Annotated in this window: 109 protein-coding genes (1 of these 109 only partly in view); 48 read left to right on the top strand and 61 right to left on the bottom strand. The window is 64.8% G+C overall.

Features of this window, described 5'->3' with window-relative positions; translation table 11 throughout:
• Both ACS8Y6_RS06280 and ACS8Y6_RS06275 read right to left on the bottom strand, forming a co-directional pair.
• Positions 1–234 carry the beginning of a DUF2291 family protein gene (locus ACS8Y6_RS06280; protein ID WP_440851039.1) on the bottom strand. 420 nt of this gene lie to the left of the window's left edge, so the window shows 234 of its 654 coding nt (coding positions 1–234); its start codon is at positions 232–234; its stop codon lies off the left edge, out of view.
• A gap of 337 nt (positions 235–571) precedes the next feature.
• Positions 572–1,699: an alcohol dehydrogenase catalytic domain-containing protein gene (locus ACS8Y6_RS06275; protein ID WP_440851040.1), complete on the bottom strand. Its 1,128-nt coding sequence runs from the start codon at positions 1,697–1,699 to the stop codon at positions 572–574.
• 446 nt (positions 1,700–2,145) lie between these two features.
• Between ACS8Y6_RS06275 and ACS8Y6_RS06270 the strand changes: the two genes are divergently transcribed.
• Positions 2,146–3,129, top strand: a complete 984-nt coding sequence (locus ACS8Y6_RS06270; RefSeq protein WP_440851041.1) for a sugar-binding transcriptional regulator — start codon at positions 2,146–2,148, stop codon at positions 3,127–3,129.
• Between the two features lie 24 nt (positions 3,130–3,153).
• Here the strand turns inward: ACS8Y6_RS06270 and ACS8Y6_RS06265 are convergent, their stop codons facing one another.
• From ACS8Y6_RS06265 to ACS8Y6_RS06250, 4 genes are all read right to left on the bottom strand, one after another.
• A complete protein-coding gene (locus tag ACS8Y6_RS06265) occupies positions 3,154–4,371 on the bottom strand; it encodes a TraB/GumN family protein (RefSeq protein ID WP_440851042.1) in 1,218 nt (405 codons plus the stop codon).
• Positions 4,372–4,682: 311 nt separating this feature from the next.
• Positions 4,683–5,210 (bottom strand): response regulator transcription factor, encoded by a 528-nt coding sequence (locus ACS8Y6_RS06260; RefSeq protein WP_440855199.1) that lies wholly within the window; start codon positions 5,208–5,210, stop codon positions 4,683–4,685.
• Positions 5,207–6,481: an ATP-binding protein gene (locus ACS8Y6_RS06255; protein ID WP_440851044.1), complete on the bottom strand. Its 1,275-nt coding sequence runs from the start codon at positions 6,479–6,481 to the stop codon at positions 5,207–5,209. The genes ACS8Y6_RS06260 and ACS8Y6_RS06255 overlap by 4 nt, the downstream gene beginning before the upstream one ends.
• An 88-nt stretch (positions 6,482–6,569) precedes the next feature.
• On the bottom strand, positions 6,570–8,720 hold the full coding sequence (locus ACS8Y6_RS06250; protein WP_440851045.1) for a TonB-dependent receptor: 2,151 nt from the start codon (positions 8,718–8,720) through the stop codon (positions 6,570–6,572).
• A gap of 126 nt (positions 8,721–8,846) precedes the next feature.
• On the opposite strand from ACS8Y6_RS06250, the gene ACS8Y6_RS06245 reads away from it, so the two are divergent.
• Positions 8,847–9,731: a metallophosphoesterase gene (locus ACS8Y6_RS06245; protein WP_440851046.1), complete on the top strand. Its 885-nt coding sequence runs from the start codon at positions 8,847–8,849 to the stop codon at positions 9,729–9,731.
• Between the two features lie 19 nt (positions 9,732–9,750).
• On the opposite strand, the gene ACS8Y6_RS06240 is transcribed toward ACS8Y6_RS06245, so the two are convergent.
• From ACS8Y6_RS06240 to ACS8Y6_RS06230, 3 genes are all read right to left on the bottom strand, one after another.
• The gene (locus tag ACS8Y6_RS06240; protein WP_440851047.1) at positions 9,751–10,962 is read right to left on the bottom strand and encodes an MFS transporter; all 1,212 of its coding nucleotides are present in this window, start codon (positions 10,960–10,962) and stop codon (positions 9,751–9,753) included.
• The gene (locus tag ACS8Y6_RS06235; protein ID WP_440851048.1) at positions 10,959–11,942 is read right to left on the bottom strand and encodes a bile acid:sodium symporter family protein; all 984 of its coding nucleotides are present in this window, start codon (positions 11,940–11,942) and stop codon (positions 10,959–10,961) included. The genes ACS8Y6_RS06240 and ACS8Y6_RS06235 overlap by 4 nt, the downstream gene beginning before the upstream one ends.
• A 118-nt stretch (positions 11,943–12,060) precedes the next feature.
• Entirely contained in the window at positions 12,061–13,134 is a 1,074-nt protein-coding gene (locus ACS8Y6_RS06230) for an NADH:flavin oxidoreductase/NADH oxidase (protein ID WP_440851049.1), read from the bottom strand.
• Between the two features lie 388 nt (positions 13,135–13,522).
• On the opposite strand from ACS8Y6_RS06230, the gene ACS8Y6_RS06225 reads away from it, so the two are divergent.
• A complete protein-coding gene (locus ACS8Y6_RS06225) occupies positions 13,523–14,788 on the top strand; it encodes a PQQ-dependent sugar dehydrogenase (RefSeq protein ID WP_440851050.1) in 1,266 nt (421 codons plus the stop codon).
• Positions 14,789–14,801: 13 nt separating this feature from the next.
• Here the strand turns inward: ACS8Y6_RS06225 and ACS8Y6_RS06220 are convergent, their stop codons facing one another.
• Positions 14,802–16,343 carry a flavin-containing monooxygenase gene (locus ACS8Y6_RS06220; protein WP_440851051.1) on the bottom strand — a complete coding sequence of 514 codons (1,542 nt, stop codon included), beginning with the start codon at positions 16,341–16,343 and terminating at the stop codon, positions 14,802–14,804.
• A 228-nt stretch (positions 16,344–16,571) separates the two neighbouring features.
• Here ACS8Y6_RS06220 and fhuF point away from each other — a divergent pair, with 228 nt between their 5' ends.
• Together fhuF and ACS8Y6_RS06210 are read left to right on the top strand one after the other, a co-directional pair.
• Positions 16,572–17,360, top strand: a complete 789-nt coding sequence (gene fhuF, locus ACS8Y6_RS06215; protein WP_440851052.1) for a siderophore-iron reductase FhuF — start codon at positions 16,572–16,574, stop codon at positions 17,358–17,360.
• Between the two features lie 121 nt (positions 17,361–17,481).
• Positions 17,482–17,670, top strand: a complete 189-nt coding sequence (locus ACS8Y6_RS06210) for a hypothetical protein (protein ID WP_440851053.1) — start codon at positions 17,482–17,484, stop codon at positions 17,668–17,670.
• Between the two features lie 9 nt (positions 17,671–17,679).
• On the opposite strand, the gene fhuB is transcribed toward ACS8Y6_RS06210, so the two are convergent.
• From fhuB to ACS8Y6_RS06195, 3 genes are read right to left on the bottom strand one after another with little or no spacing between them, the layout of a single operon-like run.
• Complete coding sequence (fhuB, locus tag ACS8Y6_RS06205; protein ID WP_440855198.1) at positions 17,680–19,656, bottom strand: Fe(3+)-hydroxamate ABC transporter permease FhuB; 1,977 nt, start codon at positions 19,654–19,656, stop codon at positions 17,680–17,682.
• Complete coding sequence (locus tag ACS8Y6_RS06200) at positions 19,653–20,570, bottom strand: iron-siderophore ABC transporter substrate-binding protein (protein WP_440849895.1); 918 nt, start codon at positions 20,568–20,570, stop codon at positions 19,653–19,655. Before ACS8Y6_RS06200 ends, fhuB begins: the two co-directional genes overlap by 4 nt.
• A gap of 26 nt (positions 20,571–20,596) precedes the next feature.
• Positions 20,597–21,364: an ATP-binding cassette domain-containing protein gene (locus ACS8Y6_RS06195; protein WP_440849894.1), complete on the bottom strand. Its 768-nt coding sequence runs from the start codon at positions 21,362–21,364 to the stop codon at positions 20,597–20,599.
• A 156-nt stretch (positions 21,365–21,520) separates the two neighbouring features.
• On the opposite strand from ACS8Y6_RS06195, the gene ACS8Y6_RS06190 reads away from it, so the two are divergent.
• The 5 genes from ACS8Y6_RS06190 (at position 21,521) to ACS8Y6_RS06170 (ending at position 25,517) form a co-directional block, all read left to right on the top strand.
• On the top strand, positions 21,521–21,763 hold the full coding sequence (locus tag ACS8Y6_RS06190; protein WP_440849893.1) for a FeoA family protein: 243 nt from the start codon (positions 21,521–21,523) through the stop codon (positions 21,761–21,763).
• On the top strand, positions 21,760–23,607 hold the full coding sequence (gene feoB, locus ACS8Y6_RS06185; protein WP_440849892.1) for a ferrous iron transporter B: 1,848 nt from the start codon (positions 21,760–21,762) through the stop codon (positions 23,605–23,607). The genes ACS8Y6_RS06190 and feoB overlap by 4 nt, the downstream gene beginning before the upstream one ends.
• Positions 23,604–23,885, top strand: coding sequence for a DUF6587 family protein (locus tag ACS8Y6_RS06180; protein ID WP_440855197.1), 282 nt, complete (start codon positions 23,604–23,606; stop codon positions 23,883–23,885). The genes feoB and ACS8Y6_RS06180 overlap by 4 nt, the downstream gene beginning before the upstream one ends.
• Before the next feature lie 133 nt (positions 23,886–24,018).
• Positions 24,019–24,318 carry a rhodanese-like domain-containing protein gene (locus tag ACS8Y6_RS06175; protein WP_440849890.1) on the top strand — a complete coding sequence of 100 codons (300 nt, stop codon included), beginning with the start codon at positions 24,019–24,021 and terminating at the stop codon, positions 24,316–24,318.
• Positions 24,319–24,470: 152 nt separating this feature from the next.
• Complete coding sequence (locus tag ACS8Y6_RS06170) at positions 24,471–25,517, top strand: 3-oxoacyl-ACP synthase III family protein (RefSeq protein ID WP_440849889.1); 1,047 nt, start codon at positions 24,471–24,473, stop codon at positions 25,515–25,517.
• Between the two features lie 175 nt (positions 25,518–25,692).
• On the opposite strand, the gene ACS8Y6_RS06165 is transcribed toward ACS8Y6_RS06170, so the two are convergent.
• The 7 genes from ACS8Y6_RS06165 to fsa form a co-directional block, all read right to left on the bottom strand.
• Positions 25,693–27,177 (bottom strand): mannitol dehydrogenase family protein, encoded by a 1,485-nt coding sequence (locus ACS8Y6_RS06165; RefSeq protein WP_440849888.1) that lies wholly within the window; start codon positions 27,175–27,177, stop codon positions 25,693–25,695.
• A 64-nt stretch (positions 27,178–27,241) separates the two neighbouring features.
• Positions 27,242–28,351 (bottom strand): ABC transporter ATP-binding protein, encoded by a 1,110-nt coding sequence (locus ACS8Y6_RS06160; RefSeq protein ID WP_440855196.1) that lies wholly within the window; start codon positions 28,349–28,351, stop codon positions 27,242–27,244.
• A 349-nt stretch (positions 28,352–28,700) separates the two neighbouring features.
• Positions 28,701–29,537, bottom strand: coding sequence for a carbohydrate ABC transporter permease (locus ACS8Y6_RS06155; RefSeq protein WP_440849886.1), 837 nt, complete (start codon positions 29,535–29,537; stop codon positions 28,701–28,703).
• Positions 29,534–30,460: a carbohydrate ABC transporter permease gene (locus tag ACS8Y6_RS06150; protein WP_440855195.1), complete on the bottom strand. Its 927-nt coding sequence runs from the start codon at positions 30,458–30,460 to the stop codon at positions 29,534–29,536. The genes ACS8Y6_RS06155 and ACS8Y6_RS06150 overlap by 4 nt, the downstream gene beginning before the upstream one ends.
• Positions 30,461–30,548: 88 nt before the next feature.
• On the bottom strand, positions 30,549–31,865 hold the full coding sequence (locus ACS8Y6_RS06145; RefSeq protein ID WP_440849884.1) for an ABC transporter substrate-binding protein: 1,317 nt from the start codon (positions 31,863–31,865) through the stop codon (positions 30,549–30,551).
• A 261-nt stretch (positions 31,866–32,126) separates the two neighbouring features.
• Positions 32,127–33,062, bottom strand: a complete 936-nt coding sequence (locus ACS8Y6_RS06140; protein ID WP_440849883.1) for a sugar kinase — start codon at positions 33,060–33,062, stop codon at positions 32,127–32,129.
• An 87-nt stretch (positions 33,063–33,149) separates the two neighbouring features.
• Entirely contained in the window at positions 33,150–33,806 is a 657-nt protein-coding gene (gene fsa, locus ACS8Y6_RS06135) for a fructose-6-phosphate aldolase (protein WP_440849882.1), read from the bottom strand.
• 150 nt (positions 33,807–33,956) lie between these two features.
• Here fsa and xylB point away from each other — a divergent pair, with 150 nt between their 5' ends.
• The gene (xylB, locus tag ACS8Y6_RS06130) at positions 33,957–35,492 is read left to right on the top strand and encodes a xylulokinase (RefSeq protein WP_440855194.1); all 1,536 of its coding nucleotides are present in this window, start codon (positions 33,957–33,959) and stop codon (positions 35,490–35,492) included.
• Positions 35,493–35,867: 375 nt separating this feature from the next.
• Here the strand turns inward: xylB and cyoD are convergent, their stop codons facing one another.
• The 4 genes from cyoD to cyoA are packed head-to-tail and all read right to left on the bottom strand — an operon-like array spanning position 35,868 to position 39,796.
• Positions 35,868–36,203, bottom strand: a complete 336-nt coding sequence (gene cyoD / locus ACS8Y6_RS06125) for a cytochrome o ubiquinol oxidase subunit IV (RefSeq protein WP_440849880.1) — start codon at positions 36,201–36,203, stop codon at positions 35,868–35,870.
• Positions 36,200–36,805 (bottom strand): cytochrome o ubiquinol oxidase subunit III, encoded by a 606-nt coding sequence (cyoC, locus tag ACS8Y6_RS06120; RefSeq protein ID WP_109993569.1) that lies wholly within the window; start codon positions 36,803–36,805, stop codon positions 36,200–36,202. The genes cyoD and cyoC overlap by 4 nt, the downstream gene beginning before the upstream one ends.
• A 54-nt stretch (positions 36,806–36,859) precedes the next feature.
• Positions 36,860–38,842, bottom strand: a complete 1,983-nt coding sequence (gene cyoB / locus ACS8Y6_RS06115) for a cytochrome o ubiquinol oxidase subunit I (RefSeq protein WP_440849899.1) — start codon at positions 38,840–38,842, stop codon at positions 36,860–36,862.
• A 42-nt stretch (positions 38,843–38,884) separates the two neighbouring features.
• The gene (cyoA, locus tag ACS8Y6_RS06110; RefSeq protein WP_440849879.1) at positions 38,885–39,796 is read right to left on the bottom strand and encodes a ubiquinol oxidase subunit II; all 912 of its coding nucleotides are present in this window, start codon (positions 39,794–39,796) and stop codon (positions 38,885–38,887) included.
• 434 nt (positions 39,797–40,230) lie between these two features.
• On the opposite strand from cyoA, the gene ACS8Y6_RS06105 reads away from it, so the two are divergent.
• Positions 40,231–42,528, top strand: coding sequence for a mechanosensitive ion channel family protein (locus ACS8Y6_RS06105; protein ID WP_440849878.1), 2,298 nt, complete (start codon positions 40,231–40,233; stop codon positions 42,526–42,528).
• Positions 42,529–42,907: 379 nt separating this feature from the next.
• Here the strand turns inward: ACS8Y6_RS06105 and ACS8Y6_RS06100 are convergent, their stop codons facing one another.
• Both ACS8Y6_RS06100 and ald read right to left on the bottom strand, forming a co-directional pair.
• Entirely contained in the window at positions 42,908–44,506 is a 1,599-nt protein-coding gene (locus ACS8Y6_RS06100) for an isocitrate lyase (RefSeq protein WP_440849877.1), read from the bottom strand.
• A gap of 750 nt (positions 44,507–45,256) precedes the next feature.
• Positions 45,257–46,375, bottom strand: a complete 1,119-nt coding sequence (gene ald, locus ACS8Y6_RS06095; RefSeq protein ID WP_440849876.1) for an alanine dehydrogenase — start codon at positions 46,373–46,375, stop codon at positions 45,257–45,259.
• Positions 46,376–46,539: 164 nt separating this feature from the next.
• Between ald and ACS8Y6_RS06090 the strand changes: the two genes are divergently transcribed.
• Positions 46,540–47,328: a gamma-glutamyl-gamma-aminobutyrate hydrolase family protein gene (locus ACS8Y6_RS06090; protein ID WP_440849875.1), complete on the top strand. Its 789-nt coding sequence runs from the start codon at positions 46,540–46,542 to the stop codon at positions 47,326–47,328.
• Positions 47,329–47,608: 280 nt separating this feature from the next.
• On the opposite strand, the gene ACS8Y6_RS06085 is transcribed toward ACS8Y6_RS06090, so the two are convergent.
• A complete protein-coding gene (locus tag ACS8Y6_RS06085; RefSeq protein ID WP_440849874.1) occupies positions 47,609–48,277 on the bottom strand; it encodes a GntR family transcriptional regulator in 669 nt (222 codons plus the stop codon).
• A 162-nt stretch (positions 48,278–48,439) separates the two neighbouring features.
• Here ACS8Y6_RS06085 and ACS8Y6_RS06080 point away from each other — a divergent pair, with 162 nt between their 5' ends.
• Positions 48,440–49,801 (top strand): glutamine synthetase family protein, encoded by a 1,362-nt coding sequence (locus ACS8Y6_RS06080; protein ID WP_440849873.1) that lies wholly within the window; start codon positions 48,440–48,442, stop codon positions 49,799–49,801.
• A 32-nt stretch (positions 49,802–49,833) separates the two neighbouring features.
• On the top strand, positions 49,834–51,141 hold the full coding sequence (locus ACS8Y6_RS06075; protein WP_440849872.1) for an NAD(P)/FAD-dependent oxidoreductase: 1,308 nt from the start codon (positions 49,834–49,836) through the stop codon (positions 51,139–51,141).
• A gap of 323 nt (positions 51,142–51,464) precedes the next feature.
• Here ACS8Y6_RS06075 and ACS8Y6_RS06070 read toward each other — a convergent pair whose 3' ends face one another.
• The 3 genes from ACS8Y6_RS06070 to ACS8Y6_RS06060 form a co-directional block, all read right to left on the bottom strand.
• Entirely contained in the window at positions 51,465–52,793 is a 1,329-nt protein-coding gene (locus ACS8Y6_RS06070) for a sensor histidine kinase (protein ID WP_440855193.1), read from the bottom strand.
• Positions 52,790–53,467, bottom strand: coding sequence for a response regulator transcription factor (locus ACS8Y6_RS06065; protein WP_440849870.1), 678 nt, complete (start codon positions 53,465–53,467; stop codon positions 52,790–52,792). The genes ACS8Y6_RS06070 and ACS8Y6_RS06065 overlap by 4 nt, the downstream gene beginning before the upstream one ends.
• A 395-nt stretch (positions 53,468–53,862) precedes the next feature.
• Positions 53,863–54,126: a hypothetical protein gene (locus ACS8Y6_RS06060; RefSeq protein WP_440849869.1), complete on the bottom strand. Its 264-nt coding sequence runs from the start codon at positions 54,124–54,126 to the stop codon at positions 53,863–53,865.
• 713 nt (positions 54,127–54,839) lie between these two features.
• Between ACS8Y6_RS06060 and ACS8Y6_RS06055 the strand changes: the two genes are divergently transcribed.
• Positions 54,840–55,451: a hypothetical protein gene (locus tag ACS8Y6_RS06055; protein ID WP_440855192.1), complete on the top strand. Its 612-nt coding sequence runs from the start codon at positions 54,840–54,842 to the stop codon at positions 55,449–55,451.
• A 613-nt stretch (positions 55,452–56,064) separates the two neighbouring features.
• Here the strand turns inward: ACS8Y6_RS06055 and ACS8Y6_RS06050 are convergent.
• The 14 genes from ACS8Y6_RS06050 to ACS8Y6_RS05985 form a co-directional block, all read right to left on the bottom strand.
• Positions 56,065–56,802 carry a PilZ domain-containing protein gene (locus tag ACS8Y6_RS06050; protein ID WP_440849867.1) on the bottom strand — a complete coding sequence of 246 codons (738 nt, stop codon included), beginning with the start codon at positions 56,800–56,802 and terminating at the stop codon, positions 56,065–56,067.
• Positions 56,803–57,477: 675 nt separating this feature from the next.
• Positions 57,478–58,128 (bottom strand): flagellar basal body P-ring formation chaperone FlgA, encoded by a 651-nt coding sequence (gene flgA, locus ACS8Y6_RS06045; RefSeq protein WP_440849898.1) that lies wholly within the window; start codon positions 58,126–58,128, stop codon positions 57,478–57,480.
• A 41-nt stretch (positions 58,129–58,169) separates the two neighbouring features.
• Positions 58,170–61,658 carry a hypothetical protein gene (locus ACS8Y6_RS06040; protein ID WP_440849866.1) on the bottom strand — a complete coding sequence of 1,163 codons (3,489 nt, stop codon included), beginning with the start codon at positions 61,656–61,658 and terminating at the stop codon, positions 58,170–58,172.
• 16 nt (positions 61,659–61,674) lie between these two features.
• The gene (flgL, locus tag ACS8Y6_RS06035) at positions 61,675–62,895 is read right to left on the bottom strand and encodes a flagellar hook-associated protein FlgL (RefSeq protein WP_440849865.1); all 1,221 of its coding nucleotides are present in this window, start codon (positions 62,893–62,895) and stop codon (positions 61,675–61,677) included.
• Positions 62,896–62,923: 28 nt separating this feature from the next.
• A complete protein-coding gene (locus ACS8Y6_RS06030) occupies positions 62,924–64,858 on the bottom strand; it encodes a FlgK family flagellar hook-associated protein (protein WP_440849864.1) in 1,935 nt (644 codons plus the stop codon).
• A gap of 44 nt (positions 64,859–64,902) precedes the next feature.
• Positions 64,903–65,763 (bottom strand): glycoside hydrolase family 73 protein, encoded by an 861-nt coding sequence (locus tag ACS8Y6_RS06025; RefSeq protein ID WP_440855191.1) that lies wholly within the window; start codon positions 65,761–65,763, stop codon positions 64,903–64,905.
• A 23-nt stretch (positions 65,764–65,786) separates the two neighbouring features.
• Positions 65,787–66,893: a flagellar basal body P-ring protein FlgI gene (locus tag ACS8Y6_RS06020; protein WP_440849862.1), complete on the bottom strand. Its 1,107-nt coding sequence runs from the start codon at positions 66,891–66,893 to the stop codon at positions 65,787–65,789.
• A gap of 26 nt (positions 66,894–66,919) precedes the next feature.
• Positions 66,920–67,618 (bottom strand): flagellar basal body L-ring protein FlgH, encoded by a 699-nt coding sequence (locus ACS8Y6_RS06015; RefSeq protein ID WP_440849861.1) that lies wholly within the window; start codon positions 67,616–67,618, stop codon positions 66,920–66,922.
• Between the two features lie 5 nt (positions 67,619–67,623).
• Positions 67,624–68,412 carry a flagellar basal-body rod protein FlgG gene (flgG, locus tag ACS8Y6_RS06010; protein WP_440849860.1) on the bottom strand — a complete coding sequence of 263 codons (789 nt, stop codon included), beginning with the start codon at positions 68,410–68,412 and terminating at the stop codon, positions 67,624–67,626.
• Between the two features lie 6 nt (positions 68,413–68,418).
• Complete coding sequence (locus ACS8Y6_RS06005) at positions 68,419–69,171, bottom strand: flagellar hook-basal body complex protein (RefSeq protein ID WP_440849859.1); 753 nt, start codon at positions 69,169–69,171, stop codon at positions 68,419–68,421.
• A 127-nt stretch (positions 69,172–69,298) separates the two neighbouring features.
• Entirely contained in the window at positions 69,299–70,525 is a 1,227-nt protein-coding gene (locus ACS8Y6_RS06000) for a flagellar hook protein FlgE (protein ID WP_440849858.1), read from the bottom strand.
• Between the two features lie 13 nt (positions 70,526–70,538).
• Positions 70,539–71,225, bottom strand: coding sequence for a flagellar hook assembly protein FlgD (locus ACS8Y6_RS05995; protein WP_440849857.1), 687 nt, complete (start codon positions 71,223–71,225; stop codon positions 70,539–70,541).
• Positions 71,226–71,240: 15 nt separating this feature from the next.
• Complete coding sequence (flgC, locus tag ACS8Y6_RS05990) at positions 71,241–71,636, bottom strand: flagellar basal body rod protein FlgC (RefSeq protein ID WP_440849856.1); 396 nt, start codon at positions 71,634–71,636, stop codon at positions 71,241–71,243.
• Between the two features lie 42 nt (positions 71,637–71,678).
• Positions 71,679–72,032 carry a flagellar basal body rod protein FlgB gene (locus ACS8Y6_RS05985; RefSeq protein WP_440849855.1) on the bottom strand — a complete coding sequence of 118 codons (354 nt, stop codon included), beginning with the start codon at positions 72,030–72,032 and terminating at the stop codon, positions 71,679–71,681.
• Between the two features lie 107 nt (positions 72,033–72,139).
• Between ACS8Y6_RS05985 and ACS8Y6_RS05980 the strand changes: the two genes are divergently transcribed.
• The 15 genes from ACS8Y6_RS05980 (at position 72,140) to ACS8Y6_RS05910 (ending at position 85,657) form a co-directional block, all read left to right on the top strand.
• Positions 72,140–72,439, top strand: coding sequence for a flagellar hook-basal body complex protein FliE (locus ACS8Y6_RS05980; RefSeq protein WP_440849854.1), 300 nt, complete (start codon positions 72,140–72,142; stop codon positions 72,437–72,439).
• A 10-nt stretch (positions 72,440–72,449) separates the two neighbouring features.
• Positions 72,450–74,138: a flagellar basal-body MS-ring/collar protein FliF gene (gene fliF / locus ACS8Y6_RS05975; RefSeq protein WP_440849853.1), complete on the top strand. Its 1,689-nt coding sequence runs from the start codon at positions 72,450–72,452 to the stop codon at positions 74,136–74,138.
• Positions 74,125–75,108 carry a flagellar motor switch protein FliG gene (fliG, locus tag ACS8Y6_RS05970; RefSeq protein WP_440849852.1) on the top strand — a complete coding sequence of 328 codons (984 nt, stop codon included), beginning with the start codon at positions 74,125–74,127 and terminating at the stop codon, positions 75,106–75,108. Before fliF ends, fliG begins: the two co-directional genes overlap by 14 nt.
• 1,028 nt (positions 75,109–76,136) lie before the next feature.
• A complete protein-coding gene (locus ACS8Y6_RS05965; RefSeq protein WP_440855190.1) occupies positions 76,137–76,718 on the top strand; it encodes a flagellar hook-length control protein FliK in 582 nt (193 codons plus the stop codon).
• Complete coding sequence (locus ACS8Y6_RS05960; protein ID WP_440849850.1) at positions 76,711–77,730, top strand: flagellar motor switch protein FliM; 1,020 nt, start codon at positions 76,711–76,713, stop codon at positions 77,728–77,730. Before ACS8Y6_RS05965 ends, ACS8Y6_RS05960 begins: the two co-directional genes overlap by 8 nt.
• On the top strand, positions 77,723–78,058 hold the full coding sequence (fliN, locus tag ACS8Y6_RS05955; RefSeq protein ID WP_440849849.1) for a flagellar motor switch protein FliN: 336 nt from the start codon (positions 77,723–77,725) through the stop codon (positions 78,056–78,058). The genes ACS8Y6_RS05960 and fliN overlap by 8 nt, the downstream gene beginning before the upstream one ends.
• Positions 78,055–78,324 (top strand): flagellar biosynthetic protein FliQ, encoded by a 270-nt coding sequence (locus ACS8Y6_RS05950; protein ID WP_440849848.1) that lies wholly within the window; start codon positions 78,055–78,057, stop codon positions 78,322–78,324. Before fliN ends, ACS8Y6_RS05950 begins: the two co-directional genes overlap by 4 nt.
• Positions 78,317–80,434, top strand: a complete 2,118-nt coding sequence (locus ACS8Y6_RS05945; RefSeq protein ID WP_440849847.1) for a flagellar biosynthesis protein FlhA — start codon at positions 78,317–78,319, stop codon at positions 80,432–80,434. Before ACS8Y6_RS05950 ends, ACS8Y6_RS05945 begins: the two co-directional genes overlap by 8 nt.
• On the top strand, positions 80,427–81,005 hold the full coding sequence (locus ACS8Y6_RS05940; protein ID WP_440849846.1) for a sigma-70 family RNA polymerase sigma factor: 579 nt from the start codon (positions 80,427–80,429) through the stop codon (positions 81,003–81,005). The genes ACS8Y6_RS05945 and ACS8Y6_RS05940 overlap by 8 nt, the downstream gene beginning before the upstream one ends.
• A complete protein-coding gene (locus tag ACS8Y6_RS05935; protein ID WP_440849845.1) occupies positions 81,002–81,811 on the top strand; it encodes a flagellar motor protein in 810 nt (269 codons plus the stop codon). The genes ACS8Y6_RS05940 and ACS8Y6_RS05935 overlap by 4 nt, the downstream gene beginning before the upstream one ends.
• Positions 81,789–82,733 carry a flagellar motor protein MotB gene (locus ACS8Y6_RS05930; protein ID WP_440849844.1) on the top strand — a complete coding sequence of 315 codons (945 nt, stop codon included), beginning with the start codon at positions 81,789–81,791 and terminating at the stop codon, positions 82,731–82,733. The genes ACS8Y6_RS05935 and ACS8Y6_RS05930 overlap by 23 nt, the downstream gene beginning before the upstream one ends.
• Before the next feature lie 14 nt (positions 82,734–82,747).
• On the top strand, positions 82,748–83,035 hold the full coding sequence (locus ACS8Y6_RS05925) for a hypothetical protein (protein ID WP_440849843.1): 288 nt from the start codon (positions 82,748–82,750) through the stop codon (positions 83,033–83,035).
• Positions 83,036–83,046: 11 nt separating this feature from the next.
• A complete protein-coding gene (locus ACS8Y6_RS05920; protein WP_440849842.1) occupies positions 83,047–83,865 on the top strand; it encodes a FliH/SctL family protein in 819 nt (272 codons plus the stop codon).
• A complete protein-coding gene (locus ACS8Y6_RS05915; RefSeq protein ID WP_440849841.1) occupies positions 83,823–85,235 on the top strand; it encodes a FliI/YscN family ATPase in 1,413 nt (470 codons plus the stop codon). The genes ACS8Y6_RS05920 and ACS8Y6_RS05915 overlap by 43 nt, the downstream gene beginning before the upstream one ends.
• Positions 85,235–85,657, top strand: coding sequence for a hypothetical protein (locus tag ACS8Y6_RS05910; protein ID WP_440855189.1), 423 nt, complete (start codon positions 85,235–85,237; stop codon positions 85,655–85,657). Before ACS8Y6_RS05915 ends, ACS8Y6_RS05910 begins: the two co-directional genes overlap by 1 nt.
• A gap of 2 nt (positions 85,658–85,659) precedes the next feature.
• Here ACS8Y6_RS05910 and ACS8Y6_RS05905 read toward each other — a convergent pair whose 3' ends face one another.
• From ACS8Y6_RS05905 to ACS8Y6_RS05885, 5 genes are all read right to left on the bottom strand, one after another.
• On the bottom strand, positions 85,660–86,196 hold the full coding sequence (locus ACS8Y6_RS05905) for a hypothetical protein (RefSeq protein WP_440849839.1): 537 nt from the start codon (positions 86,194–86,196) through the stop codon (positions 85,660–85,662).
• Between the two features lie 9 nt (positions 86,197–86,205).
• Positions 86,206–86,709 carry a hypothetical protein gene (locus tag ACS8Y6_RS05900; protein WP_440849838.1) on the bottom strand — a complete coding sequence of 168 codons (504 nt, stop codon included), beginning with the start codon at positions 86,707–86,709 and terminating at the stop codon, positions 86,206–86,208.
• Between the two features lie 116 nt (positions 86,710–86,825).
• Positions 86,826–87,992, bottom strand: coding sequence for an EscU/YscU/HrcU family type III secretion system export apparatus switch protein (locus ACS8Y6_RS05895; protein WP_440849837.1), 1,167 nt, complete (start codon positions 87,990–87,992; stop codon positions 86,826–86,828).
• Positions 87,993–87,999: 7 nt separating this feature from the next.
• Complete coding sequence (locus ACS8Y6_RS05890; protein ID WP_440849836.1) at positions 88,000–88,746, bottom strand: flagellar biosynthetic protein FliR; 747 nt, start codon at positions 88,744–88,746, stop codon at positions 88,000–88,002.
• Positions 88,747–88,760: 14 nt separating this feature from the next.
• Entirely contained in the window at positions 88,761–89,036 is a 276-nt protein-coding gene (locus tag ACS8Y6_RS05885) for a flagellar biosynthetic protein FliQ (protein WP_440849835.1), read from the bottom strand.
• A gap of 85 nt (positions 89,037–89,121) precedes the next feature.
• On the opposite strand from ACS8Y6_RS05885, the gene ACS8Y6_RS05880 reads away from it, so the two are divergent.
• The 12 genes from ACS8Y6_RS05880 (at position 89,122) to ACS8Y6_RS05825 (ending at position 97,461) form a co-directional block, all read left to right on the top strand.
• Entirely contained in the window at positions 89,122–89,601 is a 480-nt protein-coding gene (locus ACS8Y6_RS05880) for a flagellar basal body-associated FliL family protein (RefSeq protein WP_440849834.1), read from the top strand.
• A 26-nt stretch (positions 89,602–89,627) separates the two neighbouring features.
• Entirely contained in the window at positions 89,628–89,957 is a 330-nt protein-coding gene (locus ACS8Y6_RS05875; protein ID WP_440849833.1) for a FliO/MopB family protein, read from the top strand.
• Positions 89,954–90,706: a flagellar type III secretion system pore protein FliP gene (gene fliP / locus ACS8Y6_RS05870; RefSeq protein WP_440849832.1), complete on the top strand. Its 753-nt coding sequence runs from the start codon at positions 89,954–89,956 to the stop codon at positions 90,704–90,706. The genes ACS8Y6_RS05875 and fliP overlap by 4 nt, the downstream gene beginning before the upstream one ends.
• Positions 90,707–90,810: 104 nt before the next feature.
• A complete protein-coding gene (locus ACS8Y6_RS05865) occupies positions 90,811–92,250 on the top strand; it encodes a flagellin N-terminal helical domain-containing protein (RefSeq protein ID WP_440855188.1) in 1,440 nt (479 codons plus the stop codon).
• Between the two features lie 134 nt (positions 92,251–92,384).
• Entirely contained in the window at positions 92,385–93,740 is a 1,356-nt protein-coding gene (fliD, locus tag ACS8Y6_RS05860; RefSeq protein ID WP_440849830.1) for a flagellar filament capping protein FliD, read from the top strand.
• Complete coding sequence (locus ACS8Y6_RS05855) at positions 93,730–94,131, top strand: hypothetical protein (RefSeq protein WP_440849829.1); 402 nt, start codon at positions 93,730–93,732, stop codon at positions 94,129–94,131. Before fliD ends, ACS8Y6_RS05855 begins: the two co-directional genes overlap by 11 nt.
• On the top strand, positions 94,115–94,429 hold the full coding sequence (gene flgM, locus ACS8Y6_RS05850) for a flagellar biosynthesis anti-sigma factor FlgM (protein ID WP_440849828.1): 315 nt from the start codon (positions 94,115–94,117) through the stop codon (positions 94,427–94,429). Before ACS8Y6_RS05855 ends, flgM begins: the two co-directional genes overlap by 17 nt.
• Before the next feature lie 17 nt (positions 94,430–94,446).
• Complete coding sequence (locus ACS8Y6_RS05845) at positions 94,447–94,983, top strand: hypothetical protein (RefSeq protein WP_440849827.1); 537 nt, start codon at positions 94,447–94,449, stop codon at positions 94,981–94,983.
• Between the two features lie 54 nt (positions 94,984–95,037).
• Entirely contained in the window at positions 95,038–95,400 is a 363-nt protein-coding gene (locus ACS8Y6_RS05840) for a hypothetical protein (protein WP_440849826.1), read from the top strand.
• A 1-nt stretch (position 95,401) separates the two neighbouring features.
• Positions 95,402–96,157, top strand: a complete 756-nt coding sequence (locus ACS8Y6_RS05835) for a septal ring lytic transglycosylase RlpA family protein (RefSeq protein ID WP_440849825.1) — start codon at positions 95,402–95,404, stop codon at positions 96,155–96,157.
• Positions 96,158–96,359: 202 nt separating this feature from the next.
• Complete coding sequence (locus ACS8Y6_RS05830; protein ID WP_440849824.1) at positions 96,360–96,629, top strand: HU family DNA-binding protein; 270 nt, start codon at positions 96,360–96,362, stop codon at positions 96,627–96,629.
• A gap of 49 nt (positions 96,630–96,678) precedes the next feature.
• On the top strand, positions 96,679–97,461 hold the full coding sequence (locus ACS8Y6_RS05825; protein WP_440849823.1) for a PilZ domain-containing protein: 783 nt from the start codon (positions 96,679–96,681) through the stop codon (positions 97,459–97,461).
• Positions 97,462–97,673: 212 nt separating this feature from the next.
• Here the strand turns inward: ACS8Y6_RS05825 and ACS8Y6_RS05820 are convergent, their stop codons facing one another.
• Both ACS8Y6_RS05820 and ACS8Y6_RS05815 read right to left on the bottom strand, forming a co-directional pair.
• Positions 97,674–98,108, bottom strand: a complete 435-nt coding sequence (locus ACS8Y6_RS05820; RefSeq protein WP_440849822.1) for a hypothetical protein — start codon at positions 98,106–98,108, stop codon at positions 97,674–97,676.
• Positions 98,109–98,114: 6 nt separating this feature from the next.
• Positions 98,115–98,489 (bottom strand): hypothetical protein, encoded by a 375-nt coding sequence (locus tag ACS8Y6_RS05815; RefSeq protein WP_440849821.1) that lies wholly within the window; start codon positions 98,487–98,489, stop codon positions 98,115–98,117.
• Between the two features lie 158 nt (positions 98,490–98,647).
• Between ACS8Y6_RS05815 and ACS8Y6_RS05810 the strand changes: the two genes are divergently transcribed.
• From ACS8Y6_RS05810 to ACS8Y6_RS05800, 3 genes are read left to right on the top strand one after another with little or no spacing between them, the layout of a single operon-like run.
• Entirely contained in the window at positions 98,648–99,499 is an 852-nt protein-coding gene (locus ACS8Y6_RS05810; protein ID WP_440849820.1) for a uroporphyrinogen-III synthase, read from the top strand.
• 19 nt (positions 99,500–99,518) lie between these two features.
• The gene (locus tag ACS8Y6_RS05805; protein WP_440849819.1) at positions 99,519–99,965 is read left to right on the top strand and encodes a DUF3429 domain-containing protein; all 447 of its coding nucleotides are present in this window, start codon (positions 99,519–99,521) and stop codon (positions 99,963–99,965) included.
• A complete protein-coding gene (locus tag ACS8Y6_RS05800; protein WP_440849818.1) occupies positions 99,958–100,836 on the top strand; it encodes an alpha/beta hydrolase in 879 nt (292 codons plus the stop codon). The genes ACS8Y6_RS05805 and ACS8Y6_RS05800 overlap by 8 nt, the downstream gene beginning before the upstream one ends.
• Before the next feature lie 49 nt (positions 100,837–100,885).
• Here the strand turns inward: ACS8Y6_RS05800 and ACS8Y6_RS05795 are convergent, their stop codons facing one another.
• The 5 genes from ACS8Y6_RS05795 to ACS8Y6_RS05775 form a co-directional block, all read right to left on the bottom strand.
• Positions 100,886–102,250, bottom strand: coding sequence for a 3-oxoacyl-ACP reductase (locus ACS8Y6_RS05795; RefSeq protein ID WP_440849817.1), 1,365 nt, complete (start codon positions 102,248–102,250; stop codon positions 100,886–100,888).
• A gap of 126 nt (positions 102,251–102,376) precedes the next feature.
• Positions 102,377–102,655: an acyl-CoA-binding protein gene (locus tag ACS8Y6_RS05790; RefSeq protein WP_440849816.1), complete on the bottom strand. Its 279-nt coding sequence runs from the start codon at positions 102,653–102,655 to the stop codon at positions 102,377–102,379.
• Between the two features lie 2 nt (positions 102,656–102,657).
• On the bottom strand, positions 102,658–103,863 hold the full coding sequence (locus ACS8Y6_RS05785; protein ID WP_440849815.1) for an esterase/lipase family protein: 1,206 nt from the start codon (positions 103,861–103,863) through the stop codon (positions 102,658–102,660).
• Positions 103,860–105,125: a serine hydrolase domain-containing protein gene (locus ACS8Y6_RS05780; RefSeq protein ID WP_440849814.1), complete on the bottom strand. Its 1,266-nt coding sequence runs from the start codon at positions 105,123–105,125 to the stop codon at positions 103,860–103,862. The genes ACS8Y6_RS05785 and ACS8Y6_RS05780 overlap by 4 nt, the downstream gene beginning before the upstream one ends.
• A complete protein-coding gene (locus ACS8Y6_RS05775) occupies positions 105,122–107,626 on the bottom strand; it encodes an acyl-CoA dehydrogenase (RefSeq protein ID WP_440849813.1) in 2,505 nt (834 codons plus the stop codon). Before ACS8Y6_RS05775 ends, ACS8Y6_RS05780 begins: the two co-directional genes overlap by 4 nt.
• A 135-nt stretch (positions 107,627–107,761) precedes the next feature.
• Between ACS8Y6_RS05775 and ACS8Y6_RS05770 the strand changes: the two genes are divergently transcribed.
• Positions 107,762–108,478: a TetR/AcrR family transcriptional regulator gene (locus ACS8Y6_RS05770; protein WP_440849812.1), complete on the top strand. Its 717-nt coding sequence runs from the start codon at positions 107,762–107,764 to the stop codon at positions 108,476–108,478.
• A gap of 9 nt (positions 108,479–108,487) precedes the next feature.
• On the opposite strand, the gene ACS8Y6_RS05765 is transcribed toward ACS8Y6_RS05770, so the two are convergent.
• The 4 genes from ACS8Y6_RS05765 to ACS8Y6_RS05750 all read right to left on the bottom strand — a co-directional run bounded on the left by ACS8Y6_RS05765 (position 108,488) and on the right by ACS8Y6_RS05750 (position 113,074).
• The gene (locus tag ACS8Y6_RS05765; RefSeq protein ID WP_440849811.1) at positions 108,488–110,311 is read right to left on the bottom strand and encodes a long-chain-acyl-CoA synthetase; all 1,824 of its coding nucleotides are present in this window, start codon (positions 110,309–110,311) and stop codon (positions 108,488–108,490) included.
• A 123-nt stretch (positions 110,312–110,434) separates the two neighbouring features.
• A complete protein-coding gene (locus tag ACS8Y6_RS05760) occupies positions 110,435–111,160 on the bottom strand; it encodes a hypothetical protein (protein WP_440849810.1) in 726 nt (241 codons plus the stop codon).
• A 90-nt stretch (positions 111,161–111,250) separates the two neighbouring features.
• Positions 111,251–112,510, bottom strand: a complete 1,260-nt coding sequence (locus tag ACS8Y6_RS05755) for a DUF445 domain-containing protein (RefSeq protein ID WP_440849809.1) — start codon at positions 112,508–112,510, stop codon at positions 111,251–111,253.
• Positions 112,511–112,603: 93 nt separating this feature from the next.
• Positions 112,604–113,074: a GbsR/MarR family transcriptional regulator gene (locus tag ACS8Y6_RS05750; protein ID WP_440849808.1), complete on the bottom strand. Its 471-nt coding sequence runs from the start codon at positions 113,072–113,074 to the stop codon at positions 112,604–112,606.
• Positions 113,075–113,313: 239 nt separating this feature from the next.
• On the opposite strand from ACS8Y6_RS05750, the gene ACS8Y6_RS05745 reads away from it, so the two are divergent.
• Positions 113,314–113,970 (top strand): HAD-IA family hydrolase, encoded by a 657-nt coding sequence (locus tag ACS8Y6_RS05745; protein WP_440849807.1) that lies wholly within the window; start codon positions 113,314–113,316, stop codon positions 113,968–113,970.
• 29 nt (positions 113,971–113,999) lie between these two features.
• On the opposite strand, the gene ACS8Y6_RS05740 is transcribed toward ACS8Y6_RS05745, so the two are convergent.
• A partial coding sequence (locus ACS8Y6_RS05740) for a hypothetical protein (protein ID WP_440855187.1) occupies positions 114,000–114,267 on the bottom strand: 268 nt, incomplete at its 5' end.

Raw genomic sequence — 114,267 nt, 5'->3', positions numbered from 1 at the left:
CAGCTGCGTTGCCGGTGCCGCGCGCTCGCTGATCCTGGTGCGTACCTTGGGAAACTCCTTTTTGCCGTAGGCCGCCTGCGAGAACTGCTTCGGCCCGGCGGGGCCCTCGCCCTGTCGCACGACCTTGGTATCCAGCCCCATGGCAATCAGCACGCCCAGGCCCACAACAATCAGGACAATCTTGCGCCCGCTCCAAACCTTTCGGGACGCTGGGACGCTCGTGGCTGTACTCATGCAGAACCTCCATAATCAATGCGTTGCGCACTGCCGGACGCGCGCTTCCCGGGCGCGGACAGCCACGCGATCACAGCCCCGCCACCGCCGATGACCCGCAAGCCGGCGGTGGCGGTATAGCGGCTATCAGAGCGGGGGCGGGGGTGCGTCTTCACGCTCGTCCTCTGGTGCCGCGACCGGAAGCGCCCTCCCGCGCGGCCGTTTGCTGACTGCGCACGACCGCTGCCGGCGACAGCGCACGCCTGCCCGCGACCAGCAAGCGGAACAAGCCAGCGCGCCCCACATCCGCCGGCGCTGTCGCGCCCTGCCATAAACACCTGATCGAACCCGCTTGCGCCTAGGTGTGCGGGTCCACCGCCACCTTCATCGATTTCTCGCCGCGTTCCATCACTTCCAGTGCCTCGTGGAACTTCGACATCGGATAGGTGTGGGTGACCACGCCGCGCATGTCGAGCTTGCGGGTGGCGATGAAGTCGATCGCACGCGGATACGTATACGGGCCCAGATGCGAGCCCAGCACGTCCAGTTCCTTGCGGTCGCTGATGATCGACCAGTCGAGGGTGACCTCGGAGCCGAACACCGAGAACTCCACGAAACGGCCCAGCTTGCGCAGCATGTGGATGCCCTGGTTCACCGCCTTGTGATAGCCGGTGGCCTCGATGTAGATATCGCAACCGTAGCCGTCGGTGATCGACTTGATCTTTTCGATCACGTCTTCCTCGGCCGGATTCCATACTTCGTGCGCACCCAACTGCTTCGCGAATTTGGCGCGCTCAGGCTTGAGATCCAGAACGATGAGTTTCTTCGGGTTGGACAGCGCGACCTGGCCGATAATGCCCAGCCCCAGGGTGCCGGCGCCGGCCACCACCACGACATCGTCGGCGGTCACCTGGGCGCGGTCGGCGGCATGCAGCGAGCAGGCCAGCGGCTCGACCAGCACGGCCTCCTCGGCCGGCACATGATCGGGCACCTGATGGACGATGCCTTCCCTGGTGAAGATCATGTACTGAGCAAAAGCGCCCTGCACATTGTTCTGGAAGCCGTACAGATCGTGCTTTTCGCACATCCAGTACTGGCCCCGGTTGCAGTAGCGGCAGTCCCAGCAGGGCACGATCTGCTCGGAGATCACGCGATCGCCGATCTTGACGTTCTTGGCCTCGCCGGCGCCCTCGCCGAGTGCGACCACACGGCAGACGAACTCGTGCCCCGGAATCATCGGCGGCTTCACGTAGCGCGGCTGGGTGTCATCGCCCCAGAACGACGGCGCGCCGTGGTAGACCTTCACATCCGACATACAGATGCCGACCAGTTCCACCCGGCACAGAATCTCGCCCGGACCGGGCGTGGGCACCTCGACTTCCTCGAGCCGGTAGTCGCCCGGCGCGTAACAGACGACAGCCTGCATGGTCTTGGGAATGGCGCCCGCCTGGGCGGCATCTTCGGGACGATCGATAACATCAGACATGACGGCTGACTCCTCAATATGACTTTCGCGCCGCGGGGCACGCCATCGCCGGTTTTCATCCGCTGCGCCGGGACACCATCGGCGCCCGCCGCGGCCCGACCTGCCTGTCGCAAGTGCCCGGGTTCCGGCTTTCGTGAATGAACATATGATCATTCACAGTTCATTTGTTTATTCGTGATCGATAATATTTCGCCCCTCGTGGCCGGTCAACGCGAAAACCCTGTTTATAGCCCTAGACTTTGGTCGATACGACCTAGGTATTAAATCTCTGTATAAACTTAAATATAGCGACGTCATACCCGGTCATGCTATTGGACAAACCGGTGTGCCACCGTAGGATGAATGTCTAGTGCATATGTACACTGATCGAACATATGATCGCACTGGCTTCGACGCAGATCGTTCGGACGTACGAGCCGAGGCAGACGAGGTGAAAGACAAAATCCATGTCACCCGATGAATTGACCGAGCTGGCCAAGCTCTACCACATCGACGGCTGGACCCAGGAAGAGCTGGCCAGCCGATTCGAGATCTCCCGCGTGAAGGTGGGGCGCCTGCTCAAGCGCGCGGTCGCCGAGGGCATCGTCGAGATCCGCGTGCGCCTGCAGCATCCGCCGAACACCACCGCGGCGCTCGAAAAAGCGCTCATGGACCGCTTCGGCATCCGGCGGGCGATCATTTCCGTCGATCACAAGGACCCGGAGCGCCAGCGCGAACTGCTGGCCGGCCTGGTTGCGCGCTATCTCGATCAGTCCCTGACCGAAACCAGCGTGGTCGCGGTCGGCATGGGGCGCAATGTGAGCGCGGTGCCCGAGCACGTGGTCTCGAACCAGCGCCGGCACTGCAGTTTCGTCTGCGCCATCGGCGGCTCCTACCGCGGCGGCGAAGCCATGAATTCGGACCAGATCTGTCGGCACATGGCGATGCGCTTCGGCGGCGAGAGCGTTACGCTCTATGCCCCGGCCATCGTCTCCGACCCCCAGATCCGGGATGCGCTGCTGGCCAACGACACGGTGCGCCAGTCACTCAACAAGGCCCAGCACGCGGACGTGGCGGTGGTCGGCGTCGGCGATATTCTCGAAGACAGCAACATGGTCCGCATGGGCTGGTTCACCAACGAGGAGATCACCACATTGCGCCAGCTCGGCGTGGTCGGCGATATCATGGGCTACGACTTCATCGACATCGACGGCAATCTGGCGGAAACGCCACTGATCGGCCGCGTGATCGGACTCACCATCGAGCATCTGCACAGTATTCCGGACGTCATCGCCATGGCCAGCGAGCCGACCAAGGTGACCGGCATCCTCGGCGCGCTGCGCACCGGCGCGATCGACACCCTGGCCACCACGCAATCGATCGCCCAGACCGTGCTCAATCTCGCCCAGGCGACCGACAGTGTGGCCGCCCGGAGCAGCGCGACCTCCTGAGCACGCCGCGCCGCACGCCGGTGGTCAGGCGCCGATGAGCTGATCGACGATCCGAAAACCGGCGATCCAGGTACCGGCGGCCGAACCGATGGTCGACAACAGGAACACGAGCAACACGCGGGAAACACGGTTGCGCCACCAGCCGCGCACTGTGGTGACATCCGATTTCAGCGTCGAGAAATCGCCGACCCGCGGTTTGCGTATCCATAGCTCCACCGCAGCGGTCACCATGCCGGCGCCGATGGTGGGATTGAGCGAGGTCAGCGGCGATGCCACGAATCCCGCCACGACGGTCAACGGATGCGCCAGCGCCAGCGCGGCACCCACGGCGCACAGCACGCCGTGGATCAGAAACCATTCCGCGACCAGATGCCAGCCCAGATTCGGGCTATGGGCGAAGCCGAGCCCGAAACCGGCCAGCACCAGCGCCACGATCACCCAGGGAATCCATTTCACCCAGCGCGCGCCGGCCGGCACGGTATCGAGCGTGGCCACGCGCTCGGCCGGCGCCGCCATGCCGCGCTCGAGATAGCGGGCCAGGCCCTTCAGGTGGCCGGCGCCGACCACCACCAGCGTGGTGCCGGGCGTATCGGCCTGCATCAGCAGCTTGGCGGCCATGTACTGATCGCGCTCGTCGATGAGCGCGGCGTGCATGTGTTCGGACTGCTCCGCGAACTCGTTGAAGGTGGCTTCGAGCATGTCGCCTTCCTTGAGCTGCTCGATGTCTTCCTCCTTGATCTTGTTCGACGAGACCAGGCTTGCGGCCAACCCCATGAGCACCGACGCGCGCTGCCACCAGGGGATGCCGCGATAGACCCGCTTGAGCGTGATGCCGATATTGCGGTCGACCAGCGTCAGCGGGGTATCCGCCGCTTCCGCGGCGGTGATCGCGGCCCGCATCTCCGCACCGGGCTCGATGCCGAACTGGTCGGCCAGCCGCTGCTGATAGGCGCCGAGCGCCAGATTGGCCGCCACCATGCCGGCCTGGCCGCTCTTGATCACCGCGAACAGATCCATATCCGCCATTTCGGACTGGCGGGTGAGCGCAGCATGGCGCGCATCGCAGAGTTCGATCGCCACCTGGTCGTAGTCGCCGGTCTCGATCTCGGCGCGCACCTCGTCCGCACTCGCTTTCGACACATGGGCGGTGCCCAGCAGCACGAAACGACGCTCGCCACGGGTGACGATGCGGCGGGGCCCGGCCTCGGTTGCGGGCGATGTCGGATTCGACGACTCGGACATAAATGCGATCCAGCAGCAAAAACAGGCGGGCGCCCCGCATCAGGCGCCCGATTGTCGCCGCTGCAGCGTTCAGCGTCCACGCTCGACGGCAACCCGGGCATTCCGGACGACGATTCGACCGGATTCGCGCAGGCGTCGCGGGCCCGGGCCCGTTCAATCGTCGTCGCTGGTGATGAGCTTGTAGGCGACCCAGCCGAGGAAACCGAAGAACGGCACCATGGCCGCGGCAAAGATGAAGATCCCGATCATGATTCACCCTCCCGAATCCGGACGCGGTTCGACGCGCCACCCAAACGTTGTCGCCGGCGTCGTCATTCGGCGACCGGCTTCTTGGCCAGCTTGCGCTGTAGCGTGCGCCGATGCATGCCCAGCGCCCGCGCCGTGGCCGAGACGTTGCCGTCGTGTTCGGCCAGCACATGCTGAATATGCTCCCATTCGAGCCGGCGTAGCGAGGTCGGGGTGCCCGGCGGCTCGACCGGATTGTCGGCGACGCCGTCCTGCGCCAGCGCCGCGAGGATCTGGCGCGCGGTCGCGGGCTTCGGCAGATAATTGAACGCGCCGCGCTTGATCGCCTCGATTGCGGTGGCGATGCTGGCATAGCCGGTGAGCATGAGGATGCGCAGGTTGGCATCGGCGGCCAGCAAGGGCTCGATCAAGGCCAGCCCGCTGCGCTCGCCGAGCCGCAGATCCACGATAGCGGCATCGAAATGGCCCGGCGTGACCGCCGACAGCGCCGAGGCCGGCGTATCGGCAGCGGTAGCGACGTGCCCGAGCCGCTCCAGCGCACGGCCGAGCGTGCGCGTGAACACGACATCGTCATCCACGATCAGCAACCTCATGCCGCGTCTCCTGTCGCGTCGTTCGGCATCAGCGGGCCGAGCGGCAGCCGCACCCGTGTACGCGTGCCGCCGTGCGACGAGGTCGAAAAATCCAGCGTGGCGTCCAGGCGGGCCAGACTCGCGCGCGCCAGCGTCAGCCCCAGGCCCAGACCGCGCGCCGGGCGTGCGGTCTGGTCGGCAACGGTTTCAAGACCGGCGCCCGGGTCGTCGATGATCAACTCGAGCAACCGGCACTCGCAACGCCATGTCAGCCACAGGCGCTGATCCCCCGCCGCGATCGCCGCATCGGCGGCATTGTCGAGCAGATTCACGAGCGCCTGGGTCAGCGCCGGATCGTTGCGGATGGGCGCGGCGGTCAGCGCGGCGCGTCCGGTCTCGGTCAGATCGATCTCCGGCCGACGCATATGCCAGTCGGCGACCAGATGCCCGGCATAGGCGGATAGCGGCGTGACCGACTGCGCACGCGGGTCCCGGGCCGCGATCAAGCGCCGCAGTTCGGCCGCGCACAGCGCGGTCTGGCTGCGGATGATGGCGATATCCTCATGCACGTCGGGCGGCAGATCCGGATGCTCGGAGACCGACTCGGCCGCGACCGCGATCGTCGACAGCGGCGTATTCAATGCATGGGCCGCGCCGGCCGCCACGGTGGCCACGGAGACGACGGCGTCGTCGCGCATCAGCCGCTCGCGTTGCCCCGCCAGCTCGCGTTCGCGCGCCCGCAGCACCGCCGCCAGCACCAGCAGGAAACCGCAGAGCAACGCCGCGGCCAGGAGAAAATTGACCCACATGCCGACGACGTGGCGCTCGAAGCCGACCATGGCTTCCGGGTCGTGGATTCGTGTCAGATAACGCAACAGCAGCGCTGTATAGGCCGCCACCGCCAGCAGCGTCACCGCGATCGCATCGCGAATCGACAGGATCGTCGCAGCCAGCGCCACCGGCACCAGGAACAGCGACACGAACGGATTGGTCGCCCCGCCGAGCCCCCAGAACAGCGTGAACAGGGCCAGGGTGTCGACCGCCAGATGGGCGACCAGCTCGAGCGCGGACGGGGGCGCGGCATAGCGCAGGCGCCAGACCACGACCAGATTGAACGCCAGCAGCAGAACGGGCAGGGCCCACAGCGCCGGCGGCAACGTTCGCCCGGCCACCGCCATGAGCAGCAGTGCCAGGCCGACCAGCGCCACCGCCAGATAGCGCAACCCGGCCAGCACCCGCATCACAGCGGCGGGCTCGAGCGAAAACACATGGGCAGGCAGCGTAGGTTTCATGGCCCCTCCAGCCCCGGAATGCACACCACCCTACCGCTTGCACGCCAGCGCACGCGAGGCCGGCCTCGCGCGCCCGTTCCAACGCCATTCAGAACGCAAAATGCACCGTCGCGTGCGCATTGCGCCCGGCCCCGGGCAGGCGCGCGCCCACCGGCACCGCGCTGTCGGCCACGCGATTGAAGCCGCCCATGAAATCGCGATACCCCCGGTTGAACAGATTATCCACGCCGACTTCCACCCACAGATGCCGGTTGGCCTGATAGTGGGCGGCAATGTCGGTCAATGCATAGCCGCCGGTTTCGGGATCGCCCAGCCGGGCGTCACGATGCGAATCGGCGATGTGATGCCGGGCGAAGACATAGCGCTCGGACAGCGAAAAGCGCCAGTCGGCGCGCTGGTAGGCCAGCCGTGCACGCACGTTGGCCGGCGCGATGCGATACAGATTGTCGCCCGTGTCGGTGCGCCGACCGCGGGTGTAGCCGGCCCCGCCGGACAGCGTCCAGGCGTTATCCAGCTTGTAGGCGGCGGCAAGGTCGGCACCGTAGACCTCGGCCCCGACATTGGCGTACTGCAACGGCGTCGGATCGCCGTTGGCGGTCGACACCATGACCACGTCCTTATTGCCCCCGGCATACGGCACGCCGGTGATGTAGTCGTGGATGCGGTGGTAATAGACCTCGGGCGAAAACGTCAGCCGGCTACCGGTGAAACTCAGACCGAGATCCGCCATGTAGGCGACCTCGGGCGAAAGCCCGGTATTGCCGATGGTATTGTTGCCGTCCGCCGAGCCCGCCGTGGCTTCCAGCGGGATATAGGCATAGCGCTCGGTGTAATACGGCGAGCGTGTCTTGCGTGCCAGGCCGAGCCGGGCCTGCCAGCGCTGGCCGATATCGCGCGACAGCCTGGTCACCACATCCACGTTGTTGTCGGTCTGATCGCGATCGCTGGCGGCGAAATCGGCCGCCAGGCGCTGCGCCGGCATCGGCAGCGAGGGGGCCACGCCGCCCGGCCCGGCCGCGGTATGCACGATCGTGTCGCGCACACCGAGCTCGCCGTGCCACGGCCCGCGGATCGGCCCCGCCCATTGCCCGAACAGGCTGTAGGTGTCGCGGCGAATGTCGTCGAAGGCATTCACGCCGAACGCGGCCATTTTCGGATTGCCCACGAAGGCATTGTGCTGGACCCAACTGCCGTCGAAGCCGGCCTTGAAGGTGCCCCCGGCCAGCGGGTGCGCCGCGTGCAGCTTGGCCGCATAGCGCTGACTGCGGGCCCGGATATAGCGCGGATCGGGCGCATCGCCGTTGAGCGGCGAGAAGTCCGGCGCCGGGCGCAGGATGTAATTGTCCATCTCGTGCTCGACGTGGCTGAAGTCGAGCTGGGCGGTGACCCGCGTCCGCCCGATATCCGCGGTCTGCTTCAATTCGGCCAGCGTGCCATGGAAGTAATGAATATCCATCGGCAGATCCGGGTTGCCGGTGTCGCCGGTGCGCTGCGCGCGCACGAAGCCGGATGTTTCGCCCCAGGCCTCACGATGGCCGAAATCGAGCCCGTACTGCTTGCGATCGTAGGCCGAGGCCCGGAGTTTGCCATACGGCGTACGCAGGTTCGCGGCCTGGTCAGTCACCGCGGTCAGGCCGATCCGGTTGATGTCGTTGGCCAGGCTGGCCTGGCCGGACAGGCTGTAGCCGTCGTCGACCGATTGCGCGGTCGCTTCGCCCCAGCCGTGCAGCTCGTAGCTATCGCCACTGGTGTAGCGGCTTTGGCGGGTCCTGGCATCGACCGTTGTGCCGATCGTATCGATGCTGTCCGCCACGGAGGGAATCCCGCGTGTCACCGACAGCGACTCGACCAGCGCGGCCGGCGCATAGTGCAACGGCGGGTCCATCCAGTTCGGCCCGCCCGAGGCCACGCTCATGCCGTCGATGCGCGTCTGATTGCGATAGCCGGTCAAGCCGCGGAACTGGACCTGGCCCGAGATGCCGCCGTTGTCCACCAGCGCGCCCCCGGGCACCTCGCCCATCGCCGCCGCGGTATCGACGGTCGACGGCGCCAGTGGGGGCTGCACGTTATCGGCCCGGCTGATCAGGCCACGCACCGCAAGCGGCGCCAGCCTGGTGGTCGGCGCACTCACCGCCGGGGCGGCAACGATGTCCGGCCCGGGGCCCGCAGCCTGTGCCGACACCGGCGCCGCCGCACCCAGAAAAAGACCGCCCCATACCATCACCGAATAACGTCGCATGCCATGCCCCCAACTGCTGCGGAATCGGCGGCAAGACTAGCCGGGCACACGGCATGCGCCCATGCGACATATCGTCGCGGCGCCCGACGTCTTGACGGTTGGCCGCGGCGCTCTTACAACCCTCGAATGCAGATCGGCATCATCGGCGACATCCACGGCGCGTGGGACGACATCGACACCGCGTTCTTCAACGCCGCCGGCTACGACGCCGTGCTATTCGTGGGCGATTTCGCCCGCGTGGTGAACAGCCGGCCCGTGGCGCGTCAGCTGGCGCGGCTGACGGTGCCGGCATGGGCCATCCCGGGCAATCACGACGCAACCACTCTGGCGCAGTTGCTCGCCGAGATCCGGGGCCGCCCCTGGGCCACACGCTGGACCGCACTCGGCATGCGCCGCCGTGTCGCCCGGCTCGCCCGCGACCTGGGCCCGGTCACGCTTGGGGGTTACAGCCTCCATTCGCTGGCGCCCGATCTCGGTCTGGTGATCGCGCGCCCTCATGCCATGGGCGGCAACCGATTGTATTTCCGGCCTTACCTGAAAAGCGCATTCGGCGTATCCCGCTTCGCCGACAGCCGCGACCGACTGTGCGCGCTCATCGACGCCGCACCGCGCGATCTGATCGTGCTGGCCCACAACGGCCCGGCCGGGCTCGGGGCAGATCCTACCGACCCATTCGGCTGCGATTTCGATCCCGGGTTGGGCGATTTCGGCGATCCCGATCTGCGCGATGCGCTCGTGCATGCCCGTGCCACCGGTCATCGCGTGCGTGCCGTCGTCGCCGGTCACATGCACCATCGCAGCAAGCACAGCGGGGCCTGGCGCCGCACCTGGGCGCACCACCACGACACGCTCTACCTCAATGCCGCGCGCGTGCCGCGCATCGAGGACAACGGCCGCCGGCGCCATCATCTCCAGCTCACCCTCGACGCTGGCGGAGCCCACGCCGCAACGGTCTGGGTCGACGACACGGCACAGGCCATCGAACACCTGACCCTGGCGACCCCGGACTGATCCGCAGCCACCACACCGATCAGCCGGCGCGCCGCCGCTCATCGACCGCCAGATGCCGCAGCGGCAGCGCCATCGCCACAATCAGCAGACCGACCGCGACATAGCTCTGCCCGTAGCCGATCCAGCGGCCGCACATGAGCCCCAGAACCGGGCCGAGCGCACCGCCCAGATCGGACGACCACTGATAAACCGACAGCGCCCGGCCGTGGATGCGCGCCGGCGCCACGTCGCCCAGCAGCGTGAGCATGGGAATGGTCAGGCCGCCCGCGCCGGCGCCGATAAGCAACAGACCGATGATCGCCAGCGTCAGATTCGTGGCCAGGCCCAGGATGACGAAACCGGTCGCCACGCCCGCCATGGCCGGCAGCAACAATCGGGTCCGCGAGGTCGAGCGATCGAGATAGCGCCCGCAAGCGAGAGACGATGACGCCCGCGCGCCCATCAGCACCGCCATCAACAACCCGGCACTGCCCTGGGCACCCAGACCGAACAGCAACAGATGCCGGGCATCGACGGCCAGCGCCACGGTGGCCAGCAACACCCCGGACACGGCGAAGAACAGCAACGCGTTGGCGGCGAAGATGATGCGCAGCGTGCCCAGCGACAGCACGTCGCCCCAGGCGGCCCAGCGTGATGCGCCGTTCGCGCGCGCCGGACGCCGGCGCTCGGCGTGGTCCGGCATGACGCAGGCCGCGCCGGCGGCCGCGGCCAGGCTGAGTCCGGTGGCGACCAGAAACGCGGCGTTATCCGAGGCAAGATCGGCGATCAGCCCGCCGATGACGAGACCGCCGGGAAACCCCAGGCTGATCGCCGTGCGCACGCGCGCGGTCATGCTACCGCGGGAAGCATTTCCGCTGATCGACATGATGGCCGCCAGCACACCCACCAGCAGAAGCGACGAGCCCAGCCCCCAGATGAGACGTCCGACCAGGAACCACAGCGCCGGACGGTCAGCCGACAACGCAATCGCGTAGGCACCGCTGCCGATGGTCTCCAGTAACAGACCAGCCGCCACCGGCCAACGGGCGCCAAAGCGATCCAGCAACGAGCCGGTGGCCGGATTGAACAGCAGCCGTGCAATCCGGTTGGCGGACAGAATCAGGCCGATCATCGCCCCGCTGATGCCGAGCTGTACACCCACCATCGGCAGGATCGGAAACACCACGCCGCCGCCCACACCGCCAGTGAAGGCGATCGCCGCGATCGCCCAGCTGCGCTGCGCGCGTGTCATCCGCGAACCGGCTGGGCCTCGGGCGCGTATCGGGCCGCCCGCCGCGCGATGGCGGCGCAGGCAATGAGCTGGATCTGATGAAAGATCATCAACGGCAGCACGATCGCCCCGAGCGCGCCGGACGCGAACAGCACCTTGGCGATCGGGATGCCGCTGGCCAGCGATTTCTTGGAACCACAGAACAACAGCACCAGGGCGTCTTCACGCGCGAAAAACGCCCGCCCGACACCCCAGGTGACCGCCAGCACGATCGCCAGCAGCGCCGCGTCGGCCAGGAACAGCCAGGCCAGCGCGATCGGCGGGATCTGGTGCCACAGCCCCTGCACCACCGATGCCGAGAACGCGCCATACACCACAAGCACGATCGAGCCCTGGTCGACGAACTTGACCACCTTCGGGTGCGCCTTGACCCAGCCGCCAATCCAGCGGCGCGCGAACTGGCCCGCCGCGAACGGCACCACGATCTCGCCCACGATATGCACGATCGCCGACAACGAACCGCCGGCATGGCCGGCCTGGGACAGAAACACCCCCGCCAGCGCCGGGGTCAGGAACACGCCCAGCAGATTGGATGCGCTCGCGCTGCAGACCGCGGCCGATACGTTGCCGCCGGCGATCGAGGTAAAGGCGATCGACGACTGTACGGTCGAGGGCAGCAGACAGACGAACAGCACGCCAGCGGCCAGCCCGGGCGTGAGCAGATCGGACAACAGGGGATGGGCCGCCAGACCGATCAGCGGAAACAGCAGGAAGGTGGCGGCCAGCACACACAGGTGCAGGCGCCAGTTCGAGGCCCCGGCGACAACGGCCTCACGCGAGAGCTTGGCGCCGTGCAGAAAGAACAACAGCGCGATCGCCAATGTAGTGGCGTGCTCGTAAATGGCCGCCGCCCCGCCGCGAATCGGCAGGAGCGTGGCGAGCAGAATCGCCCCGATCAACGCGAGGATGAAGTTGTCGGGCAGAAGGCGCGGTCGTGGCATCGCGCTATTCTAACCTCGGCGCGCCGGCTTTGTGGATTCGGCGCGCGAGCCATAACGAGAAACGCCCCGCTCGCCTGCATTCGAACGGGGCGGAGTCACCCGGCGCGATCGGCCGATGCTACTTGAAGGCGCGCGCGTACTGCACCGGCGGCGCCAGATTATCGTCGCCGTGCAATTCGGTCGCCGCCCGCAGCGGGAAGTACGGATCGCGAAGCATTTCGCGCGCCAGCAGCACGCAGTCGGCCTGGCCGGAATGCACGATGTGTTCGGCCTGCACCGGGTCGGTGATCATGCCGACCGCGCCAGTCGCCAGGCCGGTCTCGCGCCGTACGCGGGCCGCGAATTCGGTCTGGTAACCCGGCCCGACCGGGATCTGTGCCGACGGCGTATTGCCGCCGCCGGAACAATCGAGCACGTCCACGCCCTCGGCCTTGAGCCATGCGGCCAGTTGCACGGTCTGCTCGATGTCCCAGCCGCCATCTTCCCAGTCGCTGGCGGAGACGCGATAGAACAGCGGTTTGTCGGCCGGCCAGACGGCGCGTACGGCGCGCACCACTTCCAGCGGGAAACGACAGCGATTCTCCAGGCTGCCGCCATAGTCGTCGGTGCGCTCGTTGGATAGCGGCGAGACGAACTCGTGCAACAGATAACCGTGCGCACCGTGGATTTCGATCATGTCCATGCCGGCGGCGTCGGCGCGTTTGGCCGCGGCCACGAATGCATCGATCAGCGCCGCCATTTCATCGCTGCCCAGGGCATGCGGTGTCGGCGCATTATCGGAGAACGGAACCGCGCTCGGCGCCACCGTCTGCCAGGCTCCTTCCGCGGCGGTCAGCGCCCGGCCACCGTCGATCCACGGCGCGGTGCAGGACGCCTTGCGCCCGGCGTGGGCGAGCTGCACGCCGGCCGCCGCCCCCTGCGCACGGATGAAATCGGCATTGCGCTTGAACTCGCCGATATGCGCGTCGCTCCAGATCCCGAGATCGCCCGGCGTGATCCGGCCCTCGGGCGTGACGGCGCTGGCCTCCATCATCACCAGCCCGGCACCGCCGACCGCGCGACTGCCGAGATGCACGAAATGCCAGTCGTTCGGATAGCCATCCTCGGCCGAGTACTGGCACATCGGCGACACGAAGATCCGGTTGCGGAAAGTCACGTCGCCAATGGTCCAGGGCTTGAATAGATCGGGCATGCAGCACTCCAGTGGGGCGCGACGTATTGCGCGCGTGAAAATCGATACCCACTAGATCGGTGCATCATGCACGGCTTCAAGAGACCGGGCATGCAATTCTGACTATCGCGACGATTGTTGCCGGGCCGGCGCAGCGTCGGCGGCCGGAATTCGCGCCGGTTCGCACTGACCGCGCGGCTTCGACCTTGTCCGGAGTCGCAACCGGCAAGACAGGCGTCGTCGCTTGGGGCCCGCCGCCGGATACGGCCCCGGAGCCCCAGGCCTCCTCCGCACCGGGCACGGCCCCTGGCAACAGGCCACGATAACGCGCACTCCTGCGTACTGCTTCGGATAGCGCCCGGGCACCGGGGCTGCTATAAGCGAAAGCGAACTGATGCCAGGCCATGCCATGATTCGTCGACTGAACCCAGCGCTGCTCGGCGCGCCCCTGCTGATGCTGGTTGTGCCCGGGGCGGCCGCGGCGGCGTGCAAGACGGCCGGCCTCGATCTGCCGCCGCATTTCTGCGCCACGGTTTTCGCCAGGAACGCGCGCCAGCCGCGCCATATCGCTGTGGCGGCCAACGGCACGGTCTACGCCAACGTCAATCACGGTGACGGCAAACACGATCTTCTCGCGCTCATCGATAGCAACGGCGACGGCGTGGCCGACAAACGCCAACTGTTCGGCCGCGGCGGCGCCACCGGCCTGACCCTCCATGATGGCTGGCTGTATGCCGCCTCGGCGACGGGCGTGCGCCGTTACAAACTGCATCGGGGCGCGGTTCCCGACGGCGAGGGCCAGCTCATCGTCACCGGCCTGCCCGATCAGAAAGCCCACAGTGCACGCGGGCTCGCGGTGGACGATGCCGACCATCTGTATGTGGCCATCGGCGCGCCATCGAATGCCTGCCAGAAAGACGATCGTCAGCCGGGCTCGCCCGGCCAGGACCCCTGCCCCCTGCTGAAAAAACAGGGCGGCATCTGGCGTTTCGCCGCCGACAAGCCGAATCAGAAATTCAGCGCCAAGGCACGCTATGCCACCGGTATCCGCAATCTGTTCGCGCTGACCTGGGATCGGGCGCGGCACCGCCTGGTCGGCGCCCAGATGGGCCGCGATCAGCTGTCGGCCCTATGGCCGAAGAAATTCTCGACCGAGCAGAACGTACGGCTCCCGGCGGAGGTTCTGCTCGACATCAAGCAGGGCGACAACTTCGGCTGGCCGTACTGCTATTACGACGGTAAAGCGCATGCGCGCCGCCTGAACCCGGAATACGGCGGCGATGGCCACAAGATCGGCCGCTGTGCCGACTATACCGACCCGATCGCGGCCTACCCGGCGCATTGGGCACCGATGGATGTGGTCTTCTATCAGGCCAGGGCCTTCCCCAAGGCTTATCGCGGCGGCGCATTCATCGCCTTCCACGGCTCCTGGGATCGCTCACCGGAACCGCAACAGGGCTTTCGGGTGATCTACCAGCCGTTCAACGGCGACAAGCCGAGCAAACCCTATCGCACCTTCGCCGGCCCGGCCGGCTTTACCGGCGAAAAGATCGTGCGCTCGCCGGGCAGCGCCGCCCATCGCCCGGCCGGGCTCGCGGTCGGGCCGAAGGGCGCGCTCTATGTCAGCGACGACCAGGGCAGCACGATCTACCGCATCAGCTATCAGAAGAACTAGGGCCCTTGATGTTTCAAGCCGCCTCGCGGTCGCCCACGCGCCGCATCGGCGCGGACTCGTATTCACCGGGCCGGAACAACCACAGACGCATGCGGTATTCCCAGTTGAAGCCGGGATACAGCGTGGTGTTCTTGCCTGAATCGGTGAGATACCAGCTGTTGCACCCAGAGGTCCACGAAGTGTGCTGCATGCGCTTCTGGATACCGCGATTGAAGCGATCCTGCACCGGTTTCTTCACCATCAGCCATTTCAGATCGTGGCGCGCCATATGCCCGATCGCCCTGGCGATGTATTCCATCTGCATTTCGGTGAAGGCGAGCACCGAGGTATGGCTCGGCCCGGTGTTCGGGCCCATCAGGAAGAACAGATTCGGGAAACCGGAGACGGTGACCCCCTTGTAGGCTTCGGCACCGTCGGCCCAGGCCGTGTTCAGGTCGAGCCCGCCCAGACCCTTGACCGGGAACGGCGCCGCCCGCGAGGGCACCTTGAAGCCGGTCGCGCAGACGATGGCGTCGACCGCGATCTCGCGTCCGTCCTTCGTAATGAGGCTGTTTTCGGTGATCCGCGCCGGCCCGTCGGGGATCAGTTCGGCATTGTCGGCCTGGATCGCCGGATACCAGTCGTTGGAAATCAGAATACGCTTGCAGCCGATCGCATAGTCCGGGGTGACGGTCTGGCGCAGGGCCTTGTCGGCCACCTGCTTGCGGATATGGCGCTTGGCCATCTGCTCGGCCTTTTTCTTGAAGAACCTGCGATCGGAAATGATGAAAGGCGCGAACAGCTCGCTCATCCAGTAGATGCGATAACGGCGCTTGGCCAGCTTGTAGAACGAATCGCGGTATTCGGCCTGTTCCTTTTCCGGAATCGGCCGGTCGGGCTTGGGCATGATCCAGCTCGGCGTGCGCTGGAAGACGGTGATGTGGCCGGCCGCTTTCTGGATCTCCGGCACCACCTGGATGGCCGAGGCGCCCGAACCGATCACGGCCACGCGCTTGCCGGCCAGATCGTAGTCGTCGTCCCACTGCGCGGTGTGCATGAGCTTGCCCTGGAACCGTTCCAGCCCCTCGATCTTCGGATAGGCCGGGTCGGACAGCGCGCCCACCGCCGAGATCACCACGCGTGCCGTCAGTTCCTCGCCCGAGCCGGTGATCGCATGCCAGATGCCGGCGTCTTCATCGAAGCGGGCCTCGCGGATCGCCGTGTTGAAGCGGATGTGGCGATACAAATCGTATTTCGCGGCCACCCGCTTGATGTAGTCGAAGATCTCCGGCTGCTGGCCGAAGGCGCGCGACCAGTTCGGATTCTGCTCGAACGAGAACGAATACAAGTGCGAGGCGACATCGCACGCCGCGCCCGGATAGTGGTTGTCGCGCCAGGTGCCGCCGACCTCGTCCGCGCGCTCGAGGAGGGTGAAGCTCTCGATCCCGGCTTCCTTGAGCTGGATCGCCATGCCCAGGCCGGAGAAGCCGGCGCCGACGATGGCGATATCCATGTCGGTATCGATCCGGCGCGAGGCCAGCGGATTGAGTCGGGCAAGCAGGCGGGTCGCGGCCATGGCGGCCTCCATCGGACGAATGGCATCAGTGCGGCGCGGCGCTCGCGCGCGTTCTGACGGCAACATAGCAACGCCCGCCAATTCTGACAAGACGACATGTCAGAATTGGCGACACGGTGCCCGGCGTGGGCGGGATCGATCGCGCCGCCTGACACGCTTTCCTCGACGGACCGGGCGCGTTACCGTATCGATAACCATTCGCATTTACGCGACAGCATTGCAGGCGGCATGTACGCGCGCTTTTTCCCCCGCCGGTTCGAATTCGCAGCGAACGCGCTCTGTCGCGATGCCGTGCCCGCGGGCGGGCCGGTCATCGCGGGTCGGGCCCTGGTTTGCGGCGACGCGCTGGATACAGTGCTGCCCCGGTTTGCCGCGGCGCGCGCGCTGACCGATCGACGGGCCGCGGCCAGCGAGTGGTCGAAGTTCTTCTTTGCCCGACTGATCATCCCGGTGGTGGTGGTTCAATGCGCCACCGGCCGCCGGCTCGATCTCGACCCGGCCCGCTGGCGCGTGTCTTGTCGCGAAGACGGCACGATCGCGCACTTCATCTTCGATCACGACCCACTCGGCGCGCCCGCGCCGGGCGACATGAGCGCCCTGATCGACGCCGTCATGACACCGCTGGCGTCGGCGCTGGCCGCCGATTGCCGGCTGTCGCCCCGCGTGTTCGGCGCCAATGGCGCGGTGTACTACGCGTGGGTGCTCGACCAGCTCACCGAACAGCACCGGACCGAGCCCGGCGGGCTGGCACCGGCGCGCACGCTGCTGGATTCGCCCGCGCGGCCCGACGGCGGCCCCAACCCGTTTCATGCCGCATTCAAGCCGCTGGCGGCGGGTGCGCACGACGGCGAGGGCGCGCCGACCCGCGAATGTCGGCGGCTGTGCTGTGTGCGCGACCTCGATCCATCGCTGCCCCTGTGCGCCAACTGCCCCCGCGCCATTACCTATCCGGAGGCCGGCGAAGCGAACGCCGCGCGTCCCCTGAAGCCGGCGGGCCAGGCGCCCGACCGCGCCTGAGCCGCGCCCATGGACCTGTTTCGCCTGATTGTTCGGGATTACCGCCTGCCTTTGCCGGCGGTCGCAAGCATGGCCCAGGGCGCGCTCGGCCATCATTTCGTGTTCGATCTGCGCCCGCACCATGACCCACGATGCCTTCGTGGCCTATCTGACGAGCCAGAGCGACGCCATCGCCGCAGCCGATCGCGCCGGCCGCACGTTCGCGGCGATCGAGAAATGGCCCCGTGATTCGGTCGATCATTTCTTCGCCGACGGCCCGCAGACCCTGCGCTTCGGCGGCACAATCGAGTATTGCCGCAAGCGCGACTGAAAACCGTCGTCAGATCCGCCGCAGCCGCCACATGAAATAGCTGCCACCGATCAGCGTGGCCACCAGCCCGGCCGGAATCTCGACCGGGAACAGGATCTGCCGGCCCACCCAGTCGGCCGCGATCATCAACAGGGCGCCGAAGACCATCGCCCCCGCCATATGCGTTCGCGCCCGGGCCAGGCCCGCCATGCGGGCCAGATGCGGCGCCAGCAGGCCAACGAACGACAGCGGGCCGACCACCAGCGTGGCCGCGGCGGTCAGCACCGCCACCAGCCCCAGCAGCACCAGCCGGCTGAGGGTGACGTTGATCCCCAGCGCGCGCGCGACCGACGCGCCGAGCGGCAGCAGATCGAGCCAGCGCGCCAGCGGCCAGGCCAGCGCGACGAGCACCACGCCGACCGCCGAAATCACTCCCGCCGTGCCCATGTCGACGTAATAGGTGGAGCCGGAGATCCACGCCAGCATCGACTGGCTGCGCGGATCGTTGCCGGCGAGCACGATGCGCTGGATCGCGTCGAAGGCGAACATCACCGCAATGCCGGTCAGCAAAAGCTGCTGCGGCTCGAAGCCCGCACGGGCGTTGATCGCGATCAGCAGGGCCAGCGTCGCCAGCGCGCCGAGCGTGCCGGCCCCGAGCAGGGCCAGCGTGCCCGCGGCCGGCACGAACCAGATCAATGCCAGCAGGCCCATGCCGGTACCGGCGCTCACGCCGAGCACCTCGGGACTCGCCATGGGATTGCCCGACACGCGCTGAATGATGGTGCCCGCCAGTGCCAGCAGCATGCCGGCCATGCCCGCCGCGAGCACGCGCGGCGCCCGCCAGGCGCCGGTTTCCGACCAGGGCAGTGCGAACGGCGCGTTCCAGCCATGCAGGCCGCGCCCGGCCAGCAGCGCGATCACCGCCATCGCGGCCACCACGATCGCGCACCGCCCGATCAAGCGCCACGGTGCCGCTCGCCGCGGGGCCGGGGGCGCGACGCTCGGGCGTGGCGCGCCGCGGCCGGCGGACAGGCGCGGCACCAGCCATAGCAGCAGGGGCGCACCCAGCGCCGCGGTGATGGCCCCGGTCGGGATCAGCGATGCCTGGCTGCCGGCGATGAGCTGCAGCAACAGGTCGGTGGCGGCCAGCAGCAGGGCGCCGAAGACCGGTGCCCAGAACAGGCGCGCCCCCAGCGTCCGCGCCCCGACCAGGCGTACGATCGCCGGCGCGGCCAGCCCGACGAAACCGATCACGCCCAGCGCCGATACAATGCTGGCGGTGATGAACACGGCAAGCCCGAGGCTGGCCAGACGCAGCCACGGCAACGAAACGCCGAGATTGCGGGCATTCACCTCGTCGAGATCGAGCACCGCGAGCGCCCGCACGAGCACACCGGCGCCCGCCGCCGCCAGCGCCAGCCGCGGCGCGAGATGCAGCGCATCCTGCCAGTTGTTCTGGGCCAGCGAGCCGGCCCCCCAGATCATCAGCCCGTGCAGTTTGTCCTGGTTGAACAGAATGAGTGCGAGGGAAGCCGCGCCGAGATACAGGTTGACCACCAGCCCGGCCAGTACCAGCACCGCGGGCGCGAGCCCGCGCCGCCAGGCCAGTGCGAACACCAGCGCCACCGCCAGCGCGCCGCCCACGAACGCGATCGCACCGCGGCCGTAGGTCAGCAACCCGGGCGCGAACAGTGTCGCCACCAGCAGCAGCACCTGGGCCCCGCTGGCCACGCCCAGCGTGGTCGGCGCCGCCAGCGGATTGCGCAGCGTCTGCTGCATGAGCACGCCGGCCAGCGCCAGCCCTGCGCCGCCGATCAGCGCCACCGTCAATCGCGGCAGCCAGCTGTCGTGCACCAGAATCTGGGTCATGTCGTCGGGATTCGGATGCACGAATCCGCCCGCCCAGTCGCTGCCGGCCACCGCGTGCAGCGCGGCCATGGCCAGGCCGGCCACGATCAGGGCCGCGCCCGCGCACAACCGGGCCGGGGCCATCGTCAGCACTTTCATGACGCCGCGTCCTGTGCTTGCGGCCAGCCCGGACCCGTCGCCGGTGCCGCGCGCAACGCGGCGGACACCTGCCGTGCGAAGCGGCTCGCCGACGGCAGCCCGCCGAAACTCCAGACGCCCGGGATATACACCACGGGCGCATTGCGCACCACGGGCAGACGCTGCCAGAGCCGGCTGGCGGCGATCTTGTCGGTCACCCCGACCGGCACCGGGCCCACCACCACGACCCGGCCGGTCTGGATGGCGGCCAGACGCGACAACGGCACCTCGGCCACGCCCCAGCGGGTGGTTGCGCCCCGCCAGGCGTTGGCCAGCCCCATGCGCTGCATCGTCGCCTGGATCAGGCTGCGCTGGCCGAACACCCGCACGTGCCGGGCATCCGAGAACTGGACCACCAGCAGCGGCGCGGTAGCGGCGGGCAGGCGTGCGGCCGCCTGGTGGATGCGCTGCTCGGTCCGCCGGATCAGGGCCCGTGCGGCATCCGGTCGATGCGCGATGCGCCCCAGTTTTTTCACCGCGGCCAGCGTGTTGTGCCACACGTCGCCGGGCCGGAAGTAGACATCCACGGTGCTCACCGGCGCCACCTGTTCGAGCCTGGGTTCGATTGCGGCATACAGCTTCGTGATGAGAATCCGGTCCGGGTCGAGCTGCGCCAACAATTCGAGATTGGGCTGCCCGCGCAGGCCGAGATTGCGCGTGGCCGGGGGCAGCGCCGGCGCGCCCACCCAGGTGGCGTACCCGGCGGTCTGGCCCACCGCGATCGGCGGCACGCCCATGGCGGTCAGATTCTGGGCGATGCCCCAGTCGAGGGTCGCCAGCCGCGGCGCGGCGTTCGCGTCAGCCGCGGTTGCGGTCGTCGTCATGCCGATGGCGAGCAGGCCAGCGAGCGCAAGGCGGGCGACCACCGCCGCCATCCGTCGGACGCCGGACAGCCCGGACCTCACTGAACGACGGCGATCGGGTGGTGGTCGGTCGGATGGGGCAGCACGCGCATGCGGATGCCGTAGATGGCCTCGAGCGTGGCGTCGTCCATGAGCTCGGCCGGCGTGCCCTGGGCCAGCAGGCGGCCGTCGCGCAGGGCCACCAGCTGATCGCAGTAGCGCGAGACCATGTTCACGTCATGCAGCACGATGATCACGCCGACGCCCAGATCGCGGCAGAGCCTGCGGATCAGCGACAGCGTGTCGACCTGATGCGCAATATCCAGCGCCGACAGCGGCTCGTCCAGCAACAGGAAACGACTGCCCTGGGCCAGCAGCATGGCCAGCCACACCCGCTGGCGCTCGCCGCCCGACAGGGTATCGACCATGCGATCGGCGAATTCGGCGGTATCGGTCATGGCCATGGCGCGCTCGATCTGGGCGTGGTCGTTCGACGACAGGCGGCCCAGCAAGCCGTGCCACGGATAGCGTCCGAAGGCGACCAGCTCGCGCACCGTGAGGCTCGCCGCGCTCGGCAGCTGCTGCGGCAGATAAGCCACGTTGCGGGCGAACTCGCGCTGGCCCCAGCTATCGACGGCGCGGCCGTTAAGGCATATCTCGCCGCAACTGGCGCACTGCTGGCGCGCCAGCAGCTTGAGCAGCGTCGACTTGCCCGAGCCGTTGTGGCCGATCAGCCCGTAAACCCGGCCCTCGTCGAAGCGCAGGCCCGACGCCGCCAACAGACAGCGCCCCCCGATCTCGAACCGGCAGGAATTGACTTCGAACATCGGCTTCTCCGACTGCGCGCATGGCCTACGTCGTGATTGGACGGACGCAGAATAATATTAATACGAATGATTATCAATAACGTGCATTGCATCGTGGCGGGTATCGCGCGCACCATATCGCTTATAATGCAAATGGTTCTCAGTTAAAATACATCCGTGCAGCTCACCGAACTCGCCAAGAATCGCCCGGCGCGCGTGGCCGCCATTCGCGACACGCGCAGCGATGACCCGATCGCTCAACGCTTGCGCGATCTGGGTTTCATCCCCGGCGAGCCGGTGCTGATCGTGGCGCGCGCGCCTTTTGGTGGCGACCCCCTGCTGGTGCGCATCGGCGGTACCCGCTTTGCGCTGCGCCGCATCGAGGCCGCCCGTATCACCGTCGAGCCCGAATCACCATGACTACCGCCGTCGCCCGCATCGCCATGGTCGGCAACCCCAACTGTGGCAAAACCGCCCTGTTCAACCGTCTGACCGGCAGCCGGCAGAAGGTGGCCAACTACGCGGGCGTCACGGTGGAGCGCAAGAGCGGACGCATGACCACCGGCGCCGGCCGCGAATTCGATGTGCTCGATCTGCCCGGCGCCTACAGCCTCGCGGCGGCCAGCCCCGACGAGGCGATCACGGCGTCGATCTGCGCCGGCACGCATGCCAGCGAGGCCGCACCCGATGTGATCGTGTGCGTGGCCGACGCGACCAACCTGCGGCTGCATCTGCGTTTCGTGCTGGAAGTCGCGCGCCTGGGCCGGCCCATGATCGTGGCCTTGAACATGATGGACGCGGCCCGCCGGCGCGGCATCGAGATCGATACCGAGCGCCTGGCCGCCGAACTCGGGGTGCCGGTGATCGAGACCGTGGCCGTGCATCGCGAGGGCGCGGCCGCCCTGATCGCGCATCTGGACGGTGCGCCGCCCGCGCCGCCGAACCCGCGCATCGAACACACCGACATCCATACCGCCGCGCGCGTGTTGATGGATACAACGGTTCGGCTGGCCCGGAGCGGGCCCACGATCGAGGACCGGATCGATGCCTGGACACTGCACCCGGTGGCCGGCCCCGCCATCCTCGCGATATTGATGTTCCTGATCTTCCAGGCCGTGTTCTCGTGGGCCACCCCCGTCATGGATGCGATCGATGCGGGCGTGACTGGCATCGGTGGCGCCGTGGCGAGCCTGTTGCCGGCCCATTCGGCCCTGCACAGCCTGGTCGCCGATGGCATCGTGGCCGGCGTCGGCGGCGTCCTGGTATTCCTGCCGCAGATCCTGATCCTGTTTCTGTTCATCCTCATGCTCGAGGAATCGGGCTATCTGCCGCGGGCCGCCTTTCTGCTGGACCGGCTGATGTTCAAGGTGGGCCTGACCGGCCGCGCCTTCATCCCGCTGCTGTCGAGTTTCGCCTGCGCCATACCCGGCATCATGGCCACGCGCAGCATGGCCGACTCGCGCGACCGGCTGGCCACGATTCTGGTCGCGCCGTTGATGACCTGCTCGGCCCGCCTGCCGGTCTACACGCTGCTGATCGCGGCCTTCATCCCGCATCGCAGCGTGTTGGGCCTGTTCAACCTGCAGGGCATCGTGCTGTTCGGCCTGTACGTGTTCGGTATCGTCGGCGCGATGGTCGTGGCGTTTGTCATGAAATATGTACGCCGTGACAGTTCCGACCATGCGCTGCTGATGGAATTGCCTGCCTACCGGATGCCCAACCCGCGCGATGTCGCGCTCGGTCTGTGGCAGCGTGCGCTGATCTTTCTCAAGCGGGTCGGCGGCATCATCTTCACGGTGACCGTGCTGCTGTGGTTTCTGGCCAGTTTCCCGCAGCCGCCGGCCGGCGCGACCGGGCCGGCGATCGAATACAGTGTGGTCGGATTCATCGGCCATTACCTGCACTACCTGCTGGCCCCACTGGGCTTCAACTGGCAGATCTGCGTGGCACTGGTGCCCGGCATGGCCGCCCGTGAGGTCGCGGTCTCGGCGCTGGGCACGGTGTACTCGATGTCGGGCAACACCGCCGGCATCAGCCATCAGCTCGGCGCGCTGATCGGCCAGCAATGGTCGTTGGCGACGGCGTTATCGCTTCTGGCGTGGTATGTATTCGCCCCGCAATGCATTTCGACGCTGGCCGTGATGCGGCGCGAAACCAATTCCTGGCGGGTGGTGTTCATTGCCCTGGGCTATCTGTTCGGCCTCGCGTATCTGGCCTCGCTGGCGACATATCAGATCGCGGCGGCCCTGGGCGGTGGTCTATGAGTGCGTTCGCGATCATTCAGGCGCTGCTGCTGGCGCTGGTGGGAGGCTTCTGTGTGCTGCAGGTCGCCCACCGGTTCGCCCCCCGGGCCACGCATCGGCTGCGCATGATCGCGGCCCACCATGTGGCACCAACGCCGGACACCGCCGGCTGGCGGCAGGCGATCGCCCGCCGCCTGACGCCGGGGCTGCGGGCGCAAAGCAGTGGCTGCGACAGCGGCGGCTGCACCGCCTGCAGCGGCTGTGATCTCAAGGCCCGCCTGACCCGCTCGGAACGCTAGATCCCCGCCAGACATCGGCCCCATGCGGCCGGTATGGCCCTGCCCGTGCCACGCCGCGAGGCCCGGGCGGGCCTTGATTCCGGCCCCCCACGACACCAGTTATGTGCAATCGGAACCAATTGGAGATTGCGACATGATCGATCATCACGAAGCGCGTGCGGCTCAGCAGGACGGCGCCGCCCTCATCGATGTGCGCGAACAGGATGAATGGGAGTCCGGTCATGTCGCCGGGGCGCTGTTTTATCCGGTCACGCGGATATCGAGCGACCCCGACGTGGATGTGGCCCCGGATACGCCGATCGTGACCTACTGCAAGGCGGGCGCCCGCGCCGAACGGGCCGCCGACGTGCTTCGCGCGGCCGGCTACACCGATGTGCGCGCGATGCGGGGCGGTTTCGCCGACTGGGCTGGCGCAGGATACCCGACGGAATAGGCTCGTCCCGCCCAGGCGTTGACGTCGCACGCGTTCACCCGGATATTGTGCGACTCTGACGGGTCGGACCTCCCGCCCGGGCGGCCCGATTCTCGCCGGCGGCCGATCGTGTGACCGACCGTTCCACCCGTTCATGTGCAAAGCGAGGTCCGATGCCTGCTGTCATTGACGCCATCGAATACATGCTGCCGGCGCGCACGGAATCGATCGAGGAGATCGCCGCGCGCTTCCCCAACTGGCCGCTGGAACGTATCGCCGAAAAAACCGGGATTCGTGCCCGGCACGTGGCCAGCGAAGACGAGTGTGCCTCGGATTTCGGCGTGGTCGCCGCCGAGCGCCTGTTCGACAAGACCGGGATCGACCGCGCCGAGATCGACTACCTGATTTTCACCACCCAGACGCCGGACTATCTGGCGCCGACCACGGCCTGTCTGGTCCAGCAACGCCTGGGGCTCAGCCAACACATCGGGGCACTCGACATCAACCTGGGCTGCTCGGGTTATATCTATGCGCTGGGCGTGGCCAAGGCGTTGATCGAGTCGGGACAGGCGAAACGGCTGTTGCTGATCACCGCCGATACCTACAGCAAGTTCGTGCACCCGGGCGACAAGAGCGTGCGCGCACTGTTCGGCGACGCGGCGGCCGCGACGCTGCTTACCGACCGTGCGGCCGAGGGCGATCCCAAGATCGGGCCCTTCGTCTATGGCACCGACGGCTCGGGCGCCAACGACCTGATCGTGCCGACCAGCGGCATGCGCCGCCGCGCCGCGCATAACCCGGCGCAGGAATACACGGACCGCCACGGCAACGTGCGCTCCGACCACAACATCTTCATGAACGGCCGTGCCGTGGTCGAATTCACGCTGCGCGAAGTGCCCAGGGCCGTCCACGAGACCTGCGAGAAGGCAGGGATCACGCTGGATGACGTCGATGCGGTCGTACCGCATCAGGCCAGCGCCATGGTGCTCGACGGCATCCGCTCACGGCTTAAGCTGCCGAAAGAGAAATTCGTGGTCTGCATGGAGGACATCGGCAACACGGTCTCCTGCAGCGTGCCGATCGCCTTGAAACGCGCCACGCTGTCCGGCCAGATCGGCCCCGGGGCGCTGGTCCTGCTGGTCGGCTTCGGTGTCGGGCTGTCCTGGGGCGCGACACTCGTGCGCCTGCCGTCGGATTTTCTGCTGAGCGAGCAGGACTGAGCGTTACCGCCGACGCCGGGCTGGATACGGCGCCCGGGCGACACGGCACGCGCAATGCCGTACCCGCGGATTCGCGGGTACAGGGCGGGGCACTACGGCACGAAGAAAATCCGGCATCGAGGCCGGATTTTTTCCGCCTGGCGGTCTAAGCCCACCGAGCGCGTAACCCGAAAAATCATCGATTCTTGTGCCGGGTTAGGGCCTCGACGGCGGCGCGCGCACCGTCGTTATGCAAACGTTCGAGCGAATCGGTATAGGCGGCGACGAAACGGTCGTCGTCGATCAGATCGCCGAACAATTCGCGGTTTTCGATGAATGCGGTCGGGTTGTCGCGGTTGTGCTGCGCGATGGCCTTGAGTTCATCGGCCAGGCGGTCGACGATCTCGATCGGCTCGCCGGCCTCGTCGACGCCCTCGGCATACCGTGCCCAGCTCGCCACGACAGCAGCGGAACGCTTGATCTCACCGCCCGCCGCGAGCTGTTCGCGAATCACCGGCAGCAGCCATTTCGGGATGCGATCCGACGACTCGGCGCACAGCCGGGCCAGCGTGTCGCGAATCTCGGGGTTGGAAAAACGCGCGATCAACGTGCGCTTGTAGTCCTCGAGATCCACGCCCGGCACGGGCGAGAGCGTCGGCTGTCCCTCGCAGGTCATGTAGTCCATCAGGAAATCAGCAAACAACGGGTCCTGACAGACTTCGTGCGCATAACGATAGCCGGCCAGGTAGCCGAAATAGGTCAGCGCCTGGTGACTGGCATTGAGCAGGCGCAGCTTCATCAGCTCATAGGGCATGACGTCGTCGACGATCTGTACCCCCACGTCCTCGTAGGGCGGGCGCCCCAGGTTGAAGTGGTCTTCCAGCACCCACTGCGTGAATGGCTCGCAGACCACGGGCCAGGCATCTTCAATACCGAAACGATCGCGTACTTCGGCCCGGTCGGCGTCGGTGGTGACCGGCGTGATGCGATCGACCATCGAGTTCGGGAACTGCACGTTGTCGTCGATCCAGGCGCCGAGATCGGCATCCTTGGCTTTGGCGTAGGCCGTGAACATCTTGCGCGCCACGTCGCCGTTGCCCTGGATGTTGTCGCAAGACATCAGCGTAAACGGCGTGATGCCCCGTTCACGCCGTCGGCGCAAGGCTTCGGTCACCAGACCAAAGGTCGTCTTCGGCATCGCGCCGTCGGCCAGATCGTGCTTGACGTCCGGGTTGTCGAAATTGAATTCGCCGGTGACGTGGTGGAAGTTGTAGCCGCCCTCGGTCACCGTCAACGACACGATGCGCGTGGTTTCGGCCGCCATGGTCTCGATCACGTCTTCCGGATCGTCTGGCGCGAACTTGTAGTCGACGATGGAACCGATCACGCGCGGCTCGTAGGTGCCGTCGGCATGCTTCAGAACCAGCGTATAAAGGCCGTCCTGGGCGGCCATGACGTCGGCCATGCGCTTGTCGCTCGGCATGACGCCGACGCCGCAGATGCCCCAGTCAAGTGCCTTGCCATCGTTCATCAGCGCATCGAGATACATCGCCTGGTGCGCGCGGTGAAAACCACCGACGCCAAAATGGACGATGCCGGTGGCGACCTGGCTGCGGTCGTAGCCTGGCCTGGGTATGGACGCGTCGATTGCGGCGAGCGCGGCGTTGTTCAATGCGGGCATGACAGTCTCCATCGGAGCGACACACCCTCCCCCGCGGGCGTGCCGGCATTCCGGGTCGTTTGAATTAATGGCCGTCGGCGACACCGGAATCGATGCCGATCAACGCGGCCTCGGATTCCGGATCGAACAGATACAGCTTGTCGGCAGCGCAGGTGAGCGTGACGTCGTCGCCCATGGCCACCTGCTGGTGCGGTTCGATCTGGGCGGTGAGCGTGCTCTCGCCCACCTTCACCTGGATCATGGTGAGCGAGCCCAGCGGTTCGACCACTTCGACACTGCCGGACAGGCGACATGACGCCGTATCACCAGTGGCCAGATGCAGATGCTCCGGCCGGATGCCAATGCGCACGCGCGAGCGCTCGCCCGCGGCATCGCCGCGGGCCGCGTCGAGGGTGAGCTCGAAGTCCGGGCCGGTGGCCCGGCCATCGCCGATCCCGGCATCGAGGAAATTCATCGACGGCGTGCCGATGAAGCCGGCCACGAACTCGTTCGACGGATGCTGGTAGAGGTTGTTGGGGGAATCGATCTGCTGGACGATGCCGTCCTTCATCACTGCGATGCGCTGGCCCATGGTCATGGCTTCGGTCTGATCGTGGGTGACATAGAAGGTGGTCACGCCGAGCTTGCGGTGCAGTTTGACGATCTCGGCACGCATGTCGACGCGCAGCTTGGCGTCGAGGTTGGACAACGGCTCGTCCATCAAAAACACCTGCGGCTGGCGCACGATGGCCCGGCCCAGCGCCACACGCTGGCGCTGACCGCCAGACAGGGCCCGGGGTTTGCGATCCAGCAGGGCGGTGATGCCCAGTACTTCGGCCGCGTCGTCGACGCGCTTCTTGATGTCGGCCTTGTCGTATTTCTTGAGCTTGAGGGAGAAGGCCATGTTGTCGCGCACGGTCATGTGCGGGTACAGGGCATAGCTCTGAAACACCATGGCGATGTCGCGATCCTTGGGCGCCACGCCGGTGACATCGCGATCGCCGATCTTGATTTCGCCTTCGGTGTGTTCCTCCAGCCCGGCGATCATGCGCATGGTGGTGGTCTTGCCACAGCCCGACGGGCCCACCAACACCACGAATTCGCCGTCTTCGGTGACGAGGTTGAAGTCCTTCACCGCCAGGTCGTCCGAGCCCGGATAGCGCTTGCCGACGTTGTTGAGTTCTACGACTGCCATGGTTCTTCCTCTTTAACTTTCTGTCCGCAGATCGGTGCCGGTTGCCACTAATGAAACCAGGCATTTCTGTCCGCAGATCGACGCAGATTTACGCAGATGGGCTTGGCGATGATGGATGGGCTGGAGGCATCGCTGCCACCGCGGCCGGCGCCAGCCCGAGCGGGAAACGCCGAATCGCTACCGCCCTAACCTCCTGTCTTCAAATCTGCGAAATCAGCGTAATCTGCGGATGAATGCCTTCCTGTCTGTCTTCGATCTGCGTGCATCTGCGTCGATCTGCGGATGTGTCTTCGTCTTGGTTGTATTCGGATCTTTCGGTGGACCGCCTGCGTCAAACGACCTGCGGGGGTTACTTCACCGCCCCGAACGTCAGGCCGCGGACCATCTGTCGCTGGGCGAACCAGCCGAGCACCACGATCGGGGCGATCGACAGCACCGAGGCGGCCGACATCTTGGCCCAGAACATGCCTTCGGCGGACTTGAACGAGGCGATGAACACGGCCAGCGTGGCCGCATGCGAGTTGGTCATCGTGATCGACCAGAATGATTCGTTCCACGCCAGGATCAGTGCCAGAAGACAGGTGGAGGCCAGACCGGGGGTGGCCAGCGGCAGGATCACCCGAATCATGGTCTGCATCATGCTTGCGCCGTCGATGTCGGCCGCCTCGACCAGATCCTTCGGGATGTCGCGGAAATAGGAATAGACCATCCAGATCATGATCGGCAGGTTCATGGCCGTATACAGCGCGATCAGGCCCCAGACGTTGTCCAGCAGGCCGATATTCTTGTAGACGAGAAAGATCGGGATCAGCACGCCGACCGCCGGAATGAACTTGGTCGAGACCATCCACACCAGCGTGAAATCGGTGCGCCTGGACGGATAGAACGCCATCGCATAGGCCGCCGGCACGGTCAGCACGAGCCCGATCAGGGTCGAGACCACCGAGGTAATGGCTGAATTCCAGGCGTAATGCCAATAGCCGCCGCCCTGGGAAAGCGCGGTTTCGAAACTCTGCAGCGTCGGCGTGAAGAACAGATGCGGCGTGACCGTGAACGCCTCCGCCTCGGTCTTGAAGGACGTCAGCAGCAGCCACGCGATCGGAAAGAACATCAGCAGTGCGACGACCCAGCCGAGCACGCCGAGCGCGATACCGCCCAACGACGGCTTGCTTGTTGCAGCACTCATCGGTTGTCTCCCGCGTTGAGATTGCCGGCCACGAACCGGATCAGGAATATGGCGAAGATATTGGCGAGAATGACCGCGCCGATCGCCGCCGCCGAAGACATGCCGATGTCGTACTGGGCGAACGTGCCCTGGAAGATGTAGTACGGCAGGTTGGTCGTCGCCGTGCCGGGCCCGCCGCTGGTGGTGGTATAGATCTCGGCGAACGAGGTCAGAAAGAAGATCGACTCCAGCATCACCACCACGTAAAGCACCTGGCCCAGATGCGGAATCACGATGTGCCGGAACTCATGCCACTTGTTGGCACCGTCCAGCCGCACGGCCTCGAGTTGATCCTCGGGCAGGGATTGCAGCCCGGTCAGCAGCACCAGCATCGCGAACGGCGTCCATTCCCAGCTGATCATGATGATGATCGAGGTCAGCGGCAGATGCGCGAGCCAGTCGATCGGCGTGGCCCCGAACTGTCGGAATAGCCAGGCCAGCAGGCCGAAGGTCGGATGAAAGAGCATGTTCTTCCAGATCAGGCCGGTCACCACCGGCATGACGAAGAACGGGGCCACGGCGAGCGTACGCGCCACGCCACGGCCGAAGAAATTGCGGTGGAACAGCAAGGCGAAGGCAAGCCCCAGGCCGACCGTGACGATCAGCGAGCACACCACGATCAACAGCGTCACCCGGAGGGCGCTCCAGAACGTCGGGTCGGTCAACAGAATGCTGTAATTGGTGATGCCCGCCCACCCGGTCATTGTGGGCATCATCAGGTTGTAGTTGCGAAACGAGTAGTACAGCGTCATGCCCAGCGGCACGATCATCCACACCAGCAGGAAGATCACGGCCGGAGCCAGCAACCATTTTGCCGGCGCACGCTTCGCCTTTTCGCGTTTGGCGGCGTCTGCGGCTGGGGTTTGGGTTGTCACGGATGCCACGAGTCAAACGTCCTCATCGGGATGGCCGGGTTGAACGACAGTGGCCGGACGGATCATTCGATCCGCCCGGCCTTGCGCGCAACCGGCCCTACTTCTTGGGGTAACCGGCTTGCTTCATCATGCGCTTGGTGACCGAGTTGGCCTGCGCCAGCCCCTGGTCGACACTGCTCTGGCCCGCCACGATCCCGGCCATGATCTGGCCGACGCGGGTACCGATCGCCTGGAACGGCGGGATGTCCACAAACTGGATGCCCGTGTACGGCACCGGCTTGGAGCTCGGGTCCTGCGGATCGGCGGTCTGGATCGCGTTGAGCACCAGCGACGCGAACGGCGCCACCTTCTGGTACTCGGGGTTTTTGTAGGTGGACTTGCGCGTACCCGGCGGCACCGAAACCCAGCCCTTCTTCTGGCCGACGAGATCGACGTACTTCTTGGATGTCGCCCACTCGATGAAGGTCTTGGCGGCCTGCTGGTGATTCGAGGACTTCGGCACGGCCAGCGCCCAGCTATACAGCCAATGACTGCCCTTCTTGGTGGTCGCATAAGGCGAGTGCGCAAAGCCGACGTCCTTGGCCACCTTGGAGTTGGCCGGGTCCGACAGATAACCGGCGGCCACGGTGGAATCCACCCACATGGCGCACTGGCCATTGGCGAACAGCGTCTCGTTCTCGGTGAAACCGTTCGAGGTCACGCCGGGTGGGCCGTATTGCGTCACCAGTTTCTTGTATTCGGTGGCGGCTTTCTTCCAGGCGGCGGAAGTCAGCTGCGGCTTCCACTGCATGTTGAACCAGCGACCGCCATAGGAATTCACCATGGTGGAGAACAACGCCATGTTCTCGCCCCAGCCCGGCAGACCGCGCAGGCAGATGCCATAAGTGTTGTTCTTGGGATCGTTCAGCTTCTTGGCGAAGTGCTCGATCTGCGACCACTTCGGGTGCTCGGGCATGGTCAGCCCGGCCTTCTTGAACAGGTCCTTGCGATAGTAGGTCATCGAGGACTCGGCATAGAACGGCATCGCATAGAGCTTGCCGTTGGCCGACAGGGCCTTCTTGACGGTGGGGATCATATCCTTTTCGTCATAGGAGGCGGGCACGTTGTTGAACGGCACCAGCCAGCCGTTCTTGGCCCAGATCGGCACCTCGTAATTGCTGATCATGAGCGCGTCGTACTGGCCGGCATTGGTGGCAATGTCGGTGGTCATCTTCTGACGCACTTCGTTTTCCGGCAGCGTGACGAAGTTGACCTTGATGTTCGGGTGCGACTTCTCGAACACCGGCGCCAACTTCTCCATGGTCTGCATATCGGGATTGTTTACGGTGGCGATCGTGATCTGCGTTGCCGCCTGGGCCGCAGTCACGCCGCTGGCGCCGAGCACCAGGCCGGCAACCAGAAACTTCATTTTCATGATGGAGCATCTCCTCGTTGTCTTGGATAGACCAGCGGGCCCCCAAGGGCGCCCTTGCGCAGAGGCCGAAACACCGACTTCTGCAATATTGTTCTCATCATGAAAATTAATTCGCCCCCCGCGCAATTCGCCTTTAATCGAATACGCCGGGAATTGACCGCAGCGCCTGGGCGCACGGGCGCGCCGCGCGGGCTCGGTCGGGCCCGCGCGGCGCTGGATCGGGGAATGAAGCGCAACGGCCATGCCGTCGGCGCGGGCGCGTCAGGCGTGGGCGGCGATGAACGCGTCGAGCTGCTCGCGTGTCGACGTCCCTTCCATGGCGCCCTGCCGGGATACGGCACTCGCACCGGCCGCGTTGGCATAGACCAGCGCATCGGCCGCCGCCATGCCCTGGCTACGCAGTGTGCAGAACGTCGCGCCGAAGGAATCGCCGGCGCCCGTGGGGTCGACTTCCTCGACCTTGAAGCCGGGGAGTTCGCGCATGCCGCTGCTGTCGTAGTAACGACAGCCCTCGCCGCCCCGCTTGAGTACGACCTCGCCGACGCCGAGCTCGAAGGCACGCGCGACGGCGTCATCCTCGGCCGCGCGGTCCACAAGTACGTTCAGCTCGTCGTCGCTCGGCAGCAGAATGTCGGTCGACGACAGCAGGCCGGTCAGCGCCTCGCGCACACCGGGCCGGTCGAGCATTTCCTTGCGCACGTTCGGATCGAACGAGATGCGTCCGCCGGCGACCCTGACGCGCTCGATCGCGGTACGCGCGAGCTCGATCATGTGTTCGGAGAACAACGCCGTGCCGGCGACATGAAACAGCTTGCAACCATCCAGCACTGACGCGAACTGCCCCTCGGCAATCCGCGCGCAGGCCCCGTTGGCGATATTGAAGATGAAATCCCGCGAGCCGTCGTCGTAATAGGTCACGAACGCACTCGCGGTGGTCTCGTCCGCCAGCGTGGCGATCGACGACGTATCCACGCCATCAGCCTCGAGGCGCTGGATGAGCATGCGCCCGAAGGCGTCATCGCCCACCGCGCTGACCAGGGCCGCGGTCGAGCCGAGCTTGGCCGCCTGGTCGATGAAGATGGCCGGCGCACCGCCCGGGTAAGGGCCGGCGAATTGCCCGGCCTCGCCGAGGCTCTGATTCACGCGGGTGGCCATGAATTCAGCGAGCACCTCGCCGAAGGTCACGATATCGGTCATTGGCAAATGCGGTCTGTGGCTGGAGGCGCTCAGGCGGGCGGTGGGCCGGCGCTCCGCGCGACAGTGTGCGCGGAGCGCCGCAGCGCTTTACAGAATCGACTGCCCCGTCGCCTTCCAGTCGGAGACGAACTTCTCGAGACCGCTGTCGGTCAGCGGATGCTTGAACATCTGATGCAGCACCGCCGGCGGCACGGTGACCACGTCGGCGCCGGCCAGCGCCGCCTGCACCACGTGCTGCGCGCCGCGCACGGAAGCGGCCAGCACCTGGGTGTTGATGCGATCGTAGCTGCTATAGATCGTGTTGATGTCACGAATCAGCTGCATGCCTTCCTGACCGATGTCGTCCAGACGGCCGATGAACGGCGATACATAGGTCGCACCGATCTTGGCGGCCAACAGCGCCTGCGCGGCGGAGAAGCATAGCGTGACATTGATTTGTTGACCGTTGTCGACCAGATTCTTGCCGACCTTGAGGCCAGCCGGCGTCAGCGGCACCTTCACGCAGACATTGTCGGCGATGGTGGCGAGCTTCTCGCCTTCCTTCATCATCGTCTCGTAGTCGGTGGCGGCCACTTCCGCACTTACCGGGCCATCGACGATCTTGCAGATTTCGGTGATGGTCTCGATGAAGTCCTTGCCGGCCTTGTTGATCAGGCTGGGGTTGGTGGTCACGCCATCGAGCATGCCCATGTCGGCAAGTTCGCGGATTTCGTCCACGTTGGCGGTATCGACGAAGAATTTCATGCTGGATCCTTTGCTGATTTATCGAGCCGAGGCGCGCACGGAGTATGTGCGCCTAGTGTATGGTTTCGGCCAGAATAACCGGTTTGGGCCTGGGCCTTCAGCATAACGCCATCATCGCCCGTGCCAAACATGGCAAGTTAACGCAAACCCGTGCACGAGGAGAATGCCCCAATGGTCGGCGACGCGCGCAAACTTTTCATTGGTCTCGACATCGGCACCAGCAGCGCCAAGGGCGTGCTGGTCGACGAGGCCGGCCGGGTCATCGCCCGTGCCTCGGGCGACTACCCCCTGCTCGTGCCGCGTCCGGGCTGGACCGAACAGGACCCGCAGGCCTGGTGGGCCGCGGCCGAAACCGTCTTGCACACGCTCGTCGCCAACGCGCAAGCCCCGATCGAAGCGATCGGCCTTACCGGGCAAATGCACGGCGCGGTCTTTCTCGACACCGAAGGCGCGGTCATCCGGCCGGCCATTCTCTGGAACGACCAGCGCACCGGCGACGCGTGCGAGGCGATAGAACGGGATGTGGGCAGCGCGAATCTGCGCCGCATCACCGGCAATCCGGCCCTGACCGGCTTCCAGGCGCCCAAGATTCTGTGGCTGCGCGATAACGAGCCCGAGCATTACGCGCGGCTGGCCCATGTGCTCCTGCCCAAGGACTATATCCGCTATCGGCTATCCGGCGCGTTCGCGACCGATGTCTCCGACGCCGCCGGCACCCTGTTGCTGGATCTGCAGGCACGCGATTGGTCCGACGACGTGCTGTCCGCGCTCGACATCCCGCGCGCGTGGCTGCCGCAGGTCTTCGAAAGCCCCGAGGTAACCGCCCGGGTTTCGGCGACCGGCGCCGACACGACCGGGCTGGCCGCCGGCACGCCGATCGTCGCCGGGGCCGGCGACAACGCGGCGGCGGCGGTGGGCGGCGGCATCGTCAAGACCGGGGTCGCCTTCGTATCGATCGGTACCTCGGGCGTGGTCTTCGCGCATAGCGAATCGGCGACACCGGACACCAGCGGCGAACTGCATTGCTTCTGTCATGCGGTGCCGGGCGCCTATCACCTGATGGGCGTCTCGCTGGCCTCGGGCGGCAGCCTGCAGTGGTTCGCCGATCGTATCGCCAGCGATGAAGCCGCGGTCGCCCAGCGCCTGGGGCGCAACCTGCATGAGTTGCTCGCAGCCGAAGCCGATACCGTCCCCCCGGGCGCGGACGACCTGTATTTCCTGCCCTATCTCGCCGGCGAGCGCACACCACACATGGACCCGAACGCGCGCGGCGCGTGGATCGGCCTGACGCTGTCGCACGACCGGCGACACATGGTGCGCGCCATCCTCGAAGGCGTGGCGTTCTCGCTGCGCGACTCCCTGGTTCGCATCGAGGCCCAGGGCGTGATGCCCGACAAGCTCATCCTGGGCGGCGGCGGCGCGCATAGCGACGTCTGGCGCCGTATTCTCGCCGCCGTGCTGAACAAGCCCGTCGCGGTGCAGCAGGACCAGGAAGGGCCGGCCTACGGCGCCACCGTGCTGGCGGCCGTTGGCGCGGGCGTACACGCGAATGTGGATGCCGCGGTCGCCGCCATGGTCTCGGCGCCCGAGCACTTCGAAGCGCCCGATGCCGCACTGGTGGCTGAATACGCGCCGCGCTACGCACGCTTTACCCGCCTTTATCCGGCGCTGCGCGATATCGACTGAGGCCAGCGATCGCACACGACCGGGCGATCGGACGGGGCGGAAACACGCCCCGGATTGGCAGAATATTCAGCGCGCCGATGAACACGGGGCGTCAACAAGGCCCGTTGACCGGCGGCGCAATATAGCGCGGCGCAAGCAGGCGACCCATGGCTGTTGCGGCCGTCCGCCTTGCGTCAATTCCTCATGGCCCTGGCGCCTTGGCGCCGGGCCGGGCGCAGCGCGCCTGTGCGAGCCACCCGAACTGCAGGCCGACGACCGCCATGCCGAACGAACCTGTGCGCATGTCAGCCCCGTCGCAGACGGCGTGCCCGGCTACTGACCGGCGCGCGGACCAACGGCCGGCCAGCCCAAGCCGAAGGCCGGCCATGCCGCGGATCAGCCTCCGCCCATCATCGTCCGCATTTCGAGGCTGTACATCAGCCAGAGCGTACCGCCGACCAGAATCGCCAGAATCACGATACAGAAAGCACCCGATCCGGCGTTCCAGGCATGCTCCTCGGAGAAGTCCAGATGCAGGAAGAAATACAGATGCACCAGTATCTGCACCACGGCCGCTGCCGCAATGAGAATCAGCGTGGCACCCGCTGACAGCCAACCGAAAGCCACCGCGCCGAAGGGAATCGCCGTGAGGATCAATGCAAGAACGAAACCGGTCAGATAGGTCTTGAGATTCAGACCGCCGAGTCGAATGTCATGGCTGGACGTGCTCATTGCATGAACCCCGAAAGATAGACCGTCGAGAACACCGCGATCCACACGATGTCCAGGAAATGCCAGAACAGCGCCAGACGCAACAGCCGCGAAGCCACCGGCGCCGTTACCCCCTTGATTGCCACCTGCCCGATCATGACCGCGATCCAGATCAGGCCGAAGGTCACGTGCGTACCGTGCGTACCGACCAGCGTGAAGAACGCCGACAGGAAGGCGCTGCTCCATGGGCCGGCCCCTTCCGCGACCAGTCCCAGGAACTCGCGCACTTCGAGCCCCACGAACAGGGCGCCGAATACGAAGGTAATCAGCAACCACAGCAATACCTGCGACTTGCGCCGGGCGTGCACGGACAGCAGCGCCATACCAAAGGTGATGCTGGAAAACAGCAGCGCCATCGTCTCGAAGAAGACATCGCGCAACTCGAACAGATCGCGACCCGAGGGACCGCCGTTGTAGTGATCGGATACGGTCACGAACATCGTGAACAGCATCGAGAAGATGATCACGTCGCTCATGAGATACACCCAGAACCCGAAGTTCACCAAGGTGTTCGGGCTGGATGCCGCTTGAACGTCGTTGGCGCCGGCGGCATGACTCGTCATAGTTGTTCCAAATCGCTCACGAAAACCTGAAAAGACAGGGGCTGCGGCGCGGCCCTAGGCGACGCCGGCTTCCTGCAACTTGCGATAGCGCTCGTTCTCGACGCGCTCCACCTCGGCCGCCGGGATGATGAACCCGACGTCATCCTGGCAACCGCGAATGATCACGGTCGCCAGCATGCCCAGCGCCGAGGCAATGCCCAGCCACCAGATATGCCAGATCAGCCCGAAGCCGAAGAAGAACGACAACGCACCGATAAGGAAGCCGGCCACGGTGTTCTTGGGCATGTGGATATCGTCGTACTGCGCCGGCCGCTTGTAGGCCTGACCGGCCTCCTTCATGGCGGTGAAGGCATCACGCCCTTCCACGCGGGGAATCACCGCGAAGTTGTATTCCGGCGGCGGCGAGGACAGCGACCATTCCAGCGTCCGCCCGTTCCAGGGATCGCCGGTCACGTCACGCAGCTGTTCGCGATTACGCACGCTCACGATCAACTGAATGACCATGCTGACCACACCGAACAGCACGACCAGAGCCCCGATGGCGGCCACGATGAGAAACGGCTGCCAGGCCGGGTCGTCGTAGGTGACCATTCGGCGCGGCATCCCCATCAGGCCCAACACGTACAACGGCATGAAGGCGAGATAGAAGCCGATGGTCCAGCCCCAGAAGGAACGCCGGCCCCATTTTTCGTCCAGCCGGAAGCCGAAGGCCTTCGGGAACCAGTAGTGGTAACCGGCGAACAGACCGAACAGCATTCCCGGGATCAGCACGTTGTGAAAGTGCGCCACCAGGAACAGGCTGTTATGCATCTTGAAGTCGATGCCGGGGATGGCCAGCATCACACCCGTCATGCCGCCGATAGTGAAGGTGATGATGAAACTCAACGTCCACAGGATCGGCAGGTTGAACGAGATCCGTCCGCGGAACATCGTGAACAGCCAGTTGTAGATCTTCACCCCGGTGGGCACGCCGATGACCATGGTCGCGATCGCGAAGATGGAGTTGCGCGTGGCGTCCTGGCCCATGGTGAAGAAGTGATGCACCCAGACCGTGAACGACAGCAGCGCGATCACGATGGTCGCCCCGACCAGCGATTTGTAGCCGAACACGCGTTTGTTGGAGTAGGTCGCGACCACTTCCGAGAACACCCCGAAGGCCGGCAGAACCAGAATGTACACCTCCGGATGACCCCACACCCAGAACATGTTCACGTACATCATCTGGTTGCCGCCGCCGCCCGACGTGAAGAAGTGCGTGCCGACGTAGCGATCCAGCGTGAGTAGCGCCAGCACCACGGTCAGCGCCGGGAAGGCCAGCACCATCAGGATATTGGTGCAGAGCGTGGTCCAGGTGAAGATCGGCATGCGCATGAACGTCATGCCCGGCGCACGCTCCTTGATGATAGTGACGAAAAAGTTGATGCCGGTCAGGGTGGTACCGATACCCGAAATCTGCAATGCCCAGATCCAGTAGTCCACGCCGACGCTCGGGCTGGCCGACAACTCCGAATACGGCGCGTACCCGGTCCAGCCTGCTTCCGAGAACTGACCGATCGCCAGCGATGCCATCACCAGCAGGCCAGCCGAGGCGGTCAGCCACAGGCTGATCGAGTTGACGTACGGAAAGGCGACATCGCGCGCACCAATCTGCGTCGGCACCGCGATATTCATCAGACCGATCAGGAACGGCATGCCCACGAAGAAGATCATCATGGTGCCGTGGCCGGTGAACAGCTCCGCGAAGTGCCCGGCCGGCAGATAACCGGACATGCCGGGGCCGGCGAAGGCCTGCTGGGCACGCATCATCAGCGCGTCGACGAAGCCGCGCAGCAAGAAGACGAAGGCGATGATGATGTACATCACGCCGATCTTCTTGTGGTCGACCGAAGTCAGCCACTCCTTGTAGAGATACTTCCATTGACCGAAGTAGGTCACCCCGGCGATGACCGACAGCCCGACCACCGCCATGAGGATGTCGGCACTGAAGATGATCGCGTTGTCGTAGGGGATCGCGTGGATCGTGAGCTTGCCAAAAATATCCATGGTGTTATCTCGCGGGTATCGCCAGGCCGGCGCGCGCTACTCGTGCGCCGCCGTCGGCGTGAGCTCAGCCTTCATGTCCGGCTTCATACCCGGGCTCTTCGCCGGGTGGAACTGGCCGATTACATCGGCGAACAGTCCGGACGAGACCGGCGCAAAGTAGATCGGGTTCTTGACCACGCTGGGCTGCGCGAACTGCTTGAACGTGCTCATATCCAGTGGTTTTCCCTGGGAACGGACCTTATCCAGCCATTGCTTGTAGTTCCGTTCGGTCATGGCCCGGGCGACAAAGCGGTTCTTGGCGAAACCGTGGCCGTTGTACTGGTAATTGCCACCGGCGAAGTCGCCGGTCTTGTGCGACATCAGATGCAGCTGGGTCTGCATGCCCGACATGGCGAAGATTTGCGTGCCCATGCGCTGGATCATGAACGCATTCATCACCGAGTTGGACGTCAGCCGAATGTTGAGCGGCACGTCCTTCGGGAAGGCGAACTCATTGACCGAGGCCACATGCTGGTCGGGATAGATGAACAGCCACTTCCAGTCCGTGGCCACGGCCTCGATCGTGATCGGCTTGGCGTCCGATTTGATGGCCTTGTACGGATCGAGGTCGTGGGTGGAGATCCAGGTCATCACCGACAGGATGATGAGGATCACCACCGGGCCGCCCCAGACGAAGATCTCGATCAACCAGGAATGGTCCCAGTCGGGCGAATATCTGGAATCGGTATTGGACTTGCGATAACGCCAGGCGATGCCGAACGTGAGCGCCACGATCGGAATCAGCACGAACATCATCAGCACGATCGTGAACAGCGTGATGTCGCGTTCGGTCTGGCCGACCGGGCCGACCGGCATCATGGTACTCAGGCTTGTACCACAGCCGCTGATCAGCAAAAGCAGAGCGGCGGCGGATACCCCCGAGGAAAAGCGAAAAATCTTGCCTAGCATTGCGTTATAAGCCCTGGAGTCGAACCGGACCGGGCACTCGCGGGTCAGGCCCGCCGGCCAAATCACGTATAAACGGCTTGGCCGGAACCCCATACCGACCATGACTCTGGCGCGGGCTGGCTATGCAGCCCGCGTTTAGGCGAAAAATACATCCGCCCGCCCACGCGGTCAATCTTCAACCAAAGTAGTATTCAGCGCGGTTTACGTCACTTTAAGCCGCAAACGAAACGAAACATAAACCTGTAGAAACATATGCTTTCCGAATCGGGCGGGCGAATCGGACGGCCCCGCCGCCGATCCAGCGCCCGGAAAAAATTTATCGCGCAATCGAGGTACGCTGGGGCCGGCGGCAGCATTTCATCGACCTTGTCCGGCGTACCCGCGTCGGCATGGCCGGCCGCTTGCGCCCTTTCGTTTTCATCCGAGTCCGTTTGATGCCGTTCGACGTGTCGCCGATCCGATCCCTGTTGTTGTCGCTGCTGGTGGCGCTCGCCTGCGTGGCGACGCCGGCCGCCGCCCAAGGTCTGGGCCTGGGGCTCGGGCACGCGCCCCAGGCCCAGACCCAGCCCCAGAACAAGCCCGACGCCAAGCAGTTGAACGCCTCGCTCGACAACATCATCAGCACGCTGGAGAACGACAACAAGCGGGCCGCGCTGGTCAAGCAGCTCAAGCAGCTGCGCGCCTCGACCCGGGCGGCGGCCAAGCACGAAAACCCGATTACCGGCGCCCATGGCGGCCTGCTCGGCGCTCTTTCGGATTCCATCAGCAATCTCAGCAAACAGGCCAGGGGCGGCGAGTCGCCCCTGGATATCTGGCGACGCAATGCACGCCAGGCGGCCACCAACGTCCGTGAATTGTTCGTCGGCGCGCGCCGGCAGGCCCTGGTGAGCAACATCGCCGAAATTGCATTCGGCCTGTCCATGCTCACGAGCGCCCTGGTGGTCATGACCCTCGCCGGGCGCAGTCTATTCGTGCGCCGAGGCTGGCCGATCAAGCTGCCGCCGGAGCCAAGACCCTGGATGCTGCTGGCCCACTTCTGTCGCCGGGTAACGCCCTGGGTCGTCACGTTCGCGGCACTGCTGGCGGTGATCCATCTGGTCCAGCCCGCGGCGCCGGCCAGCGCCACCTTGCTTGTCATAGCCTACGTCGGCCTGTGCGGGCGCTTGCTTTCGACCGTCTTCGATGTCGTGATCGCCCTGTTCACCCGCGGCCATCGTCGTGTGGCGGTGTCCATCCTGCACGACAAGGCCCTCGGGCCGCTGTTTTTCATCGGCGCCCTGGTCGCCTTCGGCGATGCGGTCAACAGCGCCCGCCTTTCGGACCTGCTGGGCGCCAGCCTCGCGGACTGGCTATCCGTGGTGGCCAACATGCTCGCGGGATTGTCCAGCGGCGCCCTGATCCTGCGCATCCGGCGTCCGGTGGAGCACCTGATTCGCAACCGTTCGCTGGCCAACCGACGCGATCGCGGCGGTTTGCGGGAACTGGTGTCGATCAGCGCCCAGCTCTGGCACGTGCCCGCCCTGCTGCTGATCACCGCGTCGCTCGCCGCCATTTTCCTCACTGGCGGGCAGGCACACGCGGCCTTTGCGCGCGCCATGATCTGCACGGTTCTACTGGTGCTGACCCTGGTAACCACCGGCATCATCCGGCGCCAGCATGAGCGGGCCGCGCGGCGACCGCGCAAGACCCCCTATGCCGGGCGGTTCCGCAATTTCGGCTTCACGCTGGCACATGGCATTGCCTGGCTGGCCTTCGCCGAATTGTCGGTCCGGGTGTGGGGTTTTTCGTTGTTCGGCATCGGCGAACACGGAGCGGTCAGCGGCGAAATCGGTCGGGCCCTGCTGGGGGTCGGGCTGACGATCGTGCTTGCCTGGCTGATCTGGATCGTGGTCGACACCGCCATCCATCGTGCGCTGCATGGCCGTGGTGCGCACGGTCGCCGACGCAATACCAATCGCGCGCAAACCATCACGCCGATGATCCGCAACCTGGCGTTATTCGTGATCATTATCGTGGCCGGCATCGTCGGGCTGGCCAACCTCGGCGTGAATGTCACGCCGCTACTCGCCGGTGCCGGTGTAATCGGCATCGCGCTCGGCTTCGGTGCCCAGAGCCTGGTGGCCGATCTGATCACCGGCATCTTCATCCTGATCGAGGATTCGCTGGCGGTCGGCGATTTCGTCGAAATCAACGGGTTCATGGGCACGGTCGAGGGGCTGAATCTACGCGCCGTACGCCTGCGCGATCTCGATGGCGTCGTGCATATCACGACGTTCTCCCACATCGACGCGATTCACAACATGTCGCGCCAGTTCGGCATCGCCCTGATCAAAATCCGCATTCCGCACGACCTGCGCATCGACGACGCCATCGAGCTGATGCGGCGCACGGCGTCCGACCTGCATCGCGACCCGTTCATGCGCGGGCTGATCCGTTCGCATCTGGAGATGCAGGGCATTCACGAGTTCGATAACGGCTGCCCGATCCTGCGCATGCGCCTGCGTACCGCGCCGGAATATCAATGGGACGTATCCCGTGCCTTCAACCTCGCGTTGAAACGCCGGATGGAAAGCGAATACATCAATCTCGGCGCCCCGCGCATGAGCGTTTCCATGGAAGCCGGCGGCGGCGCACGCTATGACAAGCGCGGCAAGACCGGCGAAGACGAGCCGAGCGCCACCGTGGACTGGCCGATGGACAACCAGGCCTCGCCATCGCCCGACCCGGGTTGACGCCCCGGTCGCGGGCCGCGGCGCCCCCGGCAGGCCAAAAGACGGGGCCCGAAGGCCCCGCTCCTGACCGCGGCGGTCGAAGTCACCGCGGGTCCAACACCCGGTCCAGACCAGGGCCTGTTGCCGTCTCGTGCGAGTCCGCGCCAAGCGCTGTTTTGCGGCAAGACGAGGCGTAGTGCGCGCCGTGCAGTCACTCTGCACAAGCGGGCTACAACGCTGGATTGCCGCAAAACAGCGCTTGTCCCGAAGGGTTGGGCCGCAAATCGCGCTCGGCGGCGTTGCAAGTCTTGATCGTGGCACGCCACGATCAGCGACTCGCGCCTTGCCGAACACGATTTGCGGTCTCCAACGCGGCGCTCGCACGAGGCGGCAACAGGCCCTAGCCAAACTGGTTCATGGTGTTGTGCGCCCCTCCCGCCTTGAGCGCGTTCTCGCGGGAGAAGAACTCCTTGTGATCGTCGCCGATGTTGGAACCGGCCATGTCCTGATGCCTGACGGTCGCAATGCCATCGCGGATCTCGACCCGCTGCACATCGCGCACGTAAGCCAGCATGCCGTCGTCGCCGAAATAATGACGGGCCAGCTGGTCGGTGGACAACGCCGTCGTGTGATATGTCGGCAGCGTGATCAGGTGATGGAACACACCGGCGTGCCGTGCGGCATCGCGCTGGAAGTTCCGGGTCCACTCGTCGGCCACCCGGGCCAGCTCGGTGGCATCGTACTCGGCGGCCATCAACTGGGCGCGATCGTAGGCCGACACATCCCTGCCTTCATCGGCCCATGCGTCATAGACCTGCTGACGGAAGTTCAGCGTCCAGTTGAACGACGGGCTGTTGTTGTAGACCAGCTTGGCGTCGGGCACTTCTTCGCGAATACGATTCACCATGCCCCCGATGTGGTCCACATTCGGCGTGGAGGTCTCGATCCAGAGCAGGTCGGCACCGTTTTTCAGGCTGGTGATGCAATCCAGCACCACGCGGTCCTCGCCGGTGCCCTTCTTGAACTCGAACAGACCCGAAGCCAGGCGCTTGAGGCGCACCAGCTTGCCGTTCTGCTTGATCACCACATCCGATGCGTTGATCTCGGACGGGTCGGTGATCTCCTCGCCGTCGAGATAACTGTTGTACTGATCGCCCAGATCGCCCGGCGCCTGCGACACCGCGATCTGCTGGCTCAGGCCCGCACCCAGCGAGTCCGTGCGCGCGACGATCACGCCGTCGTCCACACCGAGTTCCAGGAACGCGTAGCGCACGGCGTTGATCTTGGCCAGGAACGCCGCATGCGGCACCGTCACCTTGCCGTCCTGATGACCGCACTGCTTGACGTCCGAGACCTGATTCTCGATCTGGATCGCACAGGCCCCGGCCTCGATCATCTTCTTGGCCAGCAGATAGGTCGCCTCCTCGTTGCCGAAACCGGCGTCGATGTCGGCGATGATCGGGATGACATGGGTTTCGAAGTTGTCGATCCGGCTCTGGGCCTTCTTCGCCGCCACCTCATCGCCGGCCTCGCGGGCGGCTTCGAGTTCGCGGAAATAATGGTTGAGCTCCCAGGCATCCGCCTGCTTCAGGAAGGTATACAGCTCCTCGATGAGCGCCGGCACCGCCGTCTTTTCGTGCATCGACTGGTCCGGCAACGGGCCGAATTCACTGCGCAACGCGGCCACCATCCAGCCGGACAGGTACAGATACCTGCCCTTCAGACTGCCGAAATGCTTCTTGATCGAGATCGCTTTCTGTTGGCCGACGAATCCATGCCAGCAGCCGAGCGACTGCGTGTAGCAGGCCGGGTCGGCATCGTAGGCGGCCATGTCCTCGCGCATGATTTTCGCCGTGTAGCGCGCGATGTCGAGCCCGGTATGAAAGCGGTTCTGCGCACGCAGACGCGCAGCATGCTCGGGATTGATGGCACGCCATGGCTCGCCGAAGCGCTCCCGCAGCGACGAGATATCGCTGATGTCGTTTCTATAGTCGGACATGATCAGACTTCCTCTTGAAAACCAGCACCGCACAACGGCCGATATATCAGGCAATAATTCTTTTCCCGCAGCCGATGGAGCCAAGTCTAGAGGGGTGCTCTTAATATGAATAGAAAATGAAATCTATTTCCGACATTCACAACATGAATATTGCGTCACCGCTCAGGCATCCCGATATCCGGCCAACCTGCCTCACGACCGGCTCGACCAGCGGTTCGGACCGGGGCCATTGCCGCTCCCTGCGACGCGACGTTGCGGCCGCAACCAGGCCCGGCCGGACGACGCCGGCTACGCGTGTGCTGCATTGCCCCCCCCGGTGGGGGCGCCGGAAGGCGCGGCGGCTGTTTCCTGCCATCCCGCATTGCCCGCGCCTGCGGCACCGGCGTTGTATCGCCCGACGCGCCGGGCCCGGAAAACGATTGAACGCTGGCGGGCAACCCGCAGTGCGGCGGTGCGTGCAACGACAACCAAGCCGATACGCTAGGGCCTGTTGCCGTTTTGTGCGAGTCCGCGCCAAGCGCTGTTTTGCGGCAAGACGAGGCGTAGTGCGCGCCGTGCAGTCACTCTGCACAAGCGGGCTACAACGCTGGATTGCCGCAAAACAGCGCTTGTCCCGAAGGGTTGGGCCGCAAATCGCGCTCGGCGGCGTTGCAAGTCTTGATCGTGGCACGCCACGACGCGGCGACTCGCGCCTTGCCGGACACGATTTGCGGTCTCCAACGCGGCGCTCGCACAAAACGGCAACAGGCCCTAGAGCCCCAGCGCGGCCTCGGGGGGTACATGGTCGTAGCCGTGGCGCTCGGCCACCGGGGCACAGGTCACCTGCCCGGCATGCACGTTCAGCCCGCGCCGCAGATGCTCGTCGTCGGCCATTGCGTTTTTCAGGCCCCGATCCGCGAGCGCGACGACGTGGCCCAGGGTGGCGTGATTGAGCGCGAATGCCGACGTACGCGGCACCGCGCCCGGCATGTTGGCCACGCAGTAGTGCACCACGCCGTCGACAATATACGTGGGCTCGGCGTGGGTGGTCGGCCTGGAGGTCTCGAAGCAACCGCCCTGATCGATGGCGACATCCACCAGCACCGACCCCGGCTGCATGCGCGACACCCATTCAGCGCTGACCAGCTTGGGGGTTTCCGCGCCCGCCACCAGGACCGCACCGATCACGGCATCCGCCGCGAGCACCTCGGTCTCGGTGGCGGCCGCCGTCGCATATACGGTGCGCAGCGACGGCCCGAACCGCGCAGCCAGACGCCGCAACACGTTGACCTGGCGATCGAGCACGACCACATCGGCGCCCAGTCCCAGCGCCATCGTGATCGCGTTCTCACCAACCACGCCACCGCCGATCACCACCACCCGCGCCGGCGACACCCCGGGCACGCCCCCCATCAGCACCCCGCGCCCGCCGCTGATCTTCTCCAGGCTTTGGGCTGCAGCCTGCGCGGCCAACCGACCGGCCACCTCCGACATTGGCGCCAGCAACGGCAATCCACCGTGGTCGTCGGTGATCGTCTCGTACGCCACGCAGCTCGCGCCGGAGGCGACCAGATCAGCGGTCTGCGCGGCGTCGGGCGCGAGATGCAGATAGGTGAATAGCAGTTGGCCCGGGCGCAGGCGCTTGCGCTCCCCGGGCTGCGGCTCCTTGACCTTGACGATCATGTCGGCCGCCTTGAACACCGCCACCGCATCGTCGGCGATAAGCGCCCCGGCCTGCGCGTACTCGCTGTCCTCACAACCGATACCCAGCCCGGCCGTCGTTTCCACGAGCACATCGTGGCCGCGCTTGACCAGTTCACGCACGCTGTCCGGCGTCAGGCCGACGCGATATTCATGATCCTTGATTTCCCTGGGGACACCGATGTGCATGGCTCGCTCCTGTGTGGTTGGGCGCCGATGCGCGTGCCCTTATGATAACCGGCCCTGTCACCGTGGGCCGACCGCCGCCGGCACGAACGATGCCAACGACCACGTTGACCGGCCCCCTCAATTTGTGATCACAATTCATCCGCCATCGTTTTCCAGGACCACTCATGTCTTCACTCCGCCCCCGGATCGGCGTGCCCGTCGACTGCAAGCTCATCGGCACCGACCCCAGCCACGTCGTGGGCGAGAAGTATCTCGCCGCGGTCGCCCATGCGGCCGATTCCATCCCGCTGGTGCTGCCCGCGCGGGCGGCCGGCGCCGAACAAGCGTCGCTCGAGACCCGGATCAGCGCCGACGACCAGCTCGTCGATCTCGACGGCCTGTTCCTGACCGGCAGCCCATCGAATATGGAACCCTGGCGCTATGGCAGCGATGCCCCGGGCGTGGGGCCGTTCGACCCGCAACGCGACGCCAATAACCTGGCACTGCTCGGCGCAGCGATGGCGCGCGACATGCCGGTATTCGCCGTCTGCCGCGGCTTCCAGGAACTCAACGTGGCCTGCGGCGGCACGCTCTACACCGCCGTGCAGGACGTGCCGGGGCTGTCGGATCACCGCGACGATCACGATGCGCCGCGCGAGCGCCGCTATGCGCCGGCTCATCCGGTGGAACTGGCCGGCGACGGCTGGATGGCCGAACTGCTCGACATGCAGGAGATCTCGGTCAATTCCCTGCACAGCCAAGGTATAGACCGCCTCGGCACCGCGCTGCGCGCCGAAGGGCGCGCGCCCGACGGCCTGGTGGAAGCGGTGCGCCATCGCGACCTGCATTTCGTCGCCGGCGTGCAATGGCACCCGGAATGGCGGTACGGCGACAACCCGGTATCGATGGCGCTGTTTCATGCCTTCGGCGAAGCCTGCCGCGTCTTTCGCCAACAGCGGCTGAGCGGCGACTGACTACGCCCGGCGCGAGGCGGCGTTCGTGTCGGATTACGCCTGCGGCCAATCCGACCTGCAAGGCTTGTGGTTAGGCGTCGTTGTTTGCCTGGGGCGCGGCGTGCTCGCGGGGCTCCGGCTACGCGCCGCTGCCCCCTGGTAGGTCGCCGCAGGCCGCAGGCCGTAAGCCGACACCGATGGTCGGCGTGGGGGCGGCCCGATCTCGTTCGGCGCGGGCGCGCCTGCCACGGGCACGGACCGGCCCATTTCGGAGGCACGCCGGGAACCGGCGCGCGGCATGTCAGCCGGCGGCTTCAAGATTGCGCCAATCCGCCTCGGTCAGCGAGCCGAGACCTTCGCGTACATCGGCCTCGATGGCAAAGCGCAGGGCCTGCGCGTCACGGGCAGCCACGGCACGCAGCGCCTCGACGTGTCGGTCGACGATGTAGTCGCTGCCGATGTGATGAATCGCCAGACGCAGAAAGGGCGAGAATTGCAGCCATACCGATTCGATCAACGGCATGACCGCCGAGGCATCGCCCACGTCGTAGAGCGAGAAGTGGAACGCGCGGTGGCGCTGCAGATAAGCGCGAATATCGCCGGCATTGATCGCGGCATCCACCTCGGCATCGAGTTCCCAGAGCCGTTCCAGATGCGCGGCGTCGATCAGTGGCATGGCGCGCTCGGCCGCAAAGGCCTCCAGATTCGCGCGCACGGCGCACAGATCCTGCAACTTCGCCGGGGTCATGCGCGGCACGCTGATGCGCCGATTGCCGTGCGCCTCCAGCGCGCGCTCGGCCACCAACCGGCGCAGCGCCTCGCGCACCGGCGTCGGACTGGTGCCGAGCATCTGCGCGACCCCCCGCAGCGTGACACTACGCCCGGGCACGAATTGTCCCGTCAACACAGCTTCCTTGAGCTGGAGATAAACCCACTCCTGACGCGTGATGCCGCCGTCGCCGAGCGTCACCGGTGCGATTTGCGTGTCATCGACGGATGCCTGGGAGGATGCCAAACGGATACCCAATTGACGCGATCGATGACTGAACTCTAGCAGAGCGATGAACAGACCGTTGCAGCCGCGCCTGCCGGTTGCTAATTTGTGATCACATTTTCAACACAGTCTACGCCCATGTCGCATGCCGACTTGCCGGCCGACGCCCGCGCCGTGATCGACGCGATGCCGAAGCTGGAATTCATCGAAGCCTATATCGTCGATATCAACGGCATCGCGCGCGGCAAGCGACTACCCGCCGCGAGCCTTGCGCGCGTGTACAGCAAGGGACTCAACCTGCCGGTATCGACACCGCTGCTCGATATCTGGGGCCACGAGGTCGAGGACACCGGCCTGGCGATCGCCTCGGGCGACGCCGATCGGCCCTGCCTGCCGGTCGAGGGTAGCCTGCGGCCCATGCCCTGGAGCACCCGGGGCGCGGCGCAGATGTTGCTGATGATGCACGAGCCCGACGGCAGCCGCTTTGCCGGCGATCCGCGCGCGATTCTCGCCGCCGTGGTCGACCGGCTGGCTGCCCGCGGCCTGACGCCGGTGGTGGCGACCGAACTCGAATTCCGTCTGTTCGAGGCCGAACCCGACGCCACCGGCCGACCGGTGCCGGCGCAGCTGTCGACCCGGCCGGGCCGGCGCTCGCAGCTCTATGGCATCGAGGAACTGGATAATCTCGACGACCTGTTCGGCGACATCGAAGCCGCCTGCGTGGCCCAGGGTCTGCCCATGGACACGCTGATCTCGGAACAGGGCGAGGCCCAGTACGAAATCAACCTTGAGCATGTCGGCGACGCCCTGCTGGCCGCCGACCAGACCATTCTGCTCAAGCGTACGATCAAGGCCTGCGCACGCCGCCACGGGCTGGCCGCGAGCTTCATGGCGAAGCCGTTCGGCGATTCCTCCGGCAATGGCATGCACGCGCACATCAGCCTGCTGGATGGCAACGGTGACAATATTTTCGCCGACGATCACAGCGAAAACGAGGCGCTGATGCAATGCGTGGCCGGCCTGCTCGAGACCATGGCCGAATCCACGGCCATTTTCGCCCCGCACGACAATTCCTTTCGCCGGTTCCAGGCGGCCAGCCATGCACCGCTCGCGCCGGCCTGGGGCGTGGACAATCGCACCACCGCCGTCCGCCTGCCGCTGGCCGAGCCGGCGGCCGCACGCATCGAACATCGCGTGGCCGGCGCGGATGCCAATCCGTATCTCGTGCTGGCGACCGTGCTGGCCGGCATGGAACACGGCATGGCCCGGCAGCTCGTACCACCGCCGGAGACCGTGGGCGACGCCTACAGCCAGCACGAGGCGTCGCTGCCCGATGCCTGGGGCACTGCCATCGAAGCGTTCGAGGAATCGCGCTTCATTGCCGAATACCTCGGCGCCGATTACCAGCGCTGGTACGCCGCGGCCAAGCGCCAGGAACGCGAGTGCCTGCGCGCCATCGTGCCGGCCGCCGAGTACGACGCCTACCTGCGTACCGTCTAGCTTTTCGCCCCTACGCGATTCGAGACCGACCCATGAGCCGAAACCCCGACATACAGAGTTTTCCGGCGCCCCACGCGCCCTCGTACTACGCCGCCACCGCGAATGCGGCACCGGAACGCCCGCCCCTGGCCGGCGCCGTGGATACGCAGGTGTGCGTCGTCGGCGCCGGCTTCTCCGGGCTGGCCACGGCGGTGTCGCTGGCCGAACGCGGCTACGACGTGGTGGTACTGGAAGCCAATCATGTGGGCTGGGGGGCATCCGGTCGTAACGGCGGCCAGATGGTCAATGGCTATTCGCGCGACCTGGACGTGGTCGAGAGTCGCTACGGTGCCGACGCGGCCAAAGCGCTCGGCGCCATGGCCTTCGAGGGCGCCGCCATCATCCGCGAACGCGTGGCGCGCTACGCTATCGACTGTGATTTGCGCGATGGCGGCGTGTTCGCCGCACTCAACAACAAGCAGCTCGACGAACTCAAGACCCGGGTGGCGAGCTGGCAATCCCACGGCCACGACGAATTGCAGATGCTCGACGAACGCAGCATTCGCGAGCACAGCAACACCGATCGCTACATCGGCGGCCTGCTCGACAAGCGCGGCGGCCACCTGCATCCGCTGAATCTCGCCCTCGGCGAAGCCGCCGCTCTGGAATCCCTCGGTGGCGTCATCTACGAACGCTCGCCGGTCACCCGGGTGCAGTCCGGCACGAAACCGACGGTACACACCCCCGGCGGCCAGGTGCGCGCCGACACGGTGGTGGTCTGCGGCAATGCCTATCTGGGCAAGGCCGTGCCGCGACTGCGCGACCGGGTGATGCCGGTGGCCACGCAGGTCATGGCCACGGAGCCCCTGGGCGCCGAAACCGCCCATCGCCTGATGCCGGCCGGGAGTTGCGTCGAAGACTGCAACTACATGCTCGACTACTACCGCATGAGCGCCGACCACCGGCTGCTGTTCGGCGGCGGCACGGTCTACGGTGGCACCACCCCGGCGGACATCGAGGCCAAGCTGCGCCCGCATCTCGCGCGGACCTTCCCCGAGTTGTCCGACGTGCGCATCGACTATGCGTGGTCCGGCAATTTCGCGCTCACGCTCACGCGCATCCCGCACATGGGGGAACTGGAAAACAACGTCTACTTCAGCCACGGCTACTCCGGCCACGGCGTGACCACCACCCATCTGGCCGGCCGACTGCTGGCCGAAGCGATCGCCGGCGAACGCGAGCGCTTCGATGCCTTTGCCGCATTGCGCAATTATCCGTTCCCCGGCGGGCGCCTGTTCCGCGTTCCGCTGTCGGTTCTGGGCTCCTGGTACTACCAGACACGGGAAAAAATGGGCCTGTAGACCAGCGTAGCCTGAATCAGACCCACCCGCGACGGCAGGACCCCGGCTTCGAGCGGCATGCCAGCCTGTCGGCCTGCGGCCGCGAAGCCGGCAGCCCCCCCTGTGCCCCTATAGGCCCCTGCGGGTCGGATCAGCCGAAGGCGTAATCCGACGGATCGGCCCCGAGCCACGACGGGAAAGCCGCGGTTTCAGGCGACGTACCGCCGAACTGTCGGCTGACGGCCCAAGTCGACCTACTGAGGCCGGCGGCTCCCTGCGGGTCGGATTAGTCGCAAGCGTCATCCGACGGATCGCGCCTGCACACCACTTGCGCTCCGGCACCATCAGCGGCCCGGCAACACCTCGGTCTGCGCACGGGGAGCCACCCTGGAATCGAGCAGGATCTCGATCCGCGTGCCCACGCCCAGTTCGCTGGCGGCATGAATCGACCAGCCCTGGCGGTCGCAGATCCGTGATACCAGATAAAGCCCGATGCCCAGGCCGGGGCTGTCGGCCGTGCGGTACTGGCGCTCGAAGATATGGGTGAGCGCGCCCGCGGGCAGGCCGCAGCCGGTGTCGGTAACGCAGATACGCTCGGGCGTGACTTCGACCGTCAGCCACCCGTCCTCGGTATGCCGCACGGCATTGTCGATCAGATTGTGCAACACGCTGTAGATCACGCCCTCGGGCAGCGAAAGCGGGGTCGAACGCGCCACCACCGACAGTTCGATCCGATGTGCGGCCATGGCGTCACGCTGATAGACCAGTACATCGTCCAGCACCACCGCGGCATCGCTGAGCGTTTCGTTCTCGCGCGGATGATCGCGCGCGAGAAACAGCAGCGCGGTGACCAGTCGCTGCATGCGCTCGCAGGCATGCCGCACCCGCTCGACCCGATTGCGCGCGCGCTCGTCGAGTTCCGGCATGTCGCCCAGCAGCTCGCTGGCATTGAGCGCGACCGCCAGCGGGGTGCGCAGTTCGTGACTGGCATCCTCGGTGAACGCCTTCTCACGTGCGATCGCCGCATCGAAACGCCCGATCAGTTCGTCGAAACTTTCGGCGATGTCGCGCATGTCGCGATCGCCGTAGTCGGCCGCGATCGGGGGGTTCGACAACCCCGGCTGATACGTCGACAAGCGTTCGGCCAGTCGGCGCACGGGGCGCAGGATCAGATAAGAAAAGCCGATGCCGATCAGCAGGGCGAGCACGATGACCACACTCAGCGTGGCCCAGCCCAGCGTCGCCAGCCGCTCCTCGAACTCCTTTACATCCTGCACCTTGACCATCATGTAGATGGACGTATCGCCCACGTCACGGCGCGCCGTGTAGTACTGGCGGTCGTGATAACTCACCACGGCATACTGATTATTGCCCATGTGCCGAAGCACCGGTGGCAAGGTCGGGTCGTGCGCCGGCGCATGGCTGACATAAACCCAGCCGGTCTGGCCGCGCCGGCCGCTGATGGGCACGCCGTGCTTGTAGTCCAGGACAAGGCTGGCCAGCTCCCGGTCGAGGGTATCGAACTGCAGTTCGTCCTGAAGAATGCCGACGAAGGCATAGATCGCGAGCGCAAAGCCGATACAGGCGGCGAATGCGATCGACAACATGCCGATCAGTACCCGCGTACGAAGCCCGGGCGCCGCGGACAGGGTCCGGCGCCAGCGGCGAATCACGTGGTTTCGAGAAGACGGTAGCCGACGCCATGCACGGTGTGGATCACCGGCTGTTCGGCAGCGGCTTCAAGCAACTCGCGCAACCGATGCACATGGCCGCGCAGGGCGGCATCCGACTCGGGCGGCTCGCCGTTCCAGATCTCGGCTTCGAAATCGGCGCGCGAAACCAGTCCGGGCGAGGCGCGCATGAGCATCTCCAGCATGGCGAAACCAATGGGCGTGAGATCGATCGGCTGATCGCGGTAGCGCACCACATGACTGTTCGCGTCCAGGCTGAGCGCGCCCACCGCCAGCGGCCCGGCGCCGACCGGCCGGTGACGCCGCACGATCGCGCACAGCCGCAGGTACATCTCGCGCAGCGAGAACGGCTTGACCAGGTAATCATCGGTCCCGGCCTCGAAACCCTCGATGCGGTCCTCGACCGTGTCGCGCGCGGTGAGCATCAGAATGGGCGTCGTGATGCCCTGCTCCTCGCGCAGCCGCCGGCACAGGGAAATGCCATCCAGGCGCGGCAGACGCAGATCGAGAATCAACGCGTCGTACGCTTCGGTCGTGCACAGCTGCAAGCCGATCCGCCCATCGCTGGCGTAATCGGGCTCATCGCCCTGTTCTTCGAGATACTCGCCCAGATTGGCGGCGAGCGTGGGGTCGTCTTCGACGATCAATACGCGCATCCGTGTCTCACATCCTCCATCGGGTGCCGTCGCGCGTCGACGCTGCAACGGGATCAGGGGCCCGCGATATCAATCCCGGCCCGGAGCGCCTTTGACCGCGACCAGCGACTCAAAGTTTTACTAGTTGAAGAATGAATCCACGCCGGTCAATCTGCAATGGTGCCGCAACGCGTGATTTTCGTCACTACGATACGACACCGGCCCCTGGTCCAGCCCCTCACGCCTGTGGCACGTACGTGGGCGTCGGAACAGTCGTGTTTGCGCTTGCAGTCGTCATGGCACTCGATATACAGCCCATCCCACAACGAATCGCGCGCGGGAATTTTCCCGGCAAGAAACAGCACGCCACCCGGCTGCAGCACAACGGCGATCCGGCGCACGAGCGCCCACCGAGTTCACCCGCAACGCGCGCTGCGATCGTCTGTCGCACCCGGTCGATGCATGTCCGGGCCATTGTCGATGGCCACGAAACACACGCCGGGCGGACACCCGGCCTGGCCGACCAAGGCCGCCCGCGTGGTCGCCGCCGAACAGCCGGGATCATAGACCCGACGGTCACCGTCCGATGGCAGCGAGCCCGCCCGTTCGGACTGCATGCGCTGGATTTCGTGGTAGAACAGCACACGCAGCGAGACCGTGGCGTCAAATACACCACCCACCTACGCATCGAGCGCGAAATCGGATGACCGCCGCTCCCCGTCGAAAGCCTGATCGGTCGAATCCATCAGATCAGCCCCGAGTCAGTCCTGGCCGGCATTCCATGGTCGCAGGCGCGGGCTCTCATTGAGAAAGCGCACCACACCATAGGCGAGCGCTATCAATAGGGGCGCCAGGCATCCAGCGAGCTCGCGCGCGCGGACTTGATCGCCAACAGAACGACCACGATCAACGCACCAACATTGAGAATAGAAAGCGCGACCTGAACCAAATCGAAAGCCGCCGACAACAGCGCGTAATCTCATTTACCGAGGGTCGGATCGGCGCCGAGAACCCGGGATTCACAGTCCGGATACCCGGAGTCCCGAGATGCAACCCGAATGTAATAATTCTGTGGGATTTTATACCCCGCGTGCTGCCGAGGTGCCGCAAAACGTCACCTCGCGGACAGAGGATGCCGAGATATTTACGGCGAAGCAATACGACAGACTTCCAATATGTAGTCTTATGAATCGAAGCGACATTAGTAATTGACGTTTTACGTCACATCGAATTAAGCTGAACTAGGATTTGGCAGTCGCTTTCCCAGCATGCAACTGCGAATTCGACATCCATCGCACATTGGCAGCGATCGACGAGCGAGGATTGTCGAAAGCGTGATTACTAACGTGGAGGGCGTTTAGTGAAGGGGGGACCAGAGAGAGTAAGTACGTGTGTGCAGCAGGAGAGCCTTGGCGATCTGGTGAGCACACATCATCGCTTAGCGTATGCCGATGATCGATGTATTTGCAGTCCATGCTATGCATTCGATACCGAACGATATTTGCTGCCCACAGCTCGATATCTTGATTGTCAGATGCTGGCGAAATCGGTTCTGCGGGGATGGCGAACTGACCAACAGGCCATTGACGCCGTGTATGACATCGCTCAGGACCGAGCGCTCCTAAACGACTATTACGCTATAGCGACACAGGACGCATACGAGCAGGCCGTGGCCACGATGGCCACTGTATGTGCAGAACACCTGCCCGCCTCATGGCCGGCTAATCCAGTGGCTTTCAACGGCATGCTTCGTCTAAGCCGCGATAACGCCATGGCCATGCACGTCGATGCGATGCTCGAGCGGGCAAGCGCATCAATGAATACCAACCGGTCGGGAGCGCTGGCCCCGGCTATGACGGAATCTCTGGCGCGCATCAGCCAGCTGCTCTATGCCGTGGACAAAGCTTTCAACGCGGCCGCGATCGTGCTCCTGTCGTTCAATATCGAACGCCATATCGCCGGGTTGATGCGCAATGAGGCGATGGCAATCCTTATGGAAGGCTAGGGCGCCTACCCGCCGCCGGCCACTCAACCCGAAAGGTCGTCTATGACGCCGTGAACGGTCATCTGGGCACGAGCGGATGCCCGGAATACCGGCTTTTGACGAGAATCGAATGGCCTAGGCAGCGATCCTGTAGTCCGGTCTGCGGTCGCCTTGATCTGTACGGCGTCGGCACGCACCTTGACCGGCACAATCTGCCCCGCGTGCACACGCGCGAATCGAGTGGCTGAGACTTGAGGATTGCCGGAACTCACCGGAGCGCGCAAGGCATGGCCAATGGCCACCTTGCGTTCATGTGCGAAGGCGCCGCCGTCGCCTTGCGTGTTGGCTGACTTCTCCAGCCCTTGATATCAGAGGCGTCGAGAATGACGCCCGCCTGCAGATCGTGAGCCGTAACAACAATACGGCGATAACCGGCTATTCGGAGATGTTACTGCCAAAGCGGTCGATATCAGAACGCAGGGGCTAATCGACGAAGTGTTCTTTCCAGCGCCGCGGGGTGCGGCTGGTCGCGCAGGCTGGCTCTTGGCGCGCTTGCGCCACCGCACGTTTTTCAGCCTGTGGGTAAACCGGTGACGCTCCGGACGAGCGGATCAGTCAGGCTTGCCGGCTCGGGTCATCGCTCCGAGTCGTCATCCTGTGTATACAAGGCGATGAAACGCTCGAGCGGTTCTAAAAATATGTCTGGCGGCTGGCGCCAGAAGCAACCGAAATCGCAGCTTTGGTCGTTGATTTGTTGCATCCAGGCGATGGTGATGTGGGTGCGCAGCGGATCGTTGGCCGTCGGTAGCGTGAGTGCCAGCTTTGCATTCAGTCGAGGCTCAAGCTCGGCGGCGTTGATTTCTCGTACTGAGAGCGAGAGCCGAATGCCGCTGGCGCTGATGTCCTTTACGACGGGATTGAGCCGCGTGCTCCTGCGGCCTGCGGACAAAGTGGCCTTCAAGCCGTCACCCGCCTCAACCGGGATTCGATCGTTAACGCGCTCCTCCTGCTTCCGGTAGACGGTATCGTCGACGTCAAGCAGATAGCTGAGACCAGCCTCCTCCTCGCGCACCTCAGCCACGACGGCGCGGACGCCGTAGCGCATGCCGTTATCCGACCAGTACAACGACAATTCGTCGCCGATGTTATGACGCGGCGTCGCGTGAGACGCGTTTATCGGTTGATCCAGTTCAAGCTGCATGACGCGTCCGCGCATCATGAGATCGATAATTCGGCTTGGTTCCACGTTCTCGAAGTTTGCGCGTATCACGTCCACGCGCACGGATAGTTGTGCCAGACGGTTCAGCACCCCCCGTGCCGCGGTGCCGCTCACGGCATTTTCGGATGAAAAAAACTCGGTGGATTGGCCCATAGAAACGGATCCCGTCTCAATTATAAAGGCATCGGCGCTGCCGCTTGGGATCTGGCACGCGCGCCAAAGATTGATTCGTGCTGGTACGACACTGTGCCAGAGATTTCCGTCGCTGATCGCGTACGGTTATGGATCCGGCATAAAATATCGCCATGCCGAATCGATGACTGCCAGTTCCCGGCCCTGGCATTTTCGTCGGTGGCGCCTGGCGTCAAGACAACGTTGCATCTAGGGCCTGTTGCCGTTTCGAGCAATGACGCGAGCCGCTGTGGGTCGTGCAGTCCATCACCACAACCCCGAGTTTTCGAGTCGGCAACTCAAAGCTCTGGGCATTCGCGCCTATTTGCCATAGCCGAGCCGGCGCGAACTCGGGTTGGCGTCTCCACCTTTTCGGCGCGCTGCTGCGATCTTTCGGTACGAGGTGATCGACCATGCGGCAGGCTCTAAAGGCAGAGCCTCGTCGAGTCGCGCCGCCAAAGGCGGTAGTTTACTTGTTATTACTCATAGTGACATTAAAACTTGGCCCACCCGTCAGATCAACCCTATCTCTATCAGTGCGGATGCGAGCAGCCGACACCGCTCATCTCGATCCGTCATTGGCACATTCAGGAAAAAGGCGCGCGACATCGCTCTACGCGCTGCGCTCAGCCACTGGTCCCTGTCTCCGCCGCCTTGTCAGCCTGAAAGGTTATCGATCACGCCGTGGCTCGTCACTTCGACCCGGTACCGTTTGCCTGAACTCGGGTTCTTGACCAGGATCGATTGCCCGACACGACCCTGCTGCAATGCGATGGCTGTGGCCTCGACTGATACAGCCTCGGAACGGACATGCACGGTCACCTGCTGGCCGGCATGAATCCGGACGGGCTGGGCAAGACTCGATAGGCGAATCGGCGTGCCGGCAGAAACGGGCGCTGTCAGCGTCTTGCCAAGGGCCGATTTCAGGCTATGCGCGACCTGGTGACTATCGCCTTGCCCGGCTGACGACCGGACCAGCTTGAGGTCCGATTTGGTGAGCGGCGTGCCAGCTGGCAGATCATGGGCCGCTACGGCGATTCGAGCCAATGAAGTCAGCGTCACCGGCACATAAAGCTGCCATCCCTGATCCGGACAGCTGACGCGCATATTGCGATAAGTGCCCTGCCCATAGAGACGCATCTGTAACGGCGCATGGCACGGCTTCATCTGCGTCAGGGCGTTGAGAGAGCCAACATGGGCCCGATGGCCGGGCGCCTGGTTTTCCACGACCTGCTGGATGCGGCGTTGGATTCGATCGTGGCGAGCGGCAGCCCCTGCCGACGCCGTACCGACCACGCCGAACAGCATCAGCACCAGGACGCAGGCGAACCCTCGTTGAAGCCCCCTATTCATCCGATCTTCCGGTACGCCCCCTCAGACGATGACGACGCATCGTCGAGTAGAAATGTCTCGGGTGACACGTCTTCCAGCCATCCGATTTGTTCCAGGGCCTTGCGGGCCTGGCGCCCAGTTTCGAGCAGCGCTTCGGTATCGCCCGTCAGCCGATCGAGGGTGCGCTTCCAGTCCTTGAACCGCGTGCCCACGCTCTCCACGGGGAGCGCCTCGATCCAATGTAACCGCTCATCGGCGACCAGCGCCGCGCCGACAGCCGCGCCACGGAGCAGCAACTGACAGTCCATCCACGTGGCCTCGCCGGCCGGACGAATGACCAGGTGCGGTGCCGCCTCGACGAACAGATCGCGCCAGCCCACTTCGTCCGTCGGGGCCGCACGCGTAGCAATCGGACCGTTATAAGTGCGTTCACCGCTTTGTACCACGAACCAGCTGACGTTCTGCATCTGCGTCATCAGTTCGGTGATCCAGTCCGGCGGCTCCCCCTCATCCACCCAGAGCACACGGATAGCACTCCGACCGCGAATCTCGAGATCGGCCACCTCTGCCCACAACCGCGAGGAAAGACGCGGCAACACCAACTCGGGCTGAATCCGGTTGTAGGACTGTTTGCGCAGGATGTCGCCCAGCACGGGCGACGTCGCGTAGACCCGCTCGGCCTGGGCCGCGATCGCCTTGAGCGGCGCATAGTCCCGGGGCGGACGCGAGTACAGAGCACGCCAGCCGGGGGCGTCGTCTTCGGGAATCTCGGATTCCGGATTGATCCGCAACCAGGCTTCGGGGGCGAGCCGGCGCAATTCGCCGGCCGTGATAGGCTCCGGCGCCCAACCCGCCAGGGTTTGGCCGCTCATGCGCGTGGCCCGCAACCATTCAACCGCGAGCTCGGCGCCCTCGATGGAACCACTCAATAGCGCGTACGGTGCGGTCCGCGGCACCGGCGGCACCAGGCCGGAAGCGGTGGTTGATAGCAACTCCCCCTGCAGCGCGAGCGCGGGGTGATGATAATCACTGCCGCCCACAGCAAGCCACTGACGAAGGCGGCTCTGCCGGTTGCTATCGTTGGGCTGGGCGTAAGCCGGCACCGTCGGGCATTGCACGCTCACCGAGCCGTCCCAGACCACGCGGTAGCCCTGACGGGCGACCTGGCGTGACAGATCCAGCCAGAGAGCGGCACCGGACAGCTCCGTGTCGAAGTCCAGCCCTCTGAACAGTTCGCCGCGAATTGCCAGACAGGGGGGCGCCACGCCATCGGCCTGCTGCGGACCGAGCAACCAGCCGCCCGGACCGGGATCCCCGGCGGTATGCCCGAGGCCGACGATGCCAACGCCGCCGCTGGCGCCCGCCAGCAACGGCCCTGCCATACGCCATTCGGCGGCATCGTCCGGATAGTCGGCGCGCGCGCCGACCAGCCCGATATCGCTGCCCGGAGCTGCCACCTTCGCCTGCATGTGCCCAAGCCATGTCGGGTCTTCGGTGTTGGCATCTAACGCCAGGAAGACCACGCTCTCGTTACCCACAATACCGGCGATATTCGCCAGCATTCCGGTCTCGTCGTCGGTGACGACGACATGAAAGTTAGGCGGCAGGCTGTCGGTACCGGACAAGGTATCCACCGCATCGCGGATAGCCGGCGCCATGCCTGTCGTGGTGCCGGCACAGACCAAGTGTTCGATAGGCAGCGCGGACAACAAACCAGAAAGCCGTTCAGCGACTAGATCCGACGCATGCTGGTCGTCCGAATTATCGCAGAGCAGAATCATCGACAACGGCTGATCCACTGGCTGATGCCGGGGCACCATTGAGCCCGGAATGGCCCCGTCATGCCATTCGATCTGCCCGACCTGATCCTGTCGCGCCAGGTGGGCATCGAGCGCGGTGCGGACATTCTGTCGCAGGATATCGGTCGCCACCGGCTCGCGCAGGCTGTGAGGCGCCCGCGTATAAAGCGCTTCCGGCAGCCGGCGGATGGCCCTGCCATCATCGTAGGCGCGCAACACCAAGTCGAGATCTTCGGCACCGGGCATCGCGGCGTCGAGCGTGCCACTGGCCTGGATGAAGGCGCGCTCGATCCAGACCCAGCTACCGATATAATGAAGCCCGCGCAGGCGTTCGATATCGAAATCGGGCTTATAGCGCACCCAGGGGTCGCGGTCGTTCCCGACGATCTCGTCGGTATAGATGAGTGTCGGCAAATTAGCGGCGTTCGCATACAGCCCCAGGCGCAGACAGGCATCGGGCTCGATAGTGTCGCCGGCGTCAATGACCGCAACGTAGTCGCAGGGCAGATCCAGCAGATGCCACCCCACCGCCGCGAGCAGCGATTCGGATTCGGCATCGACGGCATGCCAGCCGGCCCGCGTGGGGGCGTCCGGATCGACGGTCACGTAGCGGATTTCGGTGGCCGATCGCCACTGGTTGGCCAGCGACTGTTCAGTCTCGAACGCGGCCTCGACGCGCCCAGCCGGCACGGCCACCACCACGCCGATCGTCGGCAGTTCCGGCCTGCGCGCGGCGTCGGCTTCCAGCCGTTCGCGCTCGGCGATGTCAGTACGCTCGGACGGCCGCAGCGTCGAGCCGTCGGTGTGCTCGCGGGACGCTTCGTTCGCGGGCGGCGTCTGGGCGTCGCGCGGCCCGCCCACATGGGGGGTCACGGGAAGGCCGCTCGCCCCCAGCTCCTCGATCAGCGTGCAATACTCGTCCAGCCGACCACGCAGCGCATCGAACACCTCAGGCGCGGCGCGTTCCAGTGCGGCATCCCAGACATCCTGGACCAGGCCACGCAACATCGAGGGCGTCGTCTCCCGCTCAAGCGGGCTCGAGCGGCGCAGGCTGGGCGTGATGAACTGCGCGATCTTGCGTAAGTCCTGCGGCGACCGGTTCGGAAACGCGAAGCCGAGCTCATGGCTGATCCGGCGCATCGCCTGGGCGGAATCCTTGACCAGCAATTCGTAGTCGAGCATCACCCGGTCCAGATGACGGCTGTAACGCTCGGCATCGAGCACATGCGAGACCCAGAGCAACAGCGCGTGCGAACGGGACAGGTTGTTCTTTTTCTGTTGACTGTGTGCCACCACCCAAGGGTCGCGATAGATCTGGATGATACCGGGGTCCGTGCCGCTGACCCGCCGGGCGGCGTCTTCATAGATCGGCAGCAATCGACACAGATGCGGATGCTTGACCGCCCACACCGGGGAGTCGGCGTGATGCTGTTTCAACTCGCGCACGATGGCCTGGGTATCGGCGGCGGCATCAGGGCGTTGCGACCATTCCTCTGGCATCAGCCGGACATCGGACCAGTGGCGCGACAGGCGCTCGAGAATCTTGATGTCGAGCTTGATCAGCGCGGGGTTCTCGAAATAACCCCGCGGATTGTGCTCATTCTGTTCGGCGCTCCGAACCATATCCACGCCGGCAAGGTTGAGCGTGCCCGATAGCGCCGATGTGCCACTGCGGTAATAGCTCGCGATCAATAGCGCCTTCGACATGAGGCCTCCGATAGGGTTACAGGTACTTGAACAGACTCAACTGGCTGACCGATCCGAAGGCCTTCATGGCGTCGGTCAAGGCATTCTGATGCTGATTCAGCGCGGTGATGACCTTCGGGATATTCGCGTCAGTCGCCGACGAAATGGTCTGCTGGTCATTAGTCTGGATCGTGGCATTGCGATTGTTCGCATTGTTGATCGCGCGCAGACTCACCCCGATCGTGGCTTGCTGTGAGAGCATGCGCGTCCGGGTCTGGTTCAGATTCGAGAGCACCGAATTGATCTTCTGGTTGGCCTGGGCGCGTTGCGCGCCGCTGCCGGTCGACTGCGACAACGCCTGGCTCAGGTTGTCGATGGTAGTGAAAACGCTCTGCTGACGGCTGGGGTTGAGCGAGAACTGGTCGCCGGCCTGGGGCGACCCGCTCCACTTGACGTTCATGCCCCCGAGTTGAAGGCTCATGTCCTGGGAGAAATTGCCGGATGACACGGTGGAGCCGCCCTGCTGAACCGTGTACGCCAGCCCCGACGGACTGGTGCCGCTGCTGGCGATCTGGATCGTGTACGCGCCGCCGCTCTGACGAAACGAAGACGCCGCCGACTGATTGGTAATGCCGGTCAGCGACAGGGTGGCATCCCCGGTGTTCGATGCCGCCGCGCTCACGGTCCCGTAGCCATTGCCCTGGGGCACACTGGCGAAGACCGTGCCGGACAACACACTCGTGACTGCCCGGTTGGTGGAGATGTGAGTCGACCCGCTCCCGCCATCGCCGTCATAGCTGACGTTGCCGGCGGCGTCCTGCGTGAACGGCTGCTTGGCCCCGGCGGTGCCGGCGAACAGATAGCGCCCGTTACTCTGGGTGTTCGCCAGACTCAGCATCTGCTGCTTGGCCGAGGTCACCTGCTTGGCCAATGCGGCCCGGTTGCTCGAACTGGTGCTGCCATTGAGCGCCTGCAGGGTAATGGATTGCACATTCGACAACAGCGTGAGGGTCTCATTGAGCGTCGAGCTGCCGAGATTCAGTTGGTTGCTCAACGTCGAGTTGTCCGCGGTGTACTGCGACAGGGCCTGCGAATTGGCCTGCACCCGCTGTGCGCTCGCGTAGGCCACGGGTCCATCGGACGGTTTGGAAACCGACTTGCCGCTGGCGAGCTCCTGGTTGAGCTTACTGACCGTGCCACGCTGCTGCTCAATGCCGTTGAGCGTGTTGCGGTAAAACGTCTGTGAGGTGATACGCATGACGAATCTCTCTAAGGTCCTGGCCGCACTAGGTGGCGCTGAGCAGGGTCTGGAATAATTGGTTGACGGTGGAAATCGCCTTGGCCGACGCCTGATAGGCCTGAGAGAAACGCTGGATATCCCCGGCCTGCTGGTCAAGTGATACACCGGAGACCGCACTCTGGGCCTGCTGCGCACTCTGAACGCTGGCCTTCGCGTTGGCCTGGCTGTTCTGTGCTGCCTGTACTGACGTGCCGACCTGGGCCGTGACCTGCGACCAAGCATCGGTGAGACTCGCCCCCTGCACCGTAGCGGCACTCTGGAGCGCACCCAGCGCATCGGCGTTTTCGCCGCTTTGGGTGCCGCCGGGTGAGAGCGTGAAGCTGTCGCCGGCCGCGGGCGTGCCCTGGATATTCATCTGCCAGTATGGCGCCGGGCTCGCACCGGGATAGTTGATGTCAACTGCCCCGCCGCTACTTGGCGAAAATGTGCCGGTGGACACGGTCGTTCCGGTCGAGGGCTGCACAACCTTGTAGTTGCTGCTTGAAGTGAACTTGACCTGCAGGCTCTGGCCGAAATAGCTGGAGCCAACCATGGCTGCGCCCAACGGCAGGCTGGTGGTCGTGTGTCCCGCGGAAACCGTGCCATTGCCGGCGTTGTTGTTGTTGAGGGCGCCGGTCGCGCCGTAGGTACCGGCTTCACCGACATAAGGGGCCGCCGCGGCGATCGCCTTCGGATCCGCAGTTGTCATCTGGATATTGGCGGCGGCACCGTTCACCGGATCGATGGTGAAACTGTCACCCGACGTTGCACTGCCCGACACCGCGACCTGAATGCCGTCGAAGTTGAGCGCGCTGCCGGATCCGACATTCTGCGTCTTGCCGCTGACCTGGTTCGTGGCCTGCCAGTTGCTGCCGTTGTAGGTCAGCTGGAACGGACCGCCGTTGCTGGGCAGTTGCGTCGGATCATTGAGCGTAGCTGACAGGGTTTCACTGCCACTGTTGCTGCTCTGCGGCACAATCGAGGGCGTGGGCAGCGTCATCAGGGGGCTGCCCTGGTTGCCGTTGAGATTCAAACCCTGCGCCTGCTGGCCGTTGATCACGCTTGCCGTGATCGCGGCGAAACGATTGACTTGCTGCAGCTGTTGGCTGGCCTGTGTCTGCGCCTTGAGCACCCCGCCGATCTGGCCGGTCAAGGCGCCGCTGGGAATCGTGTGGCCGTCGCTCAGCTGAACGACCGGCGCCTGCCCCGGCAAGTCGATGAACTGCATTGCCTTGGCGCCGGAGCCGTTGAGCAGCACATGGCCGCGCACCCCGAGGCGTACCGTACCGTTGGCATGCCGGATCACATTCACCCCAACGAGCGCCGAAAGCTTCTGCAGCGCGGCCGATTGCTGATCCAGCAATGCATTCGTATTCTGTCCCGAGCGATTGCGAAGCGACTGGTTGATCTGCGCGAGGTTCTGCACGATCTGGTTGGCCTGCTGGGTCAGATTCGCGCCCTGCTGCGACAGGCTGGATATGCTGCCGCTGACACTTTGCGACAACGTGTTGAACGTGCCGGTCAACTGCTGACCGTCGGCGATCAAGGTCTGGCGTGTCGGGATGTCGGAGGGGTTGGAACCGACCGCCTTGGCATCGGAGAAGAACTGATTGAGGCTGCTGGAAATACCGCCGGATGAACTGAAGTTTGATTGCAGGTTGGTCAGCGCATTGACCAGTGAATCGGCCTGTCCCTGGCTGGCATTGGCCGCACGCAGCCGGGTATTGGCGAACTGGCTGACGCTGCGGTTGATGCCGGTGACGTTGACCCCGGTGCCGGCCGCCTGATCGACGCCTTCATAGCGCGTGGCCAGTGCAGCCGTGCGCTTTGCGTAGCCGGTGGTATTCGCATTGCTGACATTCTCGGATATGGCATTGAGCGCCGAGCGATAGGCTTCGAGACCGCTCAAATCCGTTCCTAATACGCCGCTGAGTCCTGCCATGATGTCCTACCTCGTAAAAACGGCCGCGACGAACACGCTGCCACCTACCCTCTATTCGTCACCGAACCCGAATTCTTAACCGCGGCCATAATCTGGCGCATACGCGGCGAGTTCGCCACCGCCTCGATTTTCGCGGCATAACGCGGGTCGGTCGCATAGCCGCTGTCCTGCAGGGCACGGGCGTAACCCGACACGGTGCCCTGGCCCACCGCCTGCGCATGCCCGCTCTTAAGTACGGAGACGAAATCCTGAAGCGCATGACGGGCCGAGGGATACTGCTGGAATTGCGAGCGCACCCGGCGCATGACGCCCTGCTGGAATTCGTGGGTGAACGCGCCGAATGAATCCCCGCCACCGTGGGCCTTGACGCCGAGCAGGTTGTGTCCAGTGGCGTGCCGGCCCCAGCCGGTCTCCAGCGCCGCCTGAGCTAGCAGTGCCTTGGCCGGCACGCCCAAGGCCTCGGCTGCTGACTTGATCTCATGCCATATCTTGTGGACCCATGACTGCGGATCGGATGATGACGCGTCACTGGCCGGTGTCGGCGCGCTGGACGAGATGGCCGGGCTGGCCGGGCTGGCCGCCGATGATCCCGCCTGAGCCGGGAGCGCGCCGGACACTTGCGCCGACTGAGCAGATGCGGCCTGTGGCCCCATCAACTGAGACAGGGTGGTTTGCGTCAATGCGCGATCGGCCCCGGCAAAATCCTGGCTCGCCACCTTGCGCCACATCATGCGCTGGTAGACTTGGCCGCCATAGCCCGTGGTCGACGGCCCCATCTTGACCGACGACATGGCCTGCGCGACCTCGTTCCACAGCATGCCTTCGAACTTCTCGACCACCTGTTGCATGCGCTGACGGCGGCTGGCCGACGCCCCCTTCCCGGCATCGGCCGCCGACAAACTCATACGGGATGACGCGATATCGGTCATCATTCTACCTTCACGTGGGCCTTGAGCGCGCCGGCATCCTTGAGCGCCTGCACGATGGCAATCAGATCCGATGACGTGGTGCCGATGGCATTGAGCGCACGCGCCACCGCCCCGAGCGTGGTGGCGTGCGGCAGCTTCACGACATGCGCGTTGCTCTGGCCGGCGGCCACATTGGCATTGGTCACACCCGCAGTTTGACCATTGCTAAATGGCCCGGGCTGCGAGACACCGTTCCGAGCCTGGACCCGCACGGTCAGGTTGCCGTGTGAGACCACGGCGGGGCCCAGCTGGACCCCTGCGCCCATGACGATGGTGCCGGACTGCGCGTCGATCACCACCTGCGGCGGGCGTTTGCCGGGATTGACCTGCAGTTGCATCAGTCGCGACATCTGCGCGACGCGGTCGGGGCCGAGATGACTGACCACCACCTCGCCGGGCGATGTGGCATGCGCCGTATTCGGCCCGAACGTCTTTTGGATCGCGCCGGCGATATGCGCCGCGGTGGTAAAATCCGGTCGATCGAGCAGCAGTTTGGTCTGGTCGTGCTGCTGAAAGGACGCGTGAATGGTTTTGGCAAGGATGGCGCCGCCGGGAATATGACCGACCGTCGGCGTATTGACCCGCGATGACGACCCGGCCGCACTGGCCTCATAGCCGCTAACCAGAACGGCACCCTGCGCCTGGGCGTAGACCGCCCCGTTACCCCCTTTGAGCGGGGTGGGCAGCAATACGCCGCCATTGATGGACTTGGCATTGCCCATCGCCGACACGGTGACATTCAGATGCTGTCCGCGGTGTTTGAATGCCGACAGCTGGGCGGTGACCATGACCGCGGCCACGTCCCTGGGCTGCATGTAGGAGTTGCCCTGCAGGCGGACCCCCATCTGACGCAACATGTTCTTGATCGACTGCTGAGTGTAGGGAACCTGGGTGGTCTGATCGCCGGTGCCAGGCAGGCCGACCACGAGGCCATAACCGACCAACTGGTTGTCGGGCGCCCCGGATAAGCTGACCAAGGCCTTGATCGTCTGAGCACCGGCCGGCGGGGCGACGGCAAAGACCATGAGCAGCGTGCCGACCCATCGAGGCAAAGTACGTTTCCGCATCGTATTCCGTCCGGGTTTGGAGTCCATCAGAACGGCCAGATCTTGTTCAGCACATTTTCCATCCATGGCACCCGCTGCGCCGTCTGCATCGCGCCGGTGCCCACGTACTGTACGTTCATGTTGGCGAGATTATTCGACGAGACGGTGTTGTTCGGGCCGATGTCCTGTTGACGCGCGTAACCCGTGATCTGGATCGTGCGCACCTCACCGTCGATGTTCACGTCCGTGCGCCCGCGCAGCGACAGCACTCCATTGGGCTCGACTTGCGTCACCACGGCCGTGACCTGCCCCTGGACCTGATTCGAGGCGCTGGTCTGGCCCTTGCCCTTGAACTGGTTGTTGCTGCTGGTGTTGAACGAGGGTTTGAACGGCGAGCCGTTCAGGGAACCCACCGTCAACGGCACGCCGAGGAACGCCGACACGCTGTCGTTCACCGAGGATTGACGCTGGAGTTGGGCGTTGTCGTTCGCGCTCGCCGTCGCATTCTGGGCGATGTTCACCGTCACCAGATCCCCAGACCGCCAGAACCGATGGTCCTGAAACAGGGACACGTGCGAGCGCGAGGAAAATACTAGCCCGCCCGTTGCTTTCGGCGAACTCTGCGGTTTCACCGGCATGGCCTGCGGCTTGAGATAGGCATGCTGAGCAGGCGGGTTGGTGGCACAGCCAGCCAGCGCGGCCAGCGCGGCCAGCGTCAGAACGGCTCGAACGAACGCGCTGGGCATTGGCGTTACGGCCCCATCTGAGCGAGGTAGTTCATTTCATTGTCGGCGCCGTGCGCCGCCTCGGTGCCCAGCTGATAAGCGCGCTGCGAACTGATCAGCTTGACCATCGAATCCACGATGTTGACGTTCGACTGCTCGACAAAGCCTTGTCGCACACTGCCGATGCCATTGGTCTGCGGCGGGCCGACCTGGGGCGGGCCGCTGGCGTTGGTCCGCATGAACAGGTTACTGCCCTGGGGCTGCAGGCCCTGCGGATTCACGAAGCTTGCCAGCTGCAATTGGCCGACCTGCTGGGCCTGACTTGAGCCCGGCAACGTCACCGATACGGTGCCGTCAGTGCCGACGGTGACCGACTTGGCATTGTTCGGAATGTTAATGCCGGGTAGTACGGTATAGCCGTCCTGGGTGACCAGTTGGCCGTTCTGATTGAGCTGCAACGAACCGTCGCGGCTATAGGCGGTCTGCCCGTTCGGCATCTGGACCTGGAAGAAGCCGCTGCCGTTGATTGCCATGTCCAGCGGATTCTTGGTCTGCTTGAGATTGCCCTGGGTCTGGATCTTCTTGACGCTGGCCACGCGCGTCCCGGTACCGAGATCGAGCCCCGACGGGTAGACCGTATTGTTGGTCGATTGGGCGCCGGGTTGCACTTGGTTTTGATAGAGCAACGACTCGAACTGTGCCTTCCCCCGCTTGTAGCCGGTAGTGTTGACGTTGGCGAGGTTGTTGGAAACTACGTCCATGTTGGTCTGCTGGGCCTGCAGCCCTGTCGCGACCGTCGAAAGTGCGCGGAACATAAGCGTCTATCCTTGACTGATAAGAGAATTGAGGCCGCTGGCCATCGACTCCGTGCTGTGCACCAGCTTGGTTTCCATCTGGAACGAGCGGGTATCGGAAATGAGCTGGGTCATGGCCTTGACCGCACTCACGTCCGAGCCCTCCAGGTAGCCCTGCTTAACTTGTGTACCCGTAGCTTGCTGGATCGGGGCAGCGTTCTTGGGCACTGCAAAGCGGCTGTCGCCGATGCGCTTGAGGTGGCCCTGCGGTTTCTGGGCAATAAACAGCTGATTGAACTGCTGCGCCTGCTGATTGCCCTGCCCCGCCGGCACACCGGAAATCGTGCCATCACTGCCGATCACCATATGCTGGAGTTTGGGCAGGCTGATCGGATTCTTGTTGGCGCCGAGAACCACGCTCCCGGCGCTGTCCCGCACCAAACCGTTCTGGCCGCGATGGAGCCGGCCGTCGCGCGACAGGGCCATCTGACCCGATGCGGTGCGGGTCAGCAGCCACCCCTTGCCATTGAGCGCCACATTCCATGGCGAACCGGTGCGATTGATCGCACCGGCCTGGCGCGAGTAGCCACTGTCCTGGGTCACGACATCGGACTGGCCGGCGTCCGGGGCGGGCCCCACCAAGGGCACGCTGCGCAGGTTGCCGACCTGGGCGCGAAAACCCGTGGTGTTGGCGTTGGCGAGATTGTTGCTCTGCAGAGCCTGCCGATAACTGGTGGCCTGCAGCCCGCTCATTGCGCTATAGAGCGTCGGGGAACTCAAAGCGAAGATCCTCCATAACAGTACCGATGCCAGGCTGCCGGAGTCGGGCCCGGGGCGACGGCTGGCGGCTGGTTCCTGGTCGCCGCCTCGGATCGCTTGCAGTCCTGAATCACGACAGCATTAGCCACTAGATTTGCAGCAGACGCTGCGTGTCCTGCTTGTCCGTGCTGATGCTCTTGGTGTTCGCCTGATAGGCCTGCTGGTCGGTGATCAGGCTCACGAGCTTGCTCGACAGGTCCACATTGGACTGCTCGAGCACACCGGACTGCACCTTGCCGGCATTGCCGACACCGGGCGCATTGATATTGGCCGGCCCCGAGGTGGTCGTCGCCAGGAAGGCGTTATTGGACGCCGGGTTCAGCCCCTGCTGGTTGACGAAGTTCGCCACGGCCACCGTGCCGACGGTTTTCGTCTGCCCGTTGGAATACTGGGTCTGAACCTGCCCCTGGTTGTTGATCTTCACGCCCTGGTAAGTCCCGGGCGGAAAGCCGTCATTGGTCGTGCTGTTGACCGCAAACTTCTGAGCGGCGAGTGACGTCCCTTGAAAGTTGAAGTTGATGTTCGAGCTGCCGGCCCCGTTACCCCAGTTGACCGTGAGCGGCGCCGGCGTCGAGCCACCCGTCAGCTGCCCGCTGGAGCTGAACGTCAGACCGCTCCCGAGCTGTGACGCTGATCCGACCGTGCTGCCGTTGGCGTTGACCGGCTGGGCATAGACCTGCCACTTTGCCGGCGTGGTGGCCGTGGCCGTCCCGCCTTGCTTGCGGAAGTACAAATTGACGTTGTTCGCGTTGCCGAGCGAATCGTAGGCCGTGACCGAGGTGGTGGCATTATAGGTGTTCGGGTTCGAAGCCGAGAACGATGAGCCCGACGGGATCGCGCTGTCACCCTGGTTGAGGTTCAGGCTGAGTTTGACCTGGGACGTCGGCGTGGCGGCCTGCGAGGCCCGGCTGACCGTCAAGGGACCGGCCTGACCGCTGGTGTTCGTGCCCTGGAAACCCAGAACCGAATCACCGGAGGCATTGACGATCTGGTTGGTGCTCGGATTGAGCTGAAAGTTACCGTCGCGGGTGTACTGCTGCGTGCCGTGGTGATTGGTCACGAAGTAGCCATTGCCCTGAATGGCCAGATCCAGCGGATTGCTGGTCGTCTGGGTATTGCCCTGCTGGAAGCTGCGTTCGATGTTACCCGTGCTGACCCCGAGGCCCGCGCTGTTCGGCGTAGACGGATAGATGTCGGCGAAACGCTGGGTCCCGGACTTGAAGCCGGTGGTATTGGCATTCGCCAGATCGTTACTGGTGACGTTGAGGCCGGCCTGCGCAGCCTTGATGCCGGAGACGGCGGTATTCAGACTCATCGATGATTCCTCCTTAAAGGATCTGCTGCACGTTGCTCAGGGCGAGCGAATTGGGGCTGCCGGCCAGACTCAGTGAGACGGCGCCGCCGGACGACTGGACACCCGTCACGGTGTACAGCGAGGCTGGCGTGGCGGTCACGGAGCCACCGCCGCTGTTGCTCGCCGCCACCGAGAACTGGTAGGCCTGATTCGGCGAGCCGTTGGCCCACTGAAAGGTGTGGGTGCCAGCCCCCAGGGCGCCGAGGCTGACCTGGCCGACCGTCTTTCCGCTGGCATCCGCGACGTTGACCGCGACATTCTTCGCCGCACTGTTGAGCTTGAATGCGCCCGTGGCGTGACCACTGGCATTGGTCACCAGCGCATCGCCGCTGGTGGTCACCTGCTTGCCGACCAGCGCCGAGGCCTTGGATAGCGCACTCGCGGTCTGGGTCGAGGCCATGCCCTGGGCGGTATTGTTCAGGGTGTTGACCCCGGTGGCGGTCGAGAATGCCGCCATCTCCCCGGCCAATTGTTGCTCCTTAACCGGCTGGGTCGGGTCCTGGTGCTGCAGCTGGGTGGTCAGCAGCTTGAGAAACGACTGCTCGTTGATCTGATTGAATGCCGAAGACGAGGTGCTGGATGATGAGCCGTTGCCAGTCGTCGACTGGGTCGCCGGGGCGATCCCGGTCGTGGCATTCATCGGGGCATTGAGTACGCTCATGGAACGCTCCTGAGGTTACAAGTCACGAATAATGGCCTGATCGATCTGCTCGCCCTGATGGAGCATCGACAAATTGGCCTTATAGCTCTGCGTGGCATCAATCATGTCGCTCATCTGGCGCACTAGCGAGACGTTGGACCCGACCACATAGCCCTGCTTGTTCGCCGCCGGATTACCCGGGTCATAGGTTTTCTTGAGCGGAGCCTGACTCTGAACCACACCTGTGACGTGGACCCCGGCGGCGCCGCTGGCCTCGGGCTGGTCCGCGGCGAATACCGGCAGGCGGGCCCGAAAGGGCGTGCCGTTGGCCGAGGTGGTCGAATCGGCGTTGGCCATATTGCCCGCGATCAGGTTCAGGCGCTGACGCTGGGCCAAGAGTGCACTGCCGGAAATATCGTAGATGCCGGACATGGTCACCTTCCTTTCTGAAACACACACGGGGTGGCGATCCCGCTATCCATTACTGCTGCCCTTGTTGGGGCGCAGCGCCGTAATCATCGATTGCGTACTGCCGTTGAGGAACGTCAGGGACTCACGCATCCGGGTGGCATTGGCCGCCGCTACCAGACTTTCGTGATCCGCCGACACGTCGTTGCCGTCCAGCCCAGTCGGCAGGCCACGCTCATACTGCGCGGCTGGCGGGCTATCGTGCTGCAACCGTGCGGCCAGCGCTTTTTTGAAATCGACGCCCCGCGCCTTGTAGCCCGGTGTATCCGCGTTGGCGATGTTCGAGGCGGTGAGGCGCTGCACCCGAGCACTGGCCTGCAGGGCGGCACCGAAGTAGTTGATCGAGTCGAGTGTCGGCATGGCAGACCGAATGCGAGGTTTGATGAGTAATAGTGTTATGGTCATAATAGACACGTCACGCCATGGTCTGCAAACATGGCATCCAATTCGAGGCGGGAGGGACCCTCATGAGTTATGCCGTTGCGCCGATCCAGGCGCTGCATCAGGCCGGACTTTCGTTGACGTCGCAGAACAAAGCGAGCCAGCCAAGCTTTGCCCAAAGCCTGAATCAGGCGCTCGAAAATGTCAGTCAGGCGCAGCACACTTCCGACGTCAGTAACCGGGCCGTCGTCAGCGGCGCCCCAGGTGCCAGCTTGGAGAAGGCCATGGAAGCCTCCGCCCACGCGCGGGTTGACTGGAACGCCACCGTTGCCGTGCGTAACCACATCGTCAACGCCTATAGCACCATCATGAACATGCCGGTCTAAGGGGGTCCGCGTGGCCGGGTTCGACTGGAAGGCGTTTGTAGCCGCTCAACGCGCGCGGGTGGCCGAATGGCCGAGATGGGTTTGGATGGTCGTCGCAGGCAGTGTGGCCGCAGCGCTCCTCCTAGTGGTCATCCTCGGACGCGGGCCGAGCTACTCACCGCTTTACGATGGCCTGTCGGCGAGCGAAGGCGGCCAGGTCATCGACAAGCTGCAAAAGCTCGGCATTCCCTACAAGCTGAACTCCAGCGGCAGCATCATCAGTGTGCCCGCCCCCGACCTGGCCCGTGCGCGACTCAAGCTTGGCCAGATGGGGGTACCGGAAAGTCAGGGCAGTCAGGCCTATCAGAAACTGACGAAAGGGTCGATGACCACGAGCGCAACCGCCGAGAACGCGCTGTCACGTCGCGCGATCGAAAACCGACTCAGCCAGGCGATCGAGGGGATCAATGGCGTCAGCAACGCCCGGGTCACGCTCGCCCTGCCTAAATCCACACCCTTTCTCAAGAACCAGCCGCATCCCAAGGCGTCTGTCTGGATTCGCGTGGGTGCAGGCGGACTCTCAACCAATCAGGCGCAGGCGATTGGTCAGATGGTGGCCAACTCCGTCCCGGGCCTCGATGCCAAGCGGGTCACCGTCACCGACCAGAACGGCAATGTATTGGCGCCCGTGTCGCACTCCGGGCTCGGCGAGGCCCAGCAACAGATCCAGTTCACATCGCAGGTCGAGCACCGCACCGAGCGTCATATTGAGGCATTGATCCAGCCGTTGCTCGGCACGCAGAACATGCGGGTGTCGGCCGCGGCCTCGATTGACTTCACGCAAGCGACATCGCGCGCTGAACAGTACGGTCCGAAATCCAAGGTAGGGCAACTCAAGCACGAGACCCATAACCAGGTGGGCGACGGCAACAGCCAGCAGGGGGTGCCGGGCGCCCTCTCCAATCAGCCACCGGGCAAAGCCGCCGCGCCGCTCAAGACATCGCAGCAGAACGGTGGCCAGGGCAACGGCCAAGGCAATGGAAACGGAAACGGCAGCAACCAAGGCCAAGGCAGTAGTCAGGCTGGCAGCCAGACAAGCCAGCAGAAGACCGCCCCTCATTCCAGCAGCAACAAGTGGGATGTTCATTATCAAGTCGATCATTCGACAACGGTCTCGCACGCTCCGCCTTGGCACCTCAAGGGGTTGTCTGTATCGGTCGTCCTCAATCAACACGCCATGGGGTCGAACAAGCAGCTGGCGGCGCAGATCAAGCAGATCGTCCAGAGCGCGATTGCTGCACCCAACCTCAAGGTCAACGTGGCCGAAGTGCCGTTCGGGATTGAGAACGCACCCACGCCAGCCACCACCTCGTGGCGTGCCTATGTGAGCAGTTCGGCCCTGATGAAATCGCTCATGGCCCTGCTTGCGGCGTTGCTGATCCTGTTCGGTCTGGCCAAGCCATTGGCGCGCTGGATTCGTGAATCGCTGCCCACGCCGCCGCGACCTGCCTGGACCCAACGACGGACGCGGTCCGGCGTTGATGATGGCGACGGAGAAGTTGTGAGCCCGCAGGTCGATCATCAGCGCCAAGTCGAAAGTGCGCAGGAGCTGGCGCGGACTCGACCGGAGGAAACGGCCGAGTTGCTGCGTCGCTGGATACGGGGCGAAGACAGCAACGGCGAGAACAATAGCGGCGAGGAAGTCAATGACGGGGCTTGAGAAAGCAGCTGTACTCTTGCTGAGTCTCGGCGAGACCACCGCGGCCCAGGTCATGCAGCACATGGATGAGGCCACGCTCAACGGGATCTCGAGCACCATGACCCGCATGCGGCGGCTGGATACGAAGCAGAGCCAGCAAGTGCTGAGAGAATTCACGCGGGGCATGCAGGACAGCACCGGCCGCAATGTTGACAGCTTCCACTATGTCCGCGATGTCCTGGACAGCGCGCTGGGGGAAAGAGAAGCCGCGCGCGTGATGGAATACATCATGCGGGGCGACTCCATGGCCATGACCATGGACATCATGAAGGAAACGACTCCGGCGATGCTTGCCGAGCAGCTGCGCAACGAGCGCCCTCAGGCCATCGCGCTCGTGCTGGCCCATCTGGACCCGGCAGCCGGCGCGGACCTACTGTCGCACCTCGCCCCGGATGTGGCGCAGAACGTGCTCTATCGCTATGCCAAGCTCGATACCATCCAACCGCACATCCTGCGGGATCTCGCCACGATGCTGGGCGAACAACTCTCCGGCGAGCTCGGGGTGCGAGAGTTGTCCGACATCGGCGGTCCCCGCAAGGCGGCAGACCTGTTGAACAACGTCGAAGGCACAACCTCTGAGCGAATGCTCAGCGAGTTTGCGGATAGCGAGCTGGCCGATAGCATTCGCGAGAACATGTTCACGTTCAGCGACCTGGTCACGCTCGATTCGCGCAGCCTCCAGGCGCTGATCCGCGAAATTCCGCACGAAGACCTGGTGCCCGCGCTCAAGGGTGCCGCGCCGGAAGTGGTGGACAAGCTGCTGGAAAACGTCTCCACGCGGGCCGCCGAAGCGCTTCGTGAGGATCTCGACAGTGGCCCGCCCGTGCGTCGCGCCACAGCCGAGGAAGCCAAGAAATCGATTCTTCGCGTCGCCCGGCGTCTGGATGCCGAGGGCACAATTACTATTTCCAGCGACGAGGACCTGCTGTGACAGATCAATCGATCAATACCGCGCTAACCGGAACGCAGCCGGCCGCCGGCCCTGCCGGCACCAACGCTCGGGGCGCGTCGTCCGATGCGAACAGCTGGAATGACGCGATGCAGCAGGCGCAAGCGCGACATAGCGCCCACGCGGCGCCCGACCGCGCGTCGGCCCGGCGGGACAAGTCGTTAGGCCAGGATGCGGTTGGCGCGCGCAGTCCGTCGCCAGCCCCATCGGGCGGACAGGCCACGCCTGCGCACGGTCAAACACAGAACAGGTCATCGTCGCGGGATGCGCAACAAGCTGACGAAAAAGCCCAAGGCCATAAAACAAGCCATGCTCATGGGGGCGGCCATACCTTAGCCCAAGGCCAGGCAAAGTCGGCTGACCGGCACCAGAAGTCGACACCCGCGAATACGGATGCGGCGGCTGCGGTAGTCGTTACGTCGGCGCCAACCCCGCCTGCGGCCAAGTCCTCCATCGCGGATAACGGAACGGCGCACGGCGATACACGCCAGCCACAGGCATCGCATGAGGCCACGGCCGCTGCGGCTGGCGCGCAGGCCCACCAATCGAGCCACACTTCCGGGCATACGAAGCCTCGATCGCCCCAATCGAAGCCAACCCTCGCCGCTGACAGGAAGGCCACCCAGCCGGTCGGTGACGGGACGAAGTTGAAGCGCTCGACGGGGTCGGGCGCCTCGGGTCAAAACGCGGATCGGTCAGCGGTCGCAGCTCCGCCTTCAACCCGGGCGGCGGGCCAACGGATCACGCCCGGTGGGCCTTACATGGCTCATCGGCAAGCCCATCGATCCAGCAAGACCACGCGTCGTACAGCGTCGCCCTCCCCCGTCACGCCCCCGAACAAATCCGGCCGCAGCGGGCCGACCCCAACATCACAAGTCGACCGGACGCTTGCAGCTCGTACGACTGACAAATTTGGCGACAGTCGGCCACACACCGACATGTCCGCCGCCCGAACAGGGCGCAAAGGCGGGAAGGCGTCGGCAAAGTCGAACCCGAATCTCGGCCAAGCCATGAATCACACGATGGCCGCGGCGGACCTCAATCCTTCGTCGGGGATCGCAAACGCGGGGACAAGCGCGTCCGGCGCCAACGGCGCCGCTTCGACTGCGCTGACGCCGCAGTCCGTCGCGCAACTCAATGCACAGATCCATTCGCTGCACCAGGCCGGAGGCGGTTCGACTCAGATCAATCTGCACCCGGCTTCATTGGGCGCGATCCAGATCCAGGTCCAGATGCAGGGCACGCATCAGGCCCAAGTCACGTTCAATGCTGCTCAGACCGCCGCTGCCCAGGCGATTCAGGCCAGTCTGCCGCAACTGGCCAGCGCGATGCAGCAGCACGGTATTCAACTATCGCAGCCGCAAGTCAACACCGGCAGTGATGCAGGCTCTGGACAGACGCCAAACAGCGGGCAACAGCCCGGCCAGAACCCGGCCGGTCAGCAATCTCAAGGGCAGCCGTCACAGGGCCAACAGCAGCATTCACAGCCACGGCAGCCGATGACCGCCCTGGCCGCAGGCGAGGTCGGTCGCCGATCGGCACCGGATCAGACGACCCAACCATCACGACCGGGGGTCCGCGCCTATGCCTGACCATCAGCCACCCCGTAGCCACATCGAAACGGTTGACCTGGTCGCGCCCACGCGCGTCGTGCGCGGTCGCCTGCCCGCCATTGAGGCAATCCAGGATCGTCTGTCGCGCCAACTCCGCGCCGATATGTTTAGAGAACTCCGCTACGGGGTTCAAATTGAGGACGCCAGCACGAATTTCGACGCCCACGATGAGGTGATGCGCACCATGCCGGGCCCGGCCTACGTGGGCATCGTGAGCATGCCGCCGCTACGCGGGTTTTCAGTGATCGCTATCGAAGGCAGCCTGATCGGCGCGGTGGTTGACCGAATGTGCGGTGCGTCCGAACCTGATCCGCAGCCGCATCGACCGGAGTTTTCGCAGCTTGAGATGCGGATAGCGCAGCGGGTTCTTGATGTGGTCCGCAAGTCCGTACAATACGCATGGCAAGGCGTGGCCGATCTATCGATCGATATCGTGCGCACCGAAGTCAATACATCCTTCATTGCAATCGCCGATGGCGACGAGCCCCTGATCACGATGCGGATGACCGCGGCGATGGCGACCGGCAAGGGCCAGATCCTGATCGGTACGCCCTACCCGTCCATCGATCCGATTCGCGACCGGCTGGCGACCACCGCCGCCATGACCGAGACCCCGGAGAATGATAAGCGCCACTGGGAACAGCAGATGCGCCAGGCCGCCAGCGGCGCCCCGGTCACCATTCACGCCGATCTCGCCCACAGCACAATCAGCTCCGCCGAGCTTGCACATCTGAGGCCGGGCCAGATTCTGCCGATACGGATACCGCCGACCACACGGGTCTATAGCGGCACGAACTTGTTGTTCGAAGCCGAATACGGCACTCACAGCGACAACCACGCCCTGCGCGTGAGCCGATTTAACACGCTGCATTTCGACGCGGAGGAACACCAACGCCATGACCGAAAAGGACAAACCCAGCACGCCGGAGAACCCGGAGCCGATGGACAGCAACAAGACGGAAGCCACGCCGGGACAGGACAACATGAGTGATTCGGAGGTTAAACCGGTTACTTTGGGTGATCTGAATGACGAGTCGCGCGCGAGCGGTTCTCGGATGCCCTCGTCGCTGCTCGATCCGATCCGGGTGGATCTGACCGTCGAGCTCGGCCGGACCCGGATGACCTTCAGGGAATTGCAGATGCTGACCCAGGGCACGATCGTCGAGCTGGACCACCTGGTCGGGGACCCACTCGAGATTCGCGCCAACGGCCACTTGGTGGCGCGTGGCGAAGTGGTCGCAATCAAGCAGGAGCACTACGGCGTGCGGATCACCGAGGTCGTCCAGCCCGGTCAGGCGGCCGAGGCCGGCGAGGCGTGAACACCTGGACTCAGGTGGCCAACGGCGCGTGGGTGGCCCTCGGCTGGCTGGCCGGGCCGCCGCTGGCCCTTGCCTTCGGCCTTGGCCTGGTGTTCGCCATCACGCAAGCCGTGACCTCGATTCAGGAAAGCTCGCTGAGTTTCGCGCCGAAGCTGATCGGCCTGATCGCCCTGCTCGCCCTGGCGGGCAGCAGCATTTTCGAGGCAGTCACGCGTTACGCCACCACCCTGTATAGCTCGATCCCGGTGCTGATCGCCCATGGCTGATACCGCCGCAACGCCAACATTGCGTCGCCGACAGCTACCGGCGGCGTTGCTCGTGGGCCCCCTGGCGATCCTGCTGGTGATCGCCATGATCGTGGTGCCGCTGCCCGCCTTCATGCTGTCGTTCCTGTTCGCGCTCAATATCGCGGCGGGCCTGCTGATTCTGGCGACGAGTCTATACATTCTCGCGCCGACGGACCTGACGGCTTTCCCGTCTCTGCTGCTGGTCACCACGCTAGCGCGGCTCGCACTGAACGTGGCCACCTCGCGCGTAATCCTGCTGCACGGCTACCAAGGGCCGACCGCCGCTGGCGCCGTAATCGAGTCATTCGGCGAGTTTGTGGTCGGCGGCAACTACGTCGTCGGCTTCATCATCTTCATCATCCTGATTGTGATCAATTTCGTGGTGGTCACGAAGGGCGCCGGCCGCGTCGCCGAGGTGAGTGCGCGGTTCGTGCTCGACTCCCTGCCCGGCAAGCAGATGGCCATCGATGCCGATCTGAATGCCGGCATGCTCGATCCGAAGCAGGCCGAGAAGCGACGCGACCAGGTGCGCAAGGAAGCCGATTTCTTCGGCGCGATGGACGGGGCGTCCAAATTCATTCGCGGGGACGTGATCGCGGCCATGATCATTCTCGCGATCAATCTCATCGGTGGCCTGGCCGTCGGCATGCTCCAGCACGGCCTGCCCCTGTCCGCGGCGGCGCGGACCTACACGCTGCTCACCATCGGAGACGGCCTCGCAGCCCAGATCCCGTCCCTGACCATCTCCATCGCCGCCGGTCTGGTCGTCACCCGGGTGGCCTCCGGGCAGGACGTCGGCGCCCAGGTTGCGGCCCAGATCGGCCGATTCCCGCAAGCGCTTGCGGCAGCCGCCGGCCTGATGACCATTCTTGGCCTCGTGCCCGGCATGGCCCACTGGCCTTTCCTCGTTCTAGCGCTGGCGCTCGGGGCGTCGGCCTGGCTGACCTACCGTCGCCGGGCAGCCGAGGGCCAGACCTCCGATGATTCGGGCGACGAGAGCGCCGACGCGGCCGGAGCGCAAGCCAGCGCCGAGACGCAACAGCCGTTGTCCAACCGGGATGTGAGCGGTGTTGACCCCCTGGGTCTGGAAATCGGATTCGCGCTGGTGCCACTGATCGAACACTCGGGTCAGCGTTTTCTGGATCGAATGCGCACGGTCCGCGAGCGCTACGGCCAACAGATGGGCTTCATTGTGCCGCCCGTCTATATCCGCGATAGCGACCAGCTTTCGCCGAACGAGTACCGGTTCACGATTCGCGGGGCATCGGTCGGCAATGCCGAACTCATGCCGGAAATGTGGCTGGCGATCACCGGCCCGTCTGTGAGCGAGCCGCTGACGGTCGGGCGCGAGACGGTCGAACCGGCGTACGGAAGCCAGGCCTATTGGATCGATCACGACGACATTGATACGGCCGAGGCTTACGGCTATACCGTCGTCGATCCGCAGAGCGCAATGGCGACCCACCTGGATCAGGTGCTGAAACGATACGGCCATGAGTTGCTGGGCCGACCCCAGGTCGAGGCCCTGATGAATGGGCTCGCGGACAACGCGCCCCGGCTCGCTGAAGAAATTCAGCGTCACCTCAGCACCGGAACGATTCGCCAGGTGTTGCAGGACTTGCTAGCCGAGCGGCTTCCCATCCGCGATCTGGAAACAATCTGTGAGACGGCGCTGGAAGCCGCCGTGGCCGGAGAGCGCAATCCGGCCACAATCAGCGAACAAGCACGCGTTCAAATGGGGCGGTTCATCGTCGACTGGCTTAGCCAAGGGGCCAACACGCTCCAGGTTGCAGTGCTCGATCCGGACCTCGAGGAACTGATCGGGCGGGGGATTGCCACCGCCCGGGATAACGGCATGCCGGATGCACTTGAGCCGAATGCGGCCCATGAACTCCGCGCAGCAGCACAACAGGCGCTTGATCGGTTCCAGGACGCCGGGCTACCGCCGATTCTGGCCGTACAGTCGGTGATGCGTCGCCCGGTTGCGCGCACGGCCTCTCCATTGTCGGTCATCGCCCTCGAGGAAATCCCGCAGGACAAACCTGTCCAGGTCTTGTTCAGAGTGCCGGACAGGTCGGACGATGAATAACGCGAACGCGTGCCCCAGTCAGCCGCAGCCCCCCACGACCGAAGAGGCGGTGCGGAACTATGCGTTGTGGATAAAGCGCACCGCGCTTTATATGCGCAGTACCATGCCGTGGGCGGATCTGGAAGAATTGATCCAATGGGGAACCGTCGGGCTTCTGGAGGCACTGGAACGGTTCGACCCCAGCCGGGGCAAGCCATTCGAGGCCTTCGCGAATCGCCGTATACGGGGCGCGATGATCGACAGTCTGCGCCGCGAAGGCCGGGAGGCGAGCCGCGTTGCCACGCCCCATGCCGCCGAGCAGACGATCGGGCGATCCGCAGCATTCGATGATCCGGCCGATCGGGTCATCGCGGAAAGCGAGCGCACCCAACTGACGGAATACATTGCGCAATTACCACAGCGACAGCAGACCATCCTTCACCTGTTCTATATCGAAGAACACAACAACCGGGAAATCGCGCAAGCCTTGGAAGTCAGCGAAGCCTACATATCGAAAACGCGCCGCCAGGCGATTGAGCGCATCGCCGAATTGATGCGGAATGACAACCCCAACGCCGGAGGACAATCGTGAAACTATCGTCGCTTGTTGCCGTGGTGGGCGCTATCGCTGTGGTGCTGTACACCAACTTCAGCGAAGGCGACCCGCTGGGGGCACTGATCAATACCGAGGCGGCAGTGATCGTGCTCGGGGGCTCGTTCATGGCCATTCTTGGCCAGTTCCATCTCAAGGGCGTGATCCATGGACTCAAAGGCCTGAAATGGCTAGTAAAACCCCCGACCCATGATCCCGCCAGCTTGGTCGACCAGTTCGTCGACTGGTCACGAATAGTCCGGAAACAGGGGCTGCTCAGTCTCGAGGACAGTCTTGAGGAGATCGATGACTCATTTCTGCATGACGGCCTGCAGATGGTCGTGGACGGCCTGGAGGTTGACACGGTCCGACAGCTGATGAATACCCGTATCGAGACCGATGAGATCGAGGCCAATGAGCCGGCGGAGATCTGGGATGCCGTAGGCGGTTATGCCCCGACTCTGGGGGTTCTCGGCGCCGTCATGGGCCTGATCCACGTCATGCTCCATCTGCACGGGGCCGGCAACGCGATCGGCCAGGGGATCGCGGCGGCCTTCGTGGCAACCCTCTACGGCGTGGGTGCGGCCAACCTCATCTTTATCCCCATCGGCAAACGGCTCGAGCGTTTCGTCGAGGAACAGGCGCGGTACCGGGAGATGGTCGTCGCCGGGCTTACGCTGCTCGCCGAGGGCACGAATTCCACGACCCTGCGCTCGCAACTCGGGGGCTATATCGACGCGCGCACTCAGAAGGCGGCAGACAAGAAAAAAGCCAAACAAGAGGATGAAGATGGCGAGGCGGCGTAAGGCCAAGAAGCAGGACGACGAACGATGGATGGTCAGTTATGCCGATCTGCTGACGCTGATGCTCGCCTTTTTCATCGTCTTGTACAGCCAGTCGATCAACGACGTGTCGCGGCTCAAGGAGATCGAGGCGGGCATGATTTCCGCGTTTCACGGTACGCCTCATGTGATCAAGCAACAGACACCGGGCAACAGCGGCATCCTCAAACATCACCGGTCGCCGATTCCGGTCCCCGATCCGGCGCCGCCGAGTTCTCTGTTGAGAGAGCAGCATGTCCGGTTGCGGATGAAAAAAATCAGCCAGGCTGAAAAGCAACTGCGCAACGTACTGGCGCCGATGATTGCCAACCATGAAGTGAACCTGTCGCGCCAACCCTTAAGCCTGCGGATTCGGCTGGATGCCAAGATTCTCTATCCGAGCGGTCAAGCGAAGCTGACATCCCGAGCCAAGACGCTACTTACAACGATCAGTGGCGTGTTGCAGAATCTGCCGCCCGATTTTCCGATTGTGATCCAGGGCTATACCAACAAGAAGCCAATACATACCGCGGCGTTCCCGTCCAACTGGGAATTGTCGACCATGCGTGCCGTGAGCGTAGTGCATCTGTTCCGCAAAAACGGAATGCCCGGCCAGCAACTGTCGGCCCAGGGGTTTTCTAAGTTTCATCCGGTGGATACGTCCGATACGCCCAAGGCCCTGCGCGTGAACCGTCGCGTGGCCATCCTGATCCAGGCGCCGCAAGTCGGCGAGGCGGAACCTCACCTCAGCGTGAAGCAGGCCATGCAGGTGGTGCCGGGTGGCCGCCAGAAAGCAGAGCCGCAAGCGAACGGCGGCCGCGAGGCCCCGACCTCGAATAGTGGGCCCGCCGACACAACAGCGGCGAGCGACAAGGCAGCACACAACGGCGCACCGAAAAACGGTTGACACGGGAAAAGACCATGGCAGAAGACGACGAGAAGGCCCGAGCCGATGACAAGAGCAAGGGCAAGGGCAAGAGCAAGAGCAAGAACAGCGCGGCCTACCGTCCGATGCGCACGACCCTCACCGCGCTCGGCGTCGGCGCGGGCTGGGCCGCGCTGCACATGCCATCAATTCATGGCCTGAGCCCGTCGCTCGTGACCTGGTTGATCAATGCCCTGATTGCCGCCCTGGCCGCCAAGGCGGCGCTGGAACTGCTGAGTGCGGCCGTCGGGTGGTGTGTGCGCTCAGTCGTGGGTCTGTTCTAGGGGCGCGTGACATGGCGGATCGTAATATCAAGCCGGTTGAGCGCGTCGCCCGGAATGTGCCCCTGAAAATCGGCGGGGACCGCCGCCCGTCGGTCAACCTGGACTCGTCGGAGCATGAGGTCACCGAGCACACCCCGGACCCGGCGCCGAGCGATCGCATGGCCCGGCAACGCCCCACGCCAGATCCGCACACCTATGCCCCGGTGGAGCCGCGGATAGCGACTGAACACCGGCCTGCAGAGGCACCGGCGGCTGACCCAAGCGCCGAGGCGATCGAGGCCGGTCGCCGCGAAGGTCACGAGCAAGGCCGTACCGTAGGCTATGCGGCGGGTTACGAGGAAGGTCTTGCGGCGGGACGCGCCGACGGCCGTGCCGAACGCGAGGCCGAGCAGGCGCAACTGCGCGCTATCCTGGAGGCACTTCACCATCCACTCGACACGCTGCGTGCTGAAATCGCGGATAGCATCAGCGAGGGTGCGCTGCGCCTGGCGCAGCGGCTCGTCGGAGAGGCCCTGACGATCGACCCGACACTGATGCGTGACACTCTGAACAATATCCTGGGTGAAGCCGCCGCCCACAACGGCCCGGGCGCCCGGTTGCAGCTCCGGGTCGCGCCCGACGACCGCGAGGTGACCGAGCGCCTGATCAACAACCGGCGTGCAAGCGATTTGCCGGTGGACCTCATCAACGATGACAAGCTGGCGCACGGCGACGTCCAGGCAACACTCGTACACGACAACGGCGACCCGGCCAATCAGGTCGAATGGGACGCCCGGCTGGAGACTCGATGGCAGACGATCAAACAGGCCCTGTCGAACCCGCAATCCTAGACGCGTATCGCCAGGGGTTGCGCGCGGATGCAGCAGAACGCTTCAATGCGGTGTCCGGTGTCCGCACGATTGCCCGGCTCGGCCGCGTCATCCGCGCCAGCGGCGAGATTGTCTCGGTCTCGGGCCTACCGGCGCCGACCGGCGCGCGGTGTCTCATCGAAGGCGCGGACGGCAGTTGGCTACCCGCCGAGGTGGTTGGCTTTGATGCCGAGGCACTCAAGCTCATGCCGGAGAACGGGACCCAGGGCATTACTCGGGGTGCCCGGGTTCGTCAGGAAGAAGCCACCAAGCGGCCGGTTGTCGGCTGGGGTTTGCTCGGCCGGATCATCGACGGCGAAGGCGAGCCGCTTGATGGTGGACCACCGCCCGACGATACCGATCACTGGCCGCTGCGGGGCCAGCCGATCAATCCCATGGATCGCGAGCCGATCGAGGACGTCTTTGATTGCGGTGTGCGCATCGTCAATGCCATGACCACACTCGGGACCGGCATGCGTATGGGGCTGTTCGCCGGCAGTGGCGTCGGCAAGTCGACGCTGCTCGGCATGATGGCCCGTCATTGCTCCGCCGACATCGTGGTCGTGGCCATGATCGGTGAGCGCGGGCGAGAAGTCCGGGAATTCATCGACAAAACGCTCGGTGCGGATGCTCTCGGTCGGGCCGTGGTGGTGGCCGCCCCCGCGGATTGCTCGGCGTTGTCACGTATTCACGCGGCCCACCGGGCGAGCGCGATCGCCGAGTTCTTCCGCGCGCAGGGCCAACACGTGCTGCTGCTGATGGATTCACTAACGCGACTGGCCATGGCCGGCCGCGAAGTGGGCCTGGCGATCGGCGAGCCGCAGGCCATGCGCGGCTACCCACCTTCAACATTTTCCCTGATCGCTTCCTATCTCGAGCGTGCCGGTCAGGGCCGTCGAGGCGAAGGCTCGATCACCGGCATCTACACCGTGCTCGTCGAAGGCGATGATCACGTTGCCGACCCGGTCGCCGACACCGCCCGCGCCACACTCGACGGCCATATCGTGCTCAACCGGAGTATCGCCGAGTCCGGCCTGTATCCGCCGATTGATATCGAGGCCTCGCTGTCGCGGGTGATGAATGACGTCGCCAGTCCCGAACATCGGCAGGCGGCCCAGCGCGTGCGTTCCCTATGGTCGCGACTGCAGGCCAAGCGCGACCTGATTGATATCGGAGCTTACCAACCGGGCGCCGACCCATTACTTGACGAGGCGATGGACAAACGCACCGCCATGGAACATCTGCTGATCCAGAATCTGACCGAAGGCTGCGACCTGGCCGCGAGCGTGGCCGCCCTGCGGGCGATCATCGAGGCGCCCGGCCAAGCCCACACCGCGTCGATGGAGACGTAATGAAACCCGACCGACTAGCGCTGATGACCCGACTGGCCCGCCTGCGCGACGAAGAAGCCGGACGGACGGTGCAGCAATGGCGCGCGGCGCTCGATACCTCGCAACGGCAGGCCGACATGTTACGGCAGTACCGGCGCAATCTGAGCGCCGCGCAACTGACCGGGCGACAAGCCGAGGGGCGCACGCTCCATACCTTTGCCGAGTTTGCGGCCGTCGCGGAGCGAGCCCATCGCCAAGCTTACGAAACGGTCAAGAACACGCAGCAGCAATACGAGCAGGCCTTGCAGGACTGGTACGATAAACGCCGAAAAACACAGGTGCTCACGGACAAGCAGGCACGCGAAGAAAAACAGCGTCAGCGCGAGCAGCGCGACCGCGAAGATCGGGCCAGCCAAGAGGCCGACGCCGCTAACCGGCGTTGAAATCACTCAATCCGGATCTCAATCTCGCGCTGTCGACAGCGGATCTCGATAATGGCCGAGGGGTCCAGCACGGTGCCCGCCGTGAAGACCTGGTTTGAGTCCGCCGGGGAAAAGGGATGCAGCACCAGCGGCAGTGACCCCAGGCCGAGTTGGGTCAGCACGTCCCGCACCCGGTGCGGATGGCGCAACATCGCGTCGTCGTCCGCATCGCCGCTGATCTCGCGCCATGCGTCGCGCAACCGCGCCTTGAGCGCGGCGTCGGCATAACGCACATTGAGATATTCCATCTCGAGCGCGCTGTCGGCGGTCATGTGAGTCACGATCCCGCCCGGAACCCGACATACGACGCGAAACACCGCCTGCGGCGTATCGGCGCGCGACAGCAGCGCCTTGATTCCCTCGCGGGTGGCATTGAGCCCATAAAGCCCCGACCAGCAGCCCGGCACGGCGGGGCGCCCGAAGTGTTCGAGGACCGAGCGCGGATGGATCCCCTCATCGGCCGTGCGCGGAAAAATGCCACTAATCAAAAGATCCGCCATCGATCCGGGTCACTCTTCGAGAAAATCGAGGCGGGCGTCATCCCGGCCATGCCATTCCGCAAGCGCGGCCTGGAGCCATTCATCCACCACCTGCTTGGCCTGCTGCTCGGTTTCCGCCTGATCCAGTCGGCGCTCAAGCATCAGGAGAATGCGATCGATCACGGCCGAGGCATGATCCTGTTGTTCAAGCCGCTGACTCGACGCCCAGGACGGATGACAGCCCAGTGCCATGCCGAAGACACGCCGAGAAACTCGGGGATCGAGCGAATGAACACGCTCGAAGACCGTCATCAATCGCGGATATTCCGGCAATGCGGCCTGCTCCGGCCACTGCTCAATCAGGCGCAGCAGCACGCCGAACGACGGATTATGCAGCGGCGTGCTCTCGTGCTCCTTGACGATTTTGCCGAAGCGCCAAGGCGTAATCCCTAACAACCAGCAGGCATCCAGCCGCTTCAGGCCATGGGCCTCGATATAGTCGAGAACGTCGGCGCCGGTTGTGGCTTGGTACAAGACCCGTCTCCTTTTCTGAAATTGTGCAATGGTTGGGGTGCTTAAGTGGTGCTGGAATACCGGAGCCCACCAGAAACGCGCCGGCGGCACCTGAACCTCGGGCCATCGATCCGTGATCAGCCCGGCGGGGGTTCCTCGCGCTCGGCGGCCGCCCGGCGCGCGTGCGGATCCATGCGTTGATCCACGTCCAGATCCGCCTCCGACGGGAGTGACGGGGCCTCGCCCTGGCCGTTGGCCCACCGCTCCAGCTGATACACATAGGACAGCACTTCGGCGCAGGCCTTGTACAAGGACGTCGGGATCGGCTCGCCCGGCACGCCGTGGTAATACAGCGCGCGGGCCAAGGGCGGCGCGCTTACGATCGGAATTCCGTGACGACGAGCCATGTCCCGAATGCGCTCGGCCAGCCGACCGACCCCGGTGGCAATCACAACCGGGGCGTGATCGCGGTGCTGGTTGTAACGAAACGCGACGGCATATTGCGACGGGTTGACCACCACCGCCGACGCTTCCGGCACCTGCTCCATCATGCGCGCGCGCGCCGCCCGCTCTTGCGCCTGCTTCTGGCGACTGCGGACTTCGGGGCTGACGTTGGTGTCCTTCTGCTCGTCGCGTACCTCCTTGTCCGTCATCCGCAGTTCGCGACTGTGGAAAAACGCTTGTAGCGGCGTATCAATGGCAACGATGAACACGGTCGCCAGCACACAGAAGCCGATTACCCAGATGATGGCGTGCAGCCCAAGCCCCCAGTTCGGCGCCGCGGTATTCGGCAGCGCCACAATACGGGACTTCCAGAGGACAAACGCCGCCAGCCCCGCTCCGCCAACGAGCAGGAACTTGAGAATCGATTTCAGTGTGTCCGTAATCCGCTTGGCCGAAAAAATCTTCTTGAAGCCTTTCGCGGGATTGAGCTTGTTGAAATCCGGCGTGATCGCCTGGGCGCTGGCACTCCAGCCGCCCGGCACGAAGCCGCTGGCCGCGCCGAGCAGGGACAGGATCAACAGAAACAGCGACAGAACCCCGAAACTGTACAGCGCAAAATGCAGCGCCTGCGCGATCGACACGGTGCCGGCGTGAGCCAGCTCGCCCGGCACTTTGCGCACAACCCACTTTACCAGCGCACTGCCGGGCAGCAGTGCAAAAAGGAAAAACGCGAGCATGAGCACCAGCTTGATCGCGTCCGGTGCCCGGGCCACCTGCCCTTTGTCCCGCGCCTGACTGCGTTTGCGCTCGGTGGCCTCGTGTTTTTTTTCTTCAGTGCTGTCGTCGCCGCCTTCAGCCATACCGTCTCTATCCGGTCCCCACGAGGGTCACGATGACCCCGGTAGCGTGTTGATACGCATCCAGAAAAACGTGCTGAATATCCTGCATGGTCGACAGAAGCAACCACATCCCCATGAGGAACAGCAACGGAAAGCCAATGGAGAAGACGTTCAACGACGGTGCCAGCCCGGTAATCACGCCCAGTGCAGCGTTGACCGCCAGCCCGGCGATCACCACGGGCAGCGCCAACCATAACCCGTCGACGAACATGCGGGTACCGACCTCGGCCATCGCATGCCAGCCACCGATGGGGATACTTCCGGATGGATCGGTCTGAAATGAGTGATACAGCGCCGAGATCACCCATTCCGGGCCATTCGCGGCGAGATAGGCCATCAGGCCCGCCCAGAGCATGATCTCCGACAACACGGGCATGGATGTCCCGGTCGATGGCGCGGACAGCCGCGCGAAGCCCAGAGCCATCGACAATCCCATCATTTCGCCTGATACCGTGATCGCGCTCACTGCGACCCACATGACAAAGCCGAGCGCGGCCCCATACAGCACGTTCATGCCGGACTGCGCCATGACCTGCCATGGGTTGGCCGGCAGCGGCGGCAGGTTCGGTACGGCCGCGGCCACCACCAGCGCGAGCGCTGCCCCCACCAAGACACGAATCCGCGCCGGCGTGTATCGGCTTCCGATCACGGGCGCGGTCAGCACGAGACCGCTGCATCGGCAAAATGGCCAGACGAAATGGCCCAACCAGCCCATGATCTGTCCTTCCGTTATGACCATGGCCGATTGATCAGTTGGCCCATGTGCCCGATCAGAGCGCGGGCCAGTGCGGCGTCGCGCGTGAGCATCCAGTAACCGAGGAGGAACCCGACCAGCAGCGCCGCCGCCAGGCGCGGGGCCAGGCTGAATGTCGAGTCGTTGAGCTGGGTCATCGACTGGAATATGCCGACCAGCAAGCCACCCACGAGTGCCGTGGCGACCACAGGCAACGTAATCCACAGCGTCAATACCAGCATGTGCCGCAGCAGAATCTCGTATAACGGCATCAGCGGTTTGCACCTAATAGAGACATGGCCATAATATACACTACCGCGGAAAAAGACTGCTTTTACAGCCCCACACGGGACCGGTATGCGAAAAACCGTCATCATCGCCGCTTCGATCGTCTTGCTGGCCATTCTCGGCGGCAGCGGGGCCTATTATTATTTCGTCATGGATAGCGCGCCGAGCCACGTGGCGAAGGCGCCCAAACCCCAGCCCAAGTTCGTCGCACTCAAACCCATCGTGGTGAATCTGCAGGCATCGAACGAATCGTCCGGCAACAGCTACGGCTCCGCCAGCTATCTTCAGGTGGGGTTCAAGCTCGCGACCACGAACGACAAGGCGGTCCAAGCGTTTAAAGACATGCAGCCGGCGATTCGGGGCAATGTTCTGGATCTGCTACTCGAGCAGCCCGCGTCGGTGATTACCAGCGATGCGGCACGCAAGAAGATGAAAGCAGCGGTGTTGAAGACCGTCAACCAGACCATCGCCGACCAGCTGGACAGCGCGAAGAAAGAACCCGGTTTTTCGAAAGTCTATATCACCCGCTTCGTGACCCAGACGGAATAGCGGTCATGGCAGGCGGCGGCGCATCCATGACATCCACCCTGGCCGGACTGGCCGGCTTCGTGGTGCTTTTTGTCTGCGGGGCGCTTCTGTTGCGCTGGCTGCAGAAGCGCCTGGGCGGCCCCATGGGCAGCGGCAGCCGGGACATCCGTATTCTGCGGCGCGTGCCGATCGGATGGCAGTGCATGTTGGTCGTGGTAGACATCGCTGGCCGGCAATACGCCCTCACAACGTCGCGCCACGGCGGGGTGACGGTCATCGACGAGTTGGCGGAACCGCTGGCCGAACAGCCGCCGGCTGGTGACTTCACGGCCCGGCTCAAGACCGCGATACAGAAGCGACGAGAGCGTTCTTCGTGAGCCGGACGAGTCGATGGCTGCGTGCCGGACTCGCCGTGCTGCTCTTCGCGACGCCGTGGGCCGCCGCCTGGGCGGACCCCTCCCTGAATCTGATGAACGCCCAAGCCACCGGCCAAGGCACGCAGTATTCGCTTAACGTCCAGACCCTGCTCATCATCACCGCCCTGGCGTTCCTGCCAGCGATCGTGCTGCTGATGAGTTCGTTTCTGCGCATCGTGGTCGTGCTGGCCATCCTGCGCCAGGCCCTGGGGCTGTCTCAGACCCCGCCCAATCTGGTGCTGGTGGGGCTAGCACTGGCATTGACGATGTTCGTGATGCGGCCGGTGATCAACAACATCAACGACAACGCCCTGCAGCCCTATCTCAACGGCAACCTCGGTTTCAAGGCCGCGATCGCGAAGGGCGAGAAGCCATTGCGCCAGTTCATGACCGCTCAGACCCGCAAGCGCGAAATGCAGCTGTTCGTCACGCTGGACGGCGGGCATTACGCCAATCTCAAACAGATCCCGTTCACAGTGCTGGTCCCGGCCTACGCGACCTCGGAACTGCAGACCGCCTTTCAGATCGGCTTCCTGATCTGGCTGCCCTTCGTCCTGATCGACCTGGCCGTCTCGGCGGTCCTGATGTCGCTGGGCATGATCATGCTCTCGCCCATGCTGATCTCGTCGCCGTTGAAGCTGTTGTTGTTCGTGATGATTGACGGCTGGTCGCTCGTGCTGGGCTCGCTGGCGCGCAGCATCGTGCACTAGCGCGACCGTGCCGGCTGAAAAAAAATTGGCCACGCGAGGTTAAACTTTCGCGTGCGGAAACGAATGGAAGGGTGCTTCATCCATAACTGAAGGATTCGAAACCCATGTCTGCAATCGGCTCTATTCTCAGCAATGACGGCGCGCTCAAGGCGCTGAATTCGCTGCGCACCTCGAGTAACCAGACCAACAATCTGGAAACGCAACTGTCCAGCGGCAAGAAGATCAACTCGCCGGCCGACAACCCCGCGGGCTACATCACCGCCCAGGGCTTCACCTCCCAGCTCAACGGCATCAACCAGGCCACCTCGAACGCCAACCAGGGCGTGTCCCTGCTGCAGACCGCGCAGGGCGCGATCAACCAGCAGACCAGCATCGTGCAGAAGCTGAACTCGATCGCCGTCCAGGCCTCGAACGGCACACAGACTCCGGCGGAAGCCCAGTCGCTGCAGAACGTGGTCGGCCAGCTGAACTCGCAGGTCAACACCATCGCCAACCAGACGCAGTTCAACAACATCAATCTGTTGAACGGCAACTTCAGCGGCGTGGACTTCCAGGTCGGCGCCAACAACGGCCAGACCATCAGCCTGTCGATCGGCAACACCCAGGCGAGCAACCTCGGCATGTATGCCTCGCAGGGGTCGAGCGGCGGCGCTGTTTACTCGTCCAGTGGTGCCGCGAAAAGCGTGGTCACGAATGGTGCCGGCGCGTTCACGGCCGGCAGCTTCGCTATCAACGGCTCGAATGGCACGGGCTCCGTCAATGTGTCCGGTTCGTCCGAATCGGCTTTTTCGATCGCCAACTCGATCAACCAGAAGACCGACACGACGAACGTGCAGGCCCAAGCCACGACCGTAGCCACGTTTAGCACCTCGGGGTCGAATTTCAACTTCACGCTAGGCAATGGCAATTCAGGCAGCGCCACCAATACGGTGAACATTACCGCCACCAGCCAGGCGGGCCTGATCAGTGCTATCAACGACCATTCGGCGGCCACTGGCATCACGGCCAAGAATGTGAACGGCAATGTGCAGCTGACTCAGAGTCAGGGCAAGAACATCTCGTTCACGAACATTACCTCCGGCTCGCTGACGAGCACCGCCGGCAGCGGCACCGTCGTCAGCTCCGGCAATTCCACCACGGTCCAGGGCAAGGTCCAGCTGCAGAGCGACAAGGCCTTCAACCTCGGTTCCAACGCCACGAACATCGGCCTGGGCTCGAGCACCAGTCTGCACCAGCTGAGCAACATTGACGTGTCGACCACCAGCGGTGCGCAATCGGCCATCAACGTCATCAAGTACGCCCTGCAGGGGCTGGGCGCAGAAGGCGGCAAGCTGGGCGCGGTCCAGCAGCGGCTGACCGCCAACATCAATAACCTCAACACCACCAGCCAGAACCTGAACAGCGCCAAGAGCGTGGTGCAGGACGCCAATATCCCGCAGGTGTCCCAGCAGCTCACGCAGCAGCAGGTGCTGCAGCAGGCCGGCATTTCGGCTCTGAAGAATTCCTCGACGCTGCAGCAGCAGTATCAGCGAATTCTGCCGTAGCCATAGGCTAGCTACTCCATCCAATGGGCAGTGATTGGCCGCACCCTCGGGTGCGGCTTTTTTATGGCGCGGAGGTTAAACTTTCGCGCCCAGCGACGAATAGAAGAGTAACTTTCCAGCTTGCCGGGCCACCCATGTCGACCAGCGCGCTTTCAACCCTCAGTCAGCAGCAGATCTCCAGCCTGGAGCAGTCCAGGCAGACGCAGCTACAGCAGCCGATCCAGAACTGGAAGAGCCAAATCCAGACGGATCAGACCCAGTTGTCGGCGTGGGGCAAGATCTCCGGCGCGCTCTCCAGCCTGAACACCGCGGTCAGCAGCATCAAGAATCCGTCCAGCTTCAACGACCGTGGCGCGACCTCCAGCGCGAAAAACGTGGCCACCGCGACCGTCACCAAGTCGGCCTCGCCCGGTCAATATGACCTGACCAACGTCAAGCAGGCCCAGACCCAGGAGCTGTATTCGAGCACCTACGCCAGCGGCTCGGCCTCGATCGGCAGCGGTTCGGGCTCGTTGACCTTCAGTTTCGCCGGCGGCAGCAGTGAAACCGTCAGCGTGAGCGCCGGCAACAACACGCTCAACGGCATCGCCCAGGCCATCAACCAGAAGACCGGCGGCCAGGTCAGCGCCAGCATTGTCGGCGGCAGCACCGGCCAGCGCCTGGTGCTCACCGGCAATGCCACCGGCTCGCAGCAGTCGTTCACGATATCCGGCACCGGCGCCCTGTCCGGGCTGAGCTATGGCAGCAGCACTAGCACGATGACCCAGGCGCGGGCGGCGCGGAATGCGACGCTGAACGTCAACGGCGTGCCGGTCACCAGCCAATCGAACACGCTTACGGGGGCGATCCCAAACGGCACTGTGACCGTGGCCGGATCGGGGTCGACGTCCATCGGGGTCAGCGTCGACCCCTCGAAGCTGTCCAGCGGTGTTGCGTCTGTAATCAAGAAACTCAACAGCGCCGTATCTGCGATTAGCAAGGCCACTGCCTTTCAGAAAGGCAGTGGGTCGTCGAGTTCCAAGGCCGGGCCGCTTCTGGGTGACTACAGCGCCACAAGCCTGAGCTCGAAGCTCGTCAATGCGGTATCCGGTCTCTCCAACGGCACTCTATCCGGACGTGACATAGGCATCACCACAAACAAGGATGGCACGATCAGCTTCGACAGCACTCAGTTCGCGTCGGCGTTCCAATCCAACCCGAGCGCCGTCAACGACCTGGTCAGCCAGCTTCACGACCAGATGAGCTCGATCACGCAAGGCGCGATCGGGGCCACCGGCCAAGGCGGCTTCATCGCCGCCCAACAGAAATCCATCAATCAGAGCATCTCCAATCTCAACTCGGAAATCAGTCAGCAGAACCAGTTCGTGAATCAGGAGATGCAGATCTACACGCAGCAGTTCGGCACCATGCAAAGCAAGCAGAACAGCCTGCAGGTCCAAAACAGCTACTTGAGCCTACTTAACGGAAGCGGAAGTTCCAATGGCGGATAATCTCAACATCGCAGATAATTATCGCCGCAGCAATATTGCCGGGCTGACAACCCAGGAAGTGTTCTTGCGCGGGCTGCACGGCGTGGTCGTACATATCCGCCGCGCCACCCTGGTCGCCGACGATGTTGAGAAGAAGCCGATCAAGCTCCAGCATCTGGCTAACGCGGACCGTTTGCTGACCTTCATGGTCGGCATGGCGGATGACCGAACCGATCTCGGATCGACCCTGATCGAATGCTATACTGAGATTCAGAACCGCGTCGCGCTGGCGATCCAGTCAACGACTGACGAAGCCGCGCGGGCTATTGACGGCGCGCTGCAGGAAGCCATGGCGCTGGAAAGCGATATTCGGACGACACTGGAAGGGGTGGAACATGGTCAACCCGCTTAATACACGCAATCCGCATGTGGATGCACCCGCGAGTTCGTCCGTGCCCGCAAGCAAGACAACGACGCCGCACTCGAAGTCTAGCGATGGGCAGAGCGCGCAGGCGGTGCCCGCGGACCGGGTCAGCGTCAGCGGGCGCGGCCACGTGGCCGGACGTCTGACGCGAAGCGCGCACGACTCCAACGGCGTCGATCCGGCCCGCGTTCAGGCGATCCGACAACAATTAGCCCAGGGCGGGATCAACACGTCGCCCCGGGACATCGCGGCTGCCATGCTCCAGGCGCACGCGACCGGTCAATAGTCGAACCACGGGTCGCAATGATTGCTTCGTCCCACCACGATGAATTCGGCATCAAATGCCGCAAGTGGATACCGCTGGCCTGGCGCCCCCGGCGGGAGGCCGCAATCACGCCGGAATACAAGAGTGCCCTGAACGAGTCGAACGCCGCCCGCCTCCAGACGTTGGTCGATCGGGAAACACGCGAGAGACCATCGGCCGAAATCGGCGGCATCGAGTCGCTGCTTATCGAGGTCCTACACTGTGTCAAGCAATTGCCGCCGTCCCGTTCGGTTGTGCTGGACGGGCGCGGCCTCGAGTGGATCGAGCCTCCCGGAAAAAGCGAGGCCAGTACGGGCGATCAAGGCGTGATTCGAATGGCACTGAATGCCGAGATTCCCTACGAGGTCGAGTTTCTCGCCGAGATCACCGCGATCACCGACGATGCGCGCGGCAATCGTATCGCCGCTAGGTTCATCGAGCAGTCCGATCGGGTTCGGGACCTGTACGAACAGCTGGTGTTCATGGCCTATCGTCGCAGTCAACGAACGGCCGCCAGCCCCGAAGAACCGGAGTAGAGGATGGTGCGAATATCTGACACGTTGCGCCGCGCGCGTAGCCGGGTGAGCCGCTTGCAAGACGCCATCGCCGTGGTCGCAGCACACAGCACGGCTGCAGACCCGGAGCTGTTAGCGCAGTCGGCCCGTGATCTTGACGCCGTGGCCCGTCAATCCGAGCGCGACCTCGGTCAGGTGCAACGTCTGATCCGGCATCTCGGCGTGTCGACGATGGCCGAGGCCGCCACCGTTCTCTGTCGCGCCGGGCGAAAACAGGAAGCACGTCAAATGCTGGCGCTGAGCCAGGAAACGGAAGGGGTAGCGGTAGCACAGATTGATGTGGGGCTATTCCTGCAGGAGTGCCTCGACAATCTGAGCGGCTTCGCCGGTGCGACCGTCCGCCAATCCGAAGGTGGGCGGCTGATCGGCAGCGCCTGACGTGCGGCCAAAGACTGCCGTCAACGTCAAGCAAACGTGGGCGGCGGCGCGACCTCCGGCCCGCGTTGATTCGCAAACGATTCGCACGACATTGACGGCCCTGTGCCTGAACCTTCTTCTCGCAGCCTGCGCCAGCGCGCCGCCCAACGGCGGGCACGGATCCTTTCCGCCGAAGGTCAAGCACGCGTACTGCATTCATGGACACGGGTGCTATCACGTGTTCAAGACGGGGCAAGGCTACGAGGCTACAGGCCAAGCCTCCTGGTACGGTCGGCACTCGGCGGGCAATCGCACTGCCAGCGGCGAACGCTTCAACCCGCACGCGATGCGTATCGCCAGCAAGCGTCTACCCTTCGGGACCTGGGTGCGTATCACCAATAAGCAAAACGGGCGACAAGCCCTTGCGATGGTCGATGACCGCGGCCCGTATTATCCCGGTCGGATCATAGACGGCACCCCCGCTGTCGCCCAGCGACTCGGCTACTTCCGCCATGGAACCGCGCCTATTGCTGTTCGTTCGATTTCAGAGACCAATCTGTCGGCGGCGCGACGTCATGCAGCAGCCGTCGATCAGCGAATGGCCAGACGAGAAGCAGAGCATCACCATGGCCACCTCGTCGCCGAAGCCGGTAAATTCGCCGTCACCGGCGCATTCGACGTGACCCGGAGTGGCTTACTGCTCGGCGCCAAAACCTCATGGGATGTGATCGATCTATCCGGTCACATGGCGCTCGGGATTCTCCATATCGCGTTCTGAACTCGTCACCGGACGAATCGCGAAAGTTCATAAATACTGGTTAGTAGAACATTCGGACATCGCGATGTTCATATATACGCCGAAAATAATACGTAACCTGATTGAACGACTGATGCTTTTTCCGTATATTCCGAGCACCTCAAGAGCGATAACCTTTTATATGGAGTCGCTGACTTAAGCCCATGTGAGTCACAGGCTAGAGGTGAAAAACGAACAAAATGGAATTCACGGAGAAGTGGCAGAAAAAGCTGAGATCAGCGAGGCTGAGGCTAAAAACACAGTCGAAGCGGCATTGGATACAGTTACCGACCCCGGCTTTGGCGTGTTTTCGACGCGCGAGACTTCCGCCCGCGCCGGACGCAACCCGGCCACCGGCGAGTCCATCAATTGCGGCGCGCGGCTCGGCCGGGCTGAAGGCGGGAACCCTGCTGAAGTATGCGCTGAACACGTAACGGCGAGACGTGTAGATTAGTTGCAGGATCCGGCCTGCCAATCATAGAGGCCGGATTCTTGCTCAAGGCATGGCACGCCTTGGTCAACCCGGTGGTGAAAATATGGTCGAATACGCGCAACCTCTTTTCTCTGAGGAACATCGGGTCAAAGGCCCTACGCGCCGGCGCGTCCTCAAAACACTTACCCGCGTCTGGGAGCATCTGCGGATCAGTGATCCGGACGGCGCAAACACGCGGCGCGTCACGGTGATAGAGCCGCCGAACGATAACGATTGTCGCATTGAGGTCCATGAATCGAGGCCGGCCGTCGAGCAACAGGCACGTTTCAATACGGGTGATCGTGTCCGCGTGGCTAGTACTGATGACGGTATCCGTATCGGCAGCTGGGGGCGCATCGAGAATATGGCGACCCATCCGGATTACCTGTCATACACGCTCATACTCGAAGGCGATACCTATCGGCAGGAACGACGCAATGCATTTCGGGTGCCCATCGAAAATGACGACGATGTGCATGCCGAAATCGTGTTGCCGCCGAGCGACGAACCCATCGAATGCCAGGTTCATGATCTGAGCATGACGGGCGCTTGGCTCGAATTGTCGGACGAAGCGGATACTCTGGCCAATGTCGAACCCGGGACCGATACGCCATGTGTAGTCGCACTCACACTGCCGACCAGTCGCGAGATCGCGCGCTCGGATGCGCGAGCGGTTTGGACCAAGTGGTCCGAAGACGACGGGCTCTATGTCGGGGTCACATGGGACCAACCCCAGCCTGAGTTCAGTCGCGATCTGCGGCGTTTCGTCATGCACAAGGAGCGTGCATTGAGCAAGCGCAGATCGCGGGCCTGAGCAACCGCGTCTCGGCTGGACGGCGTGCTCAGCCTTCTGTTCCTGCAGTACCATCGACGCGGTGCCCGGCACAAAAATAGATGATTTTTCGGATTAATAGCGCGAGTATGCGACCGCATGCTCGCCGCGGCCATTGGCCGCGAAGCCGGATTAATAAGACGATTTTGGGCTGCAACGTGGCATGGCGTGAACGCGTGAAAGGGCAACGCGCCCTACGCCCCTCGGTCGTCGTCCCGATCAGAAGCGTCCTTGCGCCGCGCACGCCAGCGCGCCATCGATTCGCGGCGCCGCGCGGCCGCAGACGGCGCAAACAGCCCGGAAACCCCGCGCCCGACCGTTCGATTCAGCCCGCGCAGCCGCCGGTAGATGCCCTCGCCCGCGGGCCAGCCCAGCCGGCCGGCGAGCGAGCGATGCACGCCTTCCACACCGCGCGCACCGGTCTCGACCGCGCGCTCCACCTCACGCTGACGCCGCCGGAAACGCCCGCGAGCGGCTTCGAGTGCCAGCGCCTCCGCCTGCAATCCGCGCAGACGCCGCAGGCCGGACTCGGCCCGATCAAGACGCCGCTCGACCTGCCCGCTGCGCCAGGCCAGGGCCGACAGCACAACCGCAAGCCCGAGCAGTAGAACAAGGACGAGGGCAATCATGGCCGTTCAGGCGCCGCTCGGATGAAACACGTGGACCTCGGCGGCCACCGCACGCTCGTCGAGGACCTGTTTCACCTGGGCGGCGGCCTCGTCGTAGACACGCCGCCGGATCAGACGCGGCGCGACACCGGCGAGCGCGCCCGCCCAGCGCGAGCGTTCGCGCGCCAGGGCCATCGGCGCGGTCAGCTCGATCACGATGCGGCTGCCGCCGATCTCGGCCATGAGGCTCTCGAATTCGCGATCCTCGATCTCCAGATCGCGGCCCAGCCGCGCGATGTCGGCCTCAAGTGCCGCCACCCGTTGCCGGACCCGCCCGAGCCGCATGGCCATGAAACCCACAACGCCCAACGCGGCGAGCACCAGGGCGAAAAGCCAGAACATGTTCTTCACCCGACCTTGTCAATGCACGCTGTCAGTGTGCGTCGCGCCCCGCAAAGTCGCAACATCGGGGCCGCGCCGGTTGCGCCCGCCCACCCCGCTGTCGTATCAAACCGCGACAGGGCCTAAACTCGATCGCAGAGTCTGTTGAGGAATCACGCATGGCCGACCCCGACCCCGCACACCCCCTGTCCGGGCGCCGTATCGGCGTTCCCGAATCGCGCCAGCTCGATCTGTTCGCCGACATGCTCGAGCGCCGCGGCGCGACGGTCACGCGCTGTCCGCTGGTCGATATCCGCGACGCCCCCGACCCGGCGCCGATCCGGGCCTGGATCGACGACGTGATCGAGCACGGACTGGACGACATGATCTGGCTGACCGGCGAGGGCGTCCGCCGGCTGCGCGCGTTTGCCGCTGACGATCGGCCGGAGCGCCGCCAGCGCTTCTGGCAGGCGCTGGCCGCGGCGCGCACCATCACCCGCGGGCCCAAGCCGGTGCGCGAACTCAAGGCTGATGGCATCGCCGCGGATCTGCCGGCCACCGCGCCCACCACGGCCGGGGTGATCGATGCATTGTCCGGTCAGGATCTCGCCGGCCACCGCGTCGGTGTGCAACGCTACGGTACCGACCCGAACACCCCGCTGATGGAGGCGCTGGCCGCGCACGGCGCGATCGCCTTGCCCGTGGCCCCTTATGTCTATGCCGACCAGGCCGACAACGCCGCGGTGGCAGCATTCATCGCGGCCATCGCCGCCGACCAGCTCGATGCCGTGGCTTTCACCAGCTCGCCGCAGGTCCGGCGCCTGTTCAAGGTGGCCAAGCGCGGCCTGCGGGAGACCGAACTGGCCGCGGCACTCGCGCGCTGCGGCGTCGCCGCGGTCGGCCCGCTGGTCGCCGAGACGCTGACCGCGCATGGCGTCACGGTTGACCTGATGCCCGAATCCAACTATTTCATGAAACCGCTGGTACGCCGGCTCGAAGCCTATTTCGCCCAGCGCGCACCGACCGCGTAGTTACGACCCAGGAGTATCCATGGCGCGTCCCGTATCCGCCCTGTCATTGGCCACAGCGCTGACCGCGCTCGCGGTCCTGCCCTTCGCCGCCGGCGTGTATTACGCCTTCGCCCATGCCGGCGGGCAGGCGGCACCGGCACTGCACTGGCTGCTGGCGTATCTCGCGACCATCGTGTCGTTCACCGGCGGCGTGCAATGGGGCCGCATGCTGGCCGCCAAACAGGCACCGCCACAGGACATGGTGCTGGCGGTGGTACCGGCGCTGATCGCCTGGCCGGCCCTGCTGATCAGCGAACCGTGGCCGTTCTTCATGCTGCTGGCCGCGCTCGTCATCGCCTGGCTGGCCGATGAAAACGGCGCGCGCCAGGGCTGGCAGGGGCGCGGCTTTTTGCAGCTTCGCCGTCTCATCACGCTGATCGTGGCCGTCTGCATGGTGGCGATCGGCTGGCGCGTGCTGCGTGGCTGACGCCCGGCCGCTCGCGCTTGCCATCGAGGATATCGATGGCGACGACGGCGGCAGGTTTCGCATCCTGCGCGTGGATGCCGCCGCCGAACGCCACGGCGCGCCCGTGGTCCTGGTCCACGGCATGTTCACCGATCGCCGCTTCTGGCTATCGGCGCGCGAGATCGGTCTGGCTGCCTATCTCGCCCGGGCCGGCCATCCGGTCACGATCGTCCAGCGGCGCGGGCTATCCGACTCGCCGCGCTGTACCCGGCGTTGCGGGCTGGTCGAGCATCTGGCCCACGATCTGCCGGTGGTCGCGCGCCGCATCGCCCGCAGCCACGACCAGCCGGCGTTCTGGATCGGGCATTCCTTCGGCGGCGTGCTGGCCGCCCGGGCGCTCGCTACCGGGCTGCCGGCCGAGACCGTCGGCGGCCTGGTGCTGCTCGCCAGCCAATACCACATCGGCAAACGCATGCTCGACCGGCCGGGCAATCTGGCGACGAAGACCATCGCGCGCATACTCGGCCATCTGCCGGCGCGCGCCGCCGGCCTCGGCCCGGTGGACGAACCCGCCGCTGCCGTGTTCGATGCCTGCGACTGGGTCGAGCGCCGGCATGCCGCCGGGTTCGACGCCGAACTCGCGCGCATTCACGTCCCGGTACTGGCCATGAGCGGCGCGGCGGACCGGGTCGATCCGAGCGCCGGCTGCCGGCGCTTCATCGAACCGATGGCGAGCGCCGACAAAATGTTTCAAGTCGCCGGCCGCACGCACGGCTTCGAGCTCGATTACGATCACCCGGGCATCGTCGTGGCCAAAGCGGCCCGGCGCGAGATCTGGCCCCGGATCGCGGCCTGGCTCGCCGAACACGAGCCAACCGAGTTTCCGGGATGATAAAAGCCGGCGCCGCAGGGCGACACGCCGGCTTCTCGGGTCTGCTGACTCAAGCGCCGATCAGGCTCTGCCCGCAGACCCGCAGCACTTTACCCGACACGCCACCAGCGCCGGGGGTGCACAGGAAGGTGATGGCTTCGGCCACGTCACCGGGCGTGCCGCCCTGGCCGAGCGAGGCGAGCCGGCGGCCGGCCTCGCGCACGCCGAACGGCATCTCGGCGGTCATGCGGGTTTCGATGAAGCCGGGGGCGACCGCGTTGACGGTCACCCCGCGCTCGCGCTGGGCATCGGCCCGGCGCTCGACGAAGCCGATCAGGCCGGCCTTGGTCGCGCCATAGTTGGTCTGGCCGCGATTGCCGGCGATGCCGCCGATCGAGCACAGGCACACGACGCGGCCGTGTTCGTTGATGATCTGTTCGTCCATGAGTACCGCGTCGACCGCGAGAATGGCCTGCAGGTTGATCGCCAGCACCATGTCCCAGTAGTGCTCGGGCATGTTGGCCAGCGTCTTGTCGCGGGTCACGCCGGCGTTATGGATGACGATGTCCACGCCGTCGAACTTGTCCTTGAAGAAATCGGCGATCTGGCGTGGCGCGTTGTCGTCGGTGATGTCGAGAGCCAGCGCGGTGCCGCCGAACTCGGCCACCGTTTGCTCCAGCGTGTCCTTGTCCTGCGGAATATCCAGACACACCACATGCGCGCCTTCGGCGGCCAGCCGGGCCGCCGTGGCCGCACCGATGCCGCGCGCCCCGCCGGTGACCAGCGCCGTCTTGCCGGCCAGCGCCTGGGTTTGCGGCGGCTCGGCGGGGACGATGCCGCCGGCACTGACGGTCAGGGCCTGACCATCCACGAAGGCGCTATGGTCCGACAGAAAGAACCGCAGCGGTGTCGCGATGCGCGGTTCGGCGCCGGGTTCCACGTACAACAGGTTCACCGTAGAGCCGAACTTGCCGATTTCCTTGGCGAACGAGCGCGTGAAGCCTTCAACCGCGCGCGCCGCGGCGGCGGCCGCGACGGTCCCCATCGACTCGGGACGGCTGGTGAGTACCACCACGCGCGCGTTTTGGGTGAGCTTGCGGGCGACCGGATGAAAGAATGCGTACAACGCCTTCAGATCGGCGGTGCCGCTCATGTTCGTGGCATCGAACACCAGCGCGTCGTACACGTCTTGCTCACCGGGCTGCGGCTTGTCGCTGGTATCGACGCGTGCGCCGCTATCGGCGAGCACGGCACTCACCGTCTCGCGGGCGCTCGCGCCGGGCGCGGCACCGAACAGCACGCGCTGGCCGTCGAGGAATCGCGCCTGATATGCGCCCTCGGCGCGCGCCAGCTGCACTGGCGTCGGAATACCCAGCGCCGCCATGAACTTGCGCAGTGTCGGTTTCGAGGCTGCGTTGACCAGATAGTCGCTCATCGAGAAATCGTCCTGTGGTTCTGATCGCGCCGGCCGGGCCGCGATCGATCGGGGCCGTTCCGTCGGTCGAATATAGTACGCACGCCGCGCGTCGCCCAACGCGCGGCATGTCGTCAGGCGTGGCTGTCAGGAGTATTCGGCCTCGATCTTGTCGACCTCGGCGACGTACGCCGCCATCGCATCCTCGCGGCTCATGCCTTCATTGTCTTTCCAGGCCTGCCACTTGTAGCGTGCGCCCGGGTTGATCAGGCTCGGCTTCTTGCCGGTCACATCGCCGTCGACGGCCTGGCGATACAAACCATACATTTTCAGCTGAAAAGCTTGCGAGGGTTTGGATTCGCCGTCCGCGGGCGCGTTGCGCACCTTGTCGACGGCCTCGTCGAAACCTTTCTTGATATCGGACATCGTCATCTCCTCGCTGGGTCGGTGCGACGGCGCACGGGCTCGCCCAGCCGCGGCGCCAGCCATTCCCGGATCGCCACATACACATCCGCATGATGAATCAGCGCGAAATGCGTCATGCCGTAGAACACGCAGCCGTCGACGTCCGCCTTCCGCAGCGCGCGCGGATGATCGAAGGCACTGTCGACCGGCACCAGCAGATCGCCGAGCACGCGGCCGACCGGGTCTTCGTCGGAACGCCCGAGCGAGGCCGCGACCAGAAAACAGCCGGGCGGACCGGCCTGCGAGCGGCTTGCCGGCGGCAGGCCATGACGCAGATTCTTGACCCCGGCGCTGCGGGCATCGCCGATGACATGAAAAGCACGCGTATAGCGCGACCATGTCAGACCGCGGTTGAGCGATTCGCCGAGCCGCTCGAGGGGTGCGCCGCGGTGCGGCGAGCCCAGACAGATCAAATCGGCCAGCAGGTCGGGCCAGCGATGGCCCGCGGCGCGCCCGGCTTCGAGTGCCGCGCGCAACACCAGACCGCCCATGCTGTGGCCGACGGCGGTCAGGCGCTCGAGCGGCGCGGGCCAGGCCGCGACCAGGCGTTCGAGGCGCGCCGCCAGTTCGGTGCCGTTGATGGCGATATCGCGGCCGGAGTTGTAGCGCAGCCGAAGCGCCGCATAGCCATGGTCGACGGCCAGACGCTCACCGAAATCCGGATTCGCGCCTTGGCGCCATTGGCGATCGTTCATGCCGAGCCCGTGCACCAGCAGCACGAGCCGGCGGCGATTCGCCATCTCGCCGAGGCCGCGCGGGTCGTCGTTTGCAAGCGTCCGCCCGGCCGCACCGACAAAAACCATCGGCAGGGCCAATTCGTTGCCACGGGCGGCCAGATGATCGCCGACGGCCCCATTGAGCGCGCTGCGCAGGGCCAGCAGCGCGCCGCCGGTGTCGCTATCGTCCGGCATGACGCCTCGCGTCAGACCGGCGAGGCCGCGGGCGGAAGCGAAGCTGGCGCGACCGATACCGCGCACGCCGGCATAGGCGATGCCGCTGATCGCGCGCTCGGGCCATACCACCGGGTTCACGGCCGCACCGGTGTCGGCGATCGTGCGATGCACGTTTTCGACCAGATCCACCGTGCCGACATAGACATCGGCCGCCCCGGCCACGCCGCCGCGCAGCCAGACGCCGTATCCCGTGGTGGTGTGGCGCGGCGTATTCATGCCCGCAACCCGCCGCAATGATGATTGAGCACGCCCAGACTGCGCATGAAGGTGACCAGATGCCCGCCGAGAATCGCCTTGCCCGTGGTCATCAGGGCCGCCGACAGGCCGCGCGCCGGATCGGCCCAGCCGAGAATGTTCATGAAGCCGAGATGGCCATAAGCCGAACCGCACATCGGGCCGTACAAGCCGAGCGGGTTCATGCCGAGCATGAGCCCTTCGCTGTAGCGCATGGGAATCTTCAGCGTGCGATCGAGTGTCGGGTTCGACGCCGGCCGGATGGCACGAGCCAACGTGGCAGCCTCGAACAGGCGCTGGCCCTGATACACACCGCCATCGAGCAGCATCTGATAGAAGCGCGACAGCTCCTCGGCGGTTGCATACAGGTTGCCCGACGGTATCACCGCGTCCATGAAGAAATCGCGATTGGAGACATCCACCACGTCCTCGAACGGCAGCGACAGCGCCTCCTCGGCCCAGCGCGAGAACGGCCAGCGCACCGGCTGACCGGCGACATGGTTCTCGGCCACGCGCGAGCGCGACCGGCCATCCAGACCGTAGGTGAAGTAGCGCATGCCGAGCGGCTTGCGCAGCTTGGCATCGAGATAATCGGTGACCGGGGCATCGGTCACGCGGCGGATGATCTCGCCGAGAATGAAGCCGCCGGTAAAGGCATGGTATGCCAGCCGCCGCCCGCCGGCCTCGGCCGGCGTCGCGCAGATGCGCTCGATGCACGCGTCCCAGTCCGTGAGCACCTCGGGGCCGCGATCGCCGGCGGCAAAGCGCGGGAAACCGCCCTGATGGGCAAGCACCTGGGCAATCGTGGTACGCGACTTGCCCTGCGCGGCAAAGGCCGGCAGATAATGCGCCACCGGCCGGTCCAGGTCGATGCCGCCCTCCTCGGCCAGTTTGTGCGTCAGCAGGGCGATCACGGCCTTGCTGGCCGAGAACAGGCACACCGGGGTATCCGGCTGGGCGATGCGCGCACCGGGCGCCAGCGGGCGGTCGGGCGCCAGGCCCCGTGCATAGCCGGTCGAGCGATTGAGCACGATGCGCCCGTGTCGGCGCAGGCAGAAGATCACCGCCGGATACACCCGGGTGGCGAACATGTCGTCGAGCATGGCCGAGGCGATCGCTGCCACGGCGGACTCGCTCAGACCGGCCTCGGCCGGGGCGACTTCGGCCGCCCGGTCGATACGAACGAGATCGGCGGGGCTGCCTTCGAGGGCGATGCGGCGCGTTCCGGGCAACGAGAAATTCATGACACCTTGCGCCACCCGGATGCGGATGCCTCGGCCTCGGCACGCCGCGCGTCCTCGGAATGCGGATTGAACAGATATTCCTTGGAGAAATCGTCGGTCAGCAACACGTCATAGCGCCGCCTGTCGTATTCCCGAATCCGGTCGGCCTGCTGCGCGTCGAGACGCCCCTGGGAGACGGCGTCCTGAAGTTGCGCTTCAACGGTCGCGCCCGCGATCTCGCCGTGTTTGACGCCGCGCAGGAAATCGCCATAGAACGGGTCGACTTCCCGGAGCTTGTCGTAGGCGGCCATCAGCCGGCCGATCGGGTCATTCTCGCCGCGGCCGACGTATATGTCGTAGCTCATGCGTTTGCCGAAAGCCGAATCGAGTTTCATAGCCGACATCATGTCGCAAAGCCGGCCGTTCAGGGTATCGCTCGGCCCGGAAAAACGACGGCCGGTTGGCAGGGCGACCACCGAAAGCAGCGGGCGCAGCGCGGTGATCGGATAGTTGCGCACGAAATCGTGAAACGCGGTCTCGATGGCATGCAGATGATACGCCATGGCCCAGGTGGCATGTACCGTGTCTTCCGCGGTGGCGCCATGTTCCTCGAAGCCCTTGAGCGTGGCCGAGGCCATGTACAGATGCGACAACACATCGCCCAGACGCGCCGAGGTCGATTCCCTGAGCTTGAGCGCGCCGCCCAGACTGCCCATGGCGACATCGGACGAGAACGCCAGCGCGGCCGAGAAGCGCTCCAGATGACGATAGTAATCGCTCATCGCGTTGTCGACCGGCGCCTTCGCCAGGCGCGCGCCGGTCAGGCCCAGCGTGAACGCGCGCACCATGCGGTTGATCGAATAACCGATGTGCGAAAACAGCAACCGGTCGAACGTGCGCAGGCCGGCCTTGAAGTCCGGATTGTGCGCCGCCTCCATCTCCGACAGTACGTAGGGATGGCAGCGGATCGCGCCCTGGCCGAAGATCATCAGGCTGCGCGTCATCACGTTGGCGCCTTCGACCGTGATCGCCACCGGCAGCGCCTGATAGGCCGCCGCCAGATAGTTGCGCGGGCCCATGATGATGCCGCGCCCGGAATGGATGTCCATGGCATGGTTGATGACCGTGCGCATCATCTCGGTCGAGTGATACTTGATCATGGCCGTGACCACGCTGGGTGTGCAGTGATCCACGCCGGAAGCAGTGAGATTGCGTACGTTTTCCAGGATATAGGCATAGCCGCCGATCACGCCGAGGCCTTCGCGCACCCCCTCGAAGTTGCCGATCTCGGTGCCGAACTGGCGCCGGATGCGCGCGTACGCCGCGGTGATGCCGTACATGCCCTTGCCGGTAGCGGTCGACAGTGCCGGCAGCGAAATACCGCGCCCGGCCGACAGGCACTCCACCAGCATGCGCCAGCCCTTGCCGGCCTGCGCCGGGCCGCCGATGATGGCGTCGATCGGCACGAACACGTCCTTGCCGTGAATCGGGCCGTTCATGAACACCGCGCCCGGATAATGCCGGCGGCCGATCTCGACCCCCGGCGTATCCGTCGGCAGCAGCGCGCAGGTGATGCCGTAGTCGACCGTGTCCGGATCGCCCAGCAGGCCGTCCGGATCCTTGAGCTTGAAAGCCAGGCCCATGACGGTCGCCACCGGCGCCAGCGTGATGTAGCGCTTGTTGAAGGTCAGGCTCAACCCGAGCACGTCCTCGCCGTCGATCGTGCGCTTCGTGACGATGCCGGTATCGGGCATCTGGGTGGCGTCGGAGCCCACTTCGACACCGGTGAGCGCGAAGCACGGCAGCTCGCGGCCGCCGGCCAGGCCCGGCAGCCATTTTTCCTGTTGCGCCTTCGTGCCGTAGTGCACCAGTAGCTCTCCGGGGCCGAGCGAGTTCGGCACCATGACCGTAACCGCGGCCGTGAGCGAACGCGTGGCGATCTTGGCCACCACGCAGGATTGCGCGTAAGCCGAAAAGCCCAATCCACCGTGCGCCTTGGGAATGAGCATCGCAAAGAAGCGGTTGTTGCGTATATAGTCCCAGACAGGGTCGGGCAGGTCCTTGAGTTCGAAATTGACCTCCCAGTCGTCGATCATGGCGCAGAGTTGTTCGGTTTCGTTGTCGAGAAACGCCTGTTCGGCCTCGGTGAGCGTCGTGAGTTTGAACTCGAGCAACTGCTTCCAGTCCGGCCGGCCGCGGAACATCTCGCCTTCCCACCAGACCTGGCCGGCTTCGATGGCTTCTTTCTCGGTGGCCCCCATTTCCGGAAGAATGCGCCGGAACACGCCATAGAGCGGCCGACTCATCAGGGCGCGGCGTAGTGGTATCAGATTGAACACGAGCGCCGGGATGGCGAACAACACCGCGGCGATAGCCAGCCCGGTGAGGCCATAGAAGCCCAGCGCCCAATACGCCGCCAACACGCCAGCCGTGATAAGCGTAAGCATGGCCAGCGATATACCGCGATACAACAGGGTCCAATACAGACCGATGAGAATCAGCGCCGTAATCAGTCCGAACATGGCAACCTCGCCAAAACAGGAAAACCTAAGGGCTTGCATGCCTTATACAGGCAAATATTTTGTCGAAAGCCCTTTTCAAAAAGAACGATTTTCAGATAATACCAATCGAATTAACGCCGTCAAGCAGGCTCACCCGTGACCGATTCCGCCCGAAAAAGCACCAGCTCGAGTCGTAGCCCCAAGCGCGGGTATCGCGGCCTGTCCGCCGAAGAACTGCGCCGGCAACGCCACCAGCGGCTGATTGCCGCCGGCACCGCGCTGTTCGGCGAACGCGGCTATGCCGCCACGCCGATCGAGGCGGTGTGCAGCCAGGCGAAGGTCTCGACGCGCCATTTCTACGAACAGTTCGGCGGACGGGAATCCATCCTGCACGCGGTCTACGACGCGCTGGTCGCGGAAATGGAGAACATCATTCGCGCGTCGCTGACCAGCGGGCGCGACACCCTCACCCAGCGTGTGGCCGATACCATCGAATCGGTCATCCACTACCTGCTGGTCGACCCCAGACGCGGGCGCATCGTCTGCATCGAAGCGGTGGGCGTATCCGAGGCGATGGAGAAAAAACGCCGGGCGACGACGCATGCGTTGGCGGATATCATCCAGCGCTATGCCGAACTGATGGCCGAATCCGGCATGCTGCCGCAGCGCAACTACCGCCTGCCGGGGGTGGCACTCGTGGGCATGTTCAACGAGCTGGTCGCCGAGTGGCTGACCGAGGACACCGGGCTGAGCGCCGCCGAAATGGCGCGCGAGGCCAAGATCATGTTCCGGGCCATGATCTTCGGTGCCCAACACTATGAAGCCACGGACCGGCCCGACGACGAGCCGTCGGCCGGGCAAGCCCCCGGCTGACGGCACCGGCTACAAGGACAATTCGCCCGCGTTCAATTGCTCGCGGGTCGCCGTATCCAGGGGGCGATAGGCATCGCGCCCGGGCGCGAGCATATAGACGGTATCGCCGGATGCCGGCGCATAGCTGTCCTTCTTGAGGTCTACCTTGCGGTACTTCATGGTGCCGGTGACCTCGGCTTCCGGCTTGAGGCGGGCGAACACCGGCACGGCGTAGCCCGGCAACTCCGCATGCAAATGCGCCGCCAGGCCGGACCAGTCGAAACGTTCGGGGTCGCCCTCGGGCGTGATCGCAACCATGCCGGCGCGGCCATCGGCGCCGGGAATCTCCACGCCGTAGACCACCGATTCCGCCACCCCGCCGAAGGCATTGACCGCATTCTCGACCTGCGTGGTCGCCACATTCTCGCCCTTCCAGCGAAAGGTATCGCCCAGCCGGTCGACGAAGGCGATGTGCCGCATGCCCTGGCGCCGGACCAGATCGCCGGTATCGAAATAGCAGTCATCGGCCTTGAACACGCCCCGATGCAGCTTCTTCTCGCCGGCGGCATCGTCGGTGTAGCCCTCGAAGGGGGCGAAATCGGTGACCTTGTTCAATAACAGCCCGACCTCGCCCCGGCCGACCTCGCGCATACGCCCGTTATCGTCAACCACGGGTTGTTCCGTGTCGGGATCGTAGGCCACGACCGCGAACGACAACGGACAAAAGCCGGCCGTGCGATCCATGTTGAAACCGTTGACGAAGACCAGGTTGCCCTCGCTGGCGCCGTAGAACTCGCAGATCCGTTCGATCCCGAAACGGGCCTTGAAGTCGTCCCAGATGTCGGGGCGCAACCCATTGCCGATCACCGCGCGCACCCGATGATCGCGATCGCCGGTGCCGTCATCCGCGGCGAGCAGGTAGCGACACAGCTCGCCGATGTAGGAAAACACCGTCGCGCGGCTCGCCCGGATATCGTCCCAGAACCGCGACACCGAGAACTTGCGCGCCAGACAGAAGGTCGCCCCGGCGCACAATACCGACGCCCACGACACGGTCAGGGCGTTGTTGTGATAAAGCGGCAGGGCGCAATAAAAGCGATCCTCGGCCGTCAGCCGCAGGCCGAGCAGGCCCAGCCCGGCGCCGCCACGCAGCCAGCGCCGATGGCTCATGCGCGAGGCCTTCGGCAACCCCGTGGTGCCCGAGGTGAAGATATAGAAACAAGTGGCGGTACTGGCGACCTCGACCGAGGCGTCGAGATTGCCGCCGGACTCGCCGGCTGCCGCAATCATCATATCGGCCGCGCCATCGATCGCCGCATCGCCCCGGCCTTGCGGCAACTGCCAGACGCGGGACAGCCCCGTCAGCCGCGCATCGCCCCGCACCTCGGCAAACGCCGCGGCCAACTCGGTGTCGACCACGATCGCGCTTGGCTCGACCGTGGCCAGGCTGTGGGCCAACACATCGCCACGCTGTTTGCTGTTGCACATCGCCGCCGCCGCACCGAGCTTGGCAGCGGCGGCAACCAGCATCAGGGTTTCCGGCCGGTTTTCGACCAGCAGGGCCAGCACATCGCCCGCCCCGATGCCGGCCGCCGCGAGCACCCGCGCGAACCGATTGGCGGCGGCATTGAACTCGGCATAAGTCCATTCGCGCCCCTCGAACGCCAGGGCCGGATGCTGCGGACGGTGCGCCGCATGGGCCTCGATCAGGGTGGCGATGGTCAGCCGATCACGAAACCGCGAGCGCACCAGCATGCCAATGCCACGCGCCACCGCCCCCGGATTTTCGAACTGATCCCGCGTGGGCTTGACGACATCCCAGGCAGTGACGATCGAGCGTTGACTGTCGCTCATGCAGCACTTCCTCCGACTCGACGCTGTTTCACGGCACACAACCGAAAATTATTATTTTCACCAAACCGCGACAGTGTGTCCGTGATCGCGGCCGTCGTCCAGGCATGCGTGGCTTGCCAAGCCCTAGTACCGCCCCTGCTGTAGCAGTCCCTCGGCCGCGGGCCGGCAATCGCGCCACAGCGCGCGACCGTAGTCGCTCAGGCTGACCGAGGCGCGCAGGGTCCGCGGGTACAGGCGCAGGCTCTCGCGCACGTACTCGCGCATCTCGCGTAGCTGGGTATCGGCCATGAGCAACTCGTATTCGGGCTCGAGTGCCTCATCCTCGGGCCCGGCCCGCAACAGGCCGAGCGCGAGCAGGTGGGTCATGTACTGCGGTACGTATTCACGCAGCAGCACGCCGGCCTCGCGCCCGAGCGAGCTGGCGTTCGACAGCACGGTGAGGCTGACCGGCCCGGCCGGCAGGCGGCTGGCCCCCAGATGACACAGCGGCGCGACCCGGCGCTCGGCGAGCACATCGAGCATGGCGACCTGGTCGGGCACCAACTGCGACAGCGTCTGGCGATAGAGGGCATCGAGTGCGGCATCCGGATCGATGCCGCGCGAGCGCCGCACGAGACCGGCCAGCATCTCGGCGGCGCTCGCGGGCCGGTCCGCCTCGCGCGGCGGGCGCGACGAGTCGCCCAGCTCGTCCAGCCGTTGCTTGAGTTCGATCAGCGCCCAGGTCTCGGCGTCCGCCATCCGCCGCACCGCGGATCCGGCCAGTGGCCAGTCCTCGGCATCGCGGATCACGCCCATCAGACGATCGAGCGCACGGGGCCCCCGTTTTTTCGGCAAGCGACTCGCGGCCATGGGCCTCACACCGGTTGCGCGGGGCGCGGGCGCCCCTGGCTATGGACACAGGTTCGGCGCCCCGGCCACGACTTGCAAGCCCGCCCGCGATCAGCCCAGGGCACCGAAATGCTGTTCGAACACGCGGGAGAACACGAAAACCAGCTGAATCCAGCCGGCCGCGAACCCCAGCGCGGCGCCCACTGCGATCAAAATCCATTCGTCCTCCTCGAAGGCCGGGCGCAGCATGGATTCGAACTGTTCGGGCGTAAGCGACTGCAGCCGCGCGACCAGGGTCTCGCGCACCGCCATGCGCCGCTGGGCATAGCCGGTCAGGCGCTCGAGGATGGCCGGCATGCGCGCGACGACTTCGCCCTCGGCATCGGCCCGCAGCCGCTGGTACTCGCGCGCGGCCAGCGCCCAGCTCATCAACGGTCGTGCGTAGCGCATGGTGTCGTCGATGGCCGCGCCCACTTCGCGCCGGACGATGGCCTGGAGCTTGTCGGCATACGGGCCGTTGGTGATCTCGTCGAGAATATGTTCCGGCGTGATCACATGATCGGCCACCAGCCCGCCATAATCAGCCGCCACCTGCTTCTGGCGCCGGAAGAACAGCCCCTGGATGCGCCAGGGCCCCAGGTCGAACCCGCGCTTGGGATGAAAGATCATCTTGAGCGCCAGCCAATTGGTCGCCCAACCCACCAGCAAACCGAACAAGGGCAACACCCACCAGGCCGGAAAGAAGATCCACAGCACCATCTGAATCAGCCCGAAGGCGAAGCCGAAATAGGCCCCGGAGCGGCCGATGAAGATGAATTCATCGTGCCCGGCCTGCTTGAACACCCGGTTGAGCAGCGTCTTCTCGCGCACCAGGATGCGCGTGATCATGCCCTTGAGATCGAACAGATAACGGATATTGGCGCGCACCTCCAGCATCACCCGGGTCACCGCCCGCGGCGCGGCCGCGCGCAGCCGATAGTGAATCGCGCGGCGCAGCGCATCCGGCGCGGCCGGCCAGAGCACGGGATAATGCCGGCGCATCACGGTCTCGATGACGTCATCGATCATGACCAGCAGCGGCCCCTCGATCTCGGTGGCCACTTCAACCGGATCGAGCCGGCCGAACATCTCGGCCTCGGTGATCAACGACCGGGTGATGGTATCGACCGCGATGCCGGTCATCTTCGAAGCCCTGCGCGGCACGACGCCCTGCCAGCCGAGCCAGGGCCGGGCCACGCCCATGAACTCGACCGGATGGAACATCATGCGGATCGCGACCACGTTGGTGACGTAGCCGACCAGTGCGCTGATCACCGGCAGCGACAGATATCGCCAGGTATCGGCGCTCAGATGCAACCAGTCGGCGGTCATGCGCGGCTCATTGTCAAAGTCCTGCCGGAAGCGGGATCACGATCCTGTCGGAAACCGGCCCCGCGAGCATAGCAGCCCCGGGCGGAGCGCCCGTCAGTCGTCGTTGGCCGGATCGGCGCGCAGATTGTCGATCAGCGCCCGGGTCTGGGCGCGGGCGGCATCGACGAAGCGGTGCATGTCGGCCAGACGCGCCTGGGCACCCGCGCGCTCGTCGTCGATCTCGGCCTGGGCCGTGGACAACGACTCGCTGAGCACGCCCATGCGCTCGATGTAGCCTTCCAGCACGCGCAGATAATGGCGTGGCGCGAGCTGATAGTAGTCCTGACGATCCCCCGGCACGGCGGTGGCCTCGAGTACGCCCAGATCGCGCAGCATGCGGGCATTGGTCGAGATGCTCGCCCGCGATACCCGGAGCTCACGCGCCAGCGCCGACAGGCTGGTCGGGCCACCATGCACGATGAAATAGCCGAGAATGCGACCGGCGATCCGCGGCATGCCGTCGCCCTGGGCGGACAGGCCCATGCGTTCGATAAAGGCCGAGATCGCGCGTTCGTCATCCGACATCCGGGCAAGATTATGGACCGCCCGCCCATGCGTCAATTGATCGACACCGCGCGCCTGCTCACGACCGGATGCGCGTCGCCGCCGTTGTCGCCAGGTGGCGCCCCGGAATCACCATGCCATGGCGGCCGGCATGGTGCCCCGCATCCGAGCGGCGTGGCGGTCGGACTCGCCGCGGCCGGGGCGGAGGGCTACACTGCCCCGGCGCTTTTACGGCTTCATCATAGCGAGGACCGCCGACCATGGCCGAGGCCCGACCCATCGCCGCCGTCATCTACGACTGCGACGGCACGCTTGTCGACAGCGAACTGCTCAACGCCCGCTGCATGGTGGACATGATCACCGCCGACCACGGCATCCATCTGGATGCGGTCGCGGTGGAAGCCGAGTTCCGCGGCGGCAAGTTCGCCGACATGTGCGACATTCTCGCCGCCCGCCACGGCATCGACCTCGGCGCGGACTTCACCACGCGCTACCGTGCCTACGCCAGCGGTGTATTCGAGCGCGAGCTGCAGGCCATTCCGGGCGTTCACGCGGCCATCGAAGCGATCGGCAGCCCGCGCTGTGTGGCCTCGTCCGGGCCGCCGGGCAAGCTGGCCACGGCGCTGCGCGTGACCGGGCTGGCCGAGTATTTCGGTGACCTCGTGTTTTCGGCCTACGACATCGAAGCCTGGAAACCCGAGCCCGATCTGTTCCTGCACGCGGCGCGCGCCCTGGGCGTGGCCCCCGAACACTGTGCGGTGATCGAGGATAGCGACCCCGGAGTCGAAGCCGCCCGCCGCGCCGGCATGCGCGTGTTCGGCTACGATCATCGCCGCACGATCGGCGATCATCCGCATGCCGACCTGGTGCGCTTCACCGATTTCGGCGAACTGCCGCGCCTGCTCGGCCGCTATTAACCCGGCACAAAAATAGATGATTTTTCGGCTTAACAGCGCGAGTATGCGACCGCATACTCGCCGCGGCCATCGGCCGCGAAGTCTTTGAAAATAAAAGACGGACAGGCGCCGGCTTTTATTTTCTGTTGCGCGGTGACAGTCATTTCGCCAACCCGGAACTCATGGCGCTGGCCGTCGACGATCCGTGGACCGATTTCCTGTTCGGTCTGGGCGGCAATGCCAAGCTCAACCGCCGGGCGGACCCGATCCTGGAGCGCACACAACGCCAGCACGCGCGTCGTTGCCGCGAAGCCGAGC

The organism is Salinisphaera sp. RV14, assembly GCF_052044135.1.
Classification (GTDB): domain Bacteria; phylum Pseudomonadota; class Gammaproteobacteria; order Nevskiales; family Salinisphaeraceae; genus Salinisphaera.
The sequence above is the reverse complement of the archived record's forward strand: the minus strand, read 5'-3'. Positions and strand labels throughout refer to the sequence as shown.

Coding starts and splice junctions, on each gene's coding strand:
- ACS8Y6_RS06275 (WP_440851040.1), bottom strand. CDS start 1,699: ATGTCTGATGTTATCGATCGTCCCGAAGATGCCGCCCAGGCGGGCGCC.
- ACS8Y6_RS06270 (WP_440851041.1), top strand. CDS start 2,146: ATGTCACCCGATGAATTGACCGAGCTGGCCAAGCTCTACCACATCGAC.
- ACS8Y6_RS06265 (WP_440851042.1), bottom strand. CDS start 4,371: ATGTCCGAGTCGTCGAATCCGACATCGCCCGCAACCGAGGCCGGGCCC.
- ACS8Y6_RS06260 (WP_440855199.1), bottom strand. CDS start 5,210: ATGAGGTTGCTGATCGTGGATGACGATGTCGTGTTCACGCGCACGCTC.
- ACS8Y6_RS06255 (WP_440851044.1), bottom strand. CDS start 6,481: ATGAAACCTACGCTGCCTGCCCATGTGTTTTCGCTCGAGCCCGCCGCT.
- ACS8Y6_RS06250 (WP_440851045.1), bottom strand. CDS start 8,720: ATGCGACGTTATTCGGTGATGGTATGGGGCGGTCTTTTTCTGGGTGCG.
- ACS8Y6_RS06245 (WP_440851046.1), top strand. CDS start 8,847: ATGCAGATCGGCATCATCGGCGACATCCACGGCGCGTGGGACGACATC.
- ACS8Y6_RS06240 (WP_440851047.1), bottom strand. CDS start 10,962: ATGACACGCGCGCAGCGCAGCTGGGCGATCGCGGCGATCGCCTTCACT.
- ACS8Y6_RS06235 (WP_440851048.1), bottom strand. CDS start 11,942: ATGCCACGACCGCGCCTTCTGCCCGACAACTTCATCCTCGCGTTGATC.
- ACS8Y6_RS06230 (WP_440851049.1), bottom strand. CDS start 13,134: ATGCCCGATCTATTCAAGCCCTGGACCATTGGCGACGTGACTTTCCGC.
- ACS8Y6_RS06225 (WP_440851050.1), top strand. CDS start 13,523: ATGATTCGTCGACTGAACCCAGCGCTGCTCGGCGCGCCCCTGCTGATG.
- ACS8Y6_RS06220 (WP_440851051.1), bottom strand. CDS start 16,343: ATGGCCGCGACCCGCCTGCTTGCCCGACTCAATCCGCTGGCCTCGCGC.
- fhuF (WP_440851052.1), top strand. CDS start 16,572: ATGTACGCGCGCTTTTTCCCCCGCCGGTTCGAATTCGCAGCGAACGCG.
- ACS8Y6_RS06210 (WP_440851053.1), top strand. CDS start 17,482: ATGACCCACGATGCCTTCGTGGCCTATCTGACGAGCCAGAGCGACGCC.
- fhuB (WP_440855198.1), bottom strand. CDS start 19,656: ATGAAAGTGCTGACGATGGCCCCGGCCCGGTTGTGCGCGGGCGCGGCC.
- ACS8Y6_RS06200 (WP_440849895.1), bottom strand. CDS start 20,570: ATGGCGGCGGTGGTCGCCCGCCTTGCGCTCGCTGGCCTGCTCGCCATC.
- ACS8Y6_RS06195 (WP_440849894.1), bottom strand. CDS start 21,364: ATGTTCGAAGTCAATTCCTGCCGGTTCGAGATCGGGGGGCGCTGTCTG.
- feoB (WP_440849892.1), top strand. CDS start 21,760: ATGACTACCGCCGTCGCCCGCATCGCCATGGTCGGCAACCCCAACTGT.
- ACS8Y6_RS06180 (WP_440855197.1), top strand. CDS start 23,604: ATGAGTGCGTTCGCGATCATTCAGGCGCTGCTGCTGGCGCTGGTGGGA.
- ACS8Y6_RS06175 (WP_440849890.1), top strand. CDS start 24,019: ATGATCGATCATCACGAAGCGCGTGCGGCTCAGCAGGACGGCGCCGCC.
- ACS8Y6_RS06170 (WP_440849889.1), top strand. CDS start 24,471: ATGCCTGCTGTCATTGACGCCATCGAATACATGCTGCCGGCGCGCACG.
- ACS8Y6_RS06165 (WP_440849888.1), bottom strand. CDS start 27,177: ATGCCCGCATTGAACAACGCCGCGCTCGCCGCAATCGACGCGTCCATA.
- ACS8Y6_RS06160 (WP_440855196.1), bottom strand. CDS start 28,351: ATGGCAGTCGTAGAACTCAACAACGTCGGCAAGCGCTATCCGGGCTCG.
- ACS8Y6_RS06155 (WP_440849886.1), bottom strand. CDS start 29,537: ATGAGTGCTGCAACAAGCAAGCCGTCGTTGGGCGGTATCGCGCTCGGC.
- ACS8Y6_RS06145 (WP_440849884.1), bottom strand. CDS start 31,865: ATGAAAATGAAGTTTCTGGTTGCCGGCCTGGTGCTCGGCGCCAGCGGC.
- ACS8Y6_RS06140 (WP_440849883.1), bottom strand. CDS start 33,062: ATGACCGATATCGTGACCTTCGGCGAGGTGCTCGCTGAATTCATGGCC.
- fsa (WP_440849882.1), bottom strand. CDS start 33,806: ATGAAATTCTTCGTCGATACCGCCAACGTGGACGAAATCCGCGAACTT.
- cyoD (WP_440849880.1), bottom strand. CDS start 36,203: ATGAGCACGTCCAGCCATGACATTCGACTCGGCGGTCTGAATCTCAAG.
- cyoC (WP_109993569.1), bottom strand. CDS start 36,805: ATGACGAGTCATGCCGCCGGCGCCAACGACGTTCAAGCGGCATCCAGC.
- cyoA (WP_440849879.1), bottom strand. CDS start 39,796: ATGCTAGGCAAGATTTTTCGCTTTTCCTCGGGGGTATCCGCCGCCGCT.
- ACS8Y6_RS06105 (WP_440849878.1), top strand. CDS start 40,231: ATGCCGTTCGACGTGTCGCCGATCCGATCCCTGTTGTTGTCGCTGCTG.
- ACS8Y6_RS06100 (WP_440849877.1), bottom strand. CDS start 44,506: ATGTCCGACTATAGAAACGACATCAGCGATATCTCGTCGCTGCGGGAG.
- ald (WP_440849876.1), bottom strand. CDS start 46,375: ATGCACATCGGTGTCCCCAGGGAAATCAAGGATCATGAATATCGCGTC.
- ACS8Y6_RS06090 (WP_440849875.1), top strand. CDS start 46,540: ATGTCTTCACTCCGCCCCCGGATCGGCGTGCCCGTCGACTGCAAGCTC.
- ACS8Y6_RS06080 (WP_440849873.1), top strand. CDS start 48,440: ATGTCGCATGCCGACTTGCCGGCCGACGCCCGCGCCGTGATCGACGCG.
- ACS8Y6_RS06075 (WP_440849872.1), top strand. CDS start 49,834: ATGAGCCGAAACCCCGACATACAGAGTTTTCCGGCGCCCCACGCGCCC.
- ACS8Y6_RS06065 (WP_440849870.1), bottom strand. CDS start 53,467: ATGCGCGTATTGATCGTCGAAGACGACCCCACGCTCGCCGCCAATCTG.
- ACS8Y6_RS06050 (WP_440849867.1), bottom strand. CDS start 56,802: ATGGGCCAATCCACCGAGTTTTTTTCATCCGAAAATGCCGTGAGCGGC.
- flgA (WP_440849898.1), bottom strand. CDS start 58,128: ATGCTGTTCGGCGTGGTCGGTACGGCGTCGGCAGGGGCTGCCGCTCGC.
- ACS8Y6_RS06040 (WP_440849866.1), bottom strand. CDS start 61,658: ATGTCGAAGGCGCTATTGATCGCGAGCTATTACCGCAGTGGCACATCG.
- flgL (WP_440849865.1), bottom strand. CDS start 62,895: ATGCGTATCACCTCACAGACGTTTTACCGCAACACGCTCAACGGCATT.
- ACS8Y6_RS06030 (WP_440849864.1), bottom strand. CDS start 64,858: ATGGCAGGACTCAGCGGCGTATTAGGAACGGATTTGAGCGGTCTCGAA.
- ACS8Y6_RS06025 (WP_440855191.1), bottom strand. CDS start 65,763: ATGAGTTTGTCGGCGGCCGATGCCGGGAAGGGGGCGTCGGCCAGCCGC.
- ACS8Y6_RS06020 (WP_440849862.1), bottom strand. CDS start 66,893: ATGCGGAAACGTACTTTGCCTCGATGGGTCGGCACGCTGCTCATGGTC.
- ACS8Y6_RS06015 (WP_440849861.1), bottom strand. CDS start 67,618: ATGCCCAGCGCGTTCGTTCGAGCCGTTCTGACGCTGGCCGCGCTGGCC.
- flgG (WP_440849860.1), bottom strand. CDS start 68,412: ATGTTCCGCGCACTTTCGACGGTCGCGACAGGGCTGCAGGCCCAGCAG.
- ACS8Y6_RS06000 (WP_440849858.1), bottom strand. CDS start 70,525: ATGAGTCTGAATACCGCCGTCTCCGGCATCAAGGCTGCGCAGGCCGGC.
- ACS8Y6_RS05995 (WP_440849857.1), bottom strand. CDS start 71,225: ATGAGCGTACTCAATGCCCCGATGAATGCCACGACCGGGATCGCCCCG.
- flgC (WP_440849856.1), bottom strand. CDS start 71,636: ATGTCCGGCATCTACGATATTTCCGGCAGTGCACTCTTGGCCCAGCGT.
- ACS8Y6_RS05985 (WP_440849855.1), bottom strand. CDS start 72,032: ATGCCGACACTCGACTCGATCAACTACTTCGGTGCCGCCCTGCAGGCC.
- ACS8Y6_RS05980 (WP_440849854.1), top strand. CDS start 72,140: ATGAGTTATGCCGTTGCGCCGATCCAGGCGCTGCATCAGGCCGGACTT.
- fliG (WP_440849852.1), top strand. CDS start 74,125: ATGACGGGGCTTGAGAAAGCAGCTGTACTCTTGCTGAGTCTCGGCGAG.
- ACS8Y6_RS05965 (WP_440855190.1), top strand. CDS start 76,137: ATGAATCACACGATGGCCGCGGCGGACCTCAATCCTTCGTCGGGGATC.
- ACS8Y6_RS05960 (WP_440849850.1), top strand. CDS start 76,711: ATGCCTGACCATCAGCCACCCCGTAGCCACATCGAAACGGTTGACCTG.
- fliN (WP_440849849.1), top strand. CDS start 77,723: ATGAGTGATTCGGAGGTTAAACCGGTTACTTTGGGTGATCTGAATGAC.
- ACS8Y6_RS05945 (WP_440849847.1), top strand. CDS start 78,317: ATGGCTGATACCGCCGCAACGCCAACATTGCGTCGCCGACAGCTACCG.
- ACS8Y6_RS05940 (WP_440849846.1), top strand. CDS start 80,427: ATGAATAACGCGAACGCGTGCCCCAGTCAGCCGCAGCCCCCCACGACC.
- ACS8Y6_RS05930 (WP_440849844.1), top strand. CDS start 81,789: ATGAAGATGGCGAGGCGGCGTAAGGCCAAGAAGCAGGACGACGAACGA.
- ACS8Y6_RS05925 (WP_440849843.1), top strand. CDS start 82,748: ATGGCAGAAGACGACGAGAAGGCCCGAGCCGATGACAAGAGCAAGGGC.
- ACS8Y6_RS05920 (WP_440849842.1), top strand. CDS start 83,047: ATGGCGGATCGTAATATCAAGCCGGTTGAGCGCGTCGCCCGGAATGTG.
- ACS8Y6_RS05915 (WP_440849841.1), top strand. CDS start 83,823: ATGGCAGACGATCAAACAGGCCCTGTCGAACCCGCAATCCTAGACGCG.
- ACS8Y6_RS05910 (WP_440855189.1), top strand. CDS start 85,235: ATGAAACCCGACCGACTAGCGCTGATGACCCGACTGGCCCGCCTGCGC.
- ACS8Y6_RS05905 (WP_440849839.1), bottom strand. CDS start 86,196: ATGGCGGATCTTTTGATTAGTGGCATTTTTCCGCGCACGGCCGATGAG.
- ACS8Y6_RS05895 (WP_440849837.1), bottom strand. CDS start 87,992: ATGGCTGAAGGCGGCGACGACAGCACTGAAGAAAAAAAACACGAGGCC.
- ACS8Y6_RS05890 (WP_440849836.1), bottom strand. CDS start 88,746: ATGGGCTGGTTGGGCCATTTCGTCTGGCCATTTTGCCGATGCAGCGGT.
- ACS8Y6_RS05885 (WP_440849835.1), bottom strand. CDS start 89,036: ATGCCGTTATACGAGATTCTGCTGCGGCACATGCTGGTATTGACGCTG.
- ACS8Y6_RS05880 (WP_440849834.1), top strand. CDS start 89,122: ATGCGAAAAACCGTCATCATCGCCGCTTCGATCGTCTTGCTGGCCATT.
- ACS8Y6_RS05875 (WP_440849833.1), top strand. CDS start 89,628: ATGACATCCACCCTGGCCGGACTGGCCGGCTTCGTGGTGCTTTTTGTC.
- ACS8Y6_RS05865 (WP_440855188.1), top strand. CDS start 90,811: ATGTCTGCAATCGGCTCTATTCTCAGCAATGACGGCGCGCTCAAGGCG.
- fliD (WP_440849830.1), top strand. CDS start 92,385: ATGTCGACCAGCGCGCTTTCAACCCTCAGTCAGCAGCAGATCTCCAGC.
- ACS8Y6_RS05855 (WP_440849829.1), top strand. CDS start 93,730: ATGGCGGATAATCTCAACATCGCAGATAATTATCGCCGCAGCAATATT.
- flgM (WP_440849828.1), top strand. CDS start 94,115: ATGGTCAACCCGCTTAATACACGCAATCCGCATGTGGATGCACCCGCG.
- ACS8Y6_RS05845 (WP_440849827.1), top strand. CDS start 94,447: ATGATTGCTTCGTCCCACCACGATGAATTCGGCATCAAATGCCGCAAG.
- ACS8Y6_RS05825 (WP_440849823.1), top strand. CDS start 96,679: ATGGCACGCCTTGGTCAACCCGGTGGTGAAAATATGGTCGAATACGCG.
- ACS8Y6_RS05820 (WP_440849822.1), bottom strand. CDS start 98,108: ATGATTGCCCTCGTCCTTGTTCTACTGCTCGGGCTTGCGGTTGTGCTG.
- ACS8Y6_RS05815 (WP_440849821.1), bottom strand. CDS start 98,489: ATGTTCTGGCTTTTCGCCCTGGTGCTCGCCGCGTTGGGCGTTGTGGGT.
- ACS8Y6_RS05810 (WP_440849820.1), top strand. CDS start 98,648: ATGGCCGACCCCGACCCCGCACACCCCCTGTCCGGGCGCCGTATCGGC.
- ACS8Y6_RS05805 (WP_440849819.1), top strand. CDS start 99,519: ATGGCGCGTCCCGTATCCGCCCTGTCATTGGCCACAGCGCTGACCGCG.
- ACS8Y6_RS05795 (WP_440849817.1), bottom strand. CDS start 102,250: ATGAGCGACTATCTGGTCAACGCAGCCTCGAAACCGACACTGCGCAAG.
- ACS8Y6_RS05790 (WP_440849816.1), bottom strand. CDS start 102,655: ATGTCCGATATCAAGAAAGGTTTCGACGAGGCCGTCGACAAGGTGCGC.
- ACS8Y6_RS05785 (WP_440849815.1), bottom strand. CDS start 103,863: ATGAATACGCCGCGCCACACCACCACGGGATACGGCGTCTGGCTGCGC.
- ACS8Y6_RS05780 (WP_440849814.1), bottom strand. CDS start 105,125: ATGAATTTCTCGTTGCCCGGAACGCGCCGCATCGCCCTCGAAGGCAGC.
- ACS8Y6_RS05775 (WP_440849813.1), bottom strand. CDS start 107,626: ATGTTCGGACTGATTACGGCGCTGATTCTCATCGGTCTGTATTGGACC.
- ACS8Y6_RS05765 (WP_440849811.1), bottom strand. CDS start 110,311: ATGAGCGACAGTCAACGCTCGATCGTCACTGCCTGGGATGTCGTCAAG.
- ACS8Y6_RS05760 (WP_440849810.1), bottom strand. CDS start 111,160: ATGGCCGCGAGTCGCTTGCCGAAAAAACGGGGGCCCCGTGCGCTCGAT.
- ACS8Y6_RS05755 (WP_440849809.1), bottom strand. CDS start 112,510: ATGACCGCCGACTGGTTGCATCTGAGCGCCGATACCTGGCGATATCTG.
- ACS8Y6_RS05750 (WP_440849808.1), bottom strand. CDS start 113,074: ATGTCGGATGACGAACGCGCGATCTCGGCCTTTATCGAACGCATGGGC.
- ACS8Y6_RS05745 (WP_440849807.1), top strand. CDS start 113,314: ATGGCCGAGGCCCGACCCATCGCCGCCGTCATCTACGACTGCGACGGC.